This window comes from Acinetobacter sp. YH12236, from assembly GCF_013417645.1.
GTDB lineage: Bacteria > Pseudomonadota > Gammaproteobacteria > Pseudomonadales > Moraxellaceae > Acinetobacter.
In genome coordinates, this window is the sequence record NZ_VPDM01000001.1 from 57,672 (window position 1) to 173,014 (window position 115,343).

The following is a 115,343-nucleotide window of genomic DNA, read 5'->3' on the forward strand; positions in this document are numbered from 1 at the left end:
TCTTTACAGGCTTTGCCCTGAATCGACAGGATGCGCTGAAAACGGAACAAAACGTCGCTGTGTTCAAAAATCTTGGCCAGTTTCTGATAATCAATATGCGCAGAATCGGCACGCTCGTGAATATCTTGCGCTACAAAATAGTATTGCAGGCTACGACGAGTATCTTTCTGACCCCGGTCACCTTTCAGGCGGGTCAGAAGGACAGTCTTCATTTCATTAAAAATTGAAATCAGTTTGCCATTTTCCAGTGACAGCTCGATCATGCTTTGCTGATAACTTTTTGCCGTCATATCGACATCGAACAGATTCGATTTGGCATACAGGAAATCACCCAATGAGGCATAGCATTTGGCCAGATTATCCTGTGCACGTCGCGCAGGAAACAGTAGAAAGCTCAGGGTCGACAAAAAGCCATACCAGACCGCACCAATCAGCAGCAAGCTTGCCTGCTGATACCATCCATCAAAAAGTTCAACCCCCAGCATGGAATAGACAGAAATCACCAGACAGCCATAGGAAATCGTGGCATAACGCCGGCCGAGAGAGCCAAGCAGAATCAGGACAATACAAGAAACAATGAGGGCAGAAGCAAACAGCAGCGGATAAGGAAATAACAGATAGACTGCCACTGCGGTAATGAAGAAGCCTAAATAGGTATAGAACAGATTCAGGATACGTACGGAAAAGCGGTCATCAATATCGCTTAAACCTGCGGCCACCACTCCAAGGGTGAGTGGAATAGTCATTAACTGCTGTCCCATGAAATAGGGAACAAAGGCAGTGCCTGCAAAAGCGATCAGCATACGCAGGTTATACATCAGGGTCGTGTTATAAGTCGCGTGCTTAAGACGATTGAGCCAAGATTTCAACGGTGATCCTTTCTCTTGCAGTCTTTGCTGCAAAGCTGAATATACATATGAGAAAAAGTATATTTATAACTTTTAATTTCCATGTAAATCATACTATGCGCTATGTTAATTTGTCTGCCTACTGCGCATTAAAATCTTTAATTACATGAACTCCAATACGACAGCACCACGACCTTATGCCATGTCCTGGATTATTTTGCTGGCTTCACTGACTGCACTTGGTCCTTTATCCATTGATATGTATCTCTCTGCCTTGCCAGAAATGGCAGCGGATTTTGGTGTCAGTACCCAGATGGTCTCCAATAGTCTGCCAGCTTATTTCCTTGGACTGGCGGTTGGGCAGTTGCTATATGGCCCGATCAGTGACCGGATTGGACGTAAGCCACCGCTTTATTTTGGATTGAGTCTGTATATTCTGGCCAGCCTGTTATGTATGTTTGCACAGAATGAATGGAGCCTGATTGCAGCACGGGTATTACAAGCCTTAGGAGGATGTGTAGGAGTCGTGGTTGCCCGAGCAACCATTCGTGATCGGCTGGATATGCAGGCGGCTGCCCAGGCCTTTGCCAGCATGATGATTGTAACGACCATTGCACCGATTATTGCGCCAAGTCTCGGCGCATGGGTACTGATGTTCTTTGAGTGGAATATTATTTTCTTGGTGCTGATGGGCTGTGGTTTGTTTAGTCTGGTCTGTGTGCATTTTTTCTTTCAGGAAACCTTGCCCCCGGAACGCCGTCTTAAACTGAATTTGCAACAGGTATTGAGTTTATACCGAACCATTTTTCAGGATGAAAGTTTCAGACGACCGATGCTGGTGGGCTGTTTTTCTGGGGCGGTGATGTTCTGCTATATCAGCGCTTCTTCAGCCATTCTGATGGATCATTATCATCTCACTGAACAGCAGTTTGCTTATGCTTTCGGGGGGAATGCCGTTGGAATCATGCTGTTCTCGACCCTGAATAAGCATCTGGCTCAATATCTTTCAGTATTAAGTCGTTTAAAACTAGGTGCTTCTTTACAGGGAATCGGTGTCCTGGCTTTACTGGTTTTAGGCTATCTGAATATTGAATCTGTTGTCCTAGTTATGGCGGCCTTATTTGTCGTTGTGGCCTCGATTGGTTTTGTGGGACCGAATGCGATGGCGCTGGCCATGGCAGAGCAGGGCGCGCGTGCGGGAACCGCCAGTGCGATCATGGGCAGTATGCAATTTGCCTGCGGTTTGTTGGGTGGGGTTTTGCTGAACTTTATGCTGTGGGATGCTTTATTCAATATGGCCTTGGTAATGGCGATCTTTGTAGTTATAGCCTTTAGATCTGTATTGAAATTAGAACTGCCTAGAGTTAAACAGAAATAAGGAGCTGCAAGAACTCTATATCTCTGTCAGACAATCCAAGCAGCTCAAAGTTGATGCTTGGATCATGGCTTATCAAATCTTATTCATCTACAAAAACGGCAAATTCCTCTACCGGGACACGTGGGGTGATAAAGGTATTTACGATATGGTCTGGATCTGCATAGCCTAGTGACATGCCACAGACCAGCTCTTCATCTTCACCTGCTCCCAGTACATCTAGCACAATGCTATGAAAATGATTCCAGGCAGCCTGCGGACAGGTATCCAGACCACGTGCCTTGGCAGCCAGCATCACGTTTTGAATCATCATGGAAATATCCATTTTTGAACCTACGCCCAAATCTTTATGTAAGGTGAAGAATAGCCCCACTGGTGCATCAAACAGTTCAAAATTACGCAGGTTCTGGCGCGCCATTTTTTCTTTTTCGCCTTTCTGGATATTCAGCAAACCATATAAGCCCCAGCCATTTTCACGGCGTCGGTCGATATAAGGAGAGAACCATTGTTCGGGATAATAGGCAAAGGTTTCTTTATATTGCTCGGCCAGTGCCGGATTCTGGTAAAGCTCCATTTGCGCCTGACAGACACGCTGCACCAGCTCATCACGCTTTTTCCCTGTCAGCACATATACTTTCCATGGCTGGGTATTGGTCCCTGAAGGGGCGCGGCTGGCCACAGTCAAAATGTCTTTGAGCATGCCGGTACTGACCGGCGTATCCAGAAAAGCACGAACCGAATGCCGGGAAGTAATGGTTTGATCTACAGCATGAACGAGGTTTTGATCCATTCTAATTTCCAATCTCATATCCTTAATGATGGTGAACTGACTATAAACCAAACAAACTCTGTCGGGCAGGGGGAATTTTAGTTTCACAGTGAATTATGATGATTAATAAAAATCACATGAATGAGAATGCACTTAAGAGATATAGAAGTTATATAAATAGCCTAAGAAATTTATTGAATGCTTAAACAAAACTCCTTCTAAAAATGCAACCGATATTTTAGATGCTGATATCTTGAGCAATTAACATCGATGGCTGGAACTAAAAGGAAAGTTAAGAACAAAATAGAATGATTAAAATTCAATCTTAAAAATAAAATTAAATATCCGTTTTTACGTTCAATTAATATTTTATTTCGATTAAAATTTGGGGGTAGTAAACTATAAAAAATAAGAAGTTATAATTATTTTTTATATATTCACTAACTATAGTTAATAAAAAACAATAAAACTTTATACAAAGAAACAGCATAATGTGCGACTTTTCAGTTGAATACATGCATTTTGAAGAAATAATGAAGATTGCATGGTCAAGCTCTATTTGAAATATCTTATTGCAAATGACTTGATGAACTCAGTTAGGTTAAAAGCACTCATGCAGCAATTCATGCTGGTTGAGAAGTAAAAAATATAGGCTGGATATTATCGCTATGAGTTGCACGCTTAGATGAATTTATGCATCTGGCGTAGCTTATGCAATCAGCAAAAGGCTGTTTTTCGCTTTTATAAATCTCTCACTGAATATGATCATCACGATGATATTCATAAGTTTGAAACAGATGCGGAATGCTTTGTTGATTCTAAAGGCGATGGATGAATGAAGTAGATGACAATTACATGGGGTAATGTAAGGTTTTCTTCTGTGGAAATGAATCGCAACACGACTTTTAGAATGACAAAAATTCAGAACCATCTTGGACAAAAAAATTATGGATTTTACTTTTAACGCATTTTATACCCTGATCGCTGCAGTAATTGTGCTATTACTGGGCCGGTTTCTGGTAGATAAAATCGATTTTCTAAAACGTTACAACATTCCTGAACCTGTCGCAGGTGGTTTGGTTGCAGCGGTTATCTCTCTGCTGGTTCATTCGTTCTGGGGCTACAGCATTACCACGAGCGCGGAACTGCAAACCAGTTTTATGCTGATTTTCTTTGCTTCGATCGGTCTGAGTGCGAACTTCGCTAAATTACGCGAAGGCGGGATCGGACTGGTGATCTTCCTGGTTGCCATCTCAACATTTATTGCCCTACAAAATGCAGTGGGTATGGGCTTGGCAAGTTTACTGGGTATTGATCCTCTGATCGGTCTGATTGCCGGTTCGATTACCTTGACTGGTGGACACGGTACTGCTGGCGCCTGGGGTGAAATTATGGAAGTTGAGCATGGTATTCAGGGGGCTTTGGCGCTCGGTATGGCAAGTGCGACCTTCGGTCTGATTATTGGGGGAATTATCGGTGGGCCTTTGGCGAAACTGTTGATTAACCGTCATAATCTTGCTGTGGCACGTACCGATCAGCAGATCGAAAAACGTGACAACACGCCAATGGACAGCACGACAGATGAATATGTGCAATTTGAATATCCACATCGTGTCCGTCTGATCACTGCCGATAATGCCATTACCACACTTGGTCTGTTTGCAGGCTGTCTAGCATTTGCGGAGCTGATGACTGGCTTCAGTAAAGATACAGTATTTGAACTGCCAACATTTGTATGGGCACTGGCAGGCGGCGTGATTCTGCGTAACGTGCTGGAAGGTATCCTGAAAATCCAGATCTTCGACCGTGCGATTGATGTGTTTGGTAATGCTTCATTGTCGCTTTATCTGGCCATGGCGTTGCTGTCATTAAAACTATGGCAACTGGCGGATCTTGCAGGACCATTGATGGTGATTCTCGGTGCACAGACCTTGACCATGGCTTTATATGCAGCATTTGTCACTTTCCGGGTAATGGGCAAAAACTATGATGCCGCAGTACTGGCTGCAGGTCACTGTGGTTTCGGGATGGGTGCAACCCCAACGGCAGTCGCCAATATGCAGGCGATTACCAATATGTATGGTGCATCGCATAAAGCTTTCCTGATCGTTCCATTATGTGGTGCTTTCTTCGTTGACTTGATTAATGCCACGATCATCCAGATGATCTTGAAATTTTTCGTCTAATTTTAGGCTTGATAATGAGTCATAAGCTCATAAGGATATGACATGAATGATCAGCTAAATGAAACCTTACTGGGCTGGGTTGATGCCTTAAATGGTCCACTCTGGGACTTTTTAGTGGTGTTCCTGGTCGCTGTTGGTATTTGCTATACGATCATGACCGGTGCAGTACAGATCCGTTTATTCTGGCACAGTATCAAAGTCATGAAACGCAGCCGTAGCAAGGTCGATGATGACCATGGTATTACGCCGTTTCAGGCCTTTGTTACAGGCCTGGCCAGCCGGGTCGGTGTGGGTAATGTTGCAGGCGTCGCCATTGCGATTGCTGTCGGTGGTCCAGGTGCTGTGTTCTGGATGTGGTTTACTGCATTTCTGGGAATGAGTTCTGCTTTTGTAGAATCCTCATTAGCACAGTTATTTAAAGTTCGTGATAACAAGAACCAGCAATTCCGCGGTGGACCTGCCTATTACATCACTCAGGGTCTTAAACAGAAATGGCTGGGAATTGTCTTTGCAATTGCGCTGATTACGACTTACGGCTTTGTGTTCAATGCCGTGCAGGCCAATGCGATTACTGGTGCAACCTCACATGCCTGGGGCTGGAATGAAGCCAATCTGATGTTGCCATTAGGTGGTTTCGATCTGGAAGTTTCCTGGATTGGTCTGGTCTTGGTCTTGATTACGGCCATGATTATTTTTGGCGGGATCAAACGGATTGCAAAAGTTGCTGAAGGGGTGGTCCCTTTCATGGCAGTTCTTTATCTGGGTGTAGCTTTATATATCGCCGTCATCAATTACGATATGTTGCCGTCTATTTTTCAGCTGATCTTTAGCAAAGCATTTGAGTTTGAAGCAGCTGCAGGCGGTTTCTTCGGTGCCATGATCTCGATGGCCATGATGATGGGGATTAAGCGCGGTTTATTTTCGAATGAAGCGGGGATGGGTTCAGCACCGAATGCGGCGGCTGCCTCTGACGTGAAACATCCGGTGAATCAGGGTCTGGTTCAAATGCTTGGCGTATTTGTAGATACCTTCGTTGTGTGTTCATGTACCGCTATCGTGATTCTGGTTTCTGGCCTATATGAAAATGCCGGTTTTGAAGGCGTGACCTTGACCCAGATGGCGCTTGAAAGCCAGATTGGTGCTTGGGGCGATGACTTCCTGGCCTTGATTCTGTTCCTGTTTGCCTATTCTTCTATCATTGGTAACTATGCCTATGCAGAAGGAAATATTCAGTTCATCAATAATAACAGCAAGGTCATGTTTATTTTCCGGTTGCTGGTATTGTTTATGGTGTATTTCGGCTCGATTGCTAGTGTGCCGTTGATCTGGAATATGGCGGACCTGTTCATGGGTGTCATGGCCAGTATTAACCTGATTGCGATTGTGCTGCTGATGCCATTTATTTTGATGCTGCTCAAGGACTATACCGGTCAGCTGAAACGTGGCATCGAGCAACCAGAGTTTAAGCTCGATGATCATCCGAAATTTAAAGATAAAGTTAAATCAGATATCTGGTAAGACTTGAGCAAAAGCCCCGACTGGTTCGGGGCTTTTTTATGGGTTTAAATGGTTAGAATGACACAAAATTAAGATAGCTTTGATATAGGATAAATCCGGCAATCAGGCTGAACCAGACTGGTAATTTCGAGCGTAACAGTAGAATCATCACGATGACAAAAACCAGATCAGACCAGAAACGAAAATATGCCTGAGAGAGATCAATCAGCAAATATAAAAGTAGTCCGACCACTGCCGCATTAATCCCGCTTACCGCCTGAAAAATAATACGTTGCTGCATTAACCATGACCAATAAGGCAAAGTAGCAAAAATCAGAAAAAACGAAGGCAGGAAAATGGCACAGGTTGCTAACAGTGCATTAATCCAGGATGAACCTGTCCAAGGCAACAGAGCACCGACATAGCTGGAAAAACTAAATAATGGACCCGGCATCAATTGGGCAAATGCATAACCTAGATCGAAAGATTGGGGCGAAAGTAAATTGGTCGCCACAAAGTCCTGATGCAGCAAAGGCAGAATGACATGCCCGCCACCAAAGACCAATGAGCCAGTTTGATAGAAATCAGCAAAAAATGCGAGTTCAGGCCAAGAACCAGATTTGACTAGTATAGGAATCAGAAAAAATGGTAATAAAAATGCGATGAACCAGTAAGGTGCATGACGTGGCCGAATATAGCTTGAGTGAATGGTAGATGAATTTGAAGCAGGCTTATTTTCCTGAGGAGAATTGGAAAATTTTGCCATTATGAGGCCAAAAACTGCCCCTAAAATAATGACCAGTAGCTGGTTCAAACTGATACTAATGAAGCTCAGAATCAGGACGGAAATGAAGACCAGTACATATTGCCAGATGCTCTTGCAGAAGCTATTGAGCATTTGCCAGAATGCCCAGACGATTACAGAAAAAACGATCAATTGAATGCTATGAAAGCTGTTTGAGTTTAGAATATGGAAATAGTACTGACCAAGTACGGCGATCAAGCTCATCAAAAGCGCTGAAGGTAAGGTAAACCCAAGCCAGGCCATGAATGCTCCAGCATAACCCCTTTGCAGATAGCCAATTGAAAGGCCTACCTGGCTGCTGCTTGGGCCGGGCAAAAGCTGCGCTAATGCAACCAGCTGACCATATTGTGTCGCATTTAACCACTGTAACTGGTCGACAAATTTACGGTGAAAAAACACCAGATGCGCTGCCGGTCCACCGAATGCCATACAGCCCAGTTGCAGGAAAGTGAGAAAGATCCGGTACAGTGAAGGTGTATTCATACAGTGGCTGAAAATTGAAAGACATTAGTGCAACTGTATGACAGTTTTACGAAATTCTACAGATTATTTAAGCATGTGTTTATACACTATGCTGCTTTAACAAAATGAGGACGTGCTCTGCATGCAGAAATATGTACTGAGTATATTGGCGATGACAATGGTAGGTTTGAGCGGCTGCCAAACGACATCCGGTTTTAATCCATCTAACTCTAGTCATATCAAATCTGCCAGTTCAGTAGCAGAAGCCCAGGCACGTCCAAACCAGATCAATTTCCGCAAGATCAAGCAAACAGAAAACCGTCCGGTGATTGCACTCGTTCTTGGCAGTGGCGGTGCGCGTGGCTATGCGCATATCGGTGCAATTGAAGTATTGGAGCAGGCAGGCATACAACCTGACTTTATTGTGGGAACCAGTGCTGGCAGTATCGTAGGTTCCATTTATGCCAGTGGTAAACCAGCGATTGAACTGCGTAATATTGCATTAAGCATGAAAGCCACTGATGTTCGCGACATCAAGCTAGACCGCAAAGGCTTTTTTGATGGCAAAAAAGTTGAAAATTATGTGAATTTACAGGTTGATCAGACGCCTCTGCAAGCCATGAAAATCCCGATGTTTGTGGTAGCCACAGCCTTGAAAGAGGGCAAGCGCGTAGTTTTTAATTATGGTAATACCGGTCAGGCAGTGCGTGCATCCGTTTCTATTCCAAGCATGTTTATTCCGACTGTTATCCAGAAAAAGGAATATGTGGATGGAGGGCTGGTCAGTCCGGTGCCGGTCAAAGTGGCTCGTGAGTTGGGCGCTGATATTGTGATTGCTGTCGATATTCTGGCACAGCCGATCCATACCGAAACCACCAATGTCTGGGGCCTATTCAACCAGAACATCAATATCATGCAGCAACGTCTAGCTTCTGAGGAACTGCAATACGCCGATGTAGTGATTCAACCAGACTTACGCGAAAAAGGTCATATCTTTGACGTGCGTGGCAGGGAGTTGACCATGGATGCTGGGATTGAGGCGGCTAAACTCAAGCTACCAGAAATTGCTCAGGTCTATCAGAAGCATAATTATAGTCAAGGTCATCAGATTCCATTGCTCTTGGCTCAGCAACAATAGTTTGTTCTAAGATTTTGAATAAAGTATTTATTTTTCAAATAGATGTATAAAGATATTCACCACTTTCCTCATATAGGTGAAAAGCGGCTCATTTTTGCTCATCGTTTTTAGAGATGAGCTGATGTTTTCTACCTATTGAAAGTCACTTAAAGCCCAAGTTTTAATGGGAAATAAATCTTTGAATTATAAAAATATAGTGATTTTATGAAAATATTTTAAGGCTATTTTTTGATTTTAACAAAATTATTCACAGACTTAAGTTAAACAACTGTTCAAAAGCTTAGAAGATCATGACAGAATAAAAATCGACAGATTAATAAATGTAAAAGCCATATGAATCACATCGAAATTGGCCAGCAAGTCACATTAGCTCAGTTTGAAAATACGATTTTTACTGTAACTAAAGTTCATCCCGATGGTTCTTTTACCGTTGAAACTATATTGCATGGCCAGCAGACTTTAAGTTATGAGAATGTGGCGCGAGAAATGTTGAGGCAGGTGCCTGCTTAATTCGAGGTTATTTTTTGTTAATACATGCAGTTTTCTTAAACCGAGTTCTGCATGCTTAATAGAAAATTTCTTCATTGCAGTGCATTGATTCAAGAAAATACTTTAGGGTCTGTTGAGAATTACCGAGAGTTAATTAAACTCGCGCACAATTGAATCATGGCTTCAAAACTCGTATCTGTTTTACAACTACGCATCGCTATACGTTTAAATTCTTTTAACTTACAGAAATAGTTTTCAATGAGATGACGCCATTTATACATAATCGTATCAAAGGCTCTCATTACTTTTCGATTAGATTTGGGTGGGATCACCACTTTCACTTTACGTTCATTGAGTTCTTGGATGAGCCAATCTGCATCAAATGCTTTATCCGCTAGTAATGCTTGAAAATCAACATCTTCAATTAAAGGTTTGGTTTCTACTAAATCGTGATATTGACCAGGCATTAATCGAAACTTAATGAGGTTGCCTAGACTATCCACTAAGGCAAGAATTTTACAGGTCATTCCACCTCGAGATTTACCTATAGACTGTTTGAAAGTCCCCCTTTTGCACCTTGCCCATGTCGATGAACTTTAACAATCGTTCCATCAATCATGGCGTATTCCAAATCAACATCTTCATTTACAGATGCAAAAATAGTTTCAAATACACCAGCTTTCACCCAATCACGGTATCTTTTAAAGACGGTATTCCATTTACCAAAATGAGCAGGTAGATCACGCCATGGACTGCCTGTACGGGCAATCCATAGGACTGCTTCTAAAAATAATCGATTATCTTTTCCACTACGACCTCGATCGGTCACTTTACCTAGGCAAAAAGGTTCCATTTTTGCCCCTTGGGCATCAGTAAGTATGTATCTATCCATAGTACTATTATAAATTAATCAGTAGCCTTTGTTAATTCTCAACAAGCCCTAGTGGATAAATTCCTGTTTATTTTATAGTTACTGAAAATAACTTTCTGATGATTTCTATGGATCCTCAGAGGAATATCTTTTTTTTTGTATGGAGAAAAATTTCATATCAAGAATTATGATGTTTTATTTGCCGAATTGAACATTTTATTTAGGCCAAAAACGCTATAATAATGGTCTATATCATTGTCATTCAAAGAGTTCAGAGAAAACGATGGCCCCTTTAGATCAAATTGCAACAGCATCGGATGACCAGTCAGAGTTAACGATGTCGGTCCTTATGACGCCAGATATGGCGAACTTTTCAGGAAATGTACATGGTGGAACAATTCTGAAATTATTGGACCAGGTTGCTTATGCTTGTGCGAGTCGCTATTCGGGTAGTTATGTCGTAACCCTGTCTGTGGACAAAGTAAATTTCAAAGAACCGATTCATGTGGGTGAGCTGGTGACTTTCCTGGCAAGTGTGAACCATGTAGGTCGTACTTCAATGGAAATTGGCATTCGTGTAGAAGCGCAAAATATTCAGAAACGTACTGTACGCCATACCAATAGTTGCTACTTCACGATGGTCGCTGTTGATGAAAATGGTAAGCCTAAACAGATTCCACCGCTGAATCTGGACAATGACTGGAAACGTTGCCGTTTTGAAGCAGCTGAACAACGTAAAGTTGCCCGTCTGCAGGAAAATCATCATCCTTCATGCAGTATCTATAAAAAATCAGCGCATAGCTAAGAACTAAACTTAATTTGCTTATTAAAAAGACCTTCAATGAGAGGTCTTTTTTTTGCCTATAAAATTCATTTAACTCTGGCTTAAGCTTGTTTTTTAATCTACTATGAAACGATACGTATCGTTTTGTTTTTTTGGTTTTAAGCATGAGTGAAGAAGAAAAATGTTCACGGCGCCAGCACAGTATTCTACAGGCGGTTTCGGATGCACTGGCAGAAGGTGAATATCATCAGCTAACGATTGAAGATGTGGCTGCACGGGCAGGGGTTGGCAAATCTACGATTTACCGCTGGTGGAAACATAAATCTGAACTGGTACTAGATGCGTTTAAGCAGCGCACAGCAGGGGTATTTGAACTGGATGCTTCACAAAGCTTGCGCAGCAATCTGGTTCAACAGCTAACTCTGCTGGTTCTGGCGCTTAATCATCCGGTAGGCCGAGCTTTGCTGGTCGTTATGGCCAATCATCGGGAGCTGGCTGCAGACTTTTTTCAGCAGTATCTATTACCACGTCGAAAACAAACCCACCAATTGATTCAACAGGCCATCGAGCGTGGGGAATTACGTGCGGATTATCCTTTTGATCTGATGCTGGACACCTTATACGGGCCGATTCATTACCAGATCATTTTCTTCAACCGCATGCCGGATGATCAATATATCCAGAATCTGGTAGATCTGGCCTTAAGCCCAGCTTTGATTTCTCCCTGAGTTTAGTCAGTTCTTAAATTTGTTTTTAAAAGTTGCGTGTTATGTCTGCTAGTCCTGAGCGCTTATGGAATCGCTCCTTTATTCTGTGTTTATTGAACAATCTGTTCCTGTTTGTCTATTACTTTGCCTTACTGACCATTCTGCCGGTTTATATCATGAAAGATCTGGGCGGATCAGTCAAAGAAGCAGGTTTAGCTTTGACCCTGTTCTTAGTTTCCTCCATCGCTGTTCGACCTTTTTCTGGCATGATCATCGAGAAACTCGGCAAGAAATTGGCAATGCGCGGAGCCGGAGTTATTTTTGCCTTATTTTCCTTTGGTTATCTGCTGGTCGATAGCATGTGGTCATTATTGGCAGTGCGTTTCTTACATGGGATCTGGTTCAGCATCCTGACGACGGTCACCGTTCCCGTTGCAAATGAGTTTATTCCGGAATCTCGTAAGGGTGAGGGCATGGGCTATTTTGTCATGTCGACTAATCTGGGTGTGGTATTTGGTCCATTACTGGCCTTAACCGTAGTTCAGTTCACCAGCTTTAAAGTGCTGTTTGGCTTGCTTGCCGTGATTATCTCTATCGGCTTGATCTTTTCCTTCATGCTGAAAATTACCGAATTAGCAAAACCTCAAGCTACAGTGGTCGAAAAATCAAAATTCAGCCTGCATGACATTATTGAAGTCAAAGTGCTGGCGGTGAGTTTTGTGGCACTGCTCACGGCTTTTGCTTACTCCAGTATCATGAGTTTTATCACGCCCTTTAGTGAAACCAAGCAACTACTGGCTTATACCGGCATCTTCTTTATTGTTTTTGCGGCCTCAATGTTGTTGGTACGGCCTTGGGTGGGCAAAATTTACGACCGTAAAGGACCAAGTGCAGTTATCTATCCTTCCTTTATTTTCTTTGCGATTGGCATGATGATTGTCAGTGTCATGTCCAGCCAATGGACTATGTGGTTGTCTGCGGTATTTATCGGAATTGGTTACGGTTCATTATTTCCATGTTTACAAACTCTAGCGATTCAATCTGTCGAAAAACAGCGTATGGGCTATGCAATTTCTACCTTTTTTACCCTGTTTGATATTGGACTGGCAGTGGGTTCAGTAGTGATGGGTATGATCATTGCGCAATACGGTTTTGAAAAGACCTATATGTTCTGTGCAGTGATGGTGATTTTCACTTTATTGATCTACCGTCAATATGTGGCCAGGAAGCGACCTTCGATTTCAGCATCCTTACCGGAAGAATAAAATGGAATTAAGACATTTACGCTATTTTGTTACAGTGGCTGAAGAGCTGAATTTCACTCGGGCAGCTGAAAAACTGAATACTGTTCAGCCTTCACTCAGTCAGCAGATTAAGGATCTGGAGCGTGAAGTGGATGCGCAATTGCTGGAGCGGAATAACCGCAAGGTTGAGCTGACCGAGGCTGGACAGGCTTTTTTAAAGGAAGCTCTGTTGAGCTTAGAACATGCGGAACGTGCCGTGCAGGCAGCCCGTCAGATCGCCCATGCACATAAGGGTCAGCTGAATATCGGCTTCGTACCGGTCGCGGAAATGAAAATTTTTCCTTATATCATGCCGAATATCCGTGCACATTTTCCTGAACTGAAAGCACTGTTTCATAGCCTGACCGATGCAGAACAGTTTAGCGCGCTGAGACAGGGCAGTATTGATATTGCCTTTACCCGCTACCGAGATCAGTCGGATGAGTTTGAGTCCGTTCAGATTTTTGATGAGCCACTGACGCTGATTGTGCCGAAAAATTCTCCGGTCGCAGAAATGCCCTATGTCAGCATCAAGAAGTTTGAAAATCAGGACTTTGTGATTAGTGATGAGCAGGCTTCACCACAGCTGCATAAGATTATTGATGATTTTTTTAGGCAATCGAAACTGAACGTGAATGTGGTGCAGTATTCCACCAATATTCTGCTGAATGTCAATCTGGTCGGCATGGGGGTTGGCTGGAGTCTGGTACCAGCCTATGTGATTCCTTTACTCGGCGATAATATTGTGGTGAAGAAAACGCTGGAACCTTTACCGATGATTGCTCTCTATGTCAGTTACCGTAAAAATAACCAGCATCCTGCGATTGAACTGATTCTGAAAGTGCTTAAAGAAAAGTTTTGTGTAGACCTTTTTAAGTAAATTATTGATCTTCCATAAATGAAATGTGCTACAGAAATGATCTGTAGCACATGCTTTTTAATCGCAGAGGAAAATCGCTTTATACTGAAATTCAAAAAATAAGAAATCGGTTGAAGCAGAATGATGAAGCTCTATAACAACCCTCAGTCACGCGGCATGACCTTGCTGCCTATCCTTAAAGAACTACAGATTGAAGACCAGCTTGAGCAGGTGGAAGTTCCTTTTAAAGATATGCATCAACCTGAATATCTTCAGATCAATCCGATGGGTAAAGTTCCCTGTCTGGTTGATCAAGGCGTCGTAATTTCAGAAATGGCGGCTATTATCATCTATCTGGCAGATAAGTATCAGGACAAAGGATTGGCACCCGCTTTAGATGATCCCAAGCGTGGTACTTATTTAAAATGGATTTTCTTCTGTCATGGGCCACTGACTGAATATATTGATGTAAAAAATTTACAAGTATCTCAAGAACAGATTGAAAAGGTCCGAACCAGTTTAAGTTTTGGTAACGAAGCCGCGGTATTTGATTTTTTTAAACGAGGTTTGTCGCAGGCCAAGCCTTATCTTTTAGGTGAAAAAGTTTCTGCTGCAGATCTATATGTGGCCTATTGTCTGATCTTCGCAATTAGTACCAAAATTTTGCCGCCGTTGGAAGAATTTAAACCTTTCCTACAGCAAATGGCACGTCGTGATTCTCTCAAAGATATTTCATGGTTTGAGCAATACCGAACTTAGCTTTTATGTTCATCTATAAATAAAAACCACGCCGTAGCGTGGTTTTTTTGACTGAGGTCAATTATTTGACATGGAGCTTGTTAAATAGCGCCTGACTTGTGCTTTCTATAGATTGAGGAATCGCTAAGGCTGCCACGAAGCGGTCTGGACGCAGGATGACGATAGAGTCCTTGGTCTTGCCGAACCAGGTACGAATGTCCGTACCGATATCACCAATGGTGATCACATCTTCGTATTGCTTACGATGTTGATTAGACAACTGAACCGCAGGAATGACTTGGATAAATTTCACGCCAAGGTTTTTCCATTGCTGTATCGTTTCCTTGCTTAAGCCCCATTTCGGATCCACCCCCCAGGCAATGATGGCGAAGTCATTGCCAATCACTTCATCGAGTAATACAGTTTCACCAGACTCCAGTTTCACCTGCGGCTGAATAAACATCTTGCCGACTGGAGAGTCTTTTTGAGTATTGGCCAGCAGGGCACCATCATGATACTTCGGCATAGGCTTAAAGCGCATTTCCAGCAGGTACTGTTTGATTGGCTTAATATAGTTCAATGCATAAGCAATACCATCACGAACAAAACCTTGCCATTTTTTTGGTGGCGCAAGAACGTGGCCTGCCATCACTGAAAGATCAATCATCGCTTTGGCATGATCCTTACGTTCCACTTGGTAAGAGTCCAGTAATTCATGACTTGCTTTTCCCTGGATCACCAATGCGACTTTCCACGCCAAGTTAAAGGCATCACGCATACCGCTGTTATAGCCTTGGCCTTGCCATACCGGCATGATGTGCGCAGCATCACCAGCAAGCAGGATACGGTCAGCACGGAATTTATCTGCAATACGTGCATTGTGGGTATAGACACGTTGACGAATTACTTCGATTCCATCGGTATTCGGTAAAACTTTAGAAAGCAGTTTAGCAATATTTTCCGGTTTACTGAGTTCTTCCTGAGTTTCGCCTGGCATAACCATGAATTCGAAGCGGCGAATGCCATGCGGCAGGGCAGCTGATACATAAGGACGCACCGGGTCACAGCATAGATAAATATGTGGGGTTGCCAATGGGTCATTATCGATATCAATCACGATCCACTGGTTTGGCGCAGTTTCACCTTCGAATGGAATGTTGAGGGTACGGCGTACATAAGAGTTTCCACCATCACAGGCAATCAGGTATTGCGCACGAATGGTTTCTAAGCTGCCATTTTTAGTCTGAACATTTAAAGTTACACCCTCAGCATCCTGGCTGAAATGTGTCAGATGGCGAGAGAAAAGTACTTCAGTTTTTTTATATTGTTTGAGGCCTTCTAGCAGAACGTTATCTACTTGTGGCTGAATGAAAGCATTACGGCGGGAGAAACCAAATTCACGAGTCAGTGGCTGAATGTCTGCGAAGCAACGGCCTTTGGGTGTCAGGAAGCGCATGGCATGATTCGGGGTCGTATGCGGCAAGACCTGATCAACCAGTCCCAAAGATTGAATGGTACGCAAGGATTCATCATCAATGCCGATGGCACGCGGATAATCGATCAGACTATCTAGCTGTTCAACCACAGTGACCTGTACACCCTGTTTGCTTAAATAGTTGGCAATTGTTAAACCTACCGGGCCGGCCCCCAAAATCGCCACTTCAGTGGTGTAATTTGTATTGCTCATCGCGAATGTCCATTCCATCAATTCAGGATTGAGACTATTAAGGAACAATCAATAGCGCTAAACAAGCTAGTCCATAGTAGGTCATGTCTATCAAAAAGATTTAGTTGAAAAGAATTTTATTTTAATAAGTTATTGATAATAAATAATAATATTTAAATTTATTCATAAGATGAATGAATCCTATGATCATTTCTGGCTATAGTGAATAGCCTATAAGGTATAAAAAAGCTGAATCACGCAGTTGCATGATTCAGCCTTAGTCTACATCCGGCAGCATAGGTCAAACCTACTGGAGATTTACTGCACGAGATGTTGCTTTAAACCTGATTAACGAGTCGATGTCGACTTAGTCGTTTTTTTACCATCTTTGTCTTCTGTAGCAGCTTCAGACGCAGCAGGCTGGTCAGCAGGTCCAGCTGTGGTTACATTTGGATTTGGGTTATTCGTTGCAGGAAGTTCCTGAGTTGTCACAGTGACTTTCTGTTCCTCAGTGGTCTTCGTGTCAGTGGTGTTGTTTGCTGCAAAACTGGTAGCTGCGGCTGCAGTAAGCGTTGTTGCAAGTAAGATTTGTGTATATTTCATGTTGAGCATCCTTTTTATTACATTTATAAACTGCCGAATGACCATCACATCAATCCGGCAGGAAGTCATCCTAAGCATGAAAATTTTATGGAGCAAAGCAATTAACAAAAGCCGCACGAAGCTGTTAACCAAGCAAATACAATCATTGGAAATTTGTTTTCTTCTGTTAAATGTATAGGAAATTGTTAGCTGGAAATGTGTGTAAATATTTCAAATATAGCGTTTAAGTGAACTAGTTAACGGTTAAAAAGTACTTACTACAGACTGTTATTTTTATTTGAACCGAGATAAATAGAATCTAATCATCCAAGAATGAACATTTTTGCAAGAGTCCAGTGTTCTATAATAGTCAGGTTTACTCATTCTAATTCTATCTTTGAGAGAGAATCAATTTTGAAAGTTCTTGCCGCTCAGCAGCCTATTCCTGTACACATCATTTCCGGATTCTTGGGTGCTGGTAAAACCACTTTATTAAAATATTTACTGAGCCAGAAACCGGAGCAAGAAGTCTGGGCTGTGCTGATGAATGAGTTTGGTCAGATTGGCGTCGACCAGCAATTACTGCCTCAGGATCAGGGCTATGCAGTGAAAGAATTGCTGGGCGGCTGTTTATGTTGTAGCAGTCAGTTGCCAATGCAGATTGCTTTATCCCGGCTATTGTCAGAAACCAAACCGGACCGGCTATTTATTGAACCTACAGGACTCGGACATCCCGGGCAACTGCTGGAACAGCTCACCGAACCGCATTGGCAGAGTCATTTGAAAATGCAGGCTCTGGTCACGGTAGTCGATGGTTCACGTTTACATGATCGGGACTGGACGCATCAGAACCTGTATGCGGATCAGCTGAAAGTTGCCAATATCGTGGTTATTTCCCATGCTGATTTGATGACTGAAACTGATCATGCTGCTTTAACTGAACTCAAGTCTGAGTATCAGCCATATGCCCAGCACTGGCTGATGATAGAAAACGGACAGCTGGATATTGAGCAAATCAAACAGGATTATCAGGGTGCTTCACGTCAGATTCAGCCACTGCTCAAGCAACAGCGCCAAGTGTTGGGAGAGGTGCCGGCTGTCGTACATCAGTTGCCTTATCATTATGTTGAAAGTGCACAAGGCTATCAGGTGGCAGGTTGGAAATTGCCAAAACGCTGGCAGTTTGATTTTTATGATCTGCTGGATCTGCTTTGTGAGCAGCAGGATTGGCTCAGAATCAAAGGGATTTTTAATACCAATCAGGGCTGGAAAAGCTTTAATTTCAATCCTGATCAGTTTAATTATCAGTCTGCCGAAGAAGGCATTGATAACCGGGTAGAAGTGATTTACCAGACCTCACGTGACTGGCTGGAGTTTGAAACTGCTTTAATGCAATGCCGGATTGAGCAGGAAAAATAGCTTCGAATCTGTGTATAGAAAATAGCTAGATAAGACGAAATCTGTCCAGCAAAAAATCAATAAATCTTATATGCTAGGCGCCAAATTTGAGGATTGTATTATGGCGTTAAAAGCGACAATTTATAAGGCAGATTTGAACGTTGCCGATATGGATACCCATCGTTATGAAGACTATCAGTTGACGATGGCACTACATCCTTCGGAAACCATTGAACGTCTGATGGTACGTATTCTGGCTTATGCACGTTTTGCTGGCGAAGCGCTTGAATTTACCAAGGATCTGTTTGAGACTGATGAGCCAGCGCTGTGGGAAAAAGACCTGACTGGCCAATTATTGAAATGGATCGAAGTGGGTTGTCCTGACGAAGATAAAGTCAAAAAAGCCAGCGCACGTTGCAAACAGGTCGCAGTAGTTGCTTATGGTTCTTCAGTTGATGAATGGTATAAACGTAATTCCAAACTGAAAACGCTGTCGAATGTTGAGGTCTGGAAAATCTCGACCGCCAGCACTGAAGCGGTACAACAGTTATGTGAACGTACCATGCAGCTGCAACTGAATGTCATGGATGGCGAATGGACCTTGATCGGTGATCAGGCCCAAGCTGTAATTGAATGGGAACAGTTACAATAACAGCCAATAAGGATGCAAGTCTCGGCTTGTATCCTGATTCAGAAATTGCGTATACCTGACAATAATAAAAATGAAACAGGGATAAATATATGCATCCGGATCTTTATCGTTTGCTCATTGCCCTCGGTATTGGTGCAATTATTGGTGCAGAACGCGAATATCGCAGTAAGTCTGCCGGTTTGCGGACTATGATCATGGTCAGTCTGAGTTCCTGCTTGTTCACGATTATGTCAATCAAAATTGGTCTGGATAGTCAGGATAGGATTGCAGCCAATATCCTTACTGGCTTGGGCTTTGTTGGTGCGGGAGTTATCTTTAAAGATGAAAACCGGATTTCAGGCATTACGACAGCGACAACCATCTGGATGACAGCAGCACTGGGCATGGCAGCTGGCGCGGGTTATGAATGGCTGAGTCTGTTTGCTACTTTTATTGTATTAATCGTGCTGATTTTTCTGATCTATGTCCAAGAGGGAATAGAAACTTTAAGTCAGGCACGAACCTACCGAATTATCTGTCCTTATCAACGTAAAACCTTAGAGCAATACGAAGAATTATTTAAAACTTATAATATGAAAGTCGTTCGCAGTGTGCAGCATAAAACGGAACACCGTATTAGTGGACGCTGGATTTTAATTGGCTCCGCCGAAAATCATAAAAAATTGACTAACTATTTACTGAATGATTCAAATATCCAGGAACTCAGCTTTTAATCCTTTAAGCCTCAAAGCTAAAGGAATTCTGTCTAATCCCGTTTATACTATGCGTATTTGCCAGAGAAAGGATATTGGTCATGACCAAAGAGCTAGAAATTATTGATTTGAAAGTGGGTGAAGGTAAAGAAGCGGTTAAGGGCGCGCTTATTACGACTCACTATACTGGCTGGCTAGAAGATGGCACCAAGTTTGACTCATCACTGGATCGTGGTAACTATTTTGAAACCGTGATTGGCACTGGCCGTGTGATCAAGGGCTGGGATCAAGGGATTATCGGTATGAAAGTGGGCGGTAAGCGTAAACTAATTGTGCCTGCTCATTTGGCTTATGGTGAACGTAAAATGGGGAATATCATCCCGGCCAATTCAAACCTGATTTTTGAAATCGAACTGTATGATGTTAAAACACGTGATTGATTCACTGAAATAAGCTTCATTCATTGTGATGAGTGAATGTTGAACGGGTGAAGTCATAGCTAGATGGACTTCATCCGATGAGCTACAAAAAAAGCTTTGCACTCCCTGCTATTCGACGTAGATTATAAGAAGAATAAAGCACTTTTCAGGAAAATACTGTCTTTGCAAAACATGATAAGGAATGTCTATTCTGTAATATTGATTTGGAGCATTAGCTGGGTCCTATTAGTGATGATTCCAGTTTTCGCCCAGGCATCTCTTGAATCTTCCTCTGTCACGCAGCACAGTCAACCGCATATTTCCGAAATTCACTTTACTGAAGATCATAGTAGCCAATTGCCCCAAAATTGGCAGTTTTATCCAAACCAGTTTATTACTGAACCAAGTTCCGTACTTACTCCGCAAGAGGTTCAATTACCCGCTTCATTTAAAGACCTGACCGGTTCAAATATTGGCTATGGAACCTTTATCGGACATTTCAAAATTCCATCAGAATTTATCGGACGTCGGATCGCCGTGCATATTCCGGCTGAATATGGTGCCTATCGAATCTATATCGATGGAAAATTTATTCTGCGGCATGGGGAAATTGCGAAAACAGCGGAAGAGCAGAGAAATGAAAGGGCTCCTCGAATCGGTTATTTTGTTCCTGAGAGTGAATATTTCACCATGAGTATTCAGGCCTCAAACTATACCCATCTGCATGGCGGGATTGAACAGCCTATACGCATTGGAACAGCCGGAACTATTAACCGTCAGTATCAGCAGCTTATGATGAGCATCAGTATAGTCTGTGGACTGGTGCTTGGGGTGGGTTTTTTTACGATTCTTTTTTCAATGTTTCGGGGTTCAACAGAACGCAATAGCAAAAGTATTTTTATCTTTGGCTTGTTCATTATTTTTCTGGCCCTGCATAACTTTTTTGCAGCGCCGTATGCCTATTCGATCGTGACTAAGCTCGGTTGGCTATGGGGAACACGCCTAGAATATCTGTTCACTTTCCTGGCGATTCTATTTTTCCTCAGTTATATGTACCTGTTTAATCAGCGCTATTTGCATCGATTTATTTATAGTGTTGCCGCAGGACTTTTACTACTGAACTGTGTCGTAACCCTGTTGATCGATCCGGAAAATTTTCAACGTCTGGCCTTGTATAGTGCGATTTTCGGGATAGTCGTGGTGGTCAATTTTATCTATGGCTTTTATCAGACTTTACATCATAAAGACAATTATTCGCGCTTGACTCTCTATGCGGTCATTTTTCTATGCCTGACCTTTATAAATGACTATTTATTGCTGATCAATGTGATTGAAAGTGTGCATCTGTCTTTTATCTCGACCAGTCTGTATGCTGTGATCATCATGTTTCAGCAGTCGCAAAATTATGCCCATCAAACCTATGCGACAGAGCAGTTGAATATGAATCTGAAAGAGTTAAATAATTCACTCGATCAGAAAGTCAAAGCACGTACCGAGCAATTACGTGAACTGAATGCCAAACTCGAACATCAGGTGAATATTGATGCTTTGACGGGTGCCTTTAACCGCCGTGCTTTAAATGACCAAATCCAGCAGCAGTTTTTATACTGTCAGCAACATCCACACAGTACACTGATTTTTGCCATGCTCGATGTCGACTATTTTAAAAACTACAATGATTATTATGGGCACTTAAAAGGAGATGAAATTTTACAGAATCTGGTCAAGGTCATTCAGACGGTACTCCCCGAATCCGCGTATTTAGCCCGTTATGGTGGAGAAGAATTTGCGATTCTACTTACTGATGTACCTGTCCAGCCAGCATTTCAATCTCTGGAAAAAGTCTTAATCAAGATTCGCGAACAGCAATTTGAACATTTAAATCGCACAGATGATAAATCCTATGTCACGGTCAGTATGGGCATTTCCTGGATGGATCAAACACATCCATATCCAGATATTCATGCACTGATGAAAGCGGCAGATGTACAGTTATATGCGGCTAAGCAGGCAGGGCGAGATCAACTTAAAATGACATAAAAAAGTTTTAATTTTAAAAAGCGTATTTATATAAATGATAATTTTCTTCATTTTCCGATTGAGGATTCGGTGAGAAAAATCCATTTTTTTGATAATAACTTAAAGCTGTTTGAGTCGATTGGACTTTAATTTTATGGATATTTTTACGCACTAAGGATTTGTGCATCTGATCAAAAAGCTGGGTGCCAACCCCGAGTCGCTGGAAACGTGCAGCCACATAGTGCATCAGGATTTCTCCAGTGTCACTGACCAGCAAAAAGCCGACAATCTGATCATTCAAAATATACACCCAACAGTCGTTATAAAGCATTTCCACAATTAACTGGGCGTGATTAAACTGCTCCAGCCAGCGCTGGATCACGCTGTCTTCACGTTGATGATCCAAAATACAGGATTGAATACTGTCGTGGATGACCTGAATTATTTGAGGTATATCTTGAATCTTCCCTTCACGAATCATAATTTTATTCATTTACTCGACCATAAAGAGGGACCTTTTATTTGAAGGAAAATGCTCAGAAAAACAAATACCAATCGTGTAGCTTTTTGAGTGCATTTGCTAAAGAACCAAGAGTTGATGATCGATTCTGTAGTGATTTGTCTGATTTATTTATCTTGATCAATATTGGCCTTCTGGTTTAATTCTAATTTTTAACAAGATTTTAGACTATCATTTCAAATTGAATAATGGGAAATAAGGCTCAACCGAAGAAAAAATCCAAGAAGATCTAAAAAAATCCTCATGTTTGCTGTACAAAAAATAGACTTGTGTTAAGTTAAAAGAAGATCGCCAAATCAGGAATTGGCAGACCGTGATAAAAATAAAATTAACCACACGAGATGATCAATGATTCTTAAATTCCTGATTTTTTCATGTCTAGCCCTGATAATTTATGCGATGTGGTTTATCGGCATGAAAATCTATAAAACCCAGCGTTATGTAAAAAGTAAACGTGTCAAAAAAGCGGACCCGATTTCCAGGAATGCTGAAGAGAATCAATCTGATTCTCAGGAAACCTTGCATGTGGTCGATGCCTATGAGCTGGAACTGTTTGATGACGTGGCGCAATTATTTTTCCAACATCAGGTTCAGATTCAGGATCGCAATGAAGCAGAGCAGTTACAGCAGGAATTGCTCCGTAAGATGCCGATGCATACCGGTACACAAATCCGTCAGATGGATTTAGGCGAATGGTCAATTTTCTGGAATTTTTATGACCAGTCACTGGAGTATTATGTCGGCCGTTATGGGGTATTTTATGCCCATGTCGACCGTTTCGGCGAGGAACACCGTCAGGAAATCCGAACCAATGTTCAACAGGCACGTTATGCTTAAGCAGCTAAATGCTTAAATGCTCTAGAAACTAAAATCAAGCTGCATATTTGAGTTGATGTAATTCGCTGAACTTGGTAAGCACTTCATCCCAGAGCTGTTCTGCGCCCTGACGGAAATAACCCATATGTCCCATATGCTTGAGTCCATAATCAGCTGCCTGAATATTGATATAATGCAACGGAGCCTGACGATAATGTTGCATAAAGGCTTGTCTGGATTCAGGTAAGGCCCAGGCATCATCAAGCGCGGCTACGGCATAAATAGGTGTTTTTACCGCGGCATAATGGGCATGCAGGTCTTTCAGTTCAGGATCGGCAAAGAAATAGGTCGGATTTTTACACCATTTGCGCCACTGACGATAAACATCACGTGGCAAGTCAGCGCCCATATTTAAACGGTTCCATGGCAAATAACCTGTCACTGCCACCATCGGTGGGAAAACAATATTCCAGATTACCTGAACCTTGATTCTTTCAGTTAAAGGCATATAACCATGCCAGCCAGCACCAGTGCCAAAGCAGTACATTGCTTCAATGCGATCATGATATTTGCTTAATCCCAAGGCCTGTCCGCCATAGGAATGGCCAATCATATAGATGTCCAGACCGGTTTGGCTGAGATAATCAATCGCAGCGCTGAGATCATATTGCCCCCAGTCCAGATAGGACATCTTAAAATTCTTTAACCGTTTAGGTGCAGAATCAGCCACCCCGCGATAATCAAAAGTCAGTACCTGAAAACCTGCATGTGCTGCATAATCGGCAAAGCGCCGGTAAAAAGCTTGGGGAACACCTGTCGCACAGGCGATGACAATATTGGCTTTGGCATATTCACTGCGGTAAAGCTTGCCGGTTAAGGTATAGCCATCTTCTGCCAAAAACTGCACGGTTTCAACCTGAACTTTTCCTTGTTGCATACTGGATATCCTTATACGTGGATTGAATCAGGGGAGGTGAATCTATATTATTTTTAATCTGATCTAAGCCATGATGTCAAAACTCACGAGTCGTAAATGACATCTATGCTTACCTATATGGCATGTAATCGCCTCATACAAAAGGAAGGGCTGCCTCATGCTGATTGATTTTCATCAGGCACAATTACAGAAATTTATGGCTTTAGCGACTCAGGTTGAAGCAGAACCGGAACACTATTTACAGTTTGATTCCGTTTCTGATTTTTATAAGGCCAGCTGGTTAAAGAAATTTCCTGCGGGTACGGTCTGGTATGCTTCCGGCCTAGATGATGGGGCAGAAGAATTTCATGCGGTCATTGAGTATCGTGAAGTTCAGCTTTTACTCAGCTGTGGACCCTGTATATCTGCAAAAATTGCCTGGAAACATTGACCTCAATGCCAATTTTTCTCAATAAAAAAATAATGACAGCCGATGTAAAATTGACTTAAATAGCTTATCTTCTCTGTCAGATGATTCATTTGACTTAATTTGAGTCCATAACCCCTAATAAAAATAAGGAAAATAGATATGGCCCACCAGTTTACCGTAAATGCAATTATTCGCGGTGTTTCGATTGATGAATTTAAACGTCTGGCAAATGACATCAGTTTGCATGAAGCGGTTTGTCATCGGATCCCTGCTCAAAATATGGAAATTCTGGTTTCAGAAAAGCAGGGACACCTGTATACCCTGAAACGTGCCTACAATCTGGATGTCAAAATCCCAGATATTGCCAAAAAACTGCTAAAAGATGCATTTCGCTTGCAACGTACCGATGTCAGCAATTTAGAAGAAATGACTTCTGTTGTGGAACTAGGTGCCAATCTGCCAATTGAAGCCAAATGTCAGCGTGCCGTTACAGGTGATGAACAGCAGATCCAGTTCCAGTTAAACTGGACGGTGAATGTGAAAGTGCCTTTGGTCGGTGGCATGCTAGAAAAACATGCCGAAGGTGAAATCCGTAAGTTCAGTGAAATCGAGATCAGCATCGTGGAAGATGAGCTACGCAAGAATCTGACAGCTTAAGCTCGTATTTTTACGATTAGAAAAAGAGCCTTTGAGTCAGGCTCTTTTTTATTTTAGGCTGTTTTTTCAAATTTGCTGCGGTAAAGCAGGGCAGTGAATAGGGTCACTAGACACACAGTCCAGATATAGTACAGGGCACCAATATTACTATACAGGCTCAACCATTGCACCAGTGGCAAGGTGATTCCACCTGCAATCGCATAGGCCAGATTATAGGAAAATGAAATTCCGCTGAAACGGATTTGTGCCGGGAACATTTTCACCATGCTATAGGACACCATGCCCACGGTTCCTGAGCTTAGACCGAGCAACATGTAAAGCATGAACACCGTTGACGCTTCAACATGACCCAGACTGTGATAAAAAATCCCGGCCATTGCCGCGACAAAAATAGAGCCAAGTAAAATGACCTTGCCTGCACCGAAACGGTCAGCCAGTACACCCGCAATAATGCAACCGAGCATTTGCATCAGGATCGCAGCACTTTGCATTTTGAATGCATCAGCACGTTCGAAGCCAAAACTAGCCCCCAGCAGATTCGGCATCGCCAGAATCAAGACCACCACACAGCCGGTCAGGAACCAGGTAAATAACATCCCGATGCCTACAGCAGTTTTGTGGCTTAACAGCACTTGCTTGACCGGTAATTCTTTAGAAAGCTCTTTTCGAGCTTGCATGGCTTTAAAAACTGGAGTTTCTTTCAAATAACTGCGCAGGTAAAGGGCAATAAAACCGAAAATCCCACCCAGAATGAATGGAACGCGCCAAGCCCAGTCTTTGATTTCCGCTTCAGTGAACTGAAGTGAAATAAATAACGACATTAGGGCACCAAGTAGAATCCCGAGCGATAGGCCGGCAGTCAGCAAACCATTGGCAATCCCAATTCGGCGTTCTGGCACATGCTCTGACACAAAGGTCCAGGCAGCCGGAATTTCACCGCCAATCGCAATACCTTGAATAACACGCATCAATAGTAGCAGTAATGGTGCAGCATAACCAATACTTTCAAAGGTTGGCATGATCCCGATCATGAGGGTCGGTAGCGCCATCAGCAAGATGGATAGACTGAATAGACGTTTACGACCGATCAGATCCCCAAAATGTGCCATCACCACACCACCGAGTGGGCGGAAGAAATAGCCTGCAGCAAAGATGCCATAGGTATTCAGCATGGCCCAAAATGGACTCAGGGTACTTGGAAAGAACAGTTCGGAAATTAGTTTGGCGTAGAACACATAAATGACAAAATCATAGAATTCCAGTGCGCCACCTAGGGACGATAGTCCGAGGGTGCGTTTATCAGCACGGCTCAGATAGGGTTGTGCATTCATGTGGTCGTTCCATTATTTAATATCCATGACTTGAATGCTGATTTTAAAGAAGGGTTATTTTCTTGAATAATCAATCTTTCTTTGTTTAATCTAAACTAAAAGTTATTAAAATTTGAACGAACGAAATTATTTGGAATATTTTGATTAATTATTTTCCTGTTAAGTGAAGTTTTTAAGGCAACCATAAGCTGGATTTCGACATACTACTTAAAACACAGCTTATCTTTTTTAGACGTATTTATTCATTTTAGTATGATGTTCATTCTGTAATTTTCCCTCTAAGATAGAGTTAAATGAAAAAAATACAGGATAGCGCGATGACAAATACCTTGGCGGTGGCACAGCAAGGTGAGGCCATTTTAACCCTAATTGCCAGTCCGGTCACACAGGCTGAATTTGACAGTGACTGGTTGCGGCAATTTAACAGCGCCTTGATGGAGACCATGCAACAACGTCAGGGCGTGGGCATTGCAGCACCGCAGGTTTATGTCTCTAAACGCATTATTATTGTCGCATCACGGCCCAATTTACGTTATCCAGACGCGCCGTATATGGAAGCTGTGACCATGATCAATCCGGAGATTATCAGTACTTCAGCTACACAAGTATTGGGTGAGGAAGGCTGTTTAAGTGTGCCCGAGCAAAGAGGGAGGGTAGTTCGAGCAGAAGAGATTCAGGTACGTTATTTTACGTTAGAGGGAAATGAAATGGTTCAAGTGTTCAAAGGCTTTCCGGCACGAATTGTACAGCACGAAATTGACCACCTGAATGGAATTCTATTTGTAGAGAAGCTTGCAGAAGCATAATTACTTGGTCTGAATTGCAGTGCCATAAGCAAAGACTTCAACCATACCGCCTTGCATGCCAAGTTCAGTCGTACTGAGGCGGATTCCCATAATCTGGTCAGCGCCCATTTTTTCTGCTTCCAGTTTTAACCGTACTATAGCTTCACGTCGTGCCCGTTCAACGACACTCTCATAACTGGTCAAACGACCACCTAACATGTTTTGCACATTAGCAATCGCATATTTAAAGTAATCATGTGAAATGACCACATTGCTGCTGATCATATGACCGGGGAATGTAGATTCGTTAAAACGGCTATTATTGACCCGGATATAAGCTAAACGCTGTTCCTGCTCATCCAGATATTGCAGATGCTTGCGCTCGTTATAGCGACCAAAACCGAAACCCACGCTGAACAGAATGGCAAAAATGACAATCTGTATAATCAATCCGTCCATGCATTAGTTCGCCTGTGGAAATGGATCAGGCAGTTTAGGCATGACTGGATCAGCGATGACTGCTGTGCCATAAACAAACAGTTCAGAAGCACCTTGGGCAATATTTGAGGTAGAAAAACGAATACCCACAATCGCATTGGCACCCATACTGCGAGCTTTTTCAATCATCCGGTTCATGGCTTCCTGACGGGATTCTTCCAGTAATTCGGTATAAGCGGTCAACTCGCCGCCGACAATATTTTTCAGGCCGGCCAGCAAATCACGTCCAACATGCTTACTGCGCACAGTACTGCCATAGACCACATCGATTTGCTGGCGAATGGTATGTCCCGGTACAGATTCCAGATTGCTTAGTAACATTCATATCCCTAAATTAGAAAAAATACTTTGATTATTATTACACTTAAAATAGATAGTTTAGTCATTATAAATTTCTTCAGATGACTCAGGCAGCTGGGGTAAATACTTTGTTTGGATCACCCCTTGAGCTGACCAATAGGGAAGTTCAAGTTCAGTAATACCTTCTGCATAAGAAGCCAATTCATACAATGGATAGACAAATACAATTCCATTGGCATTGAAATAGAAATTATCACTTACTTCAAATGCATTTTGCTCAATATGATGTTGTTCAAGCCACTCACGATTATGTTCGTAAAGTTCAGTTTTGAGTTTTTCTTTGCTTGCAGGTGCCAAAATATCATTCAGGCTTAAACGCTGCTTGGTATTGAGATCAAAAATAACGTAGTCACTATGATGCATACCATGTGCAGCGCCTGCTGGGTAATATTCGGAAAAGTATGTAAAGTTTGCGATATTGTAATGCTGACCGATATAACGTACAGCAGTGGTACTGTAGTTGGTTGATGGCATTTCAGGATCAAGAGTGACCTCTACAGCAGGTGATTTGTCGAAAGCTTCAGCATGGTCTTTTTGTAAACGCTCCAAAAAATATTGGTTTAACCAATTTACATTCGTTTTCACTGTTTGCAGATGATATTTAGTGCAACTGGCAAACTCATCCTCACTGGCTGGATGGCATACTTCATTTTTACTGAGCTGTACACGTTCAGTTTTAGCCTTAATCAACGGTAAGCTTTCTTTTTCAGCGACGGTTTCCGCTGTTGGTTCAGGTTTTGAATCTACTGTATTTTTTTGTTGGCATGCGGTTAAGAAAATTGAACTTACCAAGGCAGATAACAATATTTTTTTCATCGATTTACATTTTATAAAGTGTTAAGTCTCATCCAATTGAGTATACAGATTTCTTGATTCAATAAAATATATCGGCTATTGGACCAACGTATAAAAAAAGCCCACCGAAGTGAGCTTTTCTGAAAAAGAGATTAAGCTTATTTTGCCTGTTCGGCACGACGCTGTTCGGTCACAGACGGGCGATACGGTACGGTGTCTGAAGTGTTAACTTTCAAACCACCACCAAGACTCTTGTACAGCTCAACCTGGCTGTTCAGATTCGCCTGTTCAAGTAATAACAAACCTTGTTCCGCTGCATATGAAGCACGTTGTGCATCCAGTACAGTCAGATAGCTGTCAATACCGGCACGGAAACGTGCTAGAGACAGGCGGTAAGTCGTGTTAGTCGCATCAACCAGACGGCGTTGAGCAGCAATACGGTCACCAATATTCTGACGTACCGCCAGGGCATCATTCACTTCACGGAATGCAGTCTGAATGGATTTTTCATAATCTGACAGCGCAATTTGCTGATCTGTTTCAGAAATACGAATATTGGCCTGACGTGTACCCCAATCGAAAATTGGAATATCCAGACTTGGGCCTATAGACCACGCAAAACTGCCAGATTTGAACAGATCACCCAGATCCGCAGATGCAAAACCTGCAGAACCCGTCAGACTGATGGTTGGGTACAGACGTGCACGGGCAGCCCCAATATTGGCACCTGCCGCAGACAGACGGTATTCAGCTGCACGTACATCCGGACGGTTAATCAGCAGGTCACTTGGTAAGCCTGCACCTAGGGCCGCATTAGAGGTAATGCGGGTAACACGTTGTGCCGGTAACAGGTTGGCCGGTACGGGTTGACCTACAAGCAGATTTAACAAGTTTTGTGCCTGAGCCACCTGGGTGCGATAGTTGGCAACATCATTACGTGCAGTTTCAACAGAAATCTGTGCCTGACGTACTGGAAGTTCGCTATCGATCCCCACATCAAAACGTTTCTTGTTCAGGTTGTAAGATTCAAGCTGGGCTTTCAGCGTTTGCTCAGCCAGCGCCAGATTGGCATTGGCAAATGAGTAACTCAGCCATGCTTGGGCCACCTGACCGATCAGAGAAATCTGAGTCGCATCACGCGCACTTTGAGTCGCCAGATAAGTATCCAGTGCATTGTCACGCAAGCTACGCACACGACCCCAGAAATCCAGCTCAAATGCAGTTACGCCTAGACCGACATTATAAGTCGTTACAGCGCCACGGCTTTGCGGGTTGTTACTGCCAGTATCCTGACGTAACACGCTGCCGCTCGCACCAATGGTTGGCAGGCGGTCATTTTCAGAAATCTGATAAGCCTGTTGGGCACGCTGAATGTTTAATGCGGCAGTACGCAAATCACGGTTATTGGTCAATGCCAAGTCCAGTACCTGTAACAGGCGCTGGTCAGCAAAGAATTCTTTATAACCCTGTTCTGCTACAGAAGTACCTGAAGCATTGGTATAACTGCTTGGGATATTTGCCTCTGCAACGGGCTCTGGGCCACGCATGCTTTGACATGCAGTCAAAGCAAGCGCGAGGGCAGATACCGCAATGCTACGACCTGTAATAGACCATATATTTTGCATTACGACTAGTACTCCTGATTTTGTTGTTTTGGTTTGTATTTAAAGATACTTCGAATCCACACGTAGAATACAGGAATAAAGAAGATACCTAAAAGCGTCGAACTGATTACACCACCGAGGACACCGTAACCGACAGAGTGCTGGCTACCCGCACCGGCACCTGAAGCAAGTGCTAGTGGAAGTACACCAAAACCGAAGGCAAGGGTGGTCATGATAATTGGACGTAAACGCATTTTTGCCGCATGCAGGGTCGCATCAAACAACTCTTCGCCCTGTTCCTGCAGCTCTTTGGCGAACTCCACAATCAAGATTGCGTTTTTCGCAGAAAGACCAATTACGGCGATAATCGCTACCTGGAAGTAGATGTTATTCGACAGGTTCGGGTCTTTAAACAGAATCATACCGCCAAAGGTCAATAGTAATGCACCCACGATACCTAGTGGTACAACCAGAAGAACCGAGAATGGAATTGACCAGCTTTCATACAATGCAGCCAGACATAGGAACACGATCAACAGTGAAAGCGCGTACAAGAATGGTGCTTGTGCGCCAGACTCACGTTCTTCCAGAGACAGACCAGTCCATTCATAGTCGAAACCTTGCATGCCCATTTCAGGAAGCTTGGCAATGATTTCTTCCATTGCGCGCATTGCATCACCTGAGCTCACACCCGGTGCTGGTGTACCCTGAATGTTCATCGCAGATACGCCGTTATAGCGTTCCAGACGAGGCGAACCATAGGTCCATTCGCCGGTTGCGAATGCCGAGAACGGAACCATTTCGCCACGGTTGTTACGAACATACCACTGGTTCAGGTCTTCCGGCATCATACGAGAGCTGGCTTCACCCTGAACGTACACTTTTTTCACACGACCACGGTCAAGGAAGTCGTTAATGTACGAACCACCCCACGCCATGCTCATGGTGCTGTTAATTTCAGAAATGCTGACACCTAAAGCACCGGCTTGTGCATGATCGACAATCACACGGTACTGCGGGTTATCTTCCTGACCATTTGGACGGACACCTGCAAGACGTTTGTCTTGTGCAGCCAGACCCAGAACAGTATTACGCGCTGCTAAAAGTTGCTCATGGCTTTGACCACTTGCTGCTTTTAACTGCATGTTAAAGCCGGCAGACACACCCAGTTCAGGCATCGCTGGCAATTGTAACGGCATGATGTAAGACGCATCTTTCACAATCATGTTCAGTGCCATACCACGTTGGATAATTGCACCGACCTGTGATTCTGGTGTGGTACGTTCAGACCAGTCTTTTAGTTTAATAAATGCCAGACCAGCGTTTTGACCTACACCTGTGAATGAGAAACCAGCCACACTGAAGACAGATTGGACATGATCTTTTTCATTTTCCAGGAAGTAACCGGTCATGGTATTGATGACCTTATCGGTACGTTCTAGGGTTGCATTTGGTGGCAACTGTACCAGCGTCATCACGACACCTTGGTCTTCATCAGGTAAGAATGAAGAAGGAAGTTTCTGGAAGATCAGCACAATAATCCCGATCACCACCGCATAGATGATACCGGAGAAAATCTTGTGGTGGGTCATACGATTGACACCGCCCTGATATTTCACAGAAACACGGTCAAAGCTATGGTTAAACCAGCGGAAGAAACGCGCAGCCGGGTTGTTGCTTTGCGGCTTGTTCGGATCATGCTGTTTCAGAATGGTCGCACACAGGGCAGGGGTAAAGGTTAAGGCCACCACCAGAGACAGAACCATTGCTGTGACCAGCGTGATTGAGAACTGGCGATAGATAACCCCTGTAGAACCACCAAAGAATGCCATTGGTACGAATACTGCAGACAGTACAGAGGTAATACCGATCAGCGCACCAGAGATCTGTTTCATCGACTTTGCAGTCGCGCTCACAGGATCAAGATGCTCTTCAGCCATGACACGTTCAACGTTTTCAACCACAACGATCGCATCATCGACTAACAGACCAATTGCAAGAACCATCGCAAACATGGTCAAGGTATTGATCGAGAAGCCGAAGATATTAATGATTGCAAAAGTACCTAATACAACCACTGGAACGGCCATGGTTGGAATAATCGTTGCACGCCAGTTCTGCAAGAACAGGAACATTACGATGAAGACCAGAATGACCGCTTCAATGAGAGTATGAACCACCGATTCAATCGATAACTGAATGAATGGTGTGGTATCAAATGCCAGTGTATCTACCATCCCTTGAGGATAGTTCGGACGTAACTGTTTTAAACGCTCTTCAACTGCTTCAGCGGTATCCAGCGCATTGGCACCAGTTGCAAGTTTAATCGCAACACCGCCAGCTGGTTTACCGTTAAATTTAGAATCAAACTGGTAGTTGTCTGCACCCAGTTCTACACGTGCGACATCGCCCAGACGGACTTGAGCACCTGAAGTGGTATTTTTCAAGAAGATGTTTTCGAACTGTTCAGGTGTTTGCAGCAGACTTTGCGCATTCACCGTCGCATTCAGCACCTGACCTTCAATCTGTGGCGCACCACCTAATTGACCGACAGCCACCTGAGCGTTCTGGGTACGGATTGCCTGAGCCACATCACTTGGAGTCACTTGCAGACTAGCCATTTTGGCTGGATCCAGCCAGATACGCATTGCATAAGAACCACCAAAGACCTGAACTTCACCAACCCCGGCCACACGGCTTAAAGGTTCAGAAATATTTGAGTTCACATAGTCTTTAATGTCATCTGCAGTCAGGCTGCCATCAGGCGAATAGAAAGCTAATACCTGAAGGAAGCTGGCACCAGATTTGGTAACACGTACACCCTGACGTTGTACATCATCAGGCAAAAGTGCAGTCGCTGACTGTAACTTGTTTTGTACCTGTACCTGTGCGATATCAGGATCGACACCCTGTTCAAAGTTTAAGGCGATGGATGCCTGACCGTTACCGGCACTGTTCGAAGAAATATAACGCAAGCCATCCAGACCGTTCATCTGCTGCTCGATGATCTGCGTTACTGTATTTTCTACAGTCGCTGCAGATGCACCCGGATAAGTCGCAGAAATGGTGACTGTCGGTGGCGCGATCGTCGGATATTGAGCAATTGGCATTTTGCTGATGGTCAAAATACCCGCCAGCATAATTACCAATGCAATCACCCATGCAAAAATCGGGCGATGGATAAAGAATTGAGCCATGAACCATTACTCCTTATGCATTTGCAGCAGGTTTTTGTTCAGGTTGTTTCTTTGCATCATCTGCCTTTTTTGCATCTGCTGCAGGTTGCTGTGCAGCTGGTTGAGCAGCACCTTGTGGGGCAGCCGCTTGAGGTTGATAAGGTTTAGGCACCACTTGCTGTTCAGGTTTTACCTTAGCAATACCGTCAACAATCACTTTATCACCCGGATTAAGACCTTCGGTTACGATCCAGTTGCTGCCTTGAGTCCCGACTGTCGTTACTGGACGTGGAGTCACTTTATTATCAGCACCCACCAGCATCGCCATGGCTTGACCAGTAGGCGTACGGGTTAACGCCGCTTGTGGAATCATGAAGGCATTTGGAATTTCACCCTGTACGATTTGCGCTGTGGCAAACATACCTGGCAGAAGTAAATGGTTCTTGTTCGGGAATACTGCACGTAAAGTCACAGTACCTGTTTCAGGGTTCACGCTGGCATCCGAGAATGCAAGACGGCCTTCGACAGGGTAGATGCTGCCATCTTCAAGCTTTAACTTCACTTTGGTGTTGTTTGAGCTGTTGAGGTTGCCTTTGCTTAGCTGTTGACGCAGGCGCAGCAGTTCAGCACTGGATTGGTTGATATCTACATAGATTGGATCTAGACGCTGAATCGTAACCAGTGGTTCTGTCTGATTTGCAGTCACTAACGCACCCGCCGTAATCGAAGAACGGTTAGTTTGACCAGAAATCGGGGCACGTACGGTTGAATAGCCCAGGTTGATTTCAGCATTACGTAAAGTTGCACGGTTTGCATTCAAATCAGCTTCAGCCAGTTTGACCTGTGCTGCAATGTCATCGTATTCCTGTTTAGAAATGGCATTGGTACCGACCAGTTGACGGTAACGGCCTTCTTTAACACGCAATACACCTAGATTCGCTTCAGCACGGGCAATCGCAGCACGAGCATTATCGACAGTAGTACGGTTAGTGCTTGAATCGATTTCATACAGTGCCTGACCTTCACGGACATAGCTACCTTCAGTGAATAAGCGTTTAAGCACCACACCACTAGCCTGTGGACGTACTTCAGAAATCTCAAATGCTGTTGTACGACCTGAGAGCTCTACAGACTGCTCGACACTTTGTGGCTGTGCAACAAGAATACCGACTTCAGTCGGTGGCATTTGCTGCTGAGCACCAGCTTGCTGGCCCTCTTTAGGATCTTTGCTACAACCAACAAGTGCAAGACTTGTTGCTAATGCGCAAGCAGTCAGGGCGGGTGCCCAAAGCTTTGCAGACATCATTGTTCCACCTCAATTGGATTCTTATCTAAATTTTTTTATTTGTGAGCCGTGCAATATCTGATCCAGACCATATACCACAACGAAATCCAAATAAAACTTATACTCCAGCCGGATATGACATCTGAAGGAAAATGTACACCTAGATAAACTCTTGAAATACCCATAATCAGCATCCATGCACCTGCACCCATCCAGATGATGGTATGTCGGGGATGTTGCCGATATATGAATATTGCCAGACAGCCGAGACAGGCTGCATAGACGCTATGGGCACTCGGGAAGGAGCTTCCATAGCTTTCAACCAGATGAAAAGACTCTGCTGGTCGAGGTCGGGCAATACTGAATTTTAAAAGCCAGCCTAGGAGAATTCCTCCGATAATTCCGATACATATAAAAATTACGCTTGCATACTTTTTATACCACAGTAGAAAAATACACCATAGTGTGGATAAAAATAATACAAATGGCATGCCACCTATCACTGATAAGGACTGATTAATTTGATTTAAAAATTCTGTGCGATAGCCGCTAATCCATTCTATTGCAAGCACATCTAACTGGCTTAAAGTTGCAATATCAAGAAATAACACACTGAAAATTAAAAATAAAATTCCGACAATAAGTAACAAGTAATGCATGCCAAAAATCCTTGTCCTTTTAACCGTTATTCAACCGGTTAACTGTCTGCGCTAAAGTGTACTTGCCAGTACACTTTTTTTCAAGAGTGCGTATTTTATGCAAATTCCATTTTTTATTTATGGGATTTTGTACCTAAATGCCCAAATATTCTCGCAATTTTACAGTTTTGTGGATGTATGATTTTCGTCAATTTCAATGGTTTGCTTCGGCGGCCAGAAAAACTCACTTGGGCGAGTAAGAAAGTGGGTCATGACCAGTTTAGCGAGCGGTTTCCATTGTTCGAAACGCACCCGTCGTGCGCGTAATGCCACAATAATGGTCAGGCTAAAACTTACAAAAAGGTTAGTCAGGCCAATCAGCAGAACACCCAAGAAAGAGATAATGATGAGTCCAATATCTGGACCATTGATATTGATCAGTCCTTGGATAAAGTTGGCAGAGGCAAAGGCAATATGACGAATATCTAAAGGCAGACCGAGAATGAAACCGATGGTACCCATACTGCCCAGCATAACCCCAAAAATAAAATTACCCGCCAGTGCACCCAGATTACGTTCAATATAATCGGCAAATCGATGTAAACGTTCTTGTCCCATCAGTTGCGACAGGCGCACATGAGCTCTCAGACGAGGACCAACCTTCCGATACACTGCCATATTATCGAAATAACCGGCTAATAGGCCTGACAGGAACAAACATACTCCAGCCACTGCTGCATGAGGAATTGCCAAAGAAGTAAATGGATTCAGGTCATATAAGGTTTTAGCTGCTTTGGCATGCGTCATTAATGGCTCATGTAGGGCAAACTCCCACATCAGGGCAATCAGTGCTGCAACCGGGATTGCGATTGAAATGTTCCCAAGAATCGCGACAAACTGGGTCCGAATGATATTCACAATCAGTGCAGCCAGTTCAGCAATCTGGGCGGTTTTCGAACCCTTACGCTGTTGTACGGTAGAAGCCAGTGCAGCTGCGGTCATCGCCGGCTGTTTGGTTGCAACGGTAAAGTGCAGCACATGAATGAGCATAAAACCGAGCGAATAGTTCATGCTATAGCTAAAGGCTTGCATTAAAGGTGCCATGGTGACACGCGCCATTAAAACTTTCAGCGAAGCCATAAAAGCAATGATGACACCGGCACCGGCTGCCGATTTGTACATGGCCAGAAAGCCTTGCTTGTCGGTACTTACGTAATGTTCACCAGTCTTACTGGCATTTTCAGTTACCTGCAAAGCCAGGAGTTCACTATTGGTAGTCAGTAAGGCACGTACACTGCGTTCGCTATAAATCGCTTCGGTAATATCTGCGATAAACAGACCAATGGACTGGTAACGCAGGTCATCGTCATCCAGCACCATATTCAGCAGGATTTCAATCCGTTCCAGACACTGTTCCAGCAAGGCCAGCATATAGGTCAGGCTGACACTGACCCCAATCCGTTTGGTAGAGCGGCGAATTTTGGCAACAACATCATGACACTGCTCCAGCATCACCAGGGCTTGCGAGGCATCTGGCGGTGTAATCGCATCCACCAGTTCTACAGTGTTATAGCGTTTTTTATATTCCTGGATAAATTCAATAATCTCACGGTTTTGCACCAGAAAAGGTGATTCATATTCCATGAGCTCAGGCTGGGCATTGATAAATTCAGGATGCAAACCGATCCCACTCACGCGGTAGGACAGAATGGTTAGTGCTTTAATGATCTGATCTTTGATTCGGGTTTTTTCTACCTGATTAGAATGACCCTGATTCACAACAGCAAAAAGTCGCTGCCAATCCGCTTCATCAAAATAATCCAGCCAGTATTTATCGGTGCGTAAATAGAAAATTTTGCGGAACAATTCCTGAAGCTGCAGATGATCTGGAATCACCGGCAGGATATGCGCTCCGATTCGCTGATTCAGCTGGTTCCAGAAACCATCCAAAGAAAGAATCCCGGTATCGGAAAACAGGCTGGCTTGTTTATAACGATTGATAACTCTTAAAGTGAAACTTTGTAAGGTTAAGACTGCATTGGGAGTGAGCAGTAAAGCCCGGATAAATGCATTAAATTTTGTTTCGATTTCTTCTGTATTTCTGCTGTCTTCTGGGCGTATACGTTCTACAAGTTGGATGAGCAGATTCTCATCCAGCACCGCTTGTGGTTGTTCAAGCTGGTGCTGCATGCTTTGAAAAATATCAAGAAAATTAATATGCATAGGCGAGGTAAGCGGCTATTGAATCCGGTGAAGAGCCAGTTTGGCTAGATTAACGAGGGCCTGACGATACTCTGAATCGGGTAGTGCATTCAAGGCTTGAATTGCAATTTCTGTTTCTTCAGTTGCACGCTGGCGGCAATAATCCAAGGCGCCAGAATCATTTACGATCTTGATGACTTCTGCCAAATGATCTGTTCCGCCCGTTGCAATACTGCGACGGATAATTTCATGTGATTCACCTGTAGTATTCTTCATGGCAGCAATCAATGGCAGGGTCGGTTTGCCTTCCATCAGGTCATCACCGATGTTTTTACCTAGGGTTTCAGCATCAGATGTATAGTCCAGAATGTCATCAATAATCTGGAAAGCATTACCGAAGTGACCGGCGAATTTACGTAACGGTTCACGGAACTCAGTCTTGTCGGAAAGAATAGCGGCACCTTCGGTCGCCAGTTCAAACAGGCGAGAAGTCTTGCCATGAATAATGCTCAAATAGGTTTCTTCTGAGGTTTCTGGCTGATGTTGCGATTGCAGTTGCAGAACTTCGCCTTCGGCAATTTCGCAGGTACCCGTAGAGAAGTCTTTGAGCAGGGTCATATTGTTAAGGTCGACCAACAAATCAAAGGCACGCGAAATTAGGAAATCACCCACTAGCACAGCTGTCTGATTGTTCCAGGTGGCATTAGCGGTTGGACGGCCACGGCGTAAGCCTGACTCATCCACAACATCATCATGAACTAGAGTTGCCGTATGCAACATTTCGATAATGGCGGCCAGTTTGCGATGTTGTTCCAGTTCTACGGCACCACAGGCTTTTGCTGCCAACAGGCACATGATGGGGCGCATACGCTTGCCGCCAGCTTCAACCACATGCTTGCTGACCGCCATCACCAGCGCTACTTTTGAGGTAATTCCTTCGTTAATGAATGTGTCCATCGCAGCAAAGTCGTTAGCAACAGGAGCGAGAATATCTTGCTTAAAGTCGATGGCCATGTGAAAGAAAACCTCTAGTTTGGTAAATCGCAGCGGGTAGTTTAACAATTTATAACATGAGTGAAAGCTAAGAAAAGCACAAACTCCACTAAAAATCAGCTTTTTATAGCACTTCTTTGAGTTTAGCCTAAATTTTGACATTTAAAAAATGAACAATATCTTTCCGCTAAAGTTTTTTTCTAAACATTCTCAGGCAGCTGGAAAACTCGGAATTGAGCAGCGTTTTTTGGTCAGTATATCCGGTATTAATCTTTGATTTTGAATGAATAATTTAATGATTTATAGGCTTTGTAATGGAGTTCATGATTATTTCCTTAAAATGGCTTGTTGTTTCTTATAATATCCCTTAAAATCTTTGCCCTTGTATAACCCCCAGTGGCGCGCGTTTTAAGATCGATATATTCCTTTATCGGCACGTCGACACGGGCATGTTTGGAGTACATTATGTACGCAGTAATCCAAAGCGGTGGTAAACAGCACCGTGTAGTTGAGGGTGAAACCCTTAAAGTTGAATTATTGAAAGCTGAAACTGGTTCAACAATTACGTTTGATGACGTACTTATGCTTGTAAACGGTGATAGCATTCAAATCGGTGCTCCAGTTGTAGCTGGCGCTAAAGTAACTGCAGAAGTAGTTAGCCATGGTCGTCACGACAAAATCCGCATCATCAAAATGCGTCGTCGTAAGCACTACCGTAAACAACAAGGTCACCGTCAATGGTTCACTGAGTTGAAAATTACTGGTATCTCAGGCTAATTACTAGGAGTAAATAGACATGGCAACTAAAAAAGCCGGTGGTTCGACTAAGAACGGTCGTGATTCGAATCCTAAGATGTTAGGTGTTAAAGTTTACGGTGGCCAAACTGTAACTGCAGGTAACATCATCGTTCGTCAACGTGGTACTGAATTCCACGCTGGTCAAAACGTAGGTATGGGCCGTGACCATACATTATTTGCTACTGCTGATGGCGTAGTAAAATTCGAAGTGAAAGGTCAATTTGGCCGTCGCTACGTATCTGTTGAAGCATAATTTGCTGAAATAGAAAAAAGACCCACAGTTTCTGTGGGTTTTTTTATGCATGAAGATTTATCGGCTTATAAAGCTGTGACAGCGAATGTAAATATCACTATTGAATCTTCATCATGATGAATAAAAACAGGAATTCTGCATTAATAACAATACAAAACTTCTTATTTTCTATCATCTTAGTTCGAGAAATTGGTTTAATATGAGCCATTAGATAAATAGCAATATGCAAATACAAAAAGGTGAGATTATGAGTATGCTTCGTAAAACTGTATGTGCCATAACAATCGGTACGGCGACACTGGCACCTGTCATGAGCACGACTGTATTTGCCGCAACTGCAGCGACGGAGCAGCAAGCTACTGCGAATCTGGTGAAACAGCTCAGCAATATCCGTAGCTTAACTGCAAATTTTGAACAAACCACTAAAGTCACGAATCCGAAAGCGACCCAGAAAAAAGGCTTAACCGCCCAGCACATGAACCAGACCTTTAAAGGTGTGATGAAGGTGGCGCGTCCAGGTAAATTCTACTGGGAAACTTCTAGTCCATCTAAACAGACCATTGCCACTACAGGTAAAACCGTATGGATCTATGATCCAGACTTGCAGCAAGCAGTGCGTCAGAGTCTAGACGATCAAGTGGCAAATACACCGGCATTATTATTGTCCGGCAATACCAGCCAGATTATGCAATCTTATCGCGTAACTCAGCCGAATAAAGCTAAAACCTATTACACGCTTTATCCGAAAAATACCGATGGGGTGTTTGAAAGCCTGACTATTAGTTTTGGTGCGAACAAAGCGCCTAGCTTGATGATTTTGCAAGATTCCTTAGGCCAGACTACGAATATTAAATTTAGTAATGTAAAACTGAATACCACGATTCCGGCATCTACGTTTAACTTTACTCCGCCAAAGGGCACAGACATTATTGATCAGTAAGCATCAATACACCCTAAATAAAAAAGCAACCTTCGGGTTGCTTTTTTTTGTTCCTGATCGGGATGGATTTGGAGTCATTACAAGGTTAGCGTATATCTGGAAGTTCGGGCGTTTTAGAATAAACAAAAGTTGAGTCAATGAAATTGCAAAATTTTAGGAGCTCAGGATGAAAATGACTTCATGTAAAATAGGCTGGATCGATTGTATCTTATGTCTGAATCTTGGGCTATTTGCCTGTCAGCCTCAAACCTCTTCAGTCACTACATCCGCGCAATCAGAAGACACGGGGCAAATTCAGTCCAAAACAATTCCGGTTAAAGATGCTAATCAGGTCGTGTGTGAAATCGAAGGTTGTGTGCGTTTTGATTTGCAGACTGTAGATACCAATATCAGCTGGATTGATCAGTATTTTATGGAGCGGATCCAGCGTACTGAGCCGGTCGCTTTTAGCAAAGTGACCAGTAATAAAATTAAAGCAAAGGATGAGCCGAAATTTATTGATCAGCGTTCCATTCAGGTGAGTTACCTGAATCAGCATGCTCATCTAGCTACTTTTATCTTCAAAACTACTCATCAGCCTGAACGTGCCCAGTCACAATCTCATAGTGAATATGTCAATCTAGATATAAAACAGAAGAAACGTCTAGCTCTTCATCAGGTTGTGCGCGGTAATACAGATGAAAAACTGAAACAGGCTCTATATCAAGCAAATAAAGACTGGCTAGATCGCTATCAAATCACCCAGCAGAAATTAGCATTGAGCGACAATTATTATTTTGACGGTCAGGGCTTGGTACTGGTTTATCCGGCAGGTGAGTTGAGTAAGCCAATCAGTGACATGGCAGAATTAAAAGTACCTTATACAGCATTAAGCGAGATCATCCGGCCTGAATATTTATCGCTTCTGCCTCAAACAAGCCTTTAAATATTGCGCTAATAAACTCCAGCCGGTAGGTCAGTCACTGTATTTTTTGACGTTAAGAGCTTACACTATAGCCAGTTTTTTTCTTATCCAAAGATTGGCTATGATCGACCCGAAATTACTTAGAAATAATATTGAGGCTGTAAATTTAGCCTTGGCAAAACGTGGTGTTCAACTGAATGTTGAGGAGTGGGCATCATTAGAAGCTCGACGTAAAGAGATTCAATCCAAAACTGAATCCTTGCAAGCTGAGCGTAATGCCGGTGCCAAGCAAGTGGGTCAGATCAAAAAAGCAGGTGGCGATGCCTCTGAAATTATGGCACGCATGTCTGCGATTGGTGATGAAATTAAGGCTGCTGAAGCTGCTCTGGCTGAACTGCAAGCTGAACTGGAAGAAAAATCACTGTCTATTCCAAACCTTCCAGATGAATCTGTACCTGAAGGTAAAGATGAAAATGACAATGTGGAAGTCCTGAAATGGGGTACACCACGCGAATTTGATTTTGAAATCAAAGACCATACTGACTTGGGCGAAATGATGGGCGGTCTGGAATTTGAAACTGCGACCAAACTGACCGGTTCACGTTTCAGCGTTCTGAAAGGTCCTTTAGCGCGTCTGCAACGTGCGATTACCCAGTTTATGCTGGATACGCATACCACTAAAAATGGCTATACCGAAGCCTATGTTCCTTATTTGGTGAATGCAGATTCTCTACGTGGTACTGGTCAATTACCAAAATTTGAAGAAGACCTGTTCAAGCTGCAAGGTGAGAAAGAATTCTACCTGATCCCTACGGCTGAAGTGCCTGTAACCAACTTCGTGCGTGATGAAATCATTGATGCTGACCGTCTGCCACTAAAATATGCAGCACATACCCCATGTTTCCGTAGTGAAGCTGGCTCTTATGGCCGTGATACCCGTGGTTTGATCCGTCAGCACCAGTTTGACAAAGTTGAGATGGTGCAGATTGTAAAACCTGAAGACTCTATGCAGGCACTGGAAGAGTTGACTGGTCATGCAGAAGGTATTTTGCAGGCATTAGGTCTGCCATACCGTAAAATCATTCTGTGTGGTGGTGATATGGGCTTTGGTGCATGCAAAACCTATGACCTTGAAGTCTGGGTGCCAAGTCAAAATACGTATCGTGAAATTTCATCTTGCTCAAATATGTGGGACTTTCAGGCACGCCGTATGAAAGCGCGTTACCGTGCTGACCAGAAAAAAACTGAATTCGTGCATACGTTGAATGGTTCAGGCCTGGCTGTAGGTCGTACTTTACTGGCGGTCATGGAAAACTATCAACGTGCTGATGGTTCAATTGAGATCCCTGAAGTACTGCGTCCGTATATGGGTGGTGCAACTTATATCGACTAAATGTCGGTGTATGCACCAAAATGTGCATGAAAATTGCTTAGACAGTCAGATTTAAAACTTTTTGAGGCATTTTGTGGATATCTTTCCAATCTCGTTAAAGTTGCAACAGCAACCTTGTCTGATTGTCGGTGGTGGACATATTGCATACCGTAAAGCGGTATTGCTACAGAAAGCAGGGGCAGTCATTTCGGTGGTTGCCCCTGAGATCGAAGCGAGTCTGCTTGAGATTGTTCAAGCGACCGCCGGTCAATATGTTCAGGCACCTTTCAATTCTGAAATTCCTCTACGTTCCTACCGTCTGGTGATTGCAGCGACCAATGATGCTCGAGTCAACCGTCAGGTGTTTGAAGACTGTGAAGCTGAAAATGTGCTGGTCAACAGTGTTGATGATCCACCACATTGCCGTTTCATGGTACCAGCGATTATCGACCGCTCACCACTGATTATTTCAGTCGCGAGTAACGGTACTTCACCGGTATTGTCCCGTCAGATCCGTACTCAGCTTGAAGCTACCATTCCGCATGGTATGGGTAAACTGGCTGAGTTCTCTGGTAAGTGGCGTAGTGCAGTTAAAGCCAAGATCACTAATCCCGATGAACGCCGTATCTTCTGGGAAGATTTATATGCCAGTCCTTTGAAAGAACAGGTATTTAATGACAATCTGGCTGAAGCTGACCGTCTGATTGAACAAGCTTTAAATGAATGGCAAAAGCCAAAAGGTGAGGTTTATCTGGTCGGTGCTGGACCGGGTGATCCAGAGTTATTGACGCTAAAAGCCTTACGTTTGATGCAACAAGCCGATGTGGTGATCTATGACCGTTTGGTCTCTGCACCAATCATGGATCTCTGTCGCCGTGATGCAGAGAAGATCTATGTCGGTAAGGCGCGGTCTAATCATGCAGTGCCACAAGAAGGAATTAATGCCTTACTGGTGAAATATGCCAGCGAAGGCAAGCGCGTTTGTCGTCTAAAAGGCGGTGATCCGTTTATCTTTGGCCGTGGCGGTGAAGAGATTGAAGAGCTGTTTGCTGCTGGCGTGGCCTTTCAGGTCGTGCCTGGCATTACTGCAGCTTCAGGCTGTTCAGCTTATGCTGGTATTCCGCTCACTCATCGTGATTATGCGCAAAGCGTGCGCTTCCTGACAGGTCATTTAAAAGAAGGTTCACCAGAGCTGCCTTGGAATGAACTGGTCTATGAAAACCAGACCTTAGTACTGTATATGGGACTGGTTGGACTGGAAAAAATCTGTGCACAATTGATTGAGCATGGTCAGCGTCCAGATATGCCAGTAGCCCTAGTCTCAAAAGGCACCACACCAGAGCAAAAAGTCGTGGTGGGAACGCTCCAAGATATTGCATCGAAAGTGAATGAGCACCATATTCAGGCACCAACCTTGACCATTATTGGTGAAGTGGTGCGTTTACGTGAAAAATTGAAGTGGTCCTAAACGGCCATTGGACTCCCAAAAGTAGAGAAAAGCTGTGATCCATGTTGTTTTATATGAACCTGAAATTCCTGCCAATACAGGTAATATTATTCGCCTATGCGCAAATACGGGAGCACAGTTACATTTGGTCAAGCCACTTGGCTTTGAACTGGATGATAAAAAACTAAGACGTGCCGGTCTCGATTATCATGAATATGCCAATATGCAGATTTGGGAAAATATTGATGACTGTCTGGCCGATCTGGCTACTAAGGGCGTAGGTGTAGATGCAGTTTATCCGCTGACCACCAAAGGTTTTGAAACCCCGCATACCTCAGATCTAAATCGTTCTGTAGCCTTGTTGATGGGACCAGAAACTCGTGGCTTGCCAGAAAATGTCCGTATGATGTTCCCGAAAGAGCATTGGATTCGTCTGCCAATGGCAGAGAATTCACGCAGCTTAAACTTGTCTAATGCGACTGCTGTGATTGTCTATGAAGCATGGCGTCAGCAGGATTTTAAACCGCTTTAAGTTCATCGTACCGATTTAAAAAGCTGCCTAAGGGCAGCTTTTTTATTTTATGTAACAGATGCAGGTACATATTTGTTCTTTCAGGTAATCTAGCAGATAAGCTCTTGAGAATGTAGAAAAAAGGAACAAGATGTGAAAATAGGATGGATTCTAGCAGGCTGTAGTACGTTGTTGCTGGCCAGCATGATGACACAGGCTCAAGAAGCGCCACAGCAATTAGTATCATTACAAGATACAGTTCAGCCCATTACTCAGGAAGAAATCCGCCAAGGGCTGGCAGCGATGCAACAGCGCTTGAATAGCCGCATTGAGCAGTGGGGTAAAACCCTTAGCCGTGATGATTTCGAGTGGACTTGGCGTGGACGTCAGATGAAACCTGCCAAACGTCAGGAAGTTTGCGATATTTTTCAGGGCGTGGTGAATGAAATGTATCAAATGGCAGTGAAAAACAAGGCTCGACTCAGTCCGGAAGATCAGAAACTATTATCCAATCGTGATCTGTTTATTGAAAAACTGGGCTTTCAGAATAACCGGGTAAATACCCAGATGGGTTTTGATTGTCGCCTACAATAAGCTCAGTCTATTATCCAAGAAAATAAAAAAAGGCGCATAAAGCGCCTTTTTAGGTATGAACAATATCGATTATTCAAACTCGTTATGTTGTGGAGCAGGGTGCTTAAAGCCCTTGGTTTTATAACCGAGGTACAAAATACCGAACATCGCCCACCATAAACCGTATTTCAGTGCAGTTTCTTCAATTTCCAACCACATCGCAAAGATACTGATAAAACCAAGCATCGGGATGACCACAAAGCTGAAAATATCTTTCGCAGTTTTAGTACGGCCATCACGCAGTGCATAACGTGAAATTACTGAAAGGTTCACGAATGTAAACGCAGTCAAGGCACCGAAGCTGATCATCGAAATCACGATATCCAGATCCATGAAGCCAGCAGTTAAGGCCACTGCACCTACAATCAGAATGTTGTAGTTTGGCGTATAGCTTTTCGGACTGATATGACCAAAGATTTTCTTGTTGATCACGCCATCACGACCCATGACATACATCAGACGAGATACACCTGCATGAGCAGAGATACCAGACGCCATTACGGTAATGATCGCAAAAGTCAGAACATAAGACTGGAACAGTGAGCCGCCTACAAGAAGCAGAATTTCTGGCTGAGTTTCAGCAATATTCTTGAAGTAAGAACCCGGTGTAGAAGGGAAGTACAGCTGCATGAAATAAGTGCTGATAATGAAAATCACACCAGCGATTAAAGCAGTCAAGAAAATCGCTTTAGGCAAGGTGTTTTCAGTATCTTTGGTTTCTTCTGCCAGAGAGCTTAAAGAGTCAAAACCGGTGAATGAGAAGCACAGTAAGGTCGCACCAGTAATCAGGGCGCCTACCGAAGTCAGTTCATTCCAGAACGGTTCAAGACTCCAAAGCTGGTAACGCTGTTCAGCTGTAATCGGACCATCAGCATTGAAACCGGCCTGCAGTTTGGTAAAGACCATCCAGGTAAAGATACCGATCACCAGTAACTGTACCAGTACGATCAAACTGTTAAAGTTTGCCACGAAGCGTGCACCGCGCAGGTTTACCCCGGTCATGAAGGCAGTCAGCACGATTACCCAGACCCAGTGGTTCACATCAGGAAACAGTGCTTCAAGATAGATCACTGCCAGGATGATGTTCACCATTGGTGATAACAGATAATCCAGCCAGGAAGACCAGCCCACCATGAAGCCAATATTCGGGTGAATCGATTTTTGGGCATAGGTATAGGCCGAACCCGAAGAAGGGTAGCGGCGAATCATGTGACCATAGCTGATCGATGTAAACAAAATTGCAATTAGGGCAATGATGTAAGAAGTAGGAACATGCAAATGACTTTCTTCAGATACCAAACCAAAAGTATCAAATAAGGTCATTGGTTGAATGTAAGCTAAACCAATAATAATGATGTGCCAGAGCCCTAGCGTTTTTTGCAGTTTAGCTGCCGATTGAGTCCCAGAGAAATTTGTCAACGGCGTTATCCTCTTAATCGTTGATCAAGGATCAGTCATATTTAATAAGGATCGTTTGAGACGAACGATCCCCCCTACAATTTTCTATAAAAGCGCGCCAATCTACTTTAAAATTACGGCTTTTACTAGCTATTTTTTGAATTTAGGCCTGCACGAAATGTGCCATTCGAAGCAAAAAACGGCGATTTCCTGCAAGATAAAAGCCCGATGTCTAAAAAAACATCAGGCTTAAATTTTTCGCTATATTGGCTTATTTTTCAGTAATTACCAAGCCTTTTTTAAGATAGATTTCAAATCTTCCAAACTGGCTTCTTTTGGGTTGTAAATGATGGAACCATCATTTAATGCTTTTTCAGCAACTTCATCCAGCTGTGCTTCAGAAATCTTACCTGTTTCACTTAATGTGCGCGGTAATTTGGTCAAGCTATAGATTCGATCACGCATGGTTAAAATTGTAGCAATGGTCTTGTCTGCACGTAAGTGTGCTGGTGTTTGTGCATAGATGTCTGCACCCGCCAATGGCAGCAGCAGCTCGGCAATCTTGTCGCCATTCACTTCCTTGTTGTATTCCAGTACATAAGGCAGGAACAGATTCATACATAGGCCATGCGGCAAATGCGCGACTGCACCTAGAGCATGTCCAAGGGAGTGCACCAGACCCACCATTGAATTGGAGAAGGCAATTCCGGCCATGGTAGAGGCCTGAGCCAGCTCCAGACGACCTTGGGCATCAGTTGGGTTGTCGAGTACGTTAAACAGGTTGGCACTGACCTTTTTCACGGCAGCTGTGGCATAAGCATCTGAAATTGGATTGGCTGCCATACAGGTGTAGGCTTCTACAGCATGTGTCATCGCATCCATGGCTGTCATGGCAGTCAGATGCGGTGGCAGGGTCTGAGTCATACGTGGATCCAGAATCGCTGCATGCGGCATCAGATAATAAGATGCGAATGGCATTTTCACATTCTTTTCGGTATCCGATACCACAGCAACCATGGTCACTTCAGAACCGGTACCAGAAGTCGTAGGAATTACGAAAAATGGCTTCAGCGGTTTAGGCAGGTTATGCGCACCAGAATATTTGAGTAAGTCGTCACCACCTTCAGAGACCAAAATATTGGTCGCTTTTGAGGTATCAATCACTGAACCGCCGCCAACAGCAATAATGGCATCGCAATCATGATCACGATAAAGCTGTGCTGCGCTGCGCACTGTACCTAAACTGGAATCTGGCGGTACATCATCGAAAATCGCTGCAATTTTGGCATCGGTCGATTCAAAAGCAGCTTCAATCGGCGCCAGCAGGTTATTGGCACGTACACCTTTATCGGTAATGATCAGTGGACGTTTGGCACCTAAAGTGGCCAATTCAAAAGGAATGTGTTCTAACGCGGCATGACCAGCAATTACTTTGACTGGGCAGAAAAATTCATAATAAGGTTTTGCCATGTTATACACTCCGTTTCAAATAAGATTGAGCGACTTTTAAGTAGATGCTGCTCGCTTCCATGATTTTATCTTTGAGTCCCAGATTATTCGGGTATTCTTTTACTGCCAGTTGCGCCACCATTTTCGGCAAGATCAGCGCTTCCATTTTGTTCAGGCAACGTACCAGACGGATCGCATAGGAAATATCACCATCGGCAATCATGCGGTCATTGGCAAAGGCCTGAGACGTGCTTTCCTGAAAGGAAAACACCAGAAAGGCATGATGCAGATGCTTAAAGGTAATGGTCAGGTCTGGCTTGATATTGCTTTCTTTGACCAGTTCCAGCTGATGTTGTTCCGTGACCCGGGCAACGAAGGCCGGGCCATGTGGAAAAACATTCATTGAAAGCCTAAAATTGGCGGGAAACTGGGCAACTTCCTGTTTGATTTCTGGGTCTACCTGACTTGCCATGACCAGGCCACGGCCAATGATATCCATCATCAGTTTGACATAGGCAAGCTGCAAAGCGGGTTTTACGGATTTTGTCGCAATCACGTGATGATCCCTATCTTGATATTATTGGTTTAGAGTAATTACTCTAATTTATTTATTGTTAAAATGCAAAGGCTTTATCTTTGCTCGACGTTCACCTGCTTAAAGTAACCGCTGCTGCTTAAAGTTTCAATAATTTCAACACACAAGTCATTAAACTTTGGCGGGTTGCTGACGAGGTCATTAATTCGCACCATTTCCAGGCCTGCATAGCCGCACGGGTTGATGGTATGGAAACCAGTCAGGTCGCAATCAATATTTAAAGATAAGCCATGATAGCTACGGCCTTTACGGATTTTAAAGCCGAGAGAACCAATTTTACGTTCATTCACATAGACGCCCGGAGCATCGGGTTTGGCATAGGCTTCAATCTCATGCTTTTTAAGTAGTTCAATCATCAGGTTTTCGGCATAAGACACCAATGTACGGACATTCCAGCCCAGACGGTTCAGGTCAAACATAAAGTATGCGACGAGCTGACCAGGACCATGCCAGGTGACTTGACCACCACGGTCGGTTTGAATGACAGGAATATCAGTTGGAATCAGGATATGTTCCGGTTTACCGGCCTGACCTTGGGTCAGTACATCATGGTGCTGCAAAATCCATAACTCATCAGGCGTATTTTCATCACGGTTTTCCGTGAAGCTTTTCATTTCCAGAAAACGGTCTTCGTAGGGAGTCAGGTTATTATATTGACGGATAATCAGGGAGGGTTTTTGAACCGCAGCTGTCACAGTGTGCGTCCTTAGAAAATTAGATCATACTGCAAATAATTATAATGATTTCAGCAATAGATAGGGGAGAGATTCGTAGTAATTGTTGGTGAGCTAGTCACACACATAAAAAACACGCCCGAAAGCGTGTTTTTTAATTTGCCAAGGTTGGAGCAGAATAATCTTAAAGTGCAGTCTTGATTAGTGGGCAAGCTGCAAGATCAGCATATACGGCATGCACCTGTTCCAGTTCAAGGAAGCGTAGCTGAGCAGTGATCGAATGATATTTACCAGTACGGGATGGAGTGATGCTTACGCTATCGCCATCAAAGTCAGGAAAATGTTTGGTGAAAATCTCAACGACCGCATTCAGCAGTTCTTCACCTGCAAGGCCAATGAGTTTGATTGGGTAATCCATTGGAAAAACCCAAAGATCTTCGCGGAGTTCACGAGATGGTGTGCGGTCTAACATGTAGTCCCCCTATTCGAAACGCCTGCATAGCGCAGGCGTTTGGGTGTATTGCAATACAAAATGGAGACGAGAGATGAAATTTCAAGTCTCCAAAATTGTATTAAATCTTAATCATTTTCCAGGAATGAACGCAGGTGTTCAGAACGGGAAGGGTGACGTAACTTACGCAGTGCTTTCGCTTCAATCTGACGGATACGTTCACGGGTTACGTCGAACTGTTTGCCGACTTCTTCTAAAGTATGATCCGTTGGCATGTCGATACCGAAACGCATTTTCAGGACTTTCGCTTCACGTTCAGTCAGGTTTTCCAGTACTTCGCGAGTCGCTTCTTTCAGGCCTTCTGAAGTAGCAGCATCCACTGGTGAAGTGATGTTGCTGTCTTCAATGAAGTCACCCAAATGCGAATCTTCATCATCACCGATCGGTGTTTCCATCGAAATCGGTTCTTTAGCGATTTTCAGTACTTTACGAACCTTCACTTCGTCCATTTCCAGACGTTCGCCCAGTTCTTCCGGTGTCGGTTCACGGCCCATTTCCTGAAGCAATTGACGAGATACACGATTGATCTTGTTAATCGTTTCAATCATATGCACTGGAATACGAATGGTACGTGCCTGATCCGCGATTGAACGGGTGATCGCCTGACGAATCCACCAGGTGGCATAAGTCGAGAACTTGTAACCACGACGGTATTCAAACTTGTCTACCGCTTTCATCAGACCGATGTTACCTTCCTGAATCAGATCTAGGAACTGCAGACCACGGTTGGTATATTTCTTCGCGATCGAAATCACCAGACGTAAGTTTGCTTCAACCATCTCTTTCTTGGCACGACGCGCTTTCGCTTCACCGACTGCCATACGTTTGGCAATGTCTTTGATGTCACGAACTTTAAGATCAAGATCTTTTTCGATATCTGCAATTTTTTGCTGGAAGGCCAATACGTCAGGACGTACTTTTTCCAGATAAGCTTTCTGATCAGCAGTCGCTTTCGCAATTTGCTCATCTAACCAGGCTGGATTCGATTCCTGACCCGGGAAAGTAGTACGGAACTGGGTACGGTCCATACGGCCACGACGGACGGCATAACGCATCACTTCACGTTCTGCACCACGGATCTGGTCATGTGTACCACGAATCATTTCAGAAATGATATCGAACAAACGCGGCGTGAACTTGAACATCATGAACACAGTTGCAAGCGCTTGAAGTGCTTCTTCTGCTTCTTTGCTGTTACGGCCGTGTTTTTCCAGTACCGCTTTGGTATTTTTCCAGGCATCTGAAAGTTCGGCAAAACGAACTTTGGCAATTTCTGGATCTGGGCCTGAGTCACCTTCAGAATCGTCATCGCTATCAGACTCTTCATCTTCCTCGTCATCATCCAGTTTTACATCTTTGGTTGACTTGGTCGTTGCTTCTTCATCTTCTTCGATTTCAGCGACTTCTTCCAGCACTTCTGGAATTTCTTCATCTGATTCAGGGTCTAAATAACCTGACAGAATGTCAGCAAGGCGGCGTTCGCCAGCTTCATAATCTTTGTATTCTTGTAGTACAACTTCTACAGCATTCGGCCAGTAAGCAATAGAGTGAAGAACGTCTCGGATACCTTCTTCAATGCGTTTTGCAATGCTAATTTCGCCTTCACGCGTTAAAAGTTCAACGGTACCCATTTCACGCATGTACATACGTACAGGGTCAGTCGTACGACCTGGTTCGTTTTCTACAGATGCAAGTACAGCCGCAGCTTCTTCTTCTGCAACTTCATCAGCAGCTTCTGCAGTATCCTCGAACATTGCATCATCAGATTCAGGCGCACGATCATGGACAGGAATACCCACATCATTCAGCATTTGAATGATATCTTCAATCTGTTCGCTTTCTGTGATGGAGTCCGGGAGATGATCGTTAACCTCAGCGAAGGTTAAGTAACCTTGTTCTTTGCCTCGGCTAATCAGAGCCGCTACTTGAGAAGTAGGGGAAGTCATATCGCTCATCTTTGCTTACTCTTCGTTGAATCTGTGGCAGTGAAAAACCGTGCATGATAGCACAATTCACCTGAAATAGTTTTGGAATTGATCAGTCAAGCATGATTTTATAAATATGTTTGAATAACAATTGAATATCGATATTGGGTCTAAGTTTATCTTTTCAAGTGTATTTCCCAATCTAATTTTAGAAACGTCCCTCATCCATGGGATAAAAAGCGTTCACTATCTAACCAGCTAATAAATACACAATTATGCTGTAGAAAAACAAGAGCTAACTAGTATAAACATACAAAATATATAAATAAAACTTGACAAGTTTTTAAAGGCAAGATAAATAGCGCCTAGACCCATTTACATTTTTCACTACGAGGTAGTTTTAGTGTCTTCGACAGATTTTGAACTAGATGATAGCTACGGTGATGATGATGTTAATTTCGATGAGGCATCGAGTAAGCTAAGTGCGAAAGAGTCGTTGGAAAAACGTCGTTTAATTGATGATCTGCTCTCGCAACGCCGTCTGGAACGCGAACTCAAAGATTTTGATTATGACTTCGACGATGATGACGACTTTGACGACGAAGATTAACGAATTCAGATTTAGCATAGCCTGAATAAATGCTATGCTAATCCTTTCGGTTTTCTAAGTTTGGATGTTAAATGAGTGCTTTAGATTTAGACCTGTTGAGTGAATATCTGGACGGCGACCAAAATGAGTATGGTCTGGATTTTGCGGCAACTCATGGTTTCTTATGTGCTATCGCAGTAGGCCCGCAATTTGACAAATGGATGGATGAACTTTTTGAAGGCAACCAGAAAAAAGTGCCTGCAGAAATCATCAATCAGGTTAAAGCATGGTTAGAGTCAATCCGTCAAAGCTTGGCCAATGAAGAAGGGATCACTTTCCCATTTGAAATTGAAGAAGCAGATACCGAATCAAGTCTAGGTGACTGGAGTGTGGGCTTTGTAGATGCCATGTTCCTGAACGAAGAAGCCTGGTTTACAGAAGAATTTGAAGAACAGTTGGTCGATTTAACGCTGCCAATTATGGTATTCAGTGGCATCGATGAAGAAGATCCGCAAATGGAATCTTTCCGTCGCAATGGTCAGTTAATGGATGAGCTTGCAGAAGAGATTCCAGAAAACTTGAATGAATTATATCTGATGTACCACACACCAGAATAAGTCATGCCCCGCCATGAAAAAGCACCGTCAGGTGCTTTTTTTAGCTCAGGTGTTTTGTACAACGTTTGGACTAGTTAATTACCTAGTCTAAGGTTTATGATCGGCACCCGTACGCTTGCTCAAGCTATAACGCGCATAGCCATTGTAGGCGATATGCAACAGCAAGGCATGTAAGGCAATACTTGCAGCTACCAGAAACGAATTTGGCCCGCGTCCTGTATAAGGCATCCTTCTATAGATTTCCTCCGTCTGTGGATGCAGCCAGATCACTATAAACAAAAAGATAAATCCAAAGGTCATGGCAATAATCGTGGAACCCCAGACCAGTCTGCTTTTCTCTTCCTGGGTGGGTAGTCGGAGTTCTTTTTTCACAAAGTATCGGGCGCTGAGAAAGGCGGAGGCAATCAGGGCAGGAATCAGCAGAATGGCGCCCAGATTGAACACGTAGATGAGTATGCCGACTATTAAGACCAGAGTCAGATAAACGGTGGCAAAATATTTAAGATAGTGCGACATCGTTTTAGCCTCCTTATGCTGAGGTCTCTTCAGGATGGACGATTTTTACGTTGATGTCTACGGTATAAAACCCAGCCCATGATGATCACGACAATCGCAATAATCACATAACTGACCTGACTGAAGATTTTGTGCATCAATTCCTGATTTTCACCAAAATAAAAACCGACACAGGCCAGGAACGTGGTCCAGATAACAGTACCTAGTCCACTATAGAACATGAATTTCCAGAAAGGCATATGGCTCATGCCAGCCGGGATACTGATGAGGGAACGTACTGCCGGAACCATCCGGCCAAAGAATACAATCCGGTGTCCATACTGCTCGAACCATTCCAGAGATTTTTTCACGTCTTCAGATTTGATAAACAAGAATTTTCCATATCGGTCTATGAATCTGAAAATACTGTCGTGGTTAAATTTATAGCCAATCCAATAGAGCAATGCCGCTGCCAATAACGAACCGATACTGCCTGCAATAATGACTCCAACCAGCAGTAATTCTCCTTGAGATGCGGAATAGCCGGCAGAAGGCATAATAATTTCAGAGGGGATCGGGGGAAAGACATTGTCAAGAAACATGAGCAAGGCAATGCCCCAGTAGCCCAGCTGTTCCATGACAGAAATAATCCATTCAGTCAGATTCATAAAATTGGCAAAATAAAAAATACTGCTTGTATCCTAAGCAGTATTTTTAAGAGGGTAAAGTTAAGTTATATAAATGGCCAAGTGTGGATTAACTATGGGTTAAGGTATAAATGTAAACTTTACGTAAGCTGTAAGCCAGGCAAACTGGCAGAGCACTGAGCAGTAAATAGTGTGCTGCTGTAGCCTCAATATGGTAGCCAATAAACAGGGCAAGAATGGCACCAATGATAGTTCCCAAGATCACAATAAACAGATGTGATTCTGCTTCTAGCTCATCTGTCAGTTGGGTAATACGTTCCAGTTTTGTATTTTCTTTAGGTTGGAATCTAACAATATTATCTGGATCCCGAGCAAGTGAATTGGCCATTTTGTTTTCCTTTTCATTTAAAAAATTAATTAATAATGAAAGACTTATGGTAACAAAGTAATGTGATATAAAGACTATCAAGCTTAGCTGTAAAAATATGCTGTTCTTGGTAAGGGATTGGTAAGTTTTTTATTGCAGATGTAATGCTTATGTAAACAAAAAGCCTTCCGAAGAGGGCTTAGATATTTTTAGTTACAAAACTGGAATTAGAGACGTTTACGTTTTGCAGCCAGAATTTGCGATTGACGCATACGGAAACCTTCTTTTTGTTTCTCGGTAGTTTTATCGATGCAGTACACACAAGATACGCCGTGTTCATAACTTGGCAGCGCTGCCTCTTCAGGCGTTAATGGCCAGCCACACGCATGACATTTGGTATTTTGACCTTCTTCCACACCATGTGTAACTGCAGTACGGCCATCAAATACGAAACATTCACCTTCCCAAAGACTTTCTTCAGCTGGAGTTTCTTCTAGGTATTTCAGAATACCGCCTTTCAGGTGATACACCTCTTTAAAGCCTTCCTGAAGCAATAAAGAAGTTGATTTTTCACAACGAATACCACCGGTACAGAACATGGCAATTTTCTTATCCTTGTGCTGTTCCAGGTTCTTTTTCACATATTCAGGGAATTCACGGAAAGTTTCAGTTTTTGGATCGATTGCGCCTTTGAAGGTACCAGCTTTGTACTCGTAATCATTACGGGTATCAACCAGAATCACATCATCACGTGCAATCAGCTCGTTCCATTCTTTAGGATCAAGATAATGGCCAACCAGATCACGTGGCTTAACCGGTACACCTAAAGTCACAATCTCTTTTTTCAGCTTGATCTTCATTTTACGGAATGGTTTGTCAGAGCTATGCGACTCTTTGTATTCCATTTCGTTGAAGCCTTCATCAAGCAGAAACTGATGTACTTTGTCGATGGCTTCACGGTTACCCGCAACAGTCCCGTTAATGCCTTCACCTGCCACAATTAGAGTACCGCAAAGGTTGATGGTTTTTACCAACTCTAAAAGACGTTGTTGCAGACCCGCAGGATCTTGAACTTCTTTGAATTGATAAAGTGCGGCAACAACCCAACCAGTCGTCGCTTGCTGTTCTACAGGTGCAAGCTGTTCTACAGTAGCGTTCATGGAATACTCCAACGTAGCATGATAATTTGAAAGGCGCATATTTTAACGTGATTTGAATGAATAAGCGAGTAAAAGGCCGGGTTTTAACGGACTTCAAATCGATAGGGAGAGCGTGTATAGTCATGCCGACCCAGGATTTTGATGCAATGATGCAGATGCTGGAAGTTGCAGCACAGTTGGAGTAAGTTTTGAGTTCGGATCGTCGTATTGCATCTTTGACCCCTTGCGCAGGGCGTTGCTCAACCGTATTTGGTGATGCGGTCTGTCGTGGTTGCCGCCGTTTTAATCATGAAGTGATTCACTGGAATAGTTATAACGCAGATCAACATACTGCGGTCTGGCAGCGGCTGGATGCACAGCTAGATCAGATTTTGGTCCCGATGCTGCCGATGGCGAATCTGGCCAAAGTGGAAACATTTGTCCTGTCTAAACGGGTGCGTCTACGTGAAGATGCGACTAAAGGTCGTAAGCTTTACCATGCCTTAAAACTCTGTGAAAAGAATCGTCATTTTACTGATGAAAGCGGTTTAGGCATTCATTACAAACAGGTGCGCCCGCTTTGGGATGAATTCGAACGTCGGGTACTGGCACTCGCCAAAGCCAGTTATGACCTGGCTTTTTTACGGGCGGATGGGATCAGTCAGCATTTGATTCATATGCAGGAAGAGGACTAAGTCCTCTTTTTTATTTAGTAAAATCATGATAGCTGAGGAAATGGCATGAATATCAGTGAATATATTCTCTATTGTCTGGCCGTCGTTATCATGATTGCCACACCTGGGCCTGTGATGTTGCTGGTCGCTAGTGCTGGACTGAAAGGTGGCTATAAGCATGCTTTGCAGACCATTTTCGGGACGAATTTTGCTTCTCTGGTATTGATCACCTTATCTATTTTTAGCTTAAAAGGCTTATTGGTCATTAATGAAAACTGGCTGAATGGCATCAAGCTGCTTGGCTGTTTATATATTGCCTGGCTGGGAATCCAGATTTTCCGGGAAGTCTGGCAAGGGCAGGGTTCAACCAGTTCACAAGGCTTGCAGCCAGTACAGGGTGGCTTCCGAACCGGTTTTCTGGTGGGGATCTCCAACCCCAAAGATATTATTTTCTTTGCTGCGTTTTTCCCGCAGTTTATTGGCATCACGCCAAATCTGGATTTAAGTTTGGTTATTCTGACGATCAGCTGGATTGTCCTGGATTTTTTGACCCTGTCATTAGTTTATTTAGGCTTTCAAGGCTTTGCTAAATCCAGGTTGTATCCGTATTTGCTTGGTTTGTGCGGTTTGATTTTATTGGTAGTCGCAGTCTATGGAATATTATCTGTACTCATCTAAAAATATTTATATAAGATAAAAAATCCCGGTCTTAAGCCGGGATTTTTTATCTTTAAATCTTATACTTATACATTGTGCTGCTGGCGGTAACGCACCAGTTCATCAATGGTAATCACGGTCAGCTGATGCGTCTGTGCATAAGACAATACCTGAATGCCAGAAGCCATGGTGCCATCGGGGTTAGTCAGTTCACACAGAACACCGGCAGGTTTCAAGCCAGCTAAACGCGCAAGATCAATCGTACCTTCGGTATGGCCGCGACGGGTCAACACACCACCTTCACGTGCACGTAAAGGGAAGACATGCCCTGGACGGTTCAGGTCACTGGCGACAGCACCGTCTTTAATGGCTGCTTTAATCGTGGTGGTACGGTCTTTGGCAGATACACCAGTCGTCACACCTTCCGCAGCTTCAATGGTGACAGTAAATGCAGTTTTAAACTGGCTAGAGTTATCCTGCACCATAGGTGGCAGTTCTAAATGATTGGCCAGTTCATCAGTCAGACATAGGCACACAATACCGGAACCATCACGAATCATACGAGCCATGGTTTCTACAGTCAAAGTCTCTGCTGCAATGATGAGGTCGGCTTCATTCTCGCGGTCAAAGTCATCCATCACCAGAACAGGTCTGCCTTGGCGGATGTCCTCGAGTGCTTGTTGGATGCGCTGTTCAGCGGGAGCTAAAGCGGAAAAGAAAATTTCGGGTTGAATCAAACTTGACATTGAAACGCTCACGTAAAGTAAAAGTACGATTGAACATTTCAGGACATAGTGAAAATAGGCTTATAGCAAAACAGTTTCATGCCAGGCATAAAACAGGGTGTACTGCTTTCGTCTTCTTTCATCCGGACTATACCGTCGGCTCTGGATTTGCACCAGATCTGCAGATCAATCGAAATTGACCGCTCGTGGGCTGATTTAGGAATAGAGATTTACTACCCTGAAATTACCACCGGTGGGGAATCTCACCCCGCCCTGAAGCGATGTAGGGCCATTATAGTCCTGATTTTTAAAAGATGGGATAGTTTGGCCAGTCACGAATTTGCAGAATTTCAGATAAGCAAAACAGATTATCTGAATTACTACAGTCCTTTAGCAAAAAACTGGAAACATGTTATGTTGCTATTAACAATAGAAATTGATCAATCATTCTGACAATGAAGAAAACCGAGCTGATCCATAATAATCCATTTTCTCCCTTGCTGTTTTGTGATGCAAAGGTTTTGCGTTATCTCAATATTTTGGGCGTTGCGCTGATTGCAGTCAGTTTGCTGTATTTAATGGCTGCGAACTGGTGGATGCTACCGAATCAGGTACAGTTAGCAATTCCAATGCTGGTTTTACTCTGTAGTGCAATAGCCAGCATTTACTTTAATCAGCGGGAATGGATCAGACAGAGTCTGGATACTGTATCTGGCCTGATGCTGGGCTTAAGTCTGGTGGTGATTGGGCAGATCTATCAGACTGGTGCGGATAGTTATCAGTTATTTCTGCTCTGGGCCGTATTGCTGTTGCCGTGGCTATATCGACCAAATATCGGGGTTTTTGCCATGCTTTGTGTGGTCAGTCAGCTGGCATTGTATTTTTACTTTAAGCAAAGTTTCTGGATGATACGGGCAGAAGGATTATATCTACTGACTTTGAATCTACTGACGGCCATCAGCTTTGCCTTTGCCATACGTTATTATTCGTTACTGCGATATCTGTTTATTGCATTCATTATCATGATTTCGATCAGCAGTATGATGCAGTTTACCCATCATTTTCAGCTGATCTATCTGGCTTCTTCAGTTGTTCTACCAGCAGGGGCTGCATTTTATTTTTATCGTAAGCATCAGGCACTAGAAACCATTTTACTGATTGCAGGCTTGGCTGCCAGTTTGAGCCTATGGCTGTTTGAACTGGTGGACGATCAGCTTACCAATTCAGCAGCGGGCTTATTTATCTTGGCAATGCTGATCTTTGGCTGGTTTGCGCTGATCAGTTTTGCCCTAAAGAAAATTTTTCCACAAACCAAATTCTCCGTCATTCCTTTGGCACTTGGTGCATGGATAGCTGGAATTATTCTGGCAGTCTTATTACTGACCTATTGGAAAGCAGTTTCAATTGTTTTAGGTCTCATTTTTATTGGCATCGCTTGGAAATTATTAAGTCAAAAGAATTCCATATTTCTACGTCAGTTTGCCTATTGTCTTTGGGTTTGCGGGCAAGCTGCGGTATTAATTCATACGGAACTGCTCACCGATAGTCTGTTTATAGTGTGGCTGTTGCAATTAATGATGCTGGCTCTGACTGTGATCAAACGGATGCACTGGTTCATTCTAACCTTACAGCTCTTGATAGCTCATGCTTTAGCAATTGTGGTTTTGGCATTAGAGAATTCCTTTAAGCATGATGATATTGTAATCACGCTTGCCCTAAGCTTGAACTATGTCATTTTTATCGGGCTAATTCTAACCGCTAGATATTGGCAGTCCTCAATTTATCAGAAAAGTATTCTGCTCTGGATCATTGCTATGCTGACAGGTTCAGCCGTGGTTCAATCTGTGACTGGATTAGAGCACTGGCAGGGCATCGGGCAGATCAGCCTTGACCACGTTCTGCTGTTTTATGTTCTTCCGAGCTTATTGTTGCTTGGTTTTATCTGGCAAAACTGGCAGCAATTTTATGAAAAATGGCTCTGGCTGATTCCTATATTTGGCATCTTACTCATTCTGTTGGGCTATTTTGAGATTTTTATTATTATGCTGCTTATGGCGTGGGCAGTGGTCTATCAGCAACGACTTATACAGGCACTTACCATTTTATTGCTGATCTTCTGGCTATGGATGCTGTATTACAATCTGGGCTTAAGCTTCCTATTAAAAAGCATCAGTATCTTTGCTTCAGGGATACTGGTCTTGTTGCTGGCCTATATTTTAAAGGGGTCAAAACTACAACATGAGCAAGGAGAGGCAAGATGAAAAAGTTTCTTCCTTTGCATCTGGCTATTTTCAGTATTGCCTTATTTTGTGGATTGATTGCGCAACATGAATGGCATCTTCGAGATAGCCAAAGTATTTATGTGGAGCTGGCACCAGTAGATCCGCGATCAATTCTGCAAGGCGATTATATGGCGCTGAATTATGATCTGCATTTTAGTGCACTAGCAGCGGAGAATAGATCAGAACAATCAGAACCTAAAATCAGTATTCAAGATTTTGAAAACCAGTCCCGTGTACTAAGCTATGTACAGCTTGATGAGCAAAGAAGAGTTGTCAAAACCAGTTTTAATCGAAGTGCGCTGGATCAGCCACGCTCAGCGCGACTAATCCTGAAAAATCCACGGAATACCTTTGAAGGCTTATATCCGGCTGCCAACAGTTTTATGTTCGCTGAGGGACTTGAGCCTTGTTATCGTAATGCTAAATTCGCCGAATTAAAGCTAAAAGAAAATGGAGAAACTTTGTTGGCTGACCTGGTAGATCAAAATCTTAAGTCCTTAAACTGTGAGAACCGAAAAAGCTGGTGGCAGGGGCGTTAGTTTTATTTTAATCAGCCCATAAAAAAGCCCGCGAGAAGCGAGCTTTTGAGAATCTTGTTGAACCAGCTTAGGCAACCTGTACCGGAATGCAATTTGCAGTGTGATTCACAGTGTTATCCGGGTTGGCATAAACCAGACGTGGTTTATGAGCATTGGCTTCGGCTTCAGTGAAATCACCAAATGTTGCGATAATCACGATATCACCAACATCAGCCTGGTGCGCAGCACCACCATTCACAGAAATAATCCCTGAATTATCTTCACCACGAATGGCATAAGTAGTAAAACGCTTACCATTGGTCACGTTCCAGACATGAATTTCTTCGTATTCACGAATGCCAGCTAGATCCATCAAAACGCCATCAATTGCACATGAACCTTCATAGTGTAATTCTGCATGTGTAACAAAAGCGCGATGAATTTTGCATTTTAATAAACGAGATAGCATGGCTAGCGTCCCCTTAGTTGACCTAAGACTTTGATCTTATGGTTGAATCAATTTCTACGACACTGGATAAGTGGGTAGGCTTGCGCATTTTGCGCCTAAATGGCCAGCAAGGCAAGCGGAATTGTCCAGCAATTTATGAATGTTTAGTTCGGTTTATAAGCATTGATTTGATTCATTGCCTGTTGTACTTCACCGTTCACCAGCATTTTGGCGCGAGCAAGTGCATGGGCAATTGCATCGTCCATTAACTCTTGTTCACTGCTTGGTGCTTTACTCAGGACATGACCAGAAACACGGTGTTTAGAACCTGGGTGACCAATACCAATGCGTAGACGATGAAAGTTCGGACCGATATGCGGCACGATATCGCGTAAACCGTTATGTCCACCATGACCACCGCCAGTTTTCAGGCGAATAATGCCTGGATTCATATCCAGTTCATCATGGGCAATCAGGATTGATTCGGGTGCGATATTGTAGAATTTGGCGAAAGGAACAACACTTTTACCGGAAAGGTTCATGAATGTTGTAGGTAGAAGGAGACGGACGTCTTGACCTTCGATATTGCCACGACCGCTGAATCCATTGAATTTAGGGTCTTTTTTAAGGTTAATGCCATATTGATCTGCAAGGCGTTCTACAAACCAGAAGCCTGCATTATGGCGGGTTTGAGCATACTCAGAACCTGGGTTGCCCAAACCTACAATCAGTGAAATATTTGACACTAATCTACACCATTAACACTTATGCGCGTTTGAAGTCAGCGTGCATTGGAGTGTTTTTAGCTGGGTGACGTTGTAACGCTTGGATTTTAACGCTTTCAACTTTACCGTTTACATCAATTTCGATTACTTCTTCGAAGAATGAGTTGCTTTCTAAGAATTTAACAAGCTGACGAAGTTCAAGAGAAACAGCTACAGGAGCAGCTTCGCCACCATAGATGATCGCTGGAACTTTAGCAGCATGACGAAGGCGGCGGCTCGAACCTTTCCCTTGTTGTGCTACTTCACGTGCTTCTGCGTTTAATACGAAGTTTGCCATGATAGACATCCTATTTAAGTTTTAAATGAACCGGACCTGCGACCGATCCGGTGATAGAAAGCCCCGCCAAATGGCAGGGCTTTGGAAATTCAGCGCACTATTATAGATAAGAATCGAACATTGCGCTAATAGATTCTTCGTTGTTGATACGACGAATTGTTTCAGCAACCATGCTTGCAACTGAAACCTGGCGAATCTTGCCAAGAGCTAAAGCTTCTTCTGAAAGAGGGATGGTGTCAGTAACTACCAACTCATCGATCACAGAATTTTTCAGATTTTCAAGTGCTTTACCAGATAATACTGGGTGAGTCGCGTAAGCAACTACTTTGCGGGCACCGAAAGTTTTCAACGCATCAGCAGCTTTACAAAGCGTACCAGCAGTATCCACCATGTCATCAACGATCACACAGTCACGATCTTTCACATCACCAATCAAATGCATCACTTGTGATTCATTCGCTTTTTGACGACGTTTATCGATGATCGCCAGGTCGATATCACCCATCTGTTTCGCAACAGCACGAGCACGAACTACACCACCTACGTCAGGAGAAACAACCATCAGGTTATGATGCTGTTGTTGGCGTAAATCAGCAAGCAGGGCTGGCGTACCGTAGATGTTGTCTACAGGAATATCGAAGAAACCTTGGATCTGGTCAGCGTGAAGGTCAATCATCACCACACGGTCAATACCTACAGTGGTCAGCATATCTGCAACAACTTTTGCAGTAATCGGCACACGGCTTGAACGGGGACGACGGTCTTGACGGGCATAACCGAAGTAAGGAATCACGGCAGTAATACGACCAGCACTTGCACGGCGTAACGCGTCAGCCATAACCAGGATTTCCATCAGGTTATCGTTGGTCGGTGCACAAGTAGGTTGTACGATGAATACGTCTTTACCACGAACATTTTCAGTGATCTCAACAGCGATTTCGCCATCAGAGAACTGGCCTACAGAGGCAGCGCCTAGAGGAATATGTAAGTGACTTACGACTTTTTGAGCGAATTGTGGATGCGCGGTTCCACTAAAAACGACAAGATTGGGCATGAAGCACCCTTGGCGGTTGGTATGTATGGAAGTAGATGGCAGGGGTAGCTGGATTCGAACCAACGAATGCCGGGATCAAAACCCGGTGCCTTACCACTTGGCGATACCCCTAATGCGGCAGAACTTTAATATTTTTGCGGTATTGTGTCAAGGTAAATTAACAGTCTTACAGCAAATGATGTTCTGTCTTTTTTCGAGAAAATGGCAGGGGCGGCTGGATTCGAACCAACGGATGCCGAGATCAAAACCCGGTGCCTTACCACTTGGCGACGCCCCTAGATTTGATGAACTGTAAGATGGCAGGGGTAGCTGGATTCGAACCAACGGATGCCGGGATCAAAACCCGGTGCCTTACCACTTGGCGATACCCCTAATACAGTACATCTACAGGTGAATAATGGCAGGGGTAGCTGGATTCGAACCAACGGATGCCGAGATCAAAACCCGGTGCCTTACCACTTGGCGATACCCCTATTGAACCTTGAAATGATGTAATGGCGATTCTTGTAGACTGTTCACCAAGTAAGATTTACATGGTGCATTCTCAAGAATGTCGGTCACATTCATATCATCAGTTACTTCGATAAAAACACAAGCACCTGTACCTGTAAGCTTTGCAACACCGAATTGATCGAGATATTGCATTGCCTCATCGACTTCTGGATATAGGCTTCTTGCCACTGGCTCAAAGTTATTTCCGAAATCAGATGGCTTTATCTGATAGGCGCAAAATTTAGAGGGCTTCGTGTCTCTTGTCAACGTTTTTTGTGAAAAAAGCTGTTGAGTGCTGATAAAACAGTCAGGTTTTAACACAATGAACTGTTTTTGATCTAAGTCTATGAATGTTAAGTGTTCACCAATACCTTCAGCCCAGGCATTGCGACCATGAACAAAAATAGGCACATCCGCGCCCAGCTTGACGCCGAGCTCTGCCAGTTGCTCAGAATTTAAGCCACAATGCCATAACTGGTTCAGCACAATCAGGGTCGTTGCTGCATTGGATGAGCCACCACCAAGACCTGCACCCATGGGAATATTCTTCTCTAGTCGAATGATCAGACCAGAAGGCGTTTTGGTATAAGGCTGCAAAATCTGCGCTGCACGATAGATGAGATTCTGTTCCAGATCGACTGAGGACAAACCTTCAATCTGAATCTGCTGATCATCTGTTTGCTCAAACTCTAGCCAGTCACACAAATCTATCAACTGAAAGATACTTTGCAGCTCGTGATAACCATCCGGACGGCGACCGGTGATATGGAGAAACAAATTCAGTTTTGCAGGTGCGGGAACACGAATCATCATAAGCTTGCGTCAGACCAGTTAACGGTTTTGAATCACCATTGTAATACGGTTTTCACCCCCATTCTCAAGTGACTGCTTTAAAATCAAGCGGTTTGGAACAGTTGCCTGCTGGTTATAACTCAGATCTACCGTCCAGCCTTGTTCAATAATCTGGCTGATACGCTGTGAGCTGTCTTTCTGGATCTGGGCAGATTGAGTCGCGGGACGTGCCTGTACCCAATCAACTAAATGACTAATCGGGGCTTGCCAGCCGGTTGCACGTTGCAATAGTTCTTCTGCCGTTGCTGCCTTGATCAGGCCGGTTTTGGCACTATTCAAAGTCACTTGGCCAGGAGTACCTGAAATCTGGGTTTTTCCGGCACCTAAGATACCAGTTAGTTCAATATCAAATTCTTCTTGCTGCTGAACCCAGGTAAAAAAGGCGCTACCGCTTTGCTGAGGTGTACGTACCCCGATTTTACCTTGCAGCTGGAACTGGTTTTCAGCCTGTACCGATGGCGTGACAGGCGCTTTTTGCTGCACCATCTGCTGACAACCACTCATGAATAGGGCAGTAGAAGCAAGGAAACAGCAGCCTAAAGTACTTATGTTGCGCATAAAAGAATGGACTCGTTCAGGATTGTGGTGCTAACAATAGCGAATTAAGTTGGTTTAATTCTGGGTCATTTGGATGGTTTTGTTGTAATTGTTGTAACACTTGATGGAATTGTTGTAGATCACCTTTCATATAAAGCGAACGTGCATAACGGACGCCAATTTTCGCACTTGGATTCAGTTCATAGGCTTTAAGCAGCACTTGGGCAGCCGTAGCAAAGTCATTCTGCAAATAACAGATATAGCCATAGGTATCCAGAATAGAAGCCTGTTCTGGTGCGTATTCCAGTGCCTGTTCAGCATAGCGCCGTGCTTCATCCAGATGGCGATTTTGACGGGCCAGCGTATAGGCATAAGCATTCAGATAGGTTGGACTATTCGGTTCGATTTTAAGCAGGGTTTTTAACAACTGATCCAGTTGATCACGATCTTCATGCGGATCTAACAACAAGACTTGAGCATAGACCAGTTCCGGATCATCCGGCAGGTTTTTGCTGGCTTCTTCCAGAATTCGGATCGCTGCGTTCTTATTATTCATGCGTTTCAGAATATCCGCTTGAGCCAGATACAGGAAACTGGCATGTTGCGGATAATTGACCCGTTCCTGAGTCAGAAAGCGCAGTGCATCATGCAGTTTATCCTGCTCGGCAAAGATCGCAATGATATTGCGTCGTGAGACCGTATACAGGCTGCCATCCACCAGGCGGTAATACGCCTTGGCGGTTTCATAATGCTGTTTGCGTTCTGCATTGACCGCCAGATAGTAATAGGCTTCATTCTGGTACTGAGCCGAATAACGGAGCTCAACCAGGTATTTTTCAGCTCGTTCATATTGCTGCAGGTCAATACTGGTCAGACCGGCAATAAACAGTGCTTCTTCGTGTTGTGGTGATTTTTTCAGGATCGTTTCTAGTTTCTGTAAGGCCTTTTCAGCTTCATTTAGCTTGATCAGGTATTTGACCTCAGCCAGACGTATATCCATGTTGTTGCGATGTTTACGACTGGCTTTCTCGTACCATTTCAGCGTTTCCGCATCATCACCCAATGCCGCCAACAGATTGGCTTTCATCAGGATATAACCAGTCGACTTTGGACGTTTTTTTAAGGCGCGGTTGATGGTATTGAGAGCCTGTTCTAGCTGACCTTTTTGTGCTTCCAGACCGGCGACCAGCACCAGAATCGAAGGATTGTCTTTGGCTTTGCTAGTACTTAGAGCCTGAATTAAATATTCACGGTCATCCGGCTCATCCGGGGCAATCCCGGCCAGAATTTCTTCCAGATCGGCGTTATCATCAATTTTCAGGATCTTTTCCAGCGTTTCTGCCGCCAGTTCGTACTCATGCGCTTTTAAGGCAATATGCGCCAGATAGAATAATGCCGGCACATCCTGTGGTTCTTGAACGACCCAGTGGGTAGAAATATCCAGCGCTGCATTCAGGTCTTCATGTTCGAGGGCGATATTGAGTGCGCGCTGTTTAACCGCGGTGGAATTGCTTTTAATGGCCAGCACAGTATAGTTGTGTAAAGCGTTTGGAATATCGCGATAGGCGAGTGCGAACTCGGCTATCATACTTTGTTTTATCGCATCATAATTTTGATTTGCATGGTAAACTGCTTCTGCTGCATAAAGATGAGCAGTTGAAGCCATGCTAACCACCAGCAAGAATGTGGTAGAATATTGCTTAATGGTAGGGCCGTTTATACGGCTAGTTGTTAGACGCAATTTTTCTTTATCCAAGTAATGCTTTTTATGACACCGATGTTGCACAATAGCATAAATTTAGTGAAATGATGACCTGATATGTCTTTCTTTGCATTGGGTGTCAACCATCAAACTGCCTCTGTAGAGCTGCGCGAAAAGATTGCTTTTAACCCTGAAAAGTTAAGCATTTTACTTGCCGAGCAAAGCCAGCACCCTGTACTGAATGATATGGTGGTGGTGTCTACATGTAACCGGACCGAAGTTTACGCGATGTCGGACAATGTCGACATGGTGCTAAACTGGCTCGCCCAGACCAATGGTATTGATCCCAAGCAATTACAGAATCATGTTTATTGCTATCAGAATGCGCAAGCCGTCACTCATCTGATGCGTGTCGCCAGTGGTCTCGACTCCCTGATGCTTGGTGAACCGCAGATTCTGGGACAGGTCAAAACCGCACTCTCTCTTGCCAAAGAATCTAAAACCGTTTCGCAAAACCTGAATCGTATCTTTGAATATGCCTTTTATGCAGCTAAGCGTGTGCGCTCGGAAACAGCAGTCGGCAGTCATGCAGTCTCAATGGGTTATGCAGTCGCGCAATTAGCATTGCAAGTGTTTAGCCGACCTGAGCAGTTGACTGTGATGGTGGTAGCCGCCGGGGAAATGAACAGTCTGGTGGCCAAACATCTGGCAGAAATGGGCGTCGGAAAAATCATTATCTGTAACCGGACTCGTGCTCGTGCAGAGAATCTGGCGCAGGAAATTGCCCACCGTGCAGATGTAGAAATTATTGACTTTGATCAACTGGCAGCAAACCTGCATCGTGCAGATGTGATTTCTAGTTGTACCGGTAGTTTGCATCAAGTCATTCACTATCCGGATGTCAAAGCTGCCTTAAAGAAGCGCCGTTACCAGCAGATGCTGTTGGTCGATCTGGCTGTACCGCGTGATATTGATCCAAAAGTTGAAAAGCTGGATGGAGTTTATCTCTATGGCGTGGACGATCTGCAAAGCGTGATTGATGAAAACCTGGCGCAGCGTCGTCAGGCAGCGGTCGAAGCGGAAGTGATGGTCAATCAACTGGCGACTGAGTTGATCACCCAGCAGAAGGTGAGTGAGGCGGGTAGTACGATTCATGCTTACCGGGATTATGGGGAAAGCTTACGTCAGGAAGAACTGGCAACCGCTATGCAACGCATCGCTAAAGGTGAAAGTGCTGAAACAGTATTGGCCGAATTTTCGCATCGTTTGACCCAAAAACTTCTGCATCCGACCTCAATCATGCTGCGTGAAGCTGCCAAAGCTGAAGATCCAAGCTATTTTGAAATGCTACAGAACAGTTTGCAGGACGTGGTTCAGCATCGCCGTAAGGTTAAACATTAAGATGATGTCGGGATAACTTTCCGATATTTAAAAGGCGTTTAAAATAAACGCCTTTTTTATTTTCATGATTTTTAATCTTCGAGTAAGGTCATGGAACGTTTTTTATCAATTTCATAAATCCGCATCTTGAGATTTTTCATCTCCGCGATGCTACTAAACTTTTTCGATTTTAATTTGTGTTGTAGACACTGATATTGCAGCTTGATCGAGAAGTCTGCCGCCAGTTTGTCTGCCTGCTCAGGAGAAGAGGTGTAATCACTGACATTGGCATGTTGCAGGATATGCTGTAACTCATGATGATGTGCAGCACAGGCACCGAGTACATAATAGGTCGACAATTCCGGATCATCCGGCAATTCATCAAAAATCACATTCAATATATTCAGAATCTTGAACAACAGCTGATCTTCACTGACCAGTGCGCGTAATGGTTCAAAATGAATATACAGATATGGATGATTCAACAGAATCGCAATGACATACTCTTCGGCATCAATTTTGGTGCTAAAGCTTAGAGAGGCGTCATTATTGACTTTGGGTTGCCATTTGCGGCTAAAACCGAGTTTTTCCCGAAAGAACTGCTGTAGTAGATAACGGAATGAGCCAGCTTTTGGCAATAATTCGGTTAGCTGACGTAGCTCTCCCATCACCTGACTTTTACCTTCAGGCGTTGCAATGTTGTGGTTCTGGGTGAGATGGGCAAAGACAAAGTCAGAGAGCAACGGTGCCTGATCCAGCAGACGGCGGAAATTTTCAATACCTTCACGACGAATCAGGGAGTCGGGGTCATGGTCATTCGGCAGAACAAAGAATTTTAGCTCACGCCCATCGTTCAGTAAGGGTAGAGCAATTTCCAGAGTACGGCGTGCCGCTTTTTGTCCAGCCGCATCACCATCAAAAGCAATGGTAATCCGGTTATTCTGCTTGAACAGAATATTTAGGTGATCAGTATTACTTGCTGTTCCCAAAGTAGCCACTGCACCATGAATGCCATATTGCTGCAAGGCAATGACATCCATATAGCCTTCCACCATCAGCCAGTCTTGAGCTTTCTGCTTGCGACCTTCATACAGCCCATACAATAACTGGTTTTTATGGAAAACTTCTGAATCGGGTGAGTTGATGTATTTTGGTTTAATTTCGTCATTTAGTGCACGACCACCAAAACCGACCACACGGCCTTTACTATCCCGAATCGGAAAAATGACACGGTCACGGAGTAGGTTAAAATCCCGGCCACTGTCGCTGGTACGAATCAGACCTAAAAGTTTGAGACCTTCAATATCCTGCGGGAAGGCTTTTTCCAGATGCTGCCAGTCTTCCGGTGCATAACCGAGTCGCCAGTAGGCAATCGTTTCTGCGGTCAGACCACGCTGTTTAAAATATTGCTGGGCACTTGGACTGTTGGGTAGCTGACGCTCATAAAACTGCGCAATATTTTCCAGCAAGTCATATAAGTTGCCATCTGCTTGTGCTTCTGCTGTAGGCATTTGCTCAAAAGCAGCAAAAGGATCATCTGTATAAAATTCAGCTTCAGGTGTCTGAATTTCAGCAAATGGATCAAAATAAGCAGACTGTTCAGGCGTCGGATTTGTAGATGTATCCGCAGTTTTTGCTGGTGATGCTGCAACCGGTTTTGGTTTAGCTTCGCGTTTGTATTTTAAGCGGTTGGAATCTTTATTGTCTTTAGGCAGTTCAATTCCGGTCTGGCTGGACAGATCTTTCATCACTTCAATGAAATTGCGGCTGCCAATATCCATTAAAAAGCGAATGGCATTACCATTGGCCTGACAGCCAAAGCAGTGGAAATACTGCTTGTCACGGTAGACGTGGAAAGAAGGCGATTTTTCCTGATGGAAAGGGCAACAGCCCGAATAAGTACGGCCAGTTTTTTTTAGTTTCACGTATTGACCAATCACATCGACAATATCGGTGCGATCGAGAATCTGATCAATCGTATGCTGAGGAATGGCCATGGTTTGCTAAGCTTCTCGTGCTGCGTTATTTAGGTGTTAAATCATTGAAAATTAAGAGTAGGATGATTCATCCAACGCTATAAATGAATTAATTGGTATAACCTGTTTGCACAATTTGTTCAAGCATTGCTCAGAAAATGCAAAAGGGCAAGTATGATAACTTGCCCTTGAGGAAATTGCACCTTCGAGAGTCGGCTTATTCAGCAATCGGTTCAGGTAGCTCAGTTTCATTAGTTTTAGGACGATCGAGTAAACCGAAAGTCATGCGATTGGTCAGACTGCGTTTTTCTGACTGGTCTTCAGATGATTGGCTAGACGTATCGGTCACGGTTTTGGCTTCTTTACCGAAAATACCCAAAGTCGCACGGTTGAAGAAACTGCCTTCACTACGTGCTGCACGCAGGTTCACAGTACCATCAGCATTCACCAGACCTGGATAGTTCAGTTTCAGTACTTCGATATATTGCTGTGCTGTGGCTTTATCACCTAGTTTGTCATAGCCGTAAGCAACGGTTGCCAGCGCTTCTGGAATCTGTGGCGTTTGTGGATAGTGTTCAATTACCCATAAACCACGTTCAACAGCAGCCAGATATGCTTTACGCTTGATATTGAAACGGGCCGCATTCATTTCGCTTTCTGCCAGTTCCTGACCGATAAACTTCATACGTTGTGCAGCGTCTACTGCATAGGTGCTTGATGGATAGCGGCGAATGAAATCGACAAAATTCTGGTAAGCTACTTTCAGGTAGCTCACATCACGGTGTGACTGTTTTAGTGAGGTATAACGTAGCAGGCCATTATAGTTCTGCTCCATATTCGCTACGCCACGGACATAGTAAGCATAGTCGACATTTGGATGTTGCGGATTCAGACGGATAAAGCGTTCTGCCAGTGCAACAGCACCTTCATAATCTTTTTGCTGGAATTTGACATACAGCAGTTCCAGTTGCGCCTGCGGTGCATACTGGCTGGTTGGGTAATAGGTTTCCAGTGCTTCGAGCTGTTTTGCTGCATCAGTATATTGTTTGCGATCTAGCGCGTTCTGTGCTTTCTGGATATAAACCTGTTCGCTAGATTCTGGACCTTTGTCCACGACTTCTTTTTTTGGATTACTGCTACAGCCTACCATTGCCGATGCAATGCCTAACGTCATAGCAAGCATTGTCATTTTATAATGTGGTAGCGACATAAAAATTCCTCTGTTAATACGGGCAATGAGCTACAATTGCACTATTAAACCACTTTTGTCTGAATGAGCAAATGAGTCAAGCACAATCTTCCAATTCTAATATCCCTGATACTGATTTCAATTTACTTGAAGATTCTGAGGATGCAGATAACCATACTTCAGACGCAACTGCAACACGTTTATCGTTGCAATTTCAATTGGATGAAAGTTATATCGGGCAACGTATCGACCAGATTGCGGCCATGGTCTGGAGCGATTTTTCTCGAGAAAAGCTCAAGCAATGGATCAAAGACGGCAATTTATTAGTGAATGGTCAACCAGTTAAGCCGAAATTTAAAAGTGACGGCTTTGAAACCCTGACTTTAAACGTTGAACTGGAGGCACAAACCCGTAGCTTGCCTGAAGATATTCCACTGGATATCGTCTATGAAGATGATGACATCATTGTCATTAACAAACCAGTGGGCATGGTGGTACATCCGGGTGCAGGCAATATGACTGGTACACTGGTCAATGCCTTGCTGCATCATTATCCGAAATCTTCTGAACTGGCGCGTGCAGGTTTAGTGCACCGGATCGATAAAGATACTAGTGGTCTATTGGTTGTCGCTAAAAATCTGGAAGCGCAGTTTGCGCTTAGCAAGCAGCTTGAGAAAAAGACCGTCTACCGTGTGTATGACCTGATCGTATATGGCAACATCATTGCCGGCGGTACCATTGATGAACCGATTAAACGTCATCCAGTGGATCGTGTGAAAATGGCAGTCCTGCCAGGCGGTAAGGAAGCGGTGACGCACTACAATGTGAAAGAACGCTTCCAGCATTTCACCCGTATTCAGGCACGTCTGGAAACCGGTCGTACGCACCAGATTCGTGTGCACTTTAGCTACCTGGGCTATGGTCTGGTGGGTGATCAGGTCTATATGCCACGTGTGCGTATGCCAGCCGGTGCTTCGCAATTGCTGGATGACACCTTGCGTGGTTTTAAACGTCAGGCACTGCATGCAGCGACTCTAGGCCTGAAACATCCACGTACCAAAGAAGAAATGACCTTTAATGCGCCGTGGCCAGAAGACTTCGCCAATCTGGTTGAAGTGCTGCGTAGCGAAAACAAGGCCTATTAATTTTTCATTCTATTAGCAGTCATTAAAAAAAGGGAAGCGACATGCAATTTGTACAAGGTTTGCCTCAAGGCGTTTATGTGGGTCAGACCCGTGTTCATCATGAACAGGTACAGCCTTCAGCCCAGCCAGAACTGGCCGGCTTTAACCTGGCTTTGCATGTCAATGATGATGCTGCACGTGTACAGAAGCATCGCATCCAGCTGTTGAAAGACTTCCAGCCTTTTGGTGTGGACAAAATTACCTGGATGACACAGACGCATAGCACCATTTGTCATACCATCAATGAGCAGATGCCTTTCGAGGCATTGGTCGGCGATGGCCTGGTCACACAGCGCAAGGCCCATGCCTTGATGATGATGACGGCAGACTGCTTACCTGTGGTACTGGGTAATGCTGAAGGCACTGAAGTAGCCAATCTGCATGCGGGTTGGCGTGGGCTGGCAGGCGGTATCGTTGAAAATACCATTGCCGCGATGCAATCCAAGCCTACCTGGGCGTGGCTCGGTGTAGCGATCAGCCAGCCTTGTTTTGAAATTGGCTCAGAAGTAAAAGAAGCTTTCTGTTCCAAATATCCTGAACTGGACAGTGCATTTCAGGCAGGGGAACAGGCCGGAAAATACTATGCGGATCTGTATGCGATTGCGCGTTACATCTTACAGCAGCAGGGTGTTGAGACTGTTCTAGGTGGCGATCAGTGTTCATATCGTCAGGCGGATGAATATTTTTCCTATCGCCGTGAAGCCAAAACCGGACGCATGGCAACATTCGTGTTTATGGCATGAAAATGTTAAACTTGATTGAAATTCTTGGTTTTTGATTGTTATGTCCCTATCTTCCCAATCTGCTGCGATTGTTTATCACAGTCCTTATGGACACACGGCTAAAGTGGCAAACTTCATTGCCGAAGGCGCACAAAAAACTGGTGTCCAGGTGCATATGATGAATGTGGAACAGGTGGATTGGGAGGTGTTGGACGCTGCCGATGCAATTGTATTTGGCTGTCCGACCTATATGGGTAGTCTGACTTCTGCCATGAAGTTATTTATGGAGCAGTCGTCCAAGCGCTGGCTGGCACGTAGCTGGCAGGGTAAACTGGCTGCAGCCTTTACCAATGGTGGTGGACTCAGTGGCGACAAGTTGGCGGTCCTGCAGCAAATCAACTTATTTGCCATGCAGCATGGCATGTTGTGGAGTGGCTTACCATTAATGCCGACAGGACGTGCAGTGACCGATCTGAATCGGATGTCGAGCTTTCTGGGTCTCATGACCCAATCTGATAATGCGCCTGTTGAAGTGACACCACCGGAAGGGGATTTACAAACCGCGATCTGGTTTGGTGAATATATTGCCTTGACACTGGCCCGTCTGAATCTGAAAGCCTAATTCGATCCATAAAAAAAACCTCCATCAATTGGAGGTTTTTTTATTGCTGGCATTATTTATGGAAAATACGCGCTTTATCACGTTGCCAGTCACGGTCTTTTTCAGATGCACGTTTGTCGTGTAACTGTTTACCTTTTACCAACGCAATTTCCAGCTTGGCATGCGGGCCTTTCCAGTAACAGGCCAGTGGTACACAGGAATAACCTTTCTGGTTGATCGCGCCCATGAGTTTTTCAATTTCACGGCGTTTCAGCAGCAGTTTACGGGTACGCGTTGCTTCAGGGACAACATGGGTAGATGCACTCAGTAAAGGCTGAATCTGTGCGCCGAACAGGAACGCCTCACCATTTTTAAAGGTGATATAGCTCTCCACAATACTCATACGACCGGCACGCAGGGATTTTACTTCCCAGCCTTGCAAGGAAAGCCCAGCTTCAAATTTTTCTTCAATAAAATAATCGTGACGGGCACGTTTGTTCAGAGCAATCGTTCCGCCGTTATTTTTTTTAACTACAGTTGCTTTCGCCATAATCAGACACTTCCAAAGTTGTAGCTATTGTACCGTAACTTTTATTGAGTTGAAGTGTTTAAATTGATGGAGTTTCTTCACTAAAAAATGAAGATTTTGTTAAAATGGAAACTTACACAATAAACAGAGTACAAATGGATGACTAAAACTCGTGTAATTTATCCGGGAACTTTTGATCCGATCACCAATGGCCATATTGATTTGGTGACCCGCGCAGCAAAGATGTTTGATGAAGTTGTAGTTGCAATTGCAATCGGACATCACAAAAACCCGGTATTTAGTCTGGAAGAACGAGTTGAACTGGCCCAAACGTCATTAAGCCATTTGAACAATGTTGAATTTGTAGGATTTGATGGCCTGCTGGTGAACTTCTTCCGCGAGCAGAATGCTACAGCGGTATTACGTGGTTTACGTGCAGTGTCCGATTTTGAGTATGAATTCCAGCTGGCCAACATGAACCGTCAACTGGATTCTCATTTTGAAGCGGTATTTTTAACCCCTTCAGAGCAATATTCTTTTATTTCATCCACATTGGTGCGTGAAATTGCTCGTTTAAGAGGTGATGTGACCAAGTTTGTTCCGCCAAACGTGGTTGAAGCCTTCGAGCGTAAACTTCAGCAAGGTTGGTAGAGTGTCTTTATATATCACCGATGAATGTATCAATTGTGATGTCTGTGAACCTGTCTGTCCGAATGAGGCAATTTTTATGGGTGACGTCATCTATGAAATTAACCCGGACTTATGTACAGAATGCGTCGGACATCACGACAAACCACAGTGCCAGTTATTTTGTCCTGTGGACTGTATCCCGCTTGATCCGAACCATGCCGAGACCCGTGAGGAGCTTCAGGCCAAGTATGAAAAACTGACTGCTCAAAAAACATCAAGCAATTAGTCGCCAGATTTGGTACTATGCGGCTCGAAGTGAGCCAGACGATCGCTGCTGTGGAGATCTCCGTGATTGAAGCAGGGGAGGAAAGTCCGGGCTTCATAGGGCAAGGTGCCAGGTAACGCCTGGGCGGCGTGAGCCGACGGAAAGTGCAGCAGAGAGTAGACCGCCTTCATTATGGTTCTGAGCAATCGGAATCGGAGGTAAGGGTGAAAGGGTGCGGTAAGAGCGCACCGCATGGCTGGTAACAGTTCATGGCATGGTAAACCCCACCGGAAGCAAGACCAAATAGGGATCCTTTAGGCATGGCCCATGCTGGATCCGGGTAGGTCGCTTGAGCGTATGAGTGATTGTACGCCTAGAGGAATGATCGTTCTCGACAGAACCCGGCTTATCGGCTCACTTCACCAAATTTTGATCAATCAGCACAATATGGGCTTGACGTTCTAAACAGAAAAACCCATAATGCGCGCACAGTTTAAGGCTATGTAGCTCAGTTGGTTAGAGCACCGCACTCATAATGCGGGGGTCACAAGTTCAAGTCTCGTCATAGCCACCATATTCTGAAAAACCCACTCCGATTGAGTGGGTTTTTTTTATGGCTAATGTTTTGTGGCTTCATTGGTTAAAAATCTAAAAAGCCTTACAATAGTTAAAATAAAACAAATAACAAGAATATGTATGATGATTAAAAATTTAATGCTATCAACTCTGATTTTCTTTATTGCTTTACCTGTTTTTGCTGCAGATTCAATTAAGTCACTTCCTTTTAAAGAAAAAAGTATTTCCAAAGCAGAAATACGATCAATTTGTCAGAAAATAAAACTTAGTTGTGATGAGAGTGGTGCAAAACTTTGGGTAGTTAAAATTGCTGAAGCTGAAAAATATTATTTAATTAATGAAAATTTACAAATGATTCAGCTTTCAAAACATCTTGGAAAGTATCAAATCGTTGATTATTGGGATCTAACCAGGTATCAACAGGTTTATGCGCTTGAAGAGGATAAGAGTGGTATAGAATTTATATATCCTGCCTTATACCCACTCTATCGGCATAGTTATGCTATTGCCTTAATTCATGGCTGGGTTTCAAATGATGCAGGTGAACAGAATGCACAGTTTATTCAATTACTTCCAAAAGGAAAGACAAAACTGGTCTTCGAGCATTTACCTTTTTACGAATACCAGAATCGACTTTCCTGCTACAAAGATATGAAAGATAAAAAGAATAATTATTGTGATGATCAGAAGGAGACCGTACTTAAGATCAGCTATAGAGATGTAGGATTGGCTTATTATGAATGGCGTTTAAGTTATTTGAATATAAACTGGCTTAAGAATAATAAAATCGACGAATATAAACAGCGGAGTTTGGCGTTAATCCCTTTTATTCAAGCGCAGTAAAGGCATGTAGCAGTGATCTAACATCATCCGTTTGCAACTGCTCACGCATTTTTAAAAACTGCTTTTCATCTAAGTCATAGAGCTTTAGAGAAAGTAGTTTCTTAATATCTTCTTCAGGGAAGCGATATTTAATAATTTTCGCAGGCACGCCACCTACAATCGCATAAGGTGGAACGTCTTTTGTGACGACAGCACCTGTTGCCACCACAGCACCTTCACCGAGCTTTACACCTTGCATAATCATGGCACGTGAGCCAATCCAACAGCCATCTCCAATGACTGTATCACCTGCAGGCACAAAACTACGTGTATCGAATGGAAACGCAGAAATCCAGTCTGTTCGGTGTAACTGGTTACCACCCATCATAATTACGCATTCTGCGCCAAAACAGACGAAATTCCCGATATAAAGCTGGTCAATCGGCTTCTCTGGTGTAGCTGGCTTATCATGCAGATAACGCACCACACAACGCTCAAAACCTTGATCCCAATAGGCTGAGTAATAACTGTAATTGCCCTTAATATGAATATTTGGATTCTTCACCGTTTTGGAGAGGAATTCGAACTCACACCAATGGTTCACAGGGGAATTAATCAACTTTTCAGCCATAACTAGGATTCAATAACAATTAATGCGTCATTATAGCGAATTGATCTTCAAGCTGGAGAACAATCCCATTCAATAACAGACCTGATTGCAGGGTTAAGTTTTACATGGTCTTAGCGGATTGAGGGATACGCGTAATGACTTTGATTTCGAAGTCAAAACCTGCCAGCCAGGTCACGCCCACAGCTGTCCAGTTCGGATAGGGCTTTTGCGTAAAAATCTGGTTTTTAACTTTCATAATGCTTTCAAATTGCTGTTCAGGATTGGTGTGAAAGGTCGTGACGTCGACAATATCATCGAAAGTACAACCAGCCGCTGCCAATGTAGCAGCCAAGTTTTCAAAAGCTCGTTCTACCTGTTTCTCAAAGTCAGGTTCAGGACTGCCATCTTCACGGCTACCAACCTGACCAGAAACAAATAATAAATCTTCTGATTTGATTGCGGCAGAATAATCATGCTGTTCATACAAAGCATGGCGATTTTGGGGAAATATTGCAGTTCTAGTCATGATAATTCTCGCTCAATTTTAATTTATACGTATTTTAGAAAGCTGTTTAAATTTTCACATACGTAACGTATGTAAACATAATTGACATACGATGCGTATGTCAATTAAAATTTTCACAATACTGATGGAAACAATATATGTCTGTACGTGAACAAAAAATGGCGGAAACCCGCAAAAAACTCATAGAAGTCGCACGTCGTGCATTTGCTGAATACGGTTATGCGGACACTTCCATGGATAAGCTCACGGCAGAAGCAGGGCTAACCCGGGGTGCGCTATACCATCATTTTGGTGATAAAAAGGGCTTATTTGCTGCCGTGGTCGATCAGATTGATTCAGAAATGGCTGAATATGCCGGGCAACATCTGGAGCAGCCTGATGATCTATGGGAGGGATTGATGCTTGAAGGGCGTACCTATATCGAACATGCTTTAAATGCTGAGTTCCAACGGATTGTGCTACGTGATGGTCCGGCAGTATTAGGGGACCCCGCACATTGGCCAAGTCAAAATAAATGCCTGCAGTCGACACGTGAATGCGTAGAACAGTTAATGGTTGAAGGTAGATTAAAACCAGTTGATGCACTTGCTGCGGCAGTCTTGCTCAATGGTGCAGCAATGAATGCAGCACTATGGGTCGCTTCTAGTGAGGATCCTGCACAGGTCTTACCTCAGGCTTTACAGGCATTTGAAGCCTTGGCATCTGGCTTCTTAAAATAAAATCGATGGGAATTTCTAGGCTCAATAAAAAACCCCTCATCTGAGGGGTCTTACAGCCTAAAATATCTAGTTAAAAATTAGATATATTCAACGCTTACAATTTCGTATTCGACTTCACCTTGTGGTGTCACGATTTTCACATCGTCGCCTTCGTTTTTACCCAGCAGGCCACGCGCGATCGGAGAGTTCACAGAGATCTTGTTGATCTTAAAGTCTGCTTCATCATCACCCACGATTTTGTAAGTTTTGCGTTCTTCAGTGTCTAGATTCTCAATAGTCACAGTGACACCAAAAACTACACGACCGTTTTGCTCCAGTTCTTTAACATCAATCACCTGGCAAGCGCCCAGTTTACCTTCGATGTCCTGAATACGGCCTTCACAGAAACCTTGCTGCTCACGCGCAGCATGATATTCCGCGTTTTCTTTTAAATCCCCATGCTCACGTGCCTCTGCAATCGCTGCAGTAATACGTGGACGATCCACAGTTTTCAGTTGGTGTAATTCTTTCTCTAAGGCAAGTTTGCCTTCGGGAGTCATAGGATAACGTTGCATAGTTGTCCCTCAGTAATAAAAATGAAAGTCTATAAATGAAAAAAAGCCCGCCACCGAGAAGGTGACGGGACTTCTCAGTAACGAATTAACCTACTGTTAAATCTTGCAAACGATATACATCCATTGGCAATTTAATTGCTAAAGCTTGGCATACAGCATCAGCACCATTCAGGGTAGTGGTATGGTATACCTTACCTTGAAGCGCAGAGCGACGGATCGAGAATGAATCCTGCTGAGCTTGTTTACCCTCAGTGGTATTGATAATGAGGTGAATTTCACCATTTTTCAAGCGGTCTACAATGTTTGGACGGCCTTCGGTTACTTTATTTACACGTTCACATTCAATACCTGCAGCTTTAATTACATCGTATGTGCCGCCAGTCGCAAGAATCTTGAAGCCAAAGTCAGCAAGCTGCTTCGCAATACCTACCGCACGTGGTTTATCAGAATCACGTACAGAGATGAATGCATGTTTCACTTCGCCTTCAGTTGGCAGACCTGGTAAACGATCGTTAGAGCCTAGAACAGCTTTGTAGAACGCTTCACCAAATGTTTTACCAACGCCCATTACTTCGCCTGTTGATTTCATTTCAGGGCCAAGGATCGGGTCAACACCAGGGAATTTGTTGAATGGGAATACTGCTTCTTTCACAGAGAAGTGAGCAGGGATAATCTCTTTGGTAAAGCCTTGAGACTCAAGAGATTGGCCAGCCATACAACGTGCAGCTACTTTTGCTAAAGATTCACCGATACATTTAGAAACGAACGGAACCGTACGAGAAGCACGAGGGTTCACTTCCAAAATGTAAACGTCATCGCCTTTCACCGCAAACTGAACGTTCATCAAGCCTACAACGCCAAGCTCTTTAGCCATAGCGATGGTTTGACGACGCATTTCGTTTTGCACGTCTTCAGACAATGAATATGGAGGAATCGAACATGCAGAGTCACCAGAGTGAATACCGGCTTGTTCAATGTGCTGCATAATACCGCCGATCACCACGTCTTTACCGTCAGATACGCAGTCCACGTCAACTTCAATCGCATCATCAAGGAAGTGATCCAGAAGAACAGGCGCTTCATTCGATGCTTGTACAGCATCACGTAAGTAGCGTTTTAATTCTTCGTCGTTATACACGATTTCCATCGCACGACCACCAAGGACGTAAGAAGGACGTACAACCAGTGGATAACCCACTTTAGCTGCTTCTGCCATACCTTCTTCAGCAGATTTTACGATGCTGTTATTAGGTTGACGAAGTTGCAGACGTTGAATCATTTGTTGGAAACGTTCACGGTCTTCTGCACGGTCAATCGCATCTGGAGATGTACCGATAATTGGCGCACCAGCTTCTTCCAAAGCACGAGCCAGTTTCAGTGGAGTCTGACCGCCGTACTGAACGATAATACCTTTCGGCTTTTCAGTACGTACGATTTCAAGAACGTCTTCAAGTGTAATCGGTTCGAAGTACAGACGATCAGACGTGTCATAGTCAGTTGAAACCGTTTCAGGGTTACAGTTCACCATGATGGTTTCATAACCGTCATCACGCATTGCCAGGGCAGCATGTACACAGCAGTAATCGAATTCGATACCTTGACCAATACGGTTAGGACCGCCACCAATCACCATGATCTTGTCACGGTTAGACGGATTAGATTCACACTCTTCATCGTAAGTTGAGTACATGTACGCTGTATCAGATTCAAACTCTGCTGCACATGTATCCACACGTTTGTAGACTGGAGTTACGCCCAGATTCCAACGGTGCTTACGGAATTGTTTTTGTGAAATACCCATCAGGTTGGCAATACGGTGGTCAGATAAACCTTTACGTTTAAATGAACGGATATTGTCAGCGTTAAGATCACCAAAACCTAAAGATTTGATTTGTTCTTCAGTTTTAACGATGTCTTCGATCTGGATCAGGAACCAGCGGTCAATATTGGTTGCCGCAAATACTTCATCAAGCGTGAAACCGTGACGGAATGCATCAGCCACATACCAGATACGTTCTGGACCTGGAACTTTAAGTTCTTGAAGAATCTTCTCGCGCGCACCTTCAGTACCCACTTCGATTTTTTCATCAAAACCAGTTGCGCCAACTTCAAGACCGCGAAGTGCTTTGTTCACAGACTCCTGGAAGTTACGGCCGATCGCCATCACTTCACCTACAGATTTCATCTGTGTAGTTAGTGTCGCATCAGCTTGCGGGAATTTTTCGAAGTTGAAACGTGGAATCTTGGTAACAACGTAGTCAATTGCTGGTTCGAACGATGCTGGAGTTGTACCGCCAGTGATGTCGTTTTTCAGCTCATCAAGGGTATAACCAACAGCCAGTTTCGCTGCGATTTTCGCAATCGGGAAACCAGTCGCTTTAGATGCCAGTGCAGATGAACGCGATACACGTGGGTTCATCTCGATGATTACCATACGACCATCTTTCGGGTTAATACCGAACTGAACGTTAGAACCACCCGTTTCAACACCGATTTCACGAAGAACTGCTAAAGATGCATTACGCATCAACTGGTATTCTTTATCAGTCAGTGTTTGTGCAGGCGCAACAGTGATCGAGTCACCGGTGTGTACGCCCATTGGGTCAAAGTTTTCGATCGCACATACAATGATACAGTTGTCGTTTTTGTCACGAACAACTTCCATCTCGTACTCTTTCCAGCCAATCAATGATTCATCGATCAATAATTGGTGAGTAGGAGAGAGGTCGAAACCGCGTTCACAGATTTCCAGGAATTCTTCACGGTTGTAAGCAATACCACCGCCTGAACCACCCATCGTAAATGATGGACGGATAATCACAGGGAAACCGAAGCGCGCTTGAATCTCAAGTGCTTCTTCCATTGATTCAGCAATAGCCGCTTTTGGACATTCCAGACCAATTTTACGCATTGCTTCGTCAAACAGTTTACGGTCTTCTGCTTTTTCGATAGCTTCTTTGGTCGCGCCGATCAGTTCAACGTTGTATTTTTCAAGAATACCGTTGGCATCCAGTGCAAGGGCACAGTTCAGTGCAGTCTGGCCACCCATCGTCGGAAGCACAGCATCTGGACGTTCTTTTTCAATGATTGCTGCAACAGTCTGCCAGGTAATCGGTTCGATATACGTTGCATCTGCCATTGCAGGGTCGGTCATAATGGTCGCTGGGTTAGAGTTCACCAGAATAACGCGGTAGCCTTCTTCACGAAGCGCTTTACATGCTTGAGCACCTGAGTAGTCAAACTCACATGCTTGACCGATGACGATCGGACCAGCACCAATGATCAAGATGCTTTTAATGTCAGTACGTTTAGCCATGATGCTTCCTTAATTACTTCTTAGATGCTTCGATAAGTTCGATGAAATGATCGAACAATGGTGCGCAGTCATGTGGACCAGGGCTTGCTTCAGGGTGACCCTGGAAGCTGAACGCAGGTTTGTCTGTACGATGGATACCTTGGTTTGTACCATCAAACAGTGAGCGATGAGTCACACGCAATACCGCAGGCAGGGTGCTTTCATCCACTGCGAAGCCGTGGTTTTGAGAAGTAATCATCACTGTACCAGTTTCGATGTTCTGTACAGGATGGTTAGCGCCATGGTGACCGTGCGGCATTTTTACCGTTTTAGCACCCGATGCAAGAGCAAGAATCTGGTGACCTAAGCAGATACCAAATACTGGAATTTCAGTTGTTTCAACAATTGTTTTTACAGCTTCAATTGCGTAGTCACATGCAGCTGGATCGCCAGGACCATTTGACAGGAATACGCCATCTGGATTTAACGCAAGTACTTTTTCAGCAGGAGTTTGTGCAGGCACCACAGTTAATTTACAGCCGCGGTCTGCGAGCATACGCAAGATGTTGGTTTTGACACCGTAGTCGTATGCAACCACATGGAATTTAAGTTCAGGTTGAGTAAAGCCTTTGCCAAGTGCCCATGAGCCTTCAGTCCATTCGAAACCGGTCGGATCACAGCATTCTTTCGCAAGGTCTAAACCACTTAAACCACCGAATGCACGTGCTTTTTCGACTGCTTCTTCTTCAGTGATGTTTTCACCCGCAAGGATACAACCGTTTTGTGCACCTTTATCACGCAAAATTCGAGTTAATCGTCGCGTGTCGATGTCAGCAATGGCAACTACATTGTGCTGTTTTAAATAATCACCGAGTGATTGATTCGCACGGAAGTTACTATGTAGTAAAGGAAGGTCACGGATAATTAAACCGTTTGCCCATACTTTATGAATACGACCTGATTCAGCGTCTTCTTCGTTGCAACCTGTGTTACCGATATGTGGGTAAGTTAGCGTTACAAGCTGCTGTGCATAACTAGGATCAGTCAAAATTTCTTGATAGCCAGTCATGGCAGTGTTGAAAACGACTTCACCAGTCGTACAACCCGATGCGCCAATTGAAGTACCTTTAAAGATAGTTCCGTCGGCAAGGGCTAAAATTGCTGGGGTGCTCAAACCAAAGCTCCTGAAATTTAGGCTGTAAAAAAGCGAGTAGACGAAAAAAAAGGAAGGTTAATTTTTAAACCTACCCTCCTATGTCTGCTCGCTTGAACTTAACACGGCATTATACGCAGAACCACCCTCCAAGTCCAATAGCTTTACAGCAAAAGTATGAGATAAATGGCTTGCTTTTTGCTTGAAAGTCTGTTTTACGAACAACGTAAAAAAATGTAAGCAATTAAGAATTGTCTAACAAATCAAATCTTAATTTTTATCAAAACTACTAATATGGATGAGTCGTAATATAACTATAGGAATAAGACACATGACTACAGCAGCGAAATCTTCCCAATCCAAGAAAAAGATCAATACCGTGGTTTCAGAAACGACTGAACAGCTTGAAAAAGTAGCAGCTGAAGCCAAAGAACAGGTGGTGGAAACCATCGAAGAAAGCAAAGAGAAACTTGAAGTCGAAGCGAAACAGCTGGGTGATACTGTGCAGGAGCAGTTACGTCAGTTGAAACAGGATCTGTTGCAACGGATCGATACTTTGAAAGAGCAGTTATTTGGTTCGCAAAAAGAACTGACTGAATTAACCAGCTTTATCAAAACCGAATTTACTGCAGTCATTGAAGACTTATCCAATATGGGTAAGGAACTGAAAGAAGATGTCAGCCAGATCTCGACCAAACATAAAGAGCATCTGACTGGTACATTCAAGCGCTCAAAAGATAGTACCATTGAAGTTCTAAAAAAGGTCAAACCCATGGTAAAAGCTGAAAGTTCAGAAAAAAGCCCTGAGCTGAAGAGTTAAGGGAAGACGCTGACTTAAATTGCATGAAAGGAGAACTGGATACGTTCTCCTTTGTCTTTTTGAGGCAAAACGGACTCACAATAATAATGAAAGGGGGTCACGATGCAGCAGCATTATTTTGTAGGTGTACTTTGTTTACTGACGCTGATTATGATGCTTAATCTGGAAAGTTGGTTGATGCGTGCACTTTATCTCGGTGTGATGATGTTATGTCTGGGATTCTTTGGACTAACTTTTGGAACGATTATCCTGATCATCTTCACGTTAACTGTAATTTTTTATGCCGCGGTAAAATCAGTGCAGGACAATTACCGCTTACATCACTAAAATGTCGAAAACAATTAAAATGAACTCTTAGTCTATCAGCTTAAATATCGTTTAAATTATTATTAAAGTAGCCAGCCCTAAGTGTTGAGAGCAGGCTAATTATTTCAATTTAATATTGACCTGAATCTACGTAGAGAAAATACAGAAAAATATTTTCTTCAAGCTATAACAGCGAACTTTGAGCGGATGAGCCGGAAAAGCCCATAAAAAAACGTGAGACTTTAATGCTCACGTTTTTTAATATCTTTGTTATCCAGCAAATGCTTTTAATCTGCATTAAAAGACATGCAGCCAATCCCGTTTATTGTGGAAGTCTGCTTCTGGGCTGCTGTGCTGCATCGCAAAGTATTGATCACCTTGTGAGGTTTTTAATACTGCTGTCAGACCAATAAACAGGTCTGCCCATTTAAGTTTATGCTCAACCATAAACTCGGTCAGATCCAGACTGACATTCAGACCATAATGGGTACGTTTAAGCTGATTCAGTTCGATATCGTATGCAGCAGGTGGCGGCATATCTTCCGGATAGCGATATTCCTCAAACTGATAGGCTTGCCAAGCCTGAGAAGGAGAGAGATTGATTTCACGATAATAATCTTCACCCTGAACCCCGATAAAGATTTCAAAGCAGGTCTGTTCCCACAAAAAATTACGACGGGGATGTGCAGTAACCATTTCTGGCCACAGCACGTACTGGTTGGGATCGCGCAACCAAAATCCGACATTCAAGCTGTATGGATTTTGCTGTTCGATGGCACCGACCAATGAGATTGCCTGAAAACGGCGATCAAATGCGCTGAGTTCGTAACTGGCCATAAATCCTGTACTTAGTTAGAAAGATGGGCAAAACGGACAAGATTGGATAACTTCTGGTTTTGCTTTGGTGCTTTCTTGTAAAGCAGCGCAATTTTACCAATAGTTTGTACCACTTCAGCACCTGTAGTTTCTGAAAGTTCAGCAATGAGTGCTGCACGTGCTTCACGGTCTTCAGCCACCACTTTTACTTTAATGAGTTCGTGATCATTAAGGGCACGATTTAGCTCTTCAACTACAGATTCAGTTAAGCCTTTGTCACCAAGCATTACAACCGGGTTTAATGCATGTCCAATTTGACGTAAACGCTTACGTTCCTGAATAGATAAAGACGCCATGAGAGATAACCTGATTTTTAAAACGGCTTAGTATAGCAAAAGCGAAAAATAAACGCTGTAAATTCTCAGGAAATAATCACTTGTAAATAATCGCAAATTACACCGGAATACTCAGATTTAGATACACATGTATACTGCAAAAAATGTGTTTTTCCCGTACAATGAATCATTAGAAGTTTTTTTTATTTAGAGAGTTATGGCAACACGCATTACCAACCAAAAGTTATCTAAAAGTAGTCGTGCGTGGATGAGAGAGCATCTTGATGACTTTTATGTGAAAAAAGCACAAAAAGAAGGTTATCGTGCCCGTGCTGCGTACAAGTTGCTAGAAATTCAGGAAAAATACGGCATTATCAAACCCGGCATGACGGTAGTGGACTTGGGTGCTGCCCCAGGAAGCTGGTCCCAGATTGCCGGAAAACTGGTCGGTGATAAAGGTCTGGTGATTGCATCAGACATCTTAGAAATGGATGCGCTACCTGATGTGACTTTCTTGCAGGGCGATTTCCGTGAACAAGAAGTATTCGATAAATTGTTAAATATTTTAAACGGACGCACAGTAGACGTTGTAATTTCAGATATGGCCCCCAATACATCAGGTAATAGAGCTGTAGATCAACCTCGTCAGATTTATTTATGTGAACTTGCTCTGGATTTTGCCAACAAGGTACTCGGTCCCAAAGGACAGTTTGTAGTGAAAGTATTCCAGGGTTCAGGTTTTGATGAATTTCGTAAAGAAGTCGTCAACAGTTTTGATGTATTGAAGACGATTAAACCTGCTGCATCACGTGCCCGTTCGAAAGAAGTGTTTCTGGTCGGACAGGGACGCAAGAAGGCTTTGAAATAAAGTTTACTTGCCAACACGTTAAAAATTGTGCATTTTGTAGGTTTTTACATTATTGCAAATTGATTTGCAGCTTATTGATTAAGGTCACCCTTCGAGGGCATGATCAAATTAGATTGGAATGGGAAATAAAGCTTTGAGCGATCTTTTTAAGAATGCCGTATTGTGGCTCGTGATACTGGGTGTGCTGGTGTTAATCTTCAGCAACGTCAGTGACCGCAATCAACCGACTACAATGAACTATTCGGAGTTTGTTGCCGCGGTCAATGCTGGCCAAATTAAACAAGTTACAATTGATGGCGAAAGAATTCGCGGTGAAAAATCAAACGGTTCAGAGTTTGAAAGCATTCGCCCGGCAGTTCAAGACCCAGAACTGATGCCAAGCCTGATTAAAAATAATGTGGTCGTTGAAGGTGAAGCGCCTCAACGTCAAGGCTTGCTCATGCAATTGCTGATTGCAAGTTTCCCTGTACTTCTAATCATTTTGTTATTCATGTTCTTTATGCGCAACATGGGTGGTGGTGCAGGCGGCAAGAATGGCCCAATGAGCTTTGGTAAATCTAAAGCGAAAATGCTATCTGAAGACCAGATCAAAGTAACATTTACTGATGTGGCGGGTTGTGATGAAGCAAAACAGGAAGTAGTCGAAATTGTTGACTTCCTGAAAGATCCTGCAAAATTCAAACGCTTGGGTGCGACTATTCCTAAAGGCGTCCTGATGGTGGGTCCTCCAGGTACAGGTAAAACCTTGCTGGCTAAAGCCATTGCAGGTGAAGCAAAAGTTCCATTCTTTAGTATCTCAGGTTCTGACTTCGTTGAAATGTTTGTCGGTGTCGGTGCATCACGTGTACGTGACATGTTCGAACAGGCAAAACGTCATGCGCCATGTATCATCTTCATTGATGAGATTGATGCAGTCGGTCGTCATCGTGGTTCAGGTACAGGTGGCGGTCATGATGAACGTGAACAGACTCTGAACCAGATGCTGGTAGAAATGGATGGTTTCGAAGGCAATGAAGGCATTATTGTCATCGCTGCAACTAACCGTGCTGATGTACTGGATAAAGCCTTACTTCGTCCAGGTCGTTTCGACCGTCAAGTCATGGTAGGTCTACCAGATATTAAAGGTCGTGAGCAAATCCTGAATGTACACTTGAAGAAACTTCCTTCTACTACTGGTGTAGATGTCAAAGTTCTTGCTCGTGGTACGCCAGGCTTCTCAGGTGCACAGTTGGCCAATCTTGTAAACGAAGCGGCATTATTTGCTGCACGCCGTAACAAGAACACAGTCGACATGCATGACTTTGAAGATGCGAAAGACAAACTGTACATGGGTCCTGAACGTAAATCGATGGTACTTCGTGAAGAAGAACGTCGTGCTACGGCTTACCATGAAGCAGGTCATGCGATTGTTGCAGAAATGCTTCCAGGTACAGACCCTGTGCATAAAGTCACCATCATGCCGCGTGGCTGGGCATTAGGTGTCACCTGGCAGTTGCCTGAATTTGACCAGACTAGCCATTATAAAGACAAAATGTTGAATGAACTTTCAATCCTGTTCGGTGGTCGTATCGCAGAGGAAGTCTTCATTAACCAGATGTCGACTGGTGCTTCGAATGACTTTGAACGTGCAACTAAAATGGCACGTGCAATGGTGACCAAATATGGTATGTCAGACAAGTTAGGTGTCATGGTCTACGAAGATGACTCTCAACAGTCTTTCATGGGTAGCATTGGTACCCGTACGATTTCTGAGGCCACCCAACAACAGGTAGATGCGGAAGTTCGTCGCATTATTGATGAGCAATACAAGGTTGCGCGCGATATCCTTGAAAACAACAAAGATATTGCCCATGCCATGGTGAAAGCGCTACTTGAATGGGAAACAATTGATCGTGAACAGATTCGTGACATTATGGAAGGTCGTGAGCCAAAACCACCTAAAGTTTATGTTTCAGACAATCCAGTGATTGATGTAACACCGACTGATGGTCCAATGACTCCTCCGCCATTACCAGCGAACTAAGTTAAAAATTAAAACCACCTTCGGGTGGTTTTTTTATGGCCATTGTTTTGTCATATCTAGTTGAATGCTATAGTCAATTCATAAAAATCACTGAGTAAAAATAAGAATGACTTTACCTGTTCTGGAATCTAGTATTTATCAGCTACGTTTGGAGCCACTGAGCTGGGAACATTTTGCAGACTTAGAAAATGCATGTGCCGAAGGGGACTTGGGGGAAGTGTTATATAATTCGGTACCTTACCTACATAAACTTAAACACTACTTTACCCAAGCTTTTGAACAGCAGTCCAAAGGTGAAAGAATGGCTTTTGCTGTGATTGATCTGAATTCGGGTCGCGCTATTGGTACTACCAGTTATCATGATATCAAGCCGGAAATTCCACGTGTTGAAATTGGCTTTACCTGGTATGCCAAACCTTATCAACGAACCTATGTAAACCGGGTCTGTAAATATCTTTTGCTGCAGCATGCATTTGAAGAGCTGAATGCTCAAGTGGTAGGCTTTCGGACTGATCATCTGAATCTTAAAAGTCAAAAAGCTATTGAAGCTCTGGGTGCCAAACAGGATGGCATCATTAGATGTCATATGCTGCGTAAAGATGGCATGACACTCAGAGATAGTTATATCTATAGTATTTTAAAAAGCGAATGGGTTGATGTAAAAGCGTTACTGCAATCCAAGCTGATGCAATATTCCAATAAGAACTATTTTGAAATCTAGCTATTGAATAGATTGAGCTTTGCTTTATTGATCTTTCCATAAGACAATACCGGGGTTATTGTGAACTAGGATTGAACCATGCAGCTGAAGCCACTACGACCACAGATCTGGACTTTCGGTCATTTGAAACTGGATTTGTCTCAGCCGCATGTGATGGGAATTTTAAATGTGACTCCGGATTCCTTTAGCGATGGGGGGCTGCACAATCAGAAAGATCAGGCAGTAGTAAAAGCCCTGGAAATGATTGCTGATGGTGCCACCGTAATTGATGTGGGTGGTGAATCTACACGTCCAGGTGCATCAGTCGTGGAAGTTGAAGAAGAAATCCGTCGTGTTGTGCCTGTAGTTGAAGAACTGGCCAAGCATGATGTGATCATCTCGATTGATACTTCACAGCCAGAAGTGATTAAAGCAGCCGTGAAAGCGGGTGCACATATCTGGAATGATGTACGCGCGCTCACTCGTCCACAAGCGTTAGAGACGGCAGCAGAACTGAATATTCCGGTGATCATCATGCATATGCGTGGTGAGCCGACTACGATGAATAATCTGGATCAGTATGATGATGTGACTCAGGATGTGATTCGGGAACTGTCACAACGGGTTCAAGATGCTCTAGATGTGGGTGTTAAAGCTGAACATATCATGATTGATCCTGGTTTTGGATTTGCAAAAAATGCCCAGCAAAATTTAAAGCTGTTGCAAGAGTTTTATAAATTGACAGAAATGGGCTATCCGATTTTGTCTGCTTTATCCCGCAAACGTTTTATTGGTGCTGCACTAGATGGTGCAGAACCACAAGCACGTGCAGTAGGCTCGGCTGCGGCACATTTGCTGAGCATTCAGCAAGGTGCCTGTATGGTTCGTGCACATGATGTCAAGGTAACATCAGACGCCATCAAAATCTGGAAAGCTATGCAAAATGCCTAAATCTGGGCTGAAAGACATATAGGAGCACAAGCTGTTTGGCTTTTAAACAGCAATGTGCTATACAGGCACGCTTAAGTTAGATTGTCATCTTTTAGAGTGCCTGTAATGTTTGCAGATTTACTTCTCCCCATGTTCGATGATGAATATTATCCCGATATTCTGGTTGCAGAAATCAAGCAACACATCGAACGTTTTGCTTCAAAAGTATCTAAATCCGGTTTATCAGATCAGGATGTATATCAGCTGGCCCATGAGACTGTGGCAGACATCAATGCCATGAAGCCACAGTTTGAAGATCTGGATTCGTCTCTGGATGATACTGCCGCAGACTATATTGCCGAGGCCATGATGATGGTCGTGCAAGAGCAGGGTCTGTTTGATATTGAAATGGAAGAACTGGTCGTTAATCGCGAATGGTAAAAAAAGCCCTGTTAAACAGGGCTTTTTTTTAATAATCTGAAAATACGTCTTTTAAATTTTTATAATGAATTTCATCCAGTAATTTCTGCTCTTCCAGCATGCAGCTATGATGCAAATCCAGATAATACTGTTTTAAATCTTTTTGATAAGGCACCGGTTCCGGCTCTTTGCTTTGCGATTGCTGATAAGACCAGTAAGCCAGCTGACGGATTTTCTGCAAACGTACCAATAGGGTGCTGCGAGTCGAAACTCTAAAGCAGGGCTCAACTAAAACCGGTACGAGGCTACTGAAAGCAAGCAGGGCCAAACAAGGCAAGGTAATAAATGCTGAGTGAAAATACTGATAATTTATAAATGACAGAATCGCAATCAGGGTTTGCATATACAGGCAGAGTTGCAAACGCTTGGCATAGCGAACAGAACTGTATTTCGCCTGAAACTGGGCGCGCCAGATATAAGGATAGAGCATGCCGATCATTACAATAGTACCTGCACTAAGCGCCTGATATTTTGAAGTCACAAAGTCAGGGTAAAACGGCAGCGAAAAGCACAGGCAACAAAATCCTGTGATCATGATCAGAATACCAATACGTAAATACAGATAGAGATCAGTGGTCTGGTTCAAATATTTATAACGGCCATAGCTGAGGCTGCAAAAGAATGCATCAGGATGGCGTAATTGCAATCTGGCTAGATCAAAAGAACGGGATGCAGACATGGGAAGGGCACATTCTATTGGTGATAATCACGCATAAAAAAAACCAGCTGAATGCTGGAGATTTTCATTGCACCATTCTAATCAGAATTAAAATGGTGCCCGAGGCCAGACTCGAACTGGCACGCTTTGTGGGCGGGGGATTTTAAATCCCCTGTGTCTACCGATTTCACCACTCGGGCATGTGCGCAATAATAGAGGACGAAATAAAGCTTGGCAAGTAAATTTCAATACGTTTGCTTTATTTTCAAGCAATTCAGTAGTTTAAATTAAAAAATTAAATCCATAATGCTAGATGATAAGCGTGAGAAGTCATGTAATTTTCTATTTCAGGCCGTGATTCATAAAACATTTACAGGTGCTCGTCCAGATAAGTATCGATATCGATGTATTTAATCTTCTTGCACTGCTCATGTTCCAGTTTAAACAAGCGGGTATGTAAATCCGCATAGTGCTGAAGCTGATTTTTCAATTCTTCATTTGGGGAGGTCGGCTTGGAATGAAAAAATAATTTCAGACGTAGTTTCCAGGTTTGTTGATAAGCCCAGAAACAGATGCGACGTAACTGCTGCAGTTGATATTGTTCAGTGCTATTGGTAGCAGGGCGGAACATATTTTCTTTATAGAACCGTACAAAACCAAAACTGATCCCGAAAAAGAATAGAATCCACATGGTCATACTGCTTTGTAGAAAAACCAGATTCAGCGCTTCCAGCACAATGACTACAGTGAGTTTAATCGGTGTATGTCTTAAAAACTGATAGAGGGAATGAGAAGAGTGCCGGATCTGCTTGATCACTAGTGGAACCACCAGCATCAGAAATAACAGAATAGTCAGAATTGCATAAGCTTGCGCCTGAAAGTCTGGGGCAGTTGATAGCTTAGAGGAATAAACATCTTTGAGAACCAGGCTAATCGGTACAAAGATCATGGCAGCCAGCACCCAGGGAATCAGTTCCTTGAGATCACTTAAAATACCCTTGGTCTTGATCTGGCCATAAAACAGATAATTTCTTTTGAAGGCAGCGGGATAAAGCAGTTTAAGTTGCTGCAATAAAAGATCAATCTGTTTGGTTTGCATGATAAAAAGTAAATAAGAAACTTGCCGCCTACTATAGCCAATTTACGCCAGAATGATAGAGATGATCCGGATTTTGCAATTATTAGAGTTGAAGCTAAAGATTTTAATTTTTTAGTGAGGATTTATGCGAAAATAGTCCATTGCATATTTATTTTTTAGGGACAGTTTATGACTGATCAATCTCCTGCGACGCTAAGCGACATCGAAATTTTAGACATCCTTCAAACCATGAAGAATGATGAGCTAGATACGGAAGCAAAAGAAGTTATTCGTCAGGGTGGTAAAGCGGGTCGTCAGGAAGCGCATAAACAGGCGCTGGTTGTATTGAATCAGTCATTTGAAGAAAAATTTGTTGAAGCAGTTTCTCTGGCCCTGAATCTGAATGAAGCCCAAATCAAAAAAATCCGCTATAAGAAAGACCGTATCCGTATTTTAAAAGCACGTGGTATTGATTACCTTGCAATTGATGGTGCGGAAACTGCCTTTGTACTGGCACAGATTGCACAGGCGATTCTACGTGAAGATGCGGTCGTCACTCATGACTTACATAATATTTTCCCATTCTGGAAAGAAGGCTGGCCAATGGTGCAATTTGATAATACCTACAAAATTTTGCAGGAAGATATCCAGATCCATTATCAGGCAGTCCTTGAAGCACTTTTATCAAAAATCTAAATTGAATTGAATGTAAAGAAGCACCTTCGGGTGCTTTTTTAATGAGAATAAAATAGGGAAAGCAGCCAACGCACAGGAAAGATAAACAGCCGCCACCAGGTGATGAGTGGATAATAAAAATATTCGCCTATTCTTAAAGTCGAATCAAATCCTTGCCGACGCCGCTCATAAGGATAGGGAGTCAGCCAGATTGAAAGTAAAATGAGCACAATTGCTAGGATCAGAAATATAGGCTGTTGATCTTGCATAAAGAAGAAATAGAATAAATATAAGGCCGAATAAAAACTCAGACAGGCGAGTAACGCAGCAATATTCATAAAAGTCTCATTATTATTGTTTTTGGAGTTTTAAAAAAATTGAAGAAGAACCAGATTATTCTGATTCTTCTGTCGGTGGCTTTTTCACTTCCAGCATACGTGTAACCAGTAACTGGTCAATCTTGAAATGATCAACATCGACAACTTCAAACTTGTAACCCGCATGTAGCACAATATCTGCAGGACGTGGAATCTTGCGCAGCTTGAACATCATAAAACCAGCTAGGGTTTCATAGTTCTCTTCATCTGGCATTTCATCAATTTCCAGCGCATGTTTGATGTCTTCAATGGGCGTACTGCCATCAATCAACCATGAATTGCTGTCACGCTTAATGATCTGCTGGTCTTCTTCCAGGGGAGTAACCCAGTCGCCCATCACGGTAATCATAATGTCGGAAAGGGTAATCACACCTACGACCAAGGCATATTCATTAATAACGACGGCGAACTTTTCCTTGGTTGAACGGAAGCGATCCAGTAATTCAGATAGAGTCAGTGTATCTGGAATGGTTAGAACCGTACGGATGGTATTTTCATTTAACTGAAGTAAAGACTGATTATTCAGAATACGAACCAGAATATCTTTGGAGTCGACATATCCAATCACATCGTCGATATTTTCATTACAGACCAAAAACTTGGAATAAGGAAATTCAGCCAGTTTTTGACGAATACTGGCTTCTGATTCTTTCAAGGTAAAGAACACCACATTTTCGCGAGTCGTCATACTGGAAGGAACATTACGTTCTTCAAGCTCAAACACGTTCTCAATAAAGTGATGTTCCTGTTTCTGTAACACACCTGCCTGAGCACCCGCATCCATTACCGCAGAAATATCCGCAAAGGTAATATTATCATCTCGGATGGTATTCACTTTAAATAAGCGGAACAACAGGTTCGCAATGGCATTGATGAACCAGGCCAGTGGTTTACAGATTTTGATAAATACCTGAATTGGATTAATCACCGAGACAGAAATTTTTTCTGGAGCGATCATGGCCAGACGTTTCGGCATCAAGTCCGCAAACAGAATAAATAATGAAGTAACTGCAGTGAAGGACAGGCTGAACGCAATCGTTTCAGTCCAGGGACCTTGATAAAATCTGGAAAGTAAATTGATGATATAAGGGCGGAAGGCGCCTTCACCTAAAATACCGCCTAAAATGGCAACGGCGTTTAAGCCGATTTGGGAAGCTGCAAAAAAGTCAGCAGAGTTTTCTTGTAAATCTAAAACTTTTTGAGCGCGAATATCTCCCGATTCAGCCAAAATTTTTAATTTGACCTTACGGGCACCTGCAAGCGCGATTTCTGTTAATGATAAAAAACCGGCCCCCGCGATGAGTAATAAGATAATCACGATGTTTTGAAAGAGGCTCACGAATCCACCTGTGGATTAATATGATCTAGCTAAAAATATTTTTAACACAAAAAAAGACTTGAGGTACAAATAAAGCAACTCAAGTCTCTAGAGTATAAGCTTAAAAATGAGCAATTTAGCTAATATTCAATTCAATAATGCGAAAATTGCGAATTATTCATTAAAAATTCACGATTTTCTTCTTCGATCATCTGACGGGCTACATATAGAATCAGCTGACGTAACCAGCGATGGGCGGGATGATGATGCAATAAAGGACACCACGCCATCTTCAATTCAAACTCAGGAATATAGAATGGTGGGTCTTTAATGAGTAAGTTCTGGTTTTTGGCTTGCAGACGTGCAATACGGGTCGGTAATGTTGCTACAAGATCGACATTGGCAGCCAGAAGACCAGGCATCTGATAATGACGGGTAAATACCGAAATCTTACGTTTTTGGCCAATACGTTCAAGAGCCTGATCAATCCAGCCGAGACCCGCCTGTTTCTCAGGGTTTACCCCAAAGCCAACGCCCATACCGGTTTTCGATACCCAGATATGCTGTGCATCCAGATAGCTTTTCAGATTCAGGTTGCCCGCAGCCGGATGCTTGTTATTTAACAGGCAAGAAAAGCTGTCACGCCAAACCAGTACCTGATGGAAGCTTTGCGGAATTTCATTAAAACGGTTAATCGCCAGATCAACTTTACCTTGTTCCATGTCACGATAGGACACATCACTTGGGGTTAAGAAGTCGAGAACCACATTCGGTGCTTCTGAACGTAATGCTTTCACCAGGCGTGGTACCAGTGTAGCTTCAGCATAATCTGAAGTCATGATGCGGAAAACACGGTTTGAAGTATAAGGGCGGAACTCGGTACGCGGTTCCAGAATCATGGAAAGATCCGCTAAGGCGTCACGGATACGAGGTTGGAGTTCTAGCGCACGTTCTGTTGGGGTCATACCTTCAGAAGAGCGAATCAGGAGAGGATCATTAAATAAATTTCGTAAGCGACGTAAAATGTTACTCATCGCAGGCTGGGTTACCCCAAGTTGTTCTGCTGCACGCGTGACATTTTTTTCACGTAAAAGTACGTCAAGATAAATGAGGAGATTAAGATCGACCCGCTCCAGATTCATAAAAAAAATACCGAAAATAAAATTATGAAATTATATGGATTATGCCATAACTACTATAGCTTGTGTACGCAACTGATGAAAAAAAGCCCAGCTGATTGTACTGAAATACCTTTTTAGAGTCTCTTTCACCGCAGATTTTGCCAGTCTGAATCCTTCTCTATTTTTAAGAGCAGAAAGGAAATCTGGCTGCCTTCGAAACGAAAGAAAAGTATTTCTAAGAAACAGAGGGAATTAGCAAATAATGTGCCAGGTTTGATAAAAAATATTTCAACAAATAAATGAAAAATAATTCTTTTGAAATAAGTATTCTAGGTTTTAAGGCTCATAAAATAAACAAAAATTGCTGAAATTAGGCGCTGCTAAAGTCTTGCAAGACTTAAGTCTAATGAATATTTTTTGCTCTTATTGCTGATGTTTTAGACAAAATCCAATTTCAAAAATTCAAAAATAAAATATAAAATACAATAACTTATAAAAAATTGATCAATATATAATTAGACTTTCATCTACATATTTTTTAAATAAATAATGATAATTCTTGCAGAATATTGGATTAATTTTTCGAAGCCCACTAATCTTTAGCTATCCCAACGGATCGTCGAAAATCTGAACAAGTCATTGAGGGTGTGATTTGAGCGGTTCGTTGCAGAAAAATCCTAATATTAATACAGGAATATATCATGACTACATACCAAACAGCGATTGATGCAATCCGCGAATTAAAAGCGAAATTCGGTAACACTTGGGCAGACATCAGTCCTGAAGATGCTGCGCGTATGCAACTTCAAAACCGTTTCAAAACTGGTTTAGACATTGCTAAATATACAGCGGCGATTATGCGTCGTGATATGGCTGCTTATGATGCAGACTCTAGCAAATACACTCAATCACTAGGCTGCTGGCACGGTTTCATCGCTCAGCAAAAAATGATTGCGAACAAAAAATACTTCGGTACAACTGAACGTTGCTATATCTACCTTTCTGGCTGGATGGTTGCTGCACTTCGTTCAGAATTCGGTCCTCTTCCTGACCAATCTATGCACGAAAAAACTTCTGTTCCTGCATTGATCGAAGAAATCTACACATTTTTACGTCAAGCTGATGCGAAAGAACTGAACGACCTGTTCCGCGCACTTAAAAAAGCTCAAGACGCTGGTGATACAGCTAAAGCTGCTGAAATCACTTCACAAATCGACAACTTCCAAACTCACGTTGTGCCAATCATTGCGGACATCGACGCTGGTTTCGGTAACGAAGAAGCGACTTACTTACTAGCTAAGAAAATGATCGAAGCGGGTGCTTGTGCACTTCAAATCGAAAACCAGGTTTCTGACGCGAAACAATGTGGTCACCAAGCTGGTAAAGTTACAGTTCCACACGAAGACTTCATCGCGAAAATCCACGCTCTTCGCTATGCATTCCTTGAAATGGGTCTTGACGACGGTATCATCGTTGCACGTACTGACTCTGAAGGCGCTGACTTGACTCAAAAAATCCCAGTGGTTAAAGAGCCAGGCGACATCGCTTCTCAATACATCAGCTACTTAGACACTCAAGAAATTGACATCTCTGAAGCACAAGAAGACGAAATCCTGATCAAACGTGATGGCAAACTTCACCGTCCTAAACGTCTTGCTTCTGGCTTGTACCAGTTCCGTGAAGGCACTCAGATCGACCGCGTTGTACTTGACTGTATCACTAGCTTACAAAACGGTGCTGACCTTCTTTGGATCGAAACTGCGACTCCAAACGTAGCTGAAATCGCTCACATGGTTAACCGTGTACGTGAAGTTGTGCCAAATGCGAAACTTGTTTACAACAACTCTCCATCATTCAACTGGACACTGAACTTCCGTCAACAAGCGTACGACCGTTGGGTTGCTGAAGGTAAAGACGTATCTGCATACGACCGCGCTAAATTGATGAGCGCTGAGTACGACGATTCTGAATTGGCTGCTGAAGCTGACGAAAAAGTACGTACATTCCAAGCAGACGCTTCTCGTGAAGCAGGCGTGTTCCACCACTTGATCACTCTGCCTACTTACCACACAGCTGCTCTTTCTACTCACGAGCTTGCTCAAGGTTACTTCGGTTCTGAAGGTATGTTGGCTTATGTTGCTGGCGTACAACGTAAAGAAATCCGCGGTGGTATCGCTTGTGTGAAACACCAAGCAATGGCTGGTTCTGACATCGGTGACGACCACAAAGAAATCTTCGCTGGTGACAACGCGCTTAAAGCGGGTGACGATGCGAAAAACACAATGAACCAATTCTCTGCTTAATCAGCTCTGAATCGATTCTAAAAAAACCCTGCGCAAGCAGGGTTTTTTTATGCCTAAAATAAAAATAATAACCTTATAAATTGTTGAAATAGCTAGATGAAAGGCAAAATCTTCATATTTTCTTCATGATTCAATTTTATACATATTTTTCTGTGATCAAGCCTTGCATTCTCTAGGCCACTGCCTGAATATCCTTAAGCTGACTCAATAATGCAACGCTTTCCATAATTCATTAAATTCAAAGTGATTCAGACTTATGCTGTCTAAGTTTTTCATTCATCGTCCTATTTTTGCAGGTGTGCTGGCCATTGTAGTCATGGCCATTGGACTTTTTGCGGTGATGAATTTACCTGTTGAACGTTATCCGGATATTGCACCGCCTCGTATTACTGTGGCAACAACCTATACCGGTGCATCTGCAGAAACAGTAGAAGAAAGCGTGACCCAGGTGCTGGAACAGCAAATTAAAGGTATCGACCGCTTGCTGTATTTCAGCTCAAGCAGTGATTCCCCAGGTCGAAGCCGGATCAGCATCAGTTTTGAAAATGGTACCGATCCAGATACAGCACAAGTACAGGTTCAAAATGCGATTAACGGGGTTCTCAATCGTTTGCCAGATGATGTCCAGCGACAGGGCGTGAATGTCTTCAAATCTCTTGGCGATACCCATATGGTCATCGGTTTGTATGATGAGTCACGGCGTAGCAGCAATATTGAACTGTCTGATTATTTGACCACGCATCTGGAACAGGATATTTCCCGAATTGATGGCATTGGGGAAGTGGATGTTTTTGGTTCACAGTTCGCAATGCGCATCTGGCTGAATCCAGCAAAATTGAAACAATATAACCTGATGCCAAGTGATGTGCGGGCAGCGATTGAATCACAAAATACTCAAGTGGCAGCCGGCGCAATTGGGGACTTGCCAACAGCCGATGATCAGTATCTGAATGCCAAAGTCACATCAGGCAGCCGTTTAAAAACAGTCGAAGAATTTGAAAATATTATTGTGAAGTCTGCCCGGGATGGTAGCTTTATCTACTTAAAAGATGTTGCACGGGTTGAATTGGGTGCGGAAAATTATCAGTCATATAGCACCACCAACGGCTATCCTTCTGCCGGTCTGGGCATTTCACTGGCCTCCGGTGCCAATGCAATTGCGACGTCGAGTCTGATCAAGGCTGAAATCGAGCGACTCTCCCAGCAGTTGCCGGAAGGCTATAAAATTGCCTATCCGCGTGACAATACACCGTTTGTTAAAGAATCGATTAAAGAAGTCGTTAAAACTTTATTCGAGGCGGTCATTCTGGTCGTCATCGTGATGTTTATCTTCCTGCAAAACTGGCGTGCCACCTTAATTCCGACTGTAACTGTGCCTGTAGTTTTACTCGGAACCATGGCAGTACTTTATGTTTTGGGACTGAGTATTAATACGCTGACTTTGTTTGCCTTAGTACTGGCCATTGGCTTGCTGGTCGATGATGCCATTGTGGTGGTAGAGAACGTTGAACGTCTGATGCATGAGCAGCAGCTTACAGCCAAAGAAGCAGCACTGGAATCCATGCAGGAAATTAGCGGAGCATTGATCGGGATTACCCTGGTTTTAACCGCGGTCTTTATTCCCATGGCATTCTTTGGTGGCTCAACCGGGGTGATCTATCGTCAGTTCTCGATTACGCTCGTGGCAGCGATGTCTCTGTCGCTGATGGTCGCACTGATTCTGACACCTGCACTTTGTGCGCTGATTCTAAAACCAAATCCAAAACCTGCCAAGTGGGCGAGTTGGTTTAACCAGAAACTGGATGGTTTGAAGCATCGTTATCTGAAAGTTTCTAATGTCACTCTACAACATAAGGCCATTAGTCTGGTGCTGTTTGCCGGATTGCTCTGCGTATTTGCTTTATTTTATCGCGCCTTACCCACCAGCTTTTTGCCGAGTGAAGACCAGGGTATTCTGAATCTGCAAATCCGGCTGCAGGAAGGCGCGCCAATGAAAAACACCATTCAGGTCGGTGAGCAGATTCGTCAGTATTTTCTGGAAGAAGAAAAGGACAATATCGACTTGGTCATGCTACGTTATGGCCGTAACTTCTCAGGTACCGGTCAGAACCTGGCGACCGGTTTTGTTGCCTTGAAGCATTGGGATGACCGTGCTGGAGAAGAAAATACCGCGCAGGCGATTCGTGAACGTGCTATGAAGCATTTTCGCAGTAACCGCGATGCTCAAGTCAATATCAGCATGCCGGCTTCAGTGAATGGTTTAGGGCAAACCGACGGCCTGGATTTCTGGATTCGTGATATTAACGGTAATGGCCGTCAGTATCTGGAAGAGCAGTTCCAGAATATGCAGGCTGGAGCAGCTCAATATAGTAGCTTTGAAAATCTGGATAAGCGTTCCAATCCGGAAAAAGCCGAACTGAAAGTCAATATTGACCAGAAACAGGCTATGGCCAATGGTCTGAGTCAATCCGCAATCAACAGTACGCTTTCAGCGGCCTGGGGGGGTAATTATATTAATGACTTTATTGATCGTGGCCGGATTAAACGGGTGATTATGCAGGGCGATGCAGAATTCCGTTCCAAACCTGAAGATCTGGCGCAATGGCATGTACGTAATGACCTGAACGAGATGGTGCCTTTCAGTAATTTCGCTCAGGTGGACTGGAGTGGTGGTCCTGAGGTGGTCAACCGTTTTATGGGCTATACCTCGCTGCAAATGCAAGCGGATATGGTCAAAGGTTCCAGTTCTGGTGAAGCGATGCAAGATGTTGAAAATCTGGTGGCAGAACAGGATGGCATTGACGTGGTCTGGAGCGGTTTATCCTTTGAGGAAAAACAATCCAGTAATCAGGCAATCTGGTTATATCTGGTGTCGATTGGTTTCATTTTCCTGTGCCTGGCCGCTTTATATGAAAGCTGGACGATTCCGACTGCGGTCATGTCCGCTATTCCTCTAGGGATTGGTGGGAATATCATTTTTAGTTTTCTGGCAGATTTTCCGAATGATATTTACTTCCAGATTGCTTTGCTGACCACGATTGGTCTGTCCTGTAAGAATGCAATTTTAATCGTAGAGTTTGCGGCATTGGCTCAGGAAAAAGGTAAATCGGTAGTTGAAGCTGCACTTGAAGGTGCTTCACTGCGCTTGCGCCCAATCCTGATGACATCTCTGGCCTTTGGTGCTGGGATTCTGCCACTGGTCTTTGCTTTTGGTGCTGGTGCAGCCAGTCGTCGTGAGATTGGAATCAGTGTTTTTGGTGGAGTGATCTTTGGAACGATACTGGTGCTAATTTTTATTCCATTTATGTACGTTTTAATTCGCCAAATGACGATGAAGAAATCACATACATAATATCAATTGAGAATATAGCATTCTAAAATCCCCGTTATAACGGGGATTTTTTTATCGGAAATAAAAAGGTAAAGATTGGCTTAAATTTAAGCATGGTGTGAAAATTGCTATAGAAATCATCTATTCATGGCGTGTGCATCCTAAAGATGCATTTGATGGGGATTTCTGATTTATGTTGTCGCGCTTTTTTATTTATCGTCCCAAGTTTGCAGCGGTCATTGCAATTTTAATGATGGCCCTTGGGGTATTTGCACTTCAAAAAATTCCCATTGAACATATGCCAAATATGGATACGCCAGCTTTAGGCGTTTCCGCAGGTTATCGTGGTGCATCGGCTGAAACAGTTGAGCAATCGGTGACCCAGATTCTGGAACAGGCGGTAAAAGGCATTGAAGGTCTGGAAACTTTTCACTCCAGCAGTTCGGTGGGACGGGCCCAACTTACGCTGCAATTTGAGCCAGGAGTCGATCTTGATCAAGCCCAGTTACAGGTTCAAAACGCCGTGAATGGTGTATTGAGCCGCTTACCTGAAGAGACGCAGCAGGGCGGAGTCAATGTTTATAAATCAGGGTATGACCAGTTTGCACTATTAAGTTTATATGATGAGAGTGGGCAGAGTAGCGTTACCGAACTATCAGATTATTTGATGGTGCATGTCGAACCGCGTTTGTCACGTATTGAAGGTGTAGGGGAAATTGATCTGTACGGGGCAGGTTATGCCATGCGGATCTGGCTAAATCCGCATAAGTTGCATCAGTTTAACCTGATGCCAAGTGATATTCGTAATGCCATTGAAACCCAGAACGCACCATTGGCTTCAGGCGCAATTGGTGGTTTGCCAACCATGCAGGATCAATATCTCAATGCCAAGGTTAGTGCCGGTTCACGTTTAAGCAGTGTGAAAGAATTTGAAAATATCATCGTTAAAACCACAGATTCCGGTTCATTGCTGTATTTAAAAGATGTGGCACGGGTAGAACTAGGTGCAGAAAGTTATAACCACATTAACTATACCAACGGACAGCTCTCTTCAGCTTTATCGATTACTTTGGCGCCGCGGAGTAATGCTATTGCCGTGTCCAAACAGATTCAAGACGTATTAAAAAACGCTCAGGCCAATTTGCCACCGCACTATCAGTTGCAAATGACCATGGACAAAACTCCATTTATTACCAGCTCAATTGAACAGGTAGCTAAAACTCTGGTTGAAGCCATTATTCTGGTCATTGTGGTGATGTTTATCTTCCTGCAAAACTGGCGTGCCACGATTATTCCGGCCGTTACGATTCCGATTGTGGTTTTGGCGACCTTTGCAGTGCTGTATGTCTTGGATATGACTCTGAATAGTTTTACCTTATTTGCCCTGATTTTAGCCATTGGTCTGCTAGTCGATGATGCCATTGTAGTGGTGGAAAATATTGAACGCCTGATGCAGGACGAATATCTGGATGCCAAGGCGGCTGCCTTAAAGTCCATGCAGGAAATGAGTGGGGCACTGGTCGGTATTACATTGGTACTTACCGCAGTATTTATCCCGATGGCTTTCTTTGGCAGCATCACTGGGATGATTTATCGTCAATTTTCCATCACTTTGGTGGTAGCGATGTTGCTGTCTTTATTCGTGGCCTTGGTGATTACCCCGACATTTGCGGCACAATTATTGAAACGCAAATATCATCAGGCTCGCTGGGCGCAGCGCTTTAACCATGGCATGGATCAGCTCAATGCCGGTTACCAAAAAGTTTCAGCTCGAAGCATGCAATTGAAATTCACGATGTTGGCACTGTTTGGTGTGTGCATAATGGGCTGCGGCTGGGTATATAAGCATTTGCCGGAAGGCTTGATGCCCACCGAAGACATGGGCTTTGTCATGGGGCAGATCGTCATGCCGGGCAACGCACCGCGTTCAGAAGTCGAAAAAGTCGGGCGTGAAGTACAAGACTATTTAATGAAACATGAATCAGAACGCATTCAGAGTGTAGGCGTCTGGTATAGCGGCAACAACGTTGGTGTAGGCCCGTATCGTGGGCAGCTCTTTGTGGTATTAAAAGACTGGGCTGAACGTAAAAATCCTGAAGATTCGGTCTTTGCCATTGTCGATCGAGCACAGAAACACTTTGCCAATCATGCCAATGCCCAAATTTTCTTTATGGCGCCTTCCATGTCGAGTAATGGTCGTGTAGTCGATTTCTGGTTGCAAGACCTGGATTATAAAGGAGCTGAATTTTTACAGGAGGCATTTGGCCAGATTGAAGCGCGTGCCCAAGGCAAATCATCGATTGAATTTTTACAGCTGGACCAACCCAAAGAAAGTGCTGAGCTGAATATCAAACTTGATGCAGAACGCGTGTTAAAGCATTCCATTCCTCAGCAAAATGTAAACAGTACTTTGGCCGCAGCGTGGGGTGGAACTTACATCAATGACTTTATTGATCGCGGGCAGATTAAACGTGTGATTATGCAGGGTGAAGCAGAATACCGTTCCAAACCTGAAGATCTGGCCTTCTGGCATGTACGCAATCAAAAAGGTGAAATGCTGTCATTTAACCAGTTTAGCAGTCTGAATTGGCAGGGCGGGCCGAACAGTATTAACCGCTATATGGGCTATAACGCTGTTCCAGTCTATGCCGGGATTCCAAAGGACAAGTTTTCCAGTCAGACCATGCAGGATGTTGAAGCATTGGTAGATGCCCAGGAAGGTGTGAATCTGGCTTGGAGCGGAGCCGCATTGGAAGAAAAGCGCAGCAGCGGTCAGGCGATTTTCCTGTATGTGATTTCGATTGCCTTTATTTTCCTGTGTTTAACCACTTTATATGAAAGTTGGACCATTCCTGTGGCCGTGATCAGTGCCATTCCATTGGGCGTAGGTGGCAGTATCTTATTTTGCTGGATCTTTGGTTTCGCCAATGACATCTTTTTTCATATTGCCTTGCTGACGACGATTGGTCTGTCCTGTAAAAATGCCATTCTGATTGTGGAGTTTGCTGCACAGGCAGAGAAAGCAGGAAAAACCGCAATAGTTGCAGCTTTAGAAGGAGCAAGTTTGCGCTTACGGCCTATTCTCATGACTTCTATTGCTTTTGCTGCGGGAGTGATTCCTTTGATTTTTGCTTCTGGGGTCAGTGCGATCAGCCGTCAGGAAATTGGTGCCAGCGTTTTGGGCGGGGTCATTTTTGCAACTATTTTGGTATTATTCTTTATCCCGTTTATGTATGTGTTAATCCGAAACCTGTTTCGTGTCAAAGCAACAAATAAAGTTATACAAATCAATCAGGAAAATGAGGAATACTCACTCTAGGGCGGGTATGTTTCATACCTGCATGGAATGATGGTAGGGAAATGCAGCACCAAGAAAAAATACAGCAACTTCATGAGACTCTGCTGACAGGGGAAAATAATATTCATCAGCTTCTACAAAAGCTAAATATTGCCGATCAGGCCAGAATTTTGTCTGAGCTTGGACCAGCAGAACGCTGTCACCATTTCAAGCAGCTGGAACGTCAGGCAGAAGTACTGGAGTACTTACCACTGGCCATGCAAATCCAGCTGGCCTATCAATTTCCTCTGGAGCAACTGGCCAGTCTGATGGATGCCATGCATTCCGATGACTTCATTGATTTATACAAGCAGATGCCCTGTGAAGTACAGCAGCAGTTACTTGGCAAATTATCTACCCAGTCGCTACAAACCCTGCGAGAGCTGCATGCTTATCCGGAAGAAACAGCCGGTGCATTAATGAGTTCAGACTTCGTCACGTTTGCTCCCGAACTGAGCATGATGGAGGCGATTGAAACGCTACGTGATATTGCGGGGAATCATGACACTTTATATCTGATCTATATCGTGGATGAGAAACAGCATCTGCTCGGTGTGATTTCCTTGCGACAAATTATTCAGGCACGGCCGGATGCCACCATTAATGAGGTCATGACCACAGATGTGGTCTATGCCACAGTGGATGAGGATCAGGAGCAGGTCGCCCGTACCTTGGCCTATTATGATTTTATTGCCTTGCCAGTGGTCGACGCGACCCAGAAGCTGGTCGGGATTATTACCTATGATGATGCCATGGATATTGCAGAGGCAGAAAGTACTGAAGATATTTTAAAATCCGGTGCAGTGACGCCTTTGAATGAACTGAGTCTGAAAACCGCACCGATTCTCAGATTGTATCAAAAACGGGTATTCTGGCTGGTCATTCTGGTGTTTGGCAGTCTGCTCTCCGGAATCGGGATTGCTCATTTTGAAGATATTATTTCCACCCATATTGTGCTGGTATTTTTCTTGCCATTATTGGTGGGAAGCGGCGGGAATGCTGGTTCGCAATCTGCCACCTTGATGGTGCGTGCCTTGGCAACAGGCAATGTGCAGTTTAAGGACTGGTTTAGCCTGCTGGGTCGTGAATCCCTGGTTGCGTTATGTCTGGGTGGAACGATGGCCATTGCTGTATCAATCTTGGGTTATATTCGAGGTGACTGGATGGTCGCCATCGTACTTGCTTTAAGTATGTTAGGTATTGTGCTGATGGGCTGTCTGATTGGCATGAGTTTACCCTTTATTCTCAACAAGCTGAAAATGGACCCAGCCAGTGCATCAGCACCGCTGGTAACGTCGATTTGTGATGCCACTGGGGTGATTATTTACTTGTTTATTGCCTCTCAATTATTGTTTTAAATACCTAGCAATTACAGCTTAAATAGAAAAAATACTTTATGCTCAATTACATCAGCTTCATTTCTGGAAGAACCTATGCCTGATCCCGGACAAAAAAATAAATTGAGCCAACAGGATGTCATTCGTCTGGAGCGGGATCTGGCCAAGTTTGCCAATATGATGGATTCGGTGGTACGGATTCCATTTACCAAGCAGGGCGTCGGGGCAGATGCTGCTTTGAGTACCATTCCGGTAGCTGGAGATATCGCAGGTTTTGTATTGACCAGTTATGCGATTTATAAAGCCCGTCAGATCGGGGTGCCAAGTGAAAAATTAAAGCCAGTCCTGAAAATGGCCGTCATGGATGCTGTGGTCGGCTTTATTCCTCTAGCAGGAACAATATTTGATATTTTTATTCGTCCTAGCCGTAAGGCACTGGATATTGTGCATCAGCATATCCGGGACGAATACCAGATCCGTACCGATCATCATGTGGTACATCCATTTCTGCATGAAAGTTTGGAACGCAGACAACAGCAATCTGCTTTCTGGCGTAATCCTGTGGTGGCCTGGATCTGGATTCATCTACCAGATATCTTAGGAACTTTCTTTTTGATTCTGTTAATTATGGCCATTGGCTGGGGCACAATGCAGCTCTTTCAATGGTTTAAAGCCTGAAGGTTTATAAACCTAAACTTAATAAAAAAGCCTGCAAATGCAGGCTTTTTTCTATCAAGCAATCAATGCGTTGCTTAAGGGCAATCGAGTTGTTGCAAAGCAGCAACACGTTGTTCAATCGTTGGGTGAGTCTGGAACAGTGCCGCCAGACTAAAACCTTGTTCCTGACCAGCAGAAATTGCAAAGGCTTTCATTTCTTTCGGCATAGTATCCGGCATTTCTGATTCCGCCTGTAAACGTAATAACGCTGAAATCATCGCCTGTTTGCCTGCCAAACGTGCACCTGCTTCATCAGCACGATACTCACGGTAGCGTGAGAACCACAGCACGATCGCTGAAGCCATAATACCAAATACGATATCCAGCACAATGGTAATCACAAAATAGCCAATACCCGGTGCCTCACCTTCTTCACGACCGAAGATCGTACGGTCTACAAAGTCGCCAACTACACGGGCAAAGAACATGACAAATGCGTTGACTACACCTTGGATCAAGGCCAGTGTCACCATATCGCCATTGGCAACGTGACCAATCTCGTGTGCCAGTACTGCACGAAGTTCGTCTTTATTCATGCGTTCAAGCAGACCCGTGGACACAGACACGAGCGCATCGTTCTTGTTCCAGCCTGTTGCAAAGGCATTTGACTGATAAGATGGGAAAATACCCACTTCCGGCATTTTAATGCCAGCGCGCTGAGAAAGTTGCGCAACTTCTTGTAATAACCATGCTTCTGCCTGGTTACGAGGGGCATTTGGGTCAATCAGTTCAGTACCGGTTGTTTTTTTCGCCATCCATTTAGACATGAACAGGGAAATCAGTGATCCCACCATACCGAACACAAAACAGATCACCAACAGGTTGCCTAGATTCAAGCCACCCGCGCCATGGTAACTACCGACACCGAAGAGTGACAGGATAATGCCAGCTACAACCAGTACCGCGAGGTTGGTTAGCAAGAACAAACCAATCCGCATCATTGAGAAATCCTCTTATTATAAAAAAATAATCTGATTAGCAAATGAAAATCATTGAAATCAATATGGGGTGAAATGACTAAAAATTCAAGAAAAAAAATGGCCCTAGATCACAAAACACAGCTTTATTTTTTGCTGCATTTTCGCTAAGGCTATTTAGAATCAAATGATTTTGATTTATTTATTCACTTAAATAAATTTTAGCTGCTGCTGTTGCATTCGCCGTTGCATAAGAACCCATCGGTGCATCGGTATAACTGCCATCAGAATTCATAATAATCTGACGCTGATACTTGGCTGCCTGAATGTGTGAAGTACTGCTGCTATCATTGGAGTAGTTCGCTGAACTGGCAATGATGCGACCTTCACTGGATGATGTGCTAGACGTGGTTGTACTTGCACTCAGGCCATGAGTATACAGATTTTGATAACGGCTGGTCACACGGCGTACATAATCCTGAGTCTCCCGGAAAGGCGGGATTCCACCATATTTGCTGACATTGCCTTCACCGGCATTGTAGCCCGCCAGTGCCAGGCTGGTATTGCCATTAAAACGCTTTAATAACCAAGCCAGATATTTAGCACCCGCCATAATATTCTGATGAGGATCATAGGCATTGCTGACATTAAAGCGACGTGCTGTGGCCGGCATCAGCTGCATCAAACCTTGTGCACCCACAGGGGAGCGGGCATGGGTATTAAAGCCGGATTCAGTATGCATGACTGCTTTAATTAAACCTTCAGACACACCATAAGTCTGGGCGGCCTGACGAATGATCGAATCAAAAGCGTTCTTATTCTTGCTATAGCTAGGCAAAACTGACGACTCGCTGCTGCCCCAGTTACTATAGCTATGAATATTGCTATCCGGATAATAAGTCTTCTTTTCGACCTGAAGATGATTATAACGGCTCTTCTTATTGGTCAATAAGGTACTGCCGTTTTTATCACGCAACTGATAGATGGTTTCGCCGGCATACACCAAATGACTGCAGCCCAGCATAAGCAAGCTACCGATCAGTTGACACCCCAAGAAATACGTCTTTATTTTCATTGTTTATATTTGATAAATAATAAGCTAGAAAAATTCATGGATGAGTTTAACAAAAAATTACGTAATGCACAGCCTTATACGCTGCATTTATAAACGAGTATGTAAACGGGAACAGCTGTCAATATTTTGAACATTAAAATATTTTTTTTATTTAATTTAAAACCTTAGGGTTGACAGCTTTAAGTTATTGATTTTAATAATAAAATAAATTGATTAAAAAATGATCAATTTAAAGAAAAGCCTTAAATTTTGAGGTGAACAAGTTGTCAAGTCCATTTCAATCCACAAAGTTATCCACAGCTTTTGTGGACAACTGTGGAAAAGTCCAAAAGATAAGCATCTCGCTTAAAAATTGAACTAAATCGTTCAATATATCAATCTAAATAAAACATGAAAATGAAACTAATATGGCATTTGTATGAAAATAAATTCTTTTGATGCGATACGGAACCGAATCAGCTAAAATTGCGCGGTATTTCTATTTATGGGTTATTCTCGTCTATGTACTCGCCAGTTGAATCCGAGCAAGGATTTAATTTCAAACCTGAACTGCCAACAAGCTCTGCCTACTACCGTTTGTTGAAGAAGCTTCGCCGCCAGGTCGGACATGCCATTCGCGACTTCAAGATGATTGAAGACGGCGACAAGGTCATGGTGTGTATTTCTGGTGGTAAAGACAGTTATACCTTGCTTGATATCCTCCTTCAGTTTAAACGCATTGCACCAATCAACTTTGATGTGGTGGCGGTTAACCTGGACCAGAAACAGCCCGGTTTCCCGGAAGATGTATTACCGCGTTATTTAGAAGAAAATAACATTCCGTATTACATCTTGGAAAAAGATACCTACAGCATTACCAAAAAACTGACACCGGAAGGTAAGACTTACTGTGCAGTATGTTCACGTCTGCGCCGTGGTTCTTTGTACGGTTTTGCTCAGGAAATTGGGGCGACTAAAGTGGCGCTGGGTCATCACCGTGATGATATTTTGGCAACATTCTTCCTGAACCTGTTCCATGGGGGCAGCCTGAAAGCCATGCCGCCAAAACTGCTGTCTTCTGACAAAAAGAATATCCTGATTCGTCCATTGGCCTATGTGGAAGAAAAAGACATCATCAAATATGCACAGATGCGTCAATTTCCAATTATTCCATGTAATTTATGTGGCTCTCAGGAAAATCTTCAACGTGCCATTATCAATGACATGTTACGTGAATGGGATAATGCACATCCAAAACGTCTGCACAGCATCTTTGGTGCCTTGCAAAATGTTTCACCATCTCAGTTAGTTGACCGCGAATTATTTGATTTTGAAATTCTGGATAGCCAGCGCGAATTCGATTTCAAAGGCAGCTGTTCAACTGAAGAGGCGGTAGAAGGTGAGAACCGCCGCATCAATATGGTCAATTTGGGCTTTGCAGCGGACTAATCGACCTATATAAAGTTAAGCCGATACAGGCATGGGCTACGGCCGATGCCTGAATCAAAAATAACACAAGATAAGAACTATAAAAATTGAACGGTGCGTACAAAATTCGTTAGCCTTTGCCATAATGATCATGTTATAACAAGTCACAAGCATAATAGCTTCAACCTGATGTCGTCTGGATAGTCGACACAAATGAATAAATAAATTGAGGAAAGATCATGCCTGCTTTTTTAACTGATGATTGGTTTTCGACTGTAGACACGCTCACTGCACAAGCTGGTGATTTGGATTTGCCACCTGCTTTGGCGAATCTGGCAATTAATTTGGTCGTTGCAGACACTACAGGTAATACAGAATTATCTTTGGAAGGTGGCGCGATTAAAAAAGGTTTATCTCCAAATGCGAAAACAACATTGAACATGGATGGTGAAACCTTACGTAAAGTTTTCCTTGAGTTTGATATGGCGGCTGCAATGCAAGCCTTCATGACAGGTAAAATCAAGGTGCAAGGCGATATGTCTCAATTGATGGCATTGCAAACAGCGAAGCCAAGCCAAGCACAAAAAGACCTGTTCAAGAAAGTACTTGAAAATACCACAGCTTAATAGTCTTGATCTAAAAAGCTGTAGTAACAAAAAAAGCTTACCCTGAGGTAAGCTTTTTTTATGGCTGAATAACTAGATTTAAATTGATCAGGCTTAAATATTCACCAGCTGTGGAGTAGTCTTGATGTGTTCCAGATAGGCACGGATACGGGTCACGTATTGCAGGGCCTGACGGTAACGACCATTACTGGCTTTATTCTGTTCCAGATAAGCATACAGGTTTACCCAGTTATTCGGATTCTTGCCTTGGGCCTGAATACGTTTTTGCAGCTGATTCACAGCACCTGGGCCCATGTTATAGGCAACTAAAGCAAACCAGTTACGATCCGGATAAGGGATATGTTCATAACGGCTCAGCATCTGGTCATAGTATTTGGCACCCCCATCAATACTTTCGCCTGGGTCTGTCCGGTTACTAACCCCCATCGCTTTTGCGGTAGAGCTTGTGAGCATCATCAGACCGCGGACACCGGTGGGAGATACGGAGTTTGGCTTTAGATAGGATTCCTGGTAACCGATCGCGGCGAGCAGGTGCCAGTCCAGATCGTACTGCTGAGCAGATTTCTGGAAGCTTGCCTTGTATGTGGGGAGGCGCTGGTTCAGGTCCTGTTGAATTTCATCCCAAGAATGTTCTTCTACCACATTCTGATTGTAGAAGGATGCAAGCTGCTTGATCGCACCGCTTTGTTTGCCTTGACATACAAAAGCACTGGCGGTTTGACTCAAGGGATCACTGGCTGATTTAAATACCAGATTCAGATTGGAATTCAGTCCATTACTGGCCAGTGCAGACTCATCACCACAAGTGGCAGAAAAAGCTGTTAAACGCTGTTGTTCAATCGTACCCAGATCAGTGGTGGTCATGGCCAGATTGGCTTTGCCTTGGGCTACCCATTTCAGGGCCGTGGCATTATCCGGAACAGTTTTAAAATCCAGCTTAACATTCAGGCTGTTGGCATAGTTACGAACCAGGTCATAACCAAAGCCATGCTGATGTTGTCCATCCTGAAACACAGTCGTTGGACTTTGAACTGTGACGACGGTGAGTTTGTTGCTATTGACCACATGATCATATTGAAATGTGGTTTTAGTGGCATTGATACTATGAAAGGGGATAAGTGCCGTACTCAGTACCAGTGCTTTTACAGGGAGAGAAGAGATAAAAGAGCTAAGGCAAAGCCTCGACCCAGTGGTTGAACTACTGTGCATGTTGTCTCCGCTACAAGTAATTTATGCCCTAAAAATCACAGCCAATACTAGCCAGAAACTTTTAAAAGTTTGATAAATTCAATAAGGGTTGGGCAGTCATGACGTCATTCAAAAATGACTAAATTGATCGGGAAATATGTAGAAAAACTACATAGATTAAAAAATAAGCGATTCCAAAAGTAGGGTGCATATTAAAGATCAAAAAATGAATTGTCAAATTTTGTACATAATTTATTTTTTAAATGTAATTTAAGTTATTAAATTTATTGAAGAAAAAAATTGCATATTCTGGCTTGTCCTAAAACTCCAAATAAAATAAGCTCTTAATGTCTAAAAACTGGTTCAAAATTGGCAATTAAAATACATGAAATCTAACCTGATTACCCGTGGTGGACATGATAAATTGGTGGCAGAACTTAAAAATCTCTGGCATGAAGAACGTCCTGAAATTACCAAAAAAGTGAACTGGGCAGCCAGTCTCGGCGACCGTTCGGAAAACGCAGATTACCAGTATAACAAACAGCTTTTACGTAAAATTGATCGTCGGGTTCGTTATCTGGGCAAGCGTTTGGAAGAGCTGCGAATTGTCGATTTTTCTCCTGAACAGGAAGGCAAAGTTTATTTTGGTGCCTGGGTCGAAATTGAAAATGAACAGGGTGAGCAAAAGAGCCTTCGGATTGTGGGCGTCGATGAAATTTATGATCATCATCCGCAGCATATTTCGATTGATTCACCCATGGCACGTGCCCTGTTAGGCAAGTCAGTGGATGATGAAGCTGAGGTGATGACACCATCCGGCAAGAAACTCTGGTTTATCAATTCAATTCGCTATGAAAAGCCAGAAAATTCAGAAGATTAATGAAATTGATTTTATTTTGTGCAGTTGATGCAGAGAAATTGGAAAAATATTTGCCAAGCGCAATTTTTATTTATATGATGGCGGCCATGGAAGCGTGGCAGAGCGGTTTAATGCACCGGTCTTGAAAACCGACGAGGGCTTATACCCCTCCGTGAGTTCGAATCTCACCGCTTCCGCCAGATACGAAAACCCCGATCATTGATCGGGGTTTTTATTTTTAACTCATTAAAATGATTTTAAATTTTCATTGTTCAAAATGATGTGAATATTAAGGCTAAATTCATTCTGAAAATAAAAATATCAGCCCCTAAATCTTATGTATAAAATTTTATCTACTCTAAAATTTTCGTCTGATTTTTAACTGAATGAACTGATTTTTACAGAAGTTTTGCGAAAATTTATTGCCAAAAAACAGAAATATTTATATGATGGCGGCCATGGAAGCGTGGCAGAGCGGTTTAATGCACCGGTCTTGAAAACCGACGAGGGCTTATACCCCTCCGTGAGTTCGAATCTCACCGCTTCCGCCAGATACGAAAAACCCCGATCATTGATTGGGGTTTTTTATTGTCTGATCATTGGGGTTTATAGGTCAGACTCAGATGGAAGGCTGCCCTGAATTTCCTGTTGTATCCATGCAACAAATTTTTCAATCAGCGGTGAGCTTTCCTGACTGGAATGGACCAGATAATAGCCTCGTTTCTTTTCTAAGGTCTTACTGGATACCAGCACCAATTCCTGTCGCTTTAATTCTTTTTCAATTAGCATTTGCGGGATCAAGGCCATTCCCATGCCATGGCTAGCCACTACAGCGAGCATAGAAAACAGTTCATGTCGTTGCCCCTGCAAAGGATTTGGATGTTGGATCTGATGTAGCTTGAACCAGTCTTCCCAGATATTCGGCCGGGTGGTTTGCTGTAATAAAGGGAGTTGAACCAGTTGTTCAGCACTTAAGTCATAGCTGTAGTCATTAATCTTTTGTGCATCGGGAAAATACTGTTGAATCAGGTCAGGTGCACAGACAGCAACTACATCTTCATGCATTAGAAAATGGCTATGCGTACCAGGCCATTGTTCGACCTGTTGAGGTGTTCCTGCATAAATAGCAGCATCGAAAATCTGTTCCTGAAACAGAAAAGGGCGGGTGCTGGTTTCCAGATGTATCGTAATTTCAGGATACAGCCGATTAAAGCTCTGGAGTTTAGGTAATAGCCAGCGAGTCGCAAACGTAGGCACTACGCCCAGTTTTAAAGTACCGCCGCGCCCTTGATGCGTAATGACATCCAGTGTTGACTGTTCCAGTCCTTTGAGATGCGGAGTGATACTTTTTAAATATTGCTGTCCAGCATGATTGAGTTCTACACCATGCCGCGTACGGGTAAATAAAGCCGTGCCTAAATACTCCTCCAGTTGCTGGATCTGGCGTGAAACTGCACTTTGGGTTAAAAACAGTTCCTGTGCAGCATAGGTATAACTG

The 115,343-nt window shown here is 43.5% G+C and carries 112 protein-coding genes, 8 tRNA genes, 1 other RNA gene and 1 riboswitch (2 of these 122 cut by a window edge); of the genes, 61 read left to right on the top strand and 60 right to left on the bottom strand.

Going from position 1 to position 115,343, the window contains the following annotated elements; genetic code table 11:
- Window positions 1-869: the start of a YccS family putative transporter gene (yccS, locus tag FTV14_RS00280; RefSeq protein WP_180011980.1), read on the bottom strand. The gene continues 1,306 nt to the left of window position 1, outside the view; the window shows 869 of its 2,175 coding nt (coding positions 1-869); its start codon is at window positions 867-869; its stop codon lies beyond the left edge, outside the window.
- A 145-nt stretch (window positions 870-1,014) separates the two neighbouring features.
- Here yccS and FTV14_RS00285 point away from each other — a divergent pair, with 145 nt between their 5' ends.
- Window positions 1,015-2,226 carry a multidrug effflux MFS transporter gene (locus FTV14_RS00285; RefSeq protein ID WP_159123380.1) on the top strand — a complete coding sequence of 404 codons (1,212 nt, stop codon included), beginning with the start codon at window positions 1,015-1,017 and terminating at the stop codon, window positions 2,224-2,226.
- Window positions 2,227-2,305: 79 nt separating this feature from the next.
- On the opposite strand, the gene FTV14_RS00290 is transcribed toward FTV14_RS00285, so the two are convergent.
- Window positions 2,306-3,013, bottom strand: a complete 708-nt coding sequence (locus tag FTV14_RS00290; protein ID WP_180014575.1) for a nitroreductase — start codon at window positions 3,011-3,013, stop codon at window positions 2,306-2,308.
- Window positions 3,014-3,939: 926 nt separating this feature from the next.
- Between FTV14_RS00290 and gltS the strand changes: the two genes are divergently transcribed.
- Window positions 3,940-5,178, top strand: a complete 1,239-nt coding sequence (gltS, locus tag FTV14_RS00295) for a sodium/glutamate symporter (protein ID WP_004784955.1) — start codon at window positions 3,940-3,942, stop codon at window positions 5,176-5,178.
- A gap of 42 nt (window positions 5,179-5,220) precedes the next feature.
- On the top strand, window positions 5,221-6,696 hold the full coding sequence (locus FTV14_RS00300) for a sodium:alanine symporter family protein (protein ID WP_180011976.1): 1,476 nt from the start codon (window positions 5,221-5,223) through the stop codon (window positions 6,694-6,696).
- Between the two features lie 52 nt (window positions 6,697-6,748).
- Here the strand turns inward: FTV14_RS00300 and chrA are convergent, their stop codons facing one another.
- Complete coding sequence (gene chrA / locus FTV14_RS00305; protein ID WP_180011974.1) at window positions 6,749-7,963, bottom strand: chromate efflux transporter; 1,215 nt, start codon at window positions 7,961-7,963, stop codon at window positions 6,749-6,751.
- Between the two features lie 121 nt (window positions 7,964-8,084).
- Here chrA and FTV14_RS00310 point away from each other — a divergent pair, with 121 nt between their 5' ends.
- Window positions 8,085-9,080: a patatin-like phospholipase family protein gene (locus tag FTV14_RS00310; RefSeq protein WP_159123384.1), complete on the top strand. Its 996-nt coding sequence runs from the start codon at window positions 8,085-8,087 to the stop codon at window positions 9,078-9,080.
- A 333-nt stretch (window positions 9,081-9,413) separates the two neighbouring features.
- Window positions 9,414-9,590: a hypothetical protein gene (locus FTV14_RS00315; RefSeq protein ID WP_162835329.1), complete on the top strand. Its 177-nt coding sequence runs from the start codon at window positions 9,414-9,416 to the stop codon at window positions 9,588-9,590.
- A 119-nt stretch (window positions 9,591-9,709) separates the two neighbouring features.
- On the opposite strand, the gene FTV14_RS00320 is transcribed toward FTV14_RS00315, so the two are convergent.
- Window positions 9,710-10,461 (bottom strand): IS5 family transposase gene (locus FTV14_RS00320; protein ID WP_180053131.1). Its coding sequence is split into 2 segments (ribosomal slippage): window positions 9,710-10,125 and window positions 10,125-10,461, totalling 753 coding nucleotides; the frame shifts between segments, so codons are not numbered across the junction.
- Window positions 10,462-10,723: 262 nt separating this feature from the next.
- On the opposite strand from FTV14_RS00320, the gene FTV14_RS00325 reads away from it, so the two are divergent.
- From FTV14_RS00325 to FTV14_RS00345, 5 genes are all read left to right on the top strand, one after another.
- Complete coding sequence (locus FTV14_RS00325) at window positions 10,724-11,245, top strand: acyl-CoA thioesterase (protein ID WP_004784949.1); 522 nt, start codon at window positions 10,724-10,726, stop codon at window positions 11,243-11,245.
- A gap of 143 nt (window positions 11,246-11,388) precedes the next feature.
- Window positions 11,389-11,952 (top strand): TetR/AcrR family transcriptional regulator, encoded by a 564-nt coding sequence (locus FTV14_RS00330; protein ID WP_180010560.1) that lies wholly within the window; start codon window positions 11,389-11,391, stop codon window positions 11,950-11,952.
- A gap of 41 nt (window positions 11,953-11,993) precedes the next feature.
- Window positions 11,994-13,196 carry an MFS transporter gene (locus FTV14_RS00335; protein ID WP_180010562.1) on the top strand — a complete coding sequence of 401 codons (1,203 nt, stop codon included), beginning with the start codon at window positions 11,994-11,996 and terminating at the stop codon, window positions 13,194-13,196.
- 1 nt (window position 13,197) lies between these two features.
- Window positions 13,198-14,094, top strand: coding sequence for a LysR substrate-binding domain-containing protein (locus FTV14_RS00340; protein WP_159123387.1), 897 nt, complete (start codon window positions 13,198-13,200; stop codon window positions 14,092-14,094).
- A gap of 123 nt (window positions 14,095-14,217) precedes the next feature.
- A complete protein-coding gene (locus FTV14_RS00345; protein WP_171505579.1) occupies window positions 14,218-14,832 on the top strand; it encodes a glutathione S-transferase family protein in 615 nt (204 codons plus the stop codon).
- A gap of 61 nt (window positions 14,833-14,893) precedes the next feature.
- Here FTV14_RS00345 and FTV14_RS00350 read toward each other — a convergent pair whose 3' ends face one another.
- Window positions 14,894-16,498, bottom strand: a complete 1,605-nt coding sequence (locus FTV14_RS00350) for a bifunctional 3-(3-hydroxy-phenyl)propionate/3-hydroxycinnamic acid hydroxylase (protein WP_180010564.1) — start codon at window positions 16,496-16,498, stop codon at window positions 14,894-14,896.
- Between the two features lie 327 nt (window positions 16,499-16,825).
- A complete protein-coding gene (locus FTV14_RS00355) occupies window positions 16,826-17,080 on the bottom strand; it encodes a hypothetical protein (RefSeq protein WP_004784941.1) in 255 nt (84 codons plus the stop codon).
- A 393-nt stretch (window positions 17,081-17,473) separates the two neighbouring features.
- Between FTV14_RS00355 and FTV14_RS00360 the strand changes: the two genes are divergently transcribed.
- The 5 genes from FTV14_RS00360 (at window position 17,474) to FTV14_RS00380 (ending at window position 22,260) form a co-directional block, all read left to right on the top strand.
- On the top strand, window positions 17,474-18,478 hold the full coding sequence (locus FTV14_RS00360; protein WP_180010566.1) for a GTP-binding protein: 1,005 nt from the start codon (window positions 17,474-17,476) through the stop codon (window positions 18,476-18,478).
- 100 nt (window positions 18,479-18,578) lie between these two features.
- Entirely contained in the window at window positions 18,579-19,109 is a 531-nt protein-coding gene (locus tag FTV14_RS00365) for a YaeQ family protein (protein WP_103799664.1), read from the top strand.
- Between the two features lie 89 nt (window positions 19,110-19,198).
- On the top strand, window positions 19,199-19,822 hold the full coding sequence (locus tag FTV14_RS00370; RefSeq protein WP_103799665.1) for an MgtC/SapB family protein: 624 nt from the start codon (window positions 19,199-19,201) through the stop codon (window positions 19,820-19,822).
- Window positions 19,823-19,902: 80 nt separating this feature from the next.
- Complete coding sequence (locus tag FTV14_RS00375; RefSeq protein WP_159123393.1) at window positions 19,903-20,241, top strand: FKBP-type peptidyl-prolyl cis-trans isomerase; 339 nt, start codon at window positions 19,903-19,905, stop codon at window positions 20,239-20,241.
- 231 nt (window positions 20,242-20,472) lie between these two features.
- On the top strand, window positions 20,473-22,260 hold the full coding sequence (locus FTV14_RS00380) for a diguanylate cyclase (protein ID WP_257218385.1): 1,788 nt from the start codon (window positions 20,473-20,475) through the stop codon (window positions 22,258-22,260).
- A gap of 13 nt (window positions 22,261-22,273) precedes the next feature.
- On the opposite strand, the gene FTV14_RS00385 is transcribed toward FTV14_RS00380, so the two are convergent.
- Window positions 22,274-22,720, bottom strand: a complete 447-nt coding sequence (locus FTV14_RS00385; protein ID WP_180010725.1) for a GNAT family N-acetyltransferase — start codon at window positions 22,718-22,720, stop codon at window positions 22,274-22,276.
- A 390-nt stretch (window positions 22,721-23,110) separates the two neighbouring features.
- Here FTV14_RS00385 and FTV14_RS00390 point away from each other — a divergent pair, with 390 nt between their 5' ends.
- The gene (locus tag FTV14_RS00390; protein WP_180010727.1) at window positions 23,111-23,596 is read left to right on the top strand and encodes a hypothetical protein; all 486 of its coding nucleotides are present in this window, start codon (window positions 23,111-23,113) and stop codon (window positions 23,594-23,596) included.
- Between the two features lie 34 nt (window positions 23,597-23,630).
- Here FTV14_RS00390 and FTV14_RS00395 read toward each other — a convergent pair whose 3' ends face one another.
- Window positions 23,631-24,512 carry an alpha/beta fold hydrolase gene (locus FTV14_RS00395; protein WP_180010578.1) on the bottom strand — a complete coding sequence of 294 codons (882 nt, stop codon included), beginning with the start codon at window positions 24,510-24,512 and terminating at the stop codon, window positions 23,631-23,633.
- 157 nt (window positions 24,513-24,669) lie between these two features.
- Between FTV14_RS00395 and FTV14_RS00400 the strand changes: the two genes are divergently transcribed.
- Together FTV14_RS00400 and FTV14_RS00405 are read left to right on the top strand one after the other, a co-directional pair.
- Window positions 24,670-24,942, top strand: a complete 273-nt coding sequence (locus FTV14_RS00400) for a hypothetical protein (RefSeq protein ID WP_004784921.1) — start codon at window positions 24,670-24,672, stop codon at window positions 24,940-24,942.
- Between the two features lie 138 nt (window positions 24,943-25,080).
- Window positions 25,081-25,578, top strand: a complete 498-nt coding sequence (locus tag FTV14_RS00405; protein ID WP_159123396.1) for a DUF2505 family protein — start codon at window positions 25,081-25,083, stop codon at window positions 25,576-25,578.
- 53 nt (window positions 25,579-25,631) lie between these two features.
- Here the strand turns inward: FTV14_RS00405 and FTV14_RS00410 are convergent, their stop codons facing one another.
- Window positions 25,632-26,909, bottom strand: coding sequence for an MFS transporter (locus FTV14_RS00410; protein ID WP_180010580.1), 1,278 nt, complete (start codon window positions 26,907-26,909; stop codon window positions 25,632-25,634).
- A 317-nt stretch (window positions 26,910-27,226) separates the two neighbouring features.
- Between FTV14_RS00410 and def the strand changes: the two genes are divergently transcribed.
- On the top strand, window positions 27,227-27,715 hold the full coding sequence (gene def / locus FTV14_RS00415) for a peptide deformylase (protein WP_180010582.1): 489 nt from the start codon (window positions 27,227-27,229) through the stop codon (window positions 27,713-27,715).
- Here def and FTV14_RS00420 read toward each other — a convergent pair whose 3' ends face one another.
- The 9 genes from FTV14_RS00420 to sdsA all read right to left on the bottom strand — a co-directional run bounded on the left by FTV14_RS00420 (window position 27,716) and on the right by sdsA (window position 39,266).
- Window positions 27,716-28,153 carry a YbjQ family protein gene (locus FTV14_RS00420; RefSeq protein ID WP_159123399.1) on the bottom strand — a complete coding sequence of 146 codons (438 nt, stop codon included), beginning with the start codon at window positions 28,151-28,153 and terminating at the stop codon, window positions 27,716-27,718.
- A 3-nt stretch (window positions 28,154-28,156) separates the two neighbouring features.
- Window positions 28,157-28,513: a YbjQ family protein gene (locus tag FTV14_RS00425; protein ID WP_004784911.1), complete on the bottom strand. Its 357-nt coding sequence runs from the start codon at window positions 28,511-28,513 to the stop codon at window positions 28,157-28,159.
- 57 nt (window positions 28,514-28,570) lie between these two features.
- The gene (locus tag FTV14_RS00430) at window positions 28,571-29,368 is read right to left on the bottom strand and encodes an RsiV family protein (RefSeq protein WP_159123400.1); all 798 of its coding nucleotides are present in this window, start codon (window positions 29,366-29,368) and stop codon (window positions 28,571-28,573) included.
- A 137-nt stretch (window positions 29,369-29,505) separates the two neighbouring features.
- Window positions 29,506-30,972: a multidrug efflux RND transporter AdeIJK outer membrane channel subunit AdeK gene (gene adeK / locus FTV14_RS00435; protein ID WP_103799675.1), complete on the bottom strand. Its 1,467-nt coding sequence runs from the start codon at window positions 30,970-30,972 to the stop codon at window positions 29,506-29,508.
- A gap of 5 nt (window positions 30,973-30,977) precedes the next feature.
- Complete coding sequence (locus tag FTV14_RS00440; protein ID WP_159123402.1) at window positions 30,978-34,148, bottom strand: efflux RND transporter permease subunit; 3,171 nt, start codon at window positions 34,146-34,148, stop codon at window positions 30,978-30,980.
- Window positions 34,149-34,161: 13 nt separating this feature from the next.
- Window positions 34,162-35,433: an efflux RND transporter periplasmic adaptor subunit gene (locus FTV14_RS00445; RefSeq protein WP_179992619.1), complete on the bottom strand. Its 1,272-nt coding sequence runs from the start codon at window positions 35,431-35,433 to the stop codon at window positions 34,162-34,164.
- A gap of 35 nt (window positions 35,434-35,468) precedes the next feature.
- Entirely contained in the window at window positions 35,469-36,071 is a 603-nt protein-coding gene (locus FTV14_RS00450) for a phosphatase PAP2 family protein (RefSeq protein ID WP_159123404.1), read from the bottom strand.
- A gap of 159 nt (window positions 36,072-36,230) precedes the next feature.
- Window positions 36,231-38,273, bottom strand: a complete 2,043-nt coding sequence (locus FTV14_RS00455; RefSeq protein WP_159123405.1) for a site-specific recombinase — start codon at window positions 38,271-38,273, stop codon at window positions 36,231-36,233.
- Window positions 38,274-38,288: 15 nt separating this feature from the next.
- Window positions 38,289-39,266 (bottom strand): All-trans-nonaprenyl-diphosphate synthase, encoded by a 978-nt coding sequence (gene sdsA / locus FTV14_RS00460; RefSeq protein WP_004784900.1) that lies wholly within the window; start codon window positions 39,264-39,266, stop codon window positions 38,289-38,291.
- A gap of 444 nt (window positions 39,267-39,710) precedes the next feature.
- On the opposite strand from sdsA, the gene rplU reads away from it, so the two are divergent.
- From rplU to FTV14_RS00500, 8 genes are all read left to right on the top strand, one after another.
- Window positions 39,711-40,022: a 50S ribosomal protein L21 gene (rplU, locus tag FTV14_RS00465; RefSeq protein WP_004784898.1), complete on the top strand. Its 312-nt coding sequence runs from the start codon at window positions 39,711-39,713 to the stop codon at window positions 40,020-40,022.
- A 19-nt stretch (window positions 40,023-40,041) separates the two neighbouring features.
- On the top strand, window positions 40,042-40,296 hold the full coding sequence (gene rpmA / locus FTV14_RS00470) for a 50S ribosomal protein L27 (RefSeq protein ID WP_004784896.1): 255 nt from the start codon (window positions 40,042-40,044) through the stop codon (window positions 40,294-40,296).
- Between the two features lie 247 nt (window positions 40,297-40,543).
- On the top strand, window positions 40,544-41,236 hold the full coding sequence (gene lolA, locus FTV14_RS00475) for an outer membrane lipoprotein chaperone LolA (RefSeq protein ID WP_004784895.1): 693 nt from the start codon (window positions 40,544-40,546) through the stop codon (window positions 41,234-41,236).
- 166 nt (window positions 41,237-41,402) lie between these two features.
- Window positions 41,403-42,161 (top strand): DUF3298 domain-containing protein, encoded by a 759-nt coding sequence (locus FTV14_RS00480; RefSeq protein ID WP_166137863.1) that lies wholly within the window; start codon window positions 41,403-41,405, stop codon window positions 42,159-42,161.
- A 100-nt stretch (window positions 42,162-42,261) separates the two neighbouring features.
- The gene (gene serS, locus FTV14_RS00485; RefSeq protein WP_005236894.1) at window positions 42,262-43,533 is read left to right on the top strand and encodes a serine--tRNA ligase; all 1,272 of its coding nucleotides are present in this window, start codon (window positions 42,262-42,264) and stop codon (window positions 43,531-43,533) included.
- 73 nt (window positions 43,534-43,606) lie between these two features.
- On the top strand, window positions 43,607-44,980 hold the full coding sequence (gene cysG, locus FTV14_RS00490; protein ID WP_166137861.1) for a siroheme synthase CysG: 1,374 nt from the start codon (window positions 43,607-43,609) through the stop codon (window positions 44,978-44,980).
- A gap of 34 nt (window positions 44,981-45,014) precedes the next feature.
- Window positions 45,015-45,491, top strand: a complete 477-nt coding sequence (locus tag FTV14_RS00495; protein WP_166137859.1) for a tRNA (cytidine(34)-2'-O)-methyltransferase — start codon at window positions 45,015-45,017, stop codon at window positions 45,489-45,491.
- A 183-nt stretch (window positions 45,492-45,674) separates the two neighbouring features.
- Window positions 45,675-46,064 (top strand): hypothetical protein, encoded by a 390-nt coding sequence (locus tag FTV14_RS00500; RefSeq protein ID WP_171521858.1) that lies wholly within the window; start codon window positions 45,675-45,677, stop codon window positions 46,062-46,064.
- A gap of 69 nt (window positions 46,065-46,133) precedes the next feature.
- Here FTV14_RS00500 and FTV14_RS00505 read toward each other — a convergent pair whose 3' ends face one another.
- From FTV14_RS00505 to rpoD, 6 genes are all read right to left on the bottom strand, one after another.
- A complete protein-coding gene (locus tag FTV14_RS00505) occupies window positions 46,134-47,522 on the bottom strand; it encodes an APC family permease (RefSeq protein ID WP_004784881.1) in 1,389 nt (462 codons plus the stop codon).
- Between the two features lie 264 nt (window positions 47,523-47,786).
- Window positions 47,787-48,971: an iron-containing alcohol dehydrogenase gene (locus FTV14_RS00510; RefSeq protein ID WP_034170151.1), complete on the bottom strand. Its 1,185-nt coding sequence runs from the start codon at window positions 48,969-48,971 to the stop codon at window positions 47,787-47,789.
- Window position 48,972: 1 nt separating this feature from the next.
- Window positions 48,973-49,506 (bottom strand): hypothetical protein, encoded by a 534-nt coding sequence (locus FTV14_RS00515; protein WP_159123447.1) that lies wholly within the window; start codon window positions 49,504-49,506, stop codon window positions 48,973-48,975.
- 74 nt (window positions 49,507-49,580) lie between these two features.
- Entirely contained in the window at window positions 49,581-50,240 is a 660-nt protein-coding gene (gene lipB / locus FTV14_RS00520) for a lipoyl(octanoyl) transferase LipB (RefSeq protein ID WP_159123448.1), read from the bottom strand.
- A 163-nt stretch (window positions 50,241-50,403) separates the two neighbouring features.
- Complete coding sequence (locus tag FTV14_RS00525; RefSeq protein ID WP_004784874.1) at window positions 50,404-50,691, bottom strand: YbeD family protein; 288 nt, start codon at window positions 50,689-50,691, stop codon at window positions 50,404-50,406.
- A 107-nt stretch (window positions 50,692-50,798) separates the two neighbouring features.
- Window positions 50,799-52,685 (bottom strand): RNA polymerase sigma factor RpoD, encoded by a 1,887-nt coding sequence (rpoD, locus tag FTV14_RS00530; protein WP_004784872.1) that lies wholly within the window; start codon window positions 52,683-52,685, stop codon window positions 50,799-50,801.
- Window positions 52,686-53,058: 373 nt separating this feature from the next.
- Here rpoD and FTV14_RS00535 point away from each other — a divergent pair, with 373 nt between their 5' ends.
- Window positions 53,059-53,265, top strand: coding sequence for a PA3496 family putative envelope integrity protein (locus tag FTV14_RS00535; RefSeq protein ID WP_004784869.1), 207 nt, complete (start codon window positions 53,059-53,061; stop codon window positions 53,263-53,265).
- A gap of 71 nt (window positions 53,266-53,336) precedes the next feature.
- Entirely contained in the window at window positions 53,337-53,861 is a 525-nt protein-coding gene (locus tag FTV14_RS00540; RefSeq protein WP_004784868.1) for a YecA family protein, read from the top strand.
- 87 nt (window positions 53,862-53,948) lie between these two features.
- Here FTV14_RS00540 and FTV14_RS00545 read toward each other — a convergent pair whose 3' ends face one another.
- The 4 genes from FTV14_RS00545 to FTV14_RS00560 all read right to left on the bottom strand — a co-directional run bounded on the left by FTV14_RS00545 (window position 53,949) and on the right by FTV14_RS00560 (window position 56,530).
- Window positions 53,949-54,377, bottom strand: a complete 429-nt coding sequence (locus FTV14_RS00545; protein ID WP_166137855.1) for an ABZJ_00895 family protein — start codon at window positions 54,375-54,377, stop codon at window positions 53,949-53,951.
- Window positions 54,378-54,406: 29 nt separating this feature from the next.
- A complete protein-coding gene (locus FTV14_RS00550; protein ID WP_159123451.1) occupies window positions 54,407-55,024 on the bottom strand; it encodes a DedA family protein in 618 nt (205 codons plus the stop codon).
- 88 nt (window positions 55,025-55,112) lie between these two features.
- On the bottom strand, window positions 55,113-55,391 hold the full coding sequence (locus FTV14_RS00555; protein WP_159123452.1) for an FUSC family protein: 279 nt from the start codon (window positions 55,389-55,391) through the stop codon (window positions 55,113-55,115).
- 206 nt (window positions 55,392-55,597) lie between these two features.
- The gene (locus FTV14_RS00560) at window positions 55,598-56,530 is read right to left on the bottom strand and encodes a rhodanese-related sulfurtransferase (RefSeq protein ID WP_159123453.1); all 933 of its coding nucleotides are present in this window, start codon (window positions 56,528-56,530) and stop codon (window positions 55,598-55,600) included.
- Window positions 56,531-56,718: 188 nt separating this feature from the next.
- Between FTV14_RS00560 and FTV14_RS00565 the strand changes: the two genes are divergently transcribed.
- The gene (locus FTV14_RS00565; protein WP_179992824.1) at window positions 56,719-57,204 is read left to right on the top strand and encodes a DUF1289 domain-containing protein; all 486 of its coding nucleotides are present in this window, start codon (window positions 56,719-56,721) and stop codon (window positions 57,202-57,204) included.
- Window positions 57,205-57,249: 45 nt separating this feature from the next.
- On the top strand, window positions 57,250-57,861 hold the full coding sequence (locus FTV14_RS00570) for a LysE family translocator (RefSeq protein ID WP_180010584.1): 612 nt from the start codon (window positions 57,250-57,252) through the stop codon (window positions 57,859-57,861).
- Between the two features lie 65 nt (window positions 57,862-57,926).
- On the opposite strand, the gene ribB is transcribed toward FTV14_RS00570, so the two are convergent.
- Window positions 57,927-58,586 (bottom strand): 3,4-dihydroxy-2-butanone-4-phosphate synthase, encoded by a 660-nt coding sequence (ribB, locus tag FTV14_RS00575; protein WP_180010586.1) that lies wholly within the window; start codon window positions 58,584-58,586, stop codon window positions 57,927-57,929.
- A 106-nt stretch (window positions 58,587-58,692) separates the two neighbouring features.
- A riboswitch (FMN riboswitch) is annotated at window positions 58,693-58,849 on the bottom strand.
- Window positions 58,850-59,020: 171 nt separating this feature from the next.
- On the opposite strand from ribB, the gene FTV14_RS00580 reads away from it, so the two are divergent.
- Both FTV14_RS00580 and FTV14_RS00585 read left to right on the top strand, forming a co-directional pair.
- Window positions 59,021-60,826 (top strand): DUF2157 domain-containing protein, encoded by a 1,806-nt coding sequence (locus tag FTV14_RS00580; protein ID WP_180016897.1) that lies wholly within the window; start codon window positions 59,021-59,023, stop codon window positions 60,824-60,826.
- On the top strand, window positions 60,823-61,386 hold the full coding sequence (locus FTV14_RS00585; protein WP_159123458.1) for a GDYXXLXY domain-containing protein: 564 nt from the start codon (window positions 60,823-60,825) through the stop codon (window positions 61,384-61,386). The genes FTV14_RS00580 and FTV14_RS00585 overlap by 4 nt, the downstream gene beginning before the upstream one ends.
- A gap of 67 nt (window positions 61,387-61,453) precedes the next feature.
- On the opposite strand, the gene panD is transcribed toward FTV14_RS00585, so the two are convergent.
- The 11 genes from panD to FTV14_RS00640 form a co-directional block, all read right to left on the bottom strand.
- Entirely contained in the window at window positions 61,454-61,834 is a 381-nt protein-coding gene (gene panD / locus FTV14_RS00590; protein WP_004784844.1) for an aspartate 1-decarboxylase, read from the bottom strand.
- A gap of 143 nt (window positions 61,835-61,977) precedes the next feature.
- A complete protein-coding gene (pth, locus tag FTV14_RS00595; protein ID WP_180010592.1) occupies window positions 61,978-62,559 on the bottom strand; it encodes an aminoacyl-tRNA hydrolase in 582 nt (193 codons plus the stop codon).
- A gap of 19 nt (window positions 62,560-62,578) precedes the next feature.
- A complete protein-coding gene (gene rplY, locus FTV14_RS00600) occupies window positions 62,579-62,875 on the bottom strand; it encodes a 50S ribosomal protein L25 (RefSeq protein WP_004784841.1) in 297 nt (98 codons plus the stop codon).
- Window positions 62,876-62,975: 100 nt separating this feature from the next.
- The gene (locus tag FTV14_RS00605; RefSeq protein WP_004784839.1) at window positions 62,976-63,929 is read right to left on the bottom strand and encodes a ribose-phosphate pyrophosphokinase; all 954 of its coding nucleotides are present in this window, start codon (window positions 63,927-63,929) and stop codon (window positions 62,976-62,978) included.
- A 36-nt stretch (window positions 63,930-63,965) separates the two neighbouring features.
- Window positions 63,966-64,040, bottom strand: a tRNA-Gln gene (locus FTV14_RS00610).
- 91 nt (window positions 64,041-64,131) lie between these two features.
- Window positions 64,132-64,206 (bottom strand) — tRNA-Gln (locus FTV14_RS00615).
- Between the two features lie 20 nt (window positions 64,207-64,226).
- A tRNA-Gln gene (locus FTV14_RS00620) sits at window positions 64,227-64,301 on the bottom strand.
- A gap of 26 nt (window positions 64,302-64,327) precedes the next feature.
- Window positions 64,328-64,402, bottom strand: a tRNA-Gln gene (locus tag FTV14_RS00625).
- A complete protein-coding gene (gene ispE / locus FTV14_RS00630) occupies window positions 64,401-65,231 on the bottom strand; it encodes a 4-(cytidine 5'-diphospho)-2-C-methyl-D-erythritol kinase (RefSeq protein WP_180033460.1) in 831 nt (276 codons plus the stop codon). The genes FTV14_RS00625 and ispE overlap by 2 nt, the downstream gene beginning before the upstream one ends.
- Window positions 65,232-65,252: 21 nt before the next feature.
- Window positions 65,253-65,831, bottom strand: a complete 579-nt coding sequence (gene lolB, locus FTV14_RS00635; RefSeq protein ID WP_159123461.1) for a lipoprotein insertase outer membrane protein LolB — start codon at window positions 65,829-65,831, stop codon at window positions 65,253-65,255.
- A gap of 16 nt (window positions 65,832-65,847) precedes the next feature.
- Window positions 65,848-67,551 (bottom strand): tetratricopeptide repeat protein, encoded by a 1,704-nt coding sequence (locus FTV14_RS00640; RefSeq protein WP_180016900.1) that lies wholly within the window; start codon window positions 67,549-67,551, stop codon window positions 65,848-65,850.
- A gap of 78 nt (window positions 67,552-67,629) precedes the next feature.
- Between FTV14_RS00640 and hemA the strand changes: the two genes are divergently transcribed.
- The gene (gene hemA, locus FTV14_RS00645) at window positions 67,630-68,913 is read left to right on the top strand and encodes a glutamyl-tRNA reductase (protein ID WP_180016902.1); all 1,284 of its coding nucleotides are present in this window, start codon (window positions 67,630-67,632) and stop codon (window positions 68,911-68,913) included.
- Between the two features lie 71 nt (window positions 68,914-68,984).
- Here hemA and FTV14_RS00650 read toward each other — a convergent pair whose 3' ends face one another.
- Window positions 68,985-70,889 carry a DNA primase gene (locus tag FTV14_RS00650; protein WP_180016904.1) on the bottom strand — a complete coding sequence of 635 codons (1,905 nt, stop codon included), beginning with the start codon at window positions 70,887-70,889 and terminating at the stop codon, window positions 68,985-68,987.
- A 196-nt stretch (window positions 70,890-71,085) separates the two neighbouring features.
- The gene (locus FTV14_RS00655) at window positions 71,086-72,078 is read right to left on the bottom strand and encodes an outer membrane protein assembly factor BamD (protein WP_180016906.1); all 993 of its coding nucleotides are present in this window, start codon (window positions 72,076-72,078) and stop codon (window positions 71,086-71,088) included.
- 71 nt (window positions 72,079-72,149) lie between these two features.
- On the opposite strand from FTV14_RS00655, the gene rluD reads away from it, so the two are divergent.
- The 3 genes from rluD to FTV14_RS00670 are packed head-to-tail and all read left to right on the top strand — an operon-like array spanning window position 72,150 to window position 74,585.
- The gene (gene rluD, locus FTV14_RS00660; protein WP_004784827.1) at window positions 72,150-73,202 is read left to right on the top strand and encodes a 23S rRNA pseudouridine(1911/1915/1917) synthase RluD; all 1,053 of its coding nucleotides are present in this window, start codon (window positions 72,150-72,152) and stop codon (window positions 73,200-73,202) included.
- 41 nt (window positions 73,203-73,243) lie between these two features.
- A complete protein-coding gene (pgeF, locus tag FTV14_RS00665; RefSeq protein ID WP_180010598.1) occupies window positions 73,244-73,984 on the top strand; it encodes a peptidoglycan editing factor PgeF in 741 nt (246 codons plus the stop codon).
- Window positions 73,985-74,024: 40 nt separating this feature from the next.
- Entirely contained in the window at window positions 74,025-74,585 is a 561-nt protein-coding gene (locus FTV14_RS00670; protein ID WP_180010600.1) for a flavodoxin family protein, read from the top strand.
- A gap of 52 nt (window positions 74,586-74,637) precedes the next feature.
- Here the strand turns inward: FTV14_RS00670 and smpB are convergent, their stop codons facing one another.
- On the bottom strand, window positions 74,638-75,114 hold the full coding sequence (gene smpB, locus FTV14_RS00675) for an SsrA-binding protein SmpB (protein WP_004784822.1): 477 nt from the start codon (window positions 75,112-75,114) through the stop codon (window positions 74,638-74,640).
- A 138-nt stretch (window positions 75,115-75,252) separates the two neighbouring features.
- Here smpB and coaD point away from each other — a divergent pair, with 138 nt between their 5' ends.
- From coaD to FTV14_RS00700, 5 genes are all read left to right on the top strand, one after another.
- Window positions 75,253-75,744 (top strand): pantetheine-phosphate adenylyltransferase, encoded by a 492-nt coding sequence (gene coaD / locus FTV14_RS00680; RefSeq protein ID WP_004784820.1) that lies wholly within the window; start codon window positions 75,253-75,255, stop codon window positions 75,742-75,744.
- Window position 75,745: 1 nt separating this feature from the next.
- The gene (locus FTV14_RS00685) at window positions 75,746-76,009 is read left to right on the top strand and encodes a YfhL family 4Fe-4S dicluster ferredoxin (RefSeq protein ID WP_034581081.1); all 264 of its coding nucleotides are present in this window, start codon (window positions 75,746-75,748) and stop codon (window positions 76,007-76,009) included.
- Between the two features lie 26 nt (window positions 76,010-76,035).
- Window positions 76,036-76,413: RNase P RNA component class A (gene rnpB, locus FTV14_RS00690), an RNA gene on the top strand.
- A gap of 72 nt (window positions 76,414-76,485) precedes the next feature.
- A tRNA-Met gene (locus tag FTV14_RS00695) sits at window positions 76,486-76,562 on the top strand.
- 53 nt (window positions 76,563-76,615) lie between these two features.
- The gene (locus FTV14_RS00700; RefSeq protein ID WP_227607397.1) at window positions 76,616-77,407 is read left to right on the top strand and encodes a hypothetical protein; all 792 of its coding nucleotides are present in this window, start codon (window positions 76,616-76,618) and stop codon (window positions 77,405-77,407) included.
- Here the strand turns inward: FTV14_RS00700 and FTV14_RS00705 are convergent.
- Together FTV14_RS00705 and FTV14_RS00710 are read right to left on the bottom strand one after the other, a co-directional pair.
- Complete coding sequence (locus FTV14_RS00705; protein WP_166137831.1) at window positions 77,391-78,017, bottom strand: CatB-related O-acetyltransferase; 627 nt, start codon at window positions 78,015-78,017, stop codon at window positions 77,391-77,393. The two genes, FTV14_RS00700 and FTV14_RS00705, sit on opposite strands and share 17 nt — an antisense overlap.
- Window positions 78,018-78,117: 100 nt before the next feature.
- Window positions 78,118-78,522 carry a RidA family protein gene (locus FTV14_RS00710; RefSeq protein WP_166137828.1) on the bottom strand — a complete coding sequence of 135 codons (405 nt, stop codon included), beginning with the start codon at window positions 78,520-78,522 and terminating at the stop codon, window positions 78,118-78,120.
- A 137-nt stretch (window positions 78,523-78,659) separates the two neighbouring features.
- On the opposite strand from FTV14_RS00710, the gene FTV14_RS00715 reads away from it, so the two are divergent.
- Window positions 78,660-79,241: a TetR/AcrR family transcriptional regulator gene (locus FTV14_RS00715; protein ID WP_180010602.1), complete on the top strand. Its 582-nt coding sequence runs from the start codon at window positions 78,660-78,662 to the stop codon at window positions 79,239-79,241.
- 77 nt (window positions 79,242-79,318) lie between these two features.
- On the opposite strand, the gene greA is transcribed toward FTV14_RS00715, so the two are convergent.
- The 3 genes from greA to carA form a co-directional block, all read right to left on the bottom strand.
- On the bottom strand, window positions 79,319-79,795 hold the full coding sequence (greA, locus tag FTV14_RS00720; protein ID WP_005236827.1) for a transcription elongation factor GreA: 477 nt from the start codon (window positions 79,793-79,795) through the stop codon (window positions 79,319-79,321).
- A gap of 85 nt (window positions 79,796-79,880) precedes the next feature.
- Window positions 79,881-83,111 carry a carbamoyl-phosphate synthase large subunit gene (carB, locus tag FTV14_RS00725; protein ID WP_159123473.1) on the bottom strand — a complete coding sequence of 1,077 codons (3,231 nt, stop codon included), beginning with the start codon at window positions 83,109-83,111 and terminating at the stop codon, window positions 79,881-79,883.
- A gap of 13 nt (window positions 83,112-83,124) precedes the next feature.
- Window positions 83,125-84,264 carry a glutamine-hydrolyzing carbamoyl-phosphate synthase small subunit gene (gene carA, locus FTV14_RS00730; protein ID WP_005236823.1) on the bottom strand — a complete coding sequence of 380 codons (1,140 nt, stop codon included), beginning with the start codon at window positions 84,262-84,264 and terminating at the stop codon, window positions 83,125-83,127.
- Between the two features lie 310 nt (window positions 84,265-84,574).
- Between carA and FTV14_RS00735 the strand changes: the two genes are divergently transcribed.
- Window positions 84,575-85,063: a hypothetical protein gene (locus FTV14_RS00735; RefSeq protein WP_004784804.1), complete on the top strand. Its 489-nt coding sequence runs from the start codon at window positions 84,575-84,577 to the stop codon at window positions 85,061-85,063.
- 102 nt (window positions 85,064-85,165) lie between these two features.
- Window positions 85,166-85,390 carry a hypothetical protein gene (locus tag FTV14_RS00740; RefSeq protein ID WP_159123475.1) on the top strand — a complete coding sequence of 75 codons (225 nt, stop codon included), beginning with the start codon at window positions 85,166-85,168 and terminating at the stop codon, window positions 85,388-85,390.
- A gap of 276 nt (window positions 85,391-85,666) precedes the next feature.
- On the opposite strand, the gene FTV14_RS00745 is transcribed toward FTV14_RS00740, so the two are convergent.
- Together FTV14_RS00745 and yhbY are read right to left on the bottom strand one after the other, a co-directional pair.
- A complete protein-coding gene (locus tag FTV14_RS00745) occupies window positions 85,667-86,206 on the bottom strand; it encodes a DOMON-like domain-containing protein (protein WP_180010604.1) in 540 nt (179 codons plus the stop codon).
- A gap of 11 nt (window positions 86,207-86,217) precedes the next feature.
- Window positions 86,218-86,541, bottom strand: a complete 324-nt coding sequence (gene yhbY, locus FTV14_RS00750) for a ribosome assembly RNA-binding protein YhbY (protein WP_004784797.1) — start codon at window positions 86,539-86,541, stop codon at window positions 86,218-86,220.
- Between the two features lie 196 nt (window positions 86,542-86,737).
- Here yhbY and rlmE point away from each other — a divergent pair, with 196 nt between their 5' ends.
- From rlmE to FTV14_RS00775, 5 genes are all read left to right on the top strand, one after another.
- Window positions 86,738-87,388: a 23S rRNA (uridine(2552)-2'-O)-methyltransferase RlmE gene (gene rlmE / locus FTV14_RS00755; RefSeq protein WP_004784794.1), complete on the top strand. Its 651-nt coding sequence runs from the start codon at window positions 86,738-86,740 to the stop codon at window positions 87,386-87,388.
- A gap of 133 nt (window positions 87,389-87,521) precedes the next feature.
- Complete coding sequence (gene ftsH / locus FTV14_RS00760) at window positions 87,522-89,411, top strand: ATP-dependent zinc metalloprotease FtsH (protein WP_034170205.1); 1,890 nt, start codon at window positions 87,522-87,524, stop codon at window positions 89,409-89,411.
- 106 nt (window positions 89,412-89,517) lie between these two features.
- The gene (locus FTV14_RS00765) at window positions 89,518-90,132 is read left to right on the top strand and encodes a GNAT family N-acetyltransferase (RefSeq protein WP_180010606.1); all 615 of its coding nucleotides are present in this window, start codon (window positions 89,518-89,520) and stop codon (window positions 90,130-90,132) included.
- Between the two features lie 78 nt (window positions 90,133-90,210).
- Window positions 90,211-91,062, top strand: a complete 852-nt coding sequence (folP, locus tag FTV14_RS00770; RefSeq protein ID WP_180053132.1) for a dihydropteroate synthase — start codon at window positions 90,211-90,213, stop codon at window positions 91,060-91,062.
- A 105-nt stretch (window positions 91,063-91,167) separates the two neighbouring features.
- A complete protein-coding gene (locus FTV14_RS00775; protein ID WP_125278212.1) occupies window positions 91,168-91,482 on the top strand; it encodes a DUF5713 family protein in 315 nt (104 codons plus the stop codon).
- A 28-nt stretch (window positions 91,483-91,510) separates the two neighbouring features.
- Here the strand turns inward: FTV14_RS00775 and FTV14_RS00780 are convergent, their stop codons facing one another.
- The 3 genes from FTV14_RS00780 to FTV14_RS00790 form a co-directional block, all read right to left on the bottom strand.
- Window positions 91,511-92,200, bottom strand: coding sequence for a hypothetical protein (locus tag FTV14_RS00780; protein WP_005236809.1), 690 nt, complete (start codon window positions 92,198-92,200; stop codon window positions 91,511-91,513).
- Window positions 92,201-92,293: 93 nt separating this feature from the next.
- A tRNA-Leu gene (locus FTV14_RS00785) sits at window positions 92,294-92,379 on the bottom strand.
- A gap of 170 nt (window positions 92,380-92,549) precedes the next feature.
- Window positions 92,550-93,278: a hypothetical protein gene (locus tag FTV14_RS00790; RefSeq protein WP_159123479.1), complete on the bottom strand. Its 729-nt coding sequence runs from the start codon at window positions 93,276-93,278 to the stop codon at window positions 92,550-92,552.
- Between the two features lie 168 nt (window positions 93,279-93,446).
- Here FTV14_RS00790 and FTV14_RS00795 point away from each other — a divergent pair, with 168 nt between their 5' ends.
- On the top strand, window positions 93,447-93,953 hold the full coding sequence (locus tag FTV14_RS00795; protein ID WP_180010610.1) for a hypothetical protein: 507 nt from the start codon (window positions 93,447-93,449) through the stop codon (window positions 93,951-93,953).
- A gap of 38 nt (window positions 93,954-93,991) precedes the next feature.
- On the opposite strand, the gene FTV14_RS00800 is transcribed toward FTV14_RS00795, so the two are convergent.
- The 3 genes from FTV14_RS00800 to FTV14_RS00810 all read right to left on the bottom strand — a co-directional run bounded on the left by FTV14_RS00800 (window position 93,992) and on the right by FTV14_RS00810 (window position 96,769).
- Window positions 93,992-94,270 carry a hypothetical protein gene (locus tag FTV14_RS00800; protein ID WP_159123481.1) on the bottom strand — a complete coding sequence of 93 codons (279 nt, stop codon included), beginning with the start codon at window positions 94,268-94,270 and terminating at the stop codon, window positions 93,992-93,994.
- 55 nt (window positions 94,271-94,325) lie between these two features.
- Window positions 94,326-95,648, bottom strand: a complete 1,323-nt coding sequence (locus FTV14_RS00805; RefSeq protein WP_004784777.1) for a hemolysin family protein — start codon at window positions 95,646-95,648, stop codon at window positions 94,326-94,328.
- A gap of 131 nt (window positions 95,649-95,779) precedes the next feature.
- Window positions 95,780-96,769, bottom strand: coding sequence for a LysR family transcriptional regulator (locus tag FTV14_RS00810; protein WP_004784775.1), 990 nt, complete (start codon window positions 96,767-96,769; stop codon window positions 95,780-95,782).
- Between the two features lie 680 nt (window positions 96,770-97,449).
- Between FTV14_RS00810 and FTV14_RS00815 the strand changes: the two genes are divergently transcribed.
- From FTV14_RS00815 to FTV14_RS00835, 5 genes are all read left to right on the top strand, one after another.
- Window positions 97,450-99,051, top strand: coding sequence for an isocitrate lyase (locus tag FTV14_RS00815; protein WP_180053133.1), 1,602 nt, complete (start codon window positions 97,450-97,452; stop codon window positions 99,049-99,051).
- Window positions 99,052-99,307: 256 nt separating this feature from the next.
- Complete coding sequence (locus FTV14_RS00820; RefSeq protein ID WP_180053134.1) at window positions 99,308-102,403, top strand: multidrug efflux RND transporter permease subunit; 3,096 nt, start codon at window positions 99,308-99,310, stop codon at window positions 102,401-102,403.
- 172 nt (window positions 102,404-102,575) lie between these two features.
- Window positions 102,576-105,701, top strand: coding sequence for an efflux RND transporter permease subunit (locus FTV14_RS00825; RefSeq protein WP_180052294.1), 3,126 nt, complete (start codon window positions 102,576-102,578; stop codon window positions 105,699-105,701).
- 41 nt (window positions 105,702-105,742) lie between these two features.
- Window positions 105,743-107,077, top strand: coding sequence for a magnesium transporter (gene mgtE / locus FTV14_RS00830; RefSeq protein ID WP_180052293.1), 1,335 nt, complete (start codon window positions 105,743-105,745; stop codon window positions 107,075-107,077).
- 75 nt (window positions 107,078-107,152) lie between these two features.
- Window positions 107,153-107,734, top strand: coding sequence for a DUF4112 domain-containing protein (locus FTV14_RS00835; RefSeq protein ID WP_180053135.1), 582 nt, complete (start codon window positions 107,153-107,155; stop codon window positions 107,732-107,734).
- Between the two features lie 74 nt (window positions 107,735-107,808).
- Here FTV14_RS00835 and htpX read toward each other — a convergent pair whose 3' ends face one another.
- Both htpX and FTV14_RS00845 read right to left on the bottom strand, forming a co-directional pair.
- Entirely contained in the window at window positions 107,809-108,714 is a 906-nt protein-coding gene (htpX, locus tag FTV14_RS00840) for a protease HtpX (RefSeq protein WP_166137792.1), read from the bottom strand.
- A gap of 178 nt (window positions 108,715-108,892) precedes the next feature.
- Entirely contained in the window at window positions 108,893-109,765 is an 873-nt protein-coding gene (locus FTV14_RS00845) for a lytic transglycosylase domain-containing protein (RefSeq protein WP_200228892.1), read from the bottom strand.
- Window positions 109,766-110,266: 501 nt separating this feature from the next.
- On the opposite strand from FTV14_RS00845, the gene ttcA reads away from it, so the two are divergent.
- Together ttcA and FTV14_RS00855 are read left to right on the top strand one after the other, a co-directional pair.
- Entirely contained in the window at window positions 110,267-111,193 is a 927-nt protein-coding gene (gene ttcA / locus FTV14_RS00850) for a tRNA 2-thiocytidine(32) synthetase TtcA (RefSeq protein WP_005236792.1), read from the top strand.
- 218 nt (window positions 111,194-111,411) lie between these two features.
- The gene (locus tag FTV14_RS00855) at window positions 111,412-111,798 is read left to right on the top strand and encodes an SCP2 sterol-binding domain-containing protein (RefSeq protein ID WP_004784757.1); all 387 of its coding nucleotides are present in this window, start codon (window positions 111,412-111,414) and stop codon (window positions 111,796-111,798) included.
- A gap of 93 nt (window positions 111,799-111,891) precedes the next feature.
- Here the strand turns inward: FTV14_RS00855 and FTV14_RS00860 are convergent, their stop codons facing one another.
- A complete protein-coding gene (locus tag FTV14_RS00860) occupies window positions 111,892-113,007 on the bottom strand; it encodes a transglycosylase SLT domain-containing protein (protein ID WP_179992802.1) in 1,116 nt (371 codons plus the stop codon).
- A 364-nt stretch (window positions 113,008-113,371) separates the two neighbouring features.
- Between FTV14_RS00860 and greB the strand changes: the two genes are divergently transcribed.
- The 3 genes from greB to FTV14_RS00875 all read left to right on the top strand — a co-directional run bounded on the left by greB (window position 113,372) and on the right by FTV14_RS00875 (window position 114,396).
- Complete coding sequence (greB, locus tag FTV14_RS00865) at window positions 113,372-113,866, top strand: transcription elongation factor GreB (RefSeq protein ID WP_159123487.1); 495 nt, start codon at window positions 113,372-113,374, stop codon at window positions 113,864-113,866.
- A gap of 88 nt (window positions 113,867-113,954) precedes the next feature.
- Window positions 113,955-114,045 (top strand) — tRNA-Ser (locus FTV14_RS00870).
- Between the two features lie 260 nt (window positions 114,046-114,305).
- Window positions 114,306-114,396: transfer RNA gene (locus tag FTV14_RS00875), tRNA-Ser, on the top strand.
- A gap of 55 nt (window positions 114,397-114,451) precedes the next feature.
- On the opposite strand, the gene FTV14_RS00880 is transcribed toward FTV14_RS00875, so the two are convergent.
- On the bottom strand, window positions 114,452-115,343 hold the 3' portion of the coding sequence (locus FTV14_RS00880) for a LysR substrate-binding domain-containing protein (RefSeq protein ID WP_179992801.1). Its footprint extends 62 nt past the window's final position; the window shows 892 of its 954 coding nt (coding positions 63-954); its start codon lies beyond the right edge, outside the window; its stop codon occupies window positions 114,452-114,454.

Excerpts from the sequence above, each read along its gene's own strand:
- FTV14_RS00285 (WP_159123380.1), top strand. The coding sequence starts at position 1,015 with ATGAACTCCAATACGACAGCACCACGACCTTATGCCATGTCCTGGATT.
- FTV14_RS00290 (WP_180014575.1), bottom strand. The coding sequence starts at position 3,013 with ATGGATCAAAACCTCGTTCATGCTGTAGATCAAACCATTACTTCCCGG.
- gltS (WP_004784955.1), top strand. The coding sequence starts at position 3,940 with ATGGATTTTACTTTTAACGCATTTTATACCCTGATCGCTGCAGTAATT.
- FTV14_RS00300 (WP_180011976.1), top strand. The coding sequence starts at position 5,221 with ATGAATGATCAGCTAAATGAAACCTTACTGGGCTGGGTTGATGCCTTA.
- chrA (WP_180011974.1), bottom strand. The coding sequence starts at position 7,963 with ATGAATACACCTTCACTGTACCGGATCTTTCTCACTTTCCTGCAACTG.
- FTV14_RS00310 (WP_159123384.1), top strand. The coding sequence starts at position 8,085 with ATGCAGAAATATGTACTGAGTATATTGGCGATGACAATGGTAGGTTTG.
- FTV14_RS00315 (WP_162835329.1), top strand. The coding sequence starts at position 9,414 with ATGAATCACATCGAAATTGGCCAGCAAGTCACATTAGCTCAGTTTGAA.
- FTV14_RS00325 (WP_004784949.1), top strand. The coding sequence starts at position 10,724 with ATGGCCCCTTTAGATCAAATTGCAACAGCATCGGATGACCAGTCAGAG.
- FTV14_RS00330 (WP_180010560.1), top strand. The coding sequence starts at position 11,389 with ATGAGTGAAGAAGAAAAATGTTCACGGCGCCAGCACAGTATTCTACAG.
- FTV14_RS00335 (WP_180010562.1), top strand. The coding sequence starts at position 11,994 with ATGTCTGCTAGTCCTGAGCGCTTATGGAATCGCTCCTTTATTCTGTGT.
- FTV14_RS00340 (WP_159123387.1), top strand. The coding sequence starts at position 13,198 with ATGGAATTAAGACATTTACGCTATTTTGTTACAGTGGCTGAAGAGCTG.
- FTV14_RS00345 (WP_171505579.1), top strand. The coding sequence starts at position 14,218 with ATGAAGCTCTATAACAACCCTCAGTCACGCGGCATGACCTTGCTGCCT.
- FTV14_RS00350 (WP_180010564.1), bottom strand. The coding sequence starts at position 16,498 with ATGAGCAATACAAATTACACCACTGAAGTGGCGATTTTGGGGGCCGGC.
- FTV14_RS00355 (WP_004784941.1), bottom strand. The coding sequence starts at position 17,080 with ATGAAATATACACAAATCTTACTTGCAACAACGCTTACTGCAGCCGCA.
- FTV14_RS00365 (WP_103799664.1), top strand. The coding sequence starts at position 18,579 with ATGGCGTTAAAAGCGACAATTTATAAGGCAGATTTGAACGTTGCCGAT.
- FTV14_RS00370 (WP_103799665.1), top strand. The coding sequence starts at position 19,199 with ATGCATCCGGATCTTTATCGTTTGCTCATTGCCCTCGGTATTGGTGCA.
- FTV14_RS00375 (WP_159123393.1), top strand. The coding sequence starts at position 19,903 with ATGACCAAAGAGCTAGAAATTATTGATTTGAAAGTGGGTGAAGGTAAA.
- FTV14_RS00380 (WP_257218385.1), top strand. The coding sequence starts at position 20,473 with ATGATTCCAGTTTTCGCCCAGGCATCTCTTGAATCTTCCTCTGTCACG.
- FTV14_RS00385 (WP_180010725.1), bottom strand. The coding sequence starts at position 22,720 with ATGATTCGTGAAGGGAAGATTCAAGATATACCTCAAATAATTCAGGTC.
- FTV14_RS00395 (WP_180010578.1), bottom strand. The coding sequence starts at position 24,512 with ATGCAACAAGGAAAAGTTCAGGTTGAAACCGTGCAGTTTTTGGCAGAA.
- FTV14_RS00400 (WP_004784921.1), top strand. The coding sequence starts at position 24,670 with ATGCTGATTGATTTTCATCAGGCACAATTACAGAAATTTATGGCTTTA.
- FTV14_RS00405 (WP_159123396.1), top strand. The coding sequence starts at position 25,081 with ATGGCCCACCAGTTTACCGTAAATGCAATTATTCGCGGTGTTTCGATT.
- FTV14_RS00410 (WP_180010580.1), bottom strand. The coding sequence starts at position 26,909 with ATGAATGCACAACCCTATCTGAGCCGTGCTGATAAACGCACCCTCGGA.
- def (WP_180010582.1), top strand. The coding sequence starts at position 27,227 with ATGACAAATACCTTGGCGGTGGCACAGCAAGGTGAGGCCATTTTAACC.
- FTV14_RS00420 (WP_159123399.1), bottom strand. The coding sequence starts at position 28,153 with ATGGACGGATTGATTATACAGATTGTCATTTTTGCCATTCTGTTCAGC.
- FTV14_RS00425 (WP_004784911.1), bottom strand. The coding sequence starts at position 28,513 with ATGTTACTAAGCAATCTGGAATCTGTACCGGGACATACCATTCGCCAG.
- FTV14_RS00430 (WP_159123400.1), bottom strand. The coding sequence starts at position 29,368 with ATGAAAAAAATATTGTTATCTGCCTTGGTAAGTTCAATTTTCTTAACC.
- adeK (WP_103799675.1), bottom strand. The coding sequence starts at position 30,972 with ATGCAAAATATATGGTCTATTACAGGTCGTAGCATTGCGGTATCTGCC.
- FTV14_RS00440 (WP_159123402.1), bottom strand. The coding sequence starts at position 34,148 with ATGGCTCAATTCTTTATCCATCGCCCGATTTTTGCATGGGTGATTGCA.
- FTV14_RS00445 (WP_179992619.1), bottom strand. The coding sequence starts at position 35,433 with ATGATGTCTGCAAAGCTTTGGGCACCCGCCCTGACTGCTTGCGCATTA.
- FTV14_RS00450 (WP_159123404.1), bottom strand. The coding sequence starts at position 36,071 with ATGCATTACTTGTTACTTATTGTCGGAATTTTATTTTTAATTTTCAGT.
- FTV14_RS00455 (WP_159123405.1), bottom strand. The coding sequence starts at position 38,273 with ATGCATATTAATTTTCTTGATATTTTTCAAAGCATGCAGCACCAGCTT.
- sdsA (WP_004784900.1), bottom strand. The coding sequence starts at position 39,266 with ATGGCCATCGACTTTAAGCAAGATATTCTCGCTCCTGTTGCTAACGAC.
- rplU (WP_004784898.1), top strand. The coding sequence starts at position 39,711 with ATGTACGCAGTAATCCAAAGCGGTGGTAAACAGCACCGTGTAGTTGAG.
- rpmA (WP_004784896.1), top strand. The coding sequence starts at position 40,042 with ATGGCAACTAAAAAAGCCGGTGGTTCGACTAAGAACGGTCGTGATTCG.
- lolA (WP_004784895.1), top strand. The coding sequence starts at position 40,544 with ATGAGTATGCTTCGTAAAACTGTATGTGCCATAACAATCGGTACGGCG.
- FTV14_RS00480 (WP_166137863.1), top strand. The coding sequence starts at position 41,403 with ATGAAAATGACTTCATGTAAAATAGGCTGGATCGATTGTATCTTATGT.
- serS (WP_005236894.1), top strand. The coding sequence starts at position 42,262 with ATGATCGACCCGAAATTACTTAGAAATAATATTGAGGCTGTAAATTTA.
- FTV14_RS00500 (WP_171521858.1), top strand. The coding sequence starts at position 45,675 with ATGATGACACAGGCTCAAGAAGCGCCACAGCAATTAGTATCATTACAA.
- FTV14_RS00510 (WP_034170151.1), bottom strand. The coding sequence starts at position 48,971 with ATGGCAAAACCTTATTATGAATTTTTCTGCCCAGTCAAAGTAATTGCT.
- FTV14_RS00525 (WP_004784874.1), bottom strand. The coding sequence starts at position 50,691 with ATGTTAGACCGCACACCATCTCGTGAACTCCGCGAAGATCTTTGGGTT.
- rpoD (WP_004784872.1), bottom strand. The coding sequence starts at position 52,685 with ATGAGCGATATGACTTCCCCTACTTCTCAAGTAGCGGCTCTGATTAGC.
- FTV14_RS00540 (WP_004784868.1), top strand. The coding sequence starts at position 53,337 with ATGAGTGCTTTAGATTTAGACCTGTTGAGTGAATATCTGGACGGCGAC.
- FTV14_RS00545 (WP_166137855.1), bottom strand. The coding sequence starts at position 54,377 with ATGTCGCACTATCTTAAATATTTTGCCACCGTTTATCTGACTCTGGTC.
- FTV14_RS00550 (WP_159123451.1), bottom strand. The coding sequence starts at position 55,024 with ATGAATCTGACTGAATGGATTATTTCTGTCATGGAACAGCTGGGCTAC.
- FTV14_RS00555 (WP_159123452.1), bottom strand. The coding sequence starts at position 55,391 with ATGGCCAATTCACTTGCTCGGGATCCAGATAATATTGTTAGATTCCAA.
- FTV14_RS00560 (WP_159123453.1), bottom strand. The coding sequence starts at position 56,530 with ATGAACGCTACTGTAGAACAGCTTGCACCTGTAGAACAGCAAGCGACG.
- FTV14_RS00570 (WP_180010584.1), top strand. The coding sequence starts at position 57,250 with ATGAATATCAGTGAATATATTCTCTATTGTCTGGCCGTCGTTATCATG.
- ribB (WP_180010586.1), bottom strand. The coding sequence starts at position 58,586 with ATGTCAAGTTTGATTCAACCCGAAATTTTCTTTTCCGCTTTAGCTCCC.
- FTV14_RS00580 (WP_180016897.1), top strand. The coding sequence starts at position 59,021 with ATGAAGAAAACCGAGCTGATCCATAATAATCCATTTTCTCCCTTGCTG.
- FTV14_RS00585 (WP_159123458.1), top strand. The coding sequence starts at position 60,823 with ATGAAAAAGTTTCTTCCTTTGCATCTGGCTATTTTCAGTATTGCCTTA.
- panD (WP_004784844.1), bottom strand. The coding sequence starts at position 61,834 with ATGCTATCTCGTTTATTAAAATGCAAAATTCATCGCGCTTTTGTTACA.
- rplY (WP_004784841.1), bottom strand. The coding sequence starts at position 62,875 with ATGGCAAACTTCGTATTAAACGCAGAAGCACGTGAAGTAGCACAACAA.
- FTV14_RS00605 (WP_004784839.1), bottom strand. The coding sequence starts at position 63,929 with ATGCCCAATCTTGTCGTTTTTAGTGGAACCGCGCATCCACAATTCGCT.
- ispE (WP_180033460.1), bottom strand. The coding sequence starts at position 65,231 with ATGATTCGTGTTCCCGCACCTGCAAAACTGAATTTGTTTCTCCATATC.
- lolB (WP_159123461.1), bottom strand. The coding sequence starts at position 65,831 with ATGCGCAACATAAGTACTTTAGGCTGCTGTTTCCTTGCTTCTACTGCC.
- hemA (WP_180016902.1), top strand. The coding sequence starts at position 67,630 with ATGTCTTTCTTTGCATTGGGTGTCAACCATCAAACTGCCTCTGTAGAG.
- FTV14_RS00650 (WP_180016904.1), bottom strand. The coding sequence starts at position 70,889 with ATGGCCATTCCTCAGCATACGATTGATCAGATTCTCGATCGCACCGAT.
- FTV14_RS00655 (WP_180016906.1), bottom strand. The coding sequence starts at position 72,078 with ATGTCGCTACCACATTATAAAATGACAATGCTTGCTATGACGTTAGGC.
- rluD (WP_004784827.1), top strand. The coding sequence starts at position 72,150 with ATGAGTCAAGCACAATCTTCCAATTCTAATATCCCTGATACTGATTTC.
- pgeF (WP_180010598.1), top strand. The coding sequence starts at position 73,244 with ATGCAATTTGTACAAGGTTTGCCTCAAGGCGTTTATGTGGGTCAGACC.
- FTV14_RS00670 (WP_180010600.1), top strand. The coding sequence starts at position 74,025 with ATGTCCCTATCTTCCCAATCTGCTGCGATTGTTTATCACAGTCCTTAT.
- smpB (WP_004784822.1), bottom strand. The coding sequence starts at position 75,114 with ATGGCGAAAGCAACTGTAGTTAAAAAAAATAACGGCGGAACGATTGCT.
- coaD (WP_004784820.1), top strand. The coding sequence starts at position 75,253 with ATGACTAAAACTCGTGTAATTTATCCGGGAACTTTTGATCCGATCACC.
- FTV14_RS00705 (WP_166137831.1), bottom strand. The coding sequence starts at position 78,017 with ATGGCTGAAAAGTTGATTAATTCCCCTGTGAACCATTGGTGTGAGTTC.
- FTV14_RS00710 (WP_166137828.1), bottom strand. The coding sequence starts at position 78,522 with ATGACTAGAACTGCAATATTTCCCCAAAATCGCCATGCTTTGTATGAA.
- FTV14_RS00715 (WP_180010602.1), top strand. The coding sequence starts at position 78,660 with ATGTCTGTACGTGAACAAAAAATGGCGGAAACCCGCAAAAAACTCATA.
- greA (WP_005236827.1), bottom strand. The coding sequence starts at position 79,795 with ATGCAACGTTATCCTATGACTCCCGAAGGCAAACTTGCCTTAGAGAAA.
- carB (WP_159123473.1), bottom strand. The coding sequence starts at position 83,111 with ATGGCTAAACGTACTGACATTAAAAGCATCTTGATCATTGGTGCTGGT.
- FTV14_RS00735 (WP_004784804.1), top strand. The coding sequence starts at position 84,575 with ATGACTACAGCAGCGAAATCTTCCCAATCCAAGAAAAAGATCAATACC.
- FTV14_RS00740 (WP_159123475.1), top strand. The coding sequence starts at position 85,166 with ATGCAGCAGCATTATTTTGTAGGTGTACTTTGTTTACTGACGCTGATT.
- FTV14_RS00745 (WP_180010604.1), bottom strand. The coding sequence starts at position 86,206 with ATGGCCAGTTACGAACTCAGCGCATTTGATCGCCGTTTTCAGGCAATC.
- yhbY (WP_004784797.1), bottom strand. The coding sequence starts at position 86,541 with ATGGCGTCTTTATCTATTCAGGAACGTAAGCGTTTACGTCAAATTGGA.
- rlmE (WP_004784794.1), top strand. The coding sequence starts at position 86,738 with ATGGCAACACGCATTACCAACCAAAAGTTATCTAAAAGTAGTCGTGCG.
- FTV14_RS00765 (WP_180010606.1), top strand. The coding sequence starts at position 89,518 with ATGACTTTACCTGTTCTGGAATCTAGTATTTATCAGCTACGTTTGGAG.
- folP (WP_180053132.1), top strand. The coding sequence starts at position 90,211 with ATGCAGCTGAAGCCACTACGACCACAGATCTGGACTTTCGGTCATTTG.
- FTV14_RS00775 (WP_125278212.1), top strand. The coding sequence starts at position 91,168 with ATGTTTGCAGATTTACTTCTCCCCATGTTCGATGATGAATATTATCCC.
- FTV14_RS00780 (WP_005236809.1), bottom strand. The coding sequence starts at position 92,200 with ATGTCTGCATCCCGTTCTTTTGATCTAGCCAGATTGCAATTACGCCAT.
- FTV14_RS00790 (WP_159123479.1), bottom strand. The coding sequence starts at position 93,278 with ATGCAAACCAAACAGATTGATCTTTTATTGCAGCAACTTAAACTGCTT.
- FTV14_RS00795 (WP_180010610.1), top strand. The coding sequence starts at position 93,447 with ATGACTGATCAATCTCCTGCGACGCTAAGCGACATCGAAATTTTAGAC.
- FTV14_RS00800 (WP_159123481.1), bottom strand. The coding sequence starts at position 94,270 with ATGAATATTGCTGCGTTACTCGCCTGTCTGAGTTTTTATTCGGCCTTA.
- FTV14_RS00810 (WP_004784775.1), bottom strand. The coding sequence starts at position 96,769 with ATGAATCTGGAGCGGGTCGATCTTAATCTCCTCATTTATCTTGACGTA.
- FTV14_RS00815 (WP_180053133.1), top strand. The coding sequence starts at position 97,450 with ATGACTACATACCAAACAGCGATTGATGCAATCCGCGAATTAAAAGCG.
- FTV14_RS00820 (WP_180053134.1), top strand. The coding sequence starts at position 99,308 with ATGCTGTCTAAGTTTTTCATTCATCGTCCTATTTTTGCAGGTGTGCTG.
- FTV14_RS00825 (WP_180052294.1), top strand. The coding sequence starts at position 102,576 with ATGTTGTCGCGCTTTTTTATTTATCGTCCCAAGTTTGCAGCGGTCATT.
- mgtE (WP_180052293.1), top strand. The coding sequence starts at position 105,743 with ATGCAGCACCAAGAAAAAATACAGCAACTTCATGAGACTCTGCTGACA.
- FTV14_RS00835 (WP_180053135.1), top strand. The coding sequence starts at position 107,153 with ATGCCTGATCCCGGACAAAAAAATAAATTGAGCCAACAGGATGTCATT.
- htpX (WP_166137792.1), bottom strand. The coding sequence starts at position 108,714 with ATGATGCGGATTGGTTTGTTCTTGCTAACCAACCTCGCGGTACTGGTT.
- FTV14_RS00845 (WP_200228892.1), bottom strand. The coding sequence starts at position 109,765 with ATGAAAATAAAGACGTATTTCTTGGGGTGTCAACTGATCGGTAGCTTG.
- ttcA (WP_005236792.1), top strand. The coding sequence starts at position 110,267 with ATGTACTCGCCAGTTGAATCCGAGCAAGGATTTAATTTCAAACCTGAA.
- FTV14_RS00855 (WP_004784757.1), top strand. The coding sequence starts at position 111,412 with ATGCCTGCTTTTTTAACTGATGATTGGTTTTCGACTGTAGACACGCTC.
- FTV14_RS00860 (WP_179992802.1), bottom strand. The coding sequence starts at position 113,007 with ATGCACAGTAGTTCAACCACTGGGTCGAGGCTTTGCCTTAGCTCTTTT.
- greB (WP_159123487.1), top strand. The coding sequence starts at position 113,372 with ATGAAATCTAACCTGATTACCCGTGGTGGACATGATAAATTGGTGGCA.